Genomic DNA, 115,343 nt, shown 5'->3' on the forward strand with positions numbered 1-115,343 from the left:
ATTGCTTTCCATGGAAGCCCTTGGAGAACCGATGCCTACCAGTTTTTTTGGAACCATCAGCTTTCTCAGTTCTTCAATTAACGTTGTATCGTCAACTGATTCTACTGCCCTGCTGCGAACAAGCGGCCGTGCCACCCGGTTTAAGCTGTTTACGAAATCATAACCGAACCTTCCGCGGTCACATAAAAAGTACCCGTTAACCGATCCATTGAAACGGTTAACGATGCTCCTCAGGGTTCCATAACGTTCACCGGCGATTGTATTGCAACCCAGGCTGCAATGCTGGCAGACCGAAGGTGCAGTGGTAAGATCCCATTTCCTGGTATAATGTTCTTTCAATAACTTATCGGTGAACACACCAGTCGGGCAGATCTCCGCGAGGTTGCCACTGAATGGGCTTTCGAGCACACCATCTTTTTCCCTTCCGAAATACACATGATGGTGAGCAGCAAATACATTGAGATCTTTACCACCCGCATAGTCCCGATAATATCTTACACACCGGTAACATTGGATACACCGGTTCATCTCATGGTGAATCAGTGGGCCAAGGTACTGATTCCTGTAAGTGCGTTTTTTATATTGGAAGCGACGGTAACTGTGTCCTGTCATTACCGTCATGTCCTGCAGGTGGCAACTGCCTCCTTCATCACAAACGGGACAATCATGCGGATGATTGGTCATCAGCCATTCAATGACCTGCGAACGGAAAGCGACGGCCTCCTTATCGGCAACTGAAAGGAACATTCCCTCTCTTGCATTTTCCATGCAGCCCATCACGAGGCGGCCTTTTGTATCCTGATCATCCCTGAAAACTTTCACCGCACACTGCCGGCAGGCTCCAACGCTACCCATTGCCGGATGCCAGCAGAAGTATGGCAGATCAAATCCGAGGGCAAGGCAGGCCTCGAGCAGATTTTTGCCGGCTTTGACTGTATAAGACGTCTTATCGATATTGATAGTAGGCATACACTGTCCGCATTATTCGGTGAACAACTGATCAGGTCAATAGGGTAAGTTTTAATTGTATGGACATTTTTTGTTTTTGATATGATTGTCAAAATCATCCCTGAAATATTTTATCGCGCTTTGCAAAGGTTCCATCGCTCCGGGGGCCAATGCACAAAACGTATTTCCTGGTCCAAGATATTTAGCATGCATCTGGAGGAGTTCCATATCTTCTTCTTTTCCTTCACCATGTTCTATCGATATCAGCAGTTTTTCCACCCAGGGTAACCCTTCACGGCATGGCGTACAAAAGCCGCAGCTTTCCTGTGCGAAAAAATGTTGCAGGTTATGAACAAATCCAACGGGACAGGTAGCATCGTCAAGGACTACCAGCGTGCCTGTTCCCAAACGGCTGCCTGCTGCAGCTACTGATGTGAAATCCATTTTAATGTCAAGATGATCAGTTGTCAAAAAATCTGTAGATGCACCACCCGGCAACACTCCTTTGAGCTTCAGCCCATCTATCATGCCCCCGGCATGATCTTCTATCAGCTCACGCATCGTTACACCCATTGGCAATTCCCAGGCACCGGGCTTGTTCACTTTACCGCTTACACCGTAGATCTTGGTACCACCACTGTCTTCACTGTGGCTGAGGCTCCTGAACCAGGCCGCGCCTTTGTTAATGATATGCGGAACACAGCATAGCGTCTCTACATTATTGACTATTGTTGGTTTTCCAAACAATCCACTCACCTGTGGAAATGGAGGTTTCGCGCGCGGTGTCGCCCTTTTACCTTCCAGTGCATTAAGCAAAGCGGTTTCTTCACCACACATATACCTGCCGACACCGGTATGCAGGTACATATCAAGGTTATAGCCGCTACCCAGTATATTGTTGCCCAGGTAACCCGCGGCATATAATTCCTCAATTGATTTCGATATGAGCCTGGCGGCCTCGCGATATGCCCATCGCAGGAATACATAAGATTTATTGGCCTGGATAGCATAAGCCGCAAGTATCATCCCTTCAATCAGTTGATGAGGATTGCCTTCAATCAATAGCCGGTCCTTGAATGTCCCGGGCTCCATCTCATCCGCGTTACAGATCAGGTATTTCGGACCCGAAGGCTGGCCGTCCATCGGCACGAAGCTCCATTTCATGCCCGTGTTGAACCCTGCCCCACCGCGACCTTTGAGGTTACTATCCTTTACCACCTGTTGAACATCAGCCGGAGACATTCCGCCTAGCACCCTGCGCAAAGCAGTATAGCCACCAGTCCTCTCATAACCTTCCAGGTCCAGCGGTGGATGACCAGTTTTTATATGTTCTGTCAGCGGACGTTCCATGTTATTTACTTCTCTTAGGATTCATTTATATACCAATATCAACTCTTCCAGCTTATCCGTGTTCAGATTCGTGAACAGATCCTCATCTATCATGAGTGCGGGTGCGCGATCACAACATCCGAGACAGGCATTTGGCAACAATGTAAACCGACCATCGGGGGTTGTTTCACCGAAACCGATTCCGAGTATTTGTTTTATTGCTGCATAGATTTTCTGATAGCCCATCACATAACATGATATACTGTCACATAAAAGAATCACGTGCCTCCCTACGGGCTTTCGAAAGATCAGGTTATAAAAAGTAGCAACGCTGTCAACCTCGGCAGGGCTCATTTCGAGATAAGCAGCAACGGCTTCAACACTGGCGTCACTTACCCAACCCCTATGATGTTTTACCACTTTAAGTGCTTCGATTACGCCTGCTTTTTTATAGGGCAATAAACTGATCTCATGATCAATCTCCCGGATCTCTGCTTCGGTCAGACCCGTGTCCTTTCTTTTTATCATTGCTTCGTTGATCATTTCAATTTGCTTCATCCTTCATCACTTTTGTTTTATCGCTGTTTGTCACCGGCATTCATATTTGTTTGTCACCTGCATCATTGTTTGTCACCTGTCTATATCTGCCAGCACAAAATCAACACTACCCAGGATTGACAGCAGATCCGCAACCGTATATCCTTTACTGATATAAGGCACCATCTGCATATGTGGAAACGAGGGCGTCCTGATCCTGACCCTGTAGGCCGCGGTGCTTCCATCGCTGACCAGGTAGTAACTGTTAGCACCTTTTGTTGCTTCTATACAACTCATTGCCTCACCGGCAGGGATAACCGGGCCCCAGCTCACGTTCAGGAAATGAGTGATGAGCGTTTCAATATCCTGCATGGTATATTTCTTAACCGGCGGGGTGGTCAATGGATGATCTGCCTTGTAATGTCCTTCAGGCATATTATCCAGGCATTGTTCAACGATTCGAAGGCTTTGCCACATTTCTTCTATCCTGACCACGGAACGATCGAAACAATCGCCGTTCTGTGCGATGGGTATATCAAAATCAAATTTCTCATAGCCGGAATAAGGTCGTTTTTTACGAAAATCCCATTCCATCCCACAGGCCCTCAGTCCAGAACCGGTAACCCCCCATTCAATGGCTTCTTCCAGGGTATAGATTCCGATTCCCCTGGTACGTGCCTTGAAAAGCGAATTCATCAGCACCATTTTTTTGTACTCTCTTAATTTTTTGGGAAAGTAGTTTACAAAATTTCTGACCAGTCCATCCCATCCACGGGGGAGGTCCTGTGCAACACCACCTATGCGAAACCAGTTGGGATGCATCCTGCCGCCGCAGATCGCTTCGATGATATCAAAAATCTTTTCCCGGTCAGTAAACATGTAAAATACCGGTGATAACTGACCAAGGTCCTGGGCGAAAGTGCCAAACCAAACAAGATGGCTGGCTATGCGGAACAACTCACATAACATTACCCTGATCACCTGGGCGCGTTCGGGAACTTCAATGCCAGCCAGTTTTTCCACCGCAAGCAGGTAGGCGAGATTATTCATCACGCCTCCTAAATAATCAACACGATCGGTATAGGGAATATAGGTATGCCAGCTTTGACGCTCACCCATTTTTTCTGCGCCACGATGATGAAAGCCAATCTCCGGGACCGCGTCCACAATGTCTTCTCCGTCTAATTGTAAAACGATCCTTAACACGCCGTGAGTGCCGGGGTGTTGAGGACCAATATTAAGGAACATGAAGTCAGAGTCATCACTTTCTTTCTGCAGTCCCCACTCTTCAGGTTTAAATCTTAAAGCTTCCTGCTCGGTATCCTGTTTTCCGTCCCAGAGTTCAAACGGCCCCATTTCGGTGGCCCTTGCAGGATGTTCTTTTCGTAACGGGTGGCCCTGCCAGGTAAGCGGCATTAATAAACGTGTGAGATGTGGATGTCCTTCGAACCGTATACCAAACATGTCATATACTTCGCGTTCATACCAGTTGGCATTCTTAAATATGGATGTTATGGAAGGAAGTTTGGGAAACTCCCCGAGCAGCGGCACCTTCAGTCGGATAAACTGATTCCGCTCAAAAGAAAACAAGTGATAAACAACGGTAAAATCAACGGCCGGAAAATCTTTTTTGTGTGATCTGTCGCGTTCATCGATTGCGCAAAGATCATACAGGAGGGAATAAGGTTTACGGATCTCTGCTTTCAACTGTCGGATCATAGGTAGGCAATCATTTCCATTCACCCATATAGTGAGCAGGTCATCAACGGTGTTTTGCTGCCTTATGGCTGCCTCACCGAAGTTGAGCTTCAGATACTCAAGTATGTTGGTGGCATCCTGCATATCAATAAATCCGGTTTATTACACTTCATCCACTCCACGGAAGGTCAGGTTGTTCATCCTTTCCTCCCGCTTAACCTCCTTCATGGAAGTCATCTTTGGTTTGATGACTCCCTGCTCTCCGATTGTCCAGCTTAATGGACGCGCCTCTTTTCCTACTGCATCAGCCAATAACATCAGCCCCTGCATAAATGCGTCGGGTCTCGGCGGACAGCCCGGCACATAAACATCTACAGGGAGAAATTTATCTACCCCCTGTACTACACTGTATATGTCGTACATCCCCCCGCTGTTCGCGCAACTGCCCATCGAGATAACCCACCTCGGTTCCATCATTTGTTCATGCAGTCGTTTTATGATGGGTACCATCTTGATAAATACAGTTCCGGCTATCACCATAACATCCGCTTCCCGGGGTGTGCCCCTGATCACCTCTGCACCAAAACGGGCCACATCAAATTTGCTGGTAATGCTCGTGGCCATTTCCACGAAGCAACAGCTTAAACCAAAATGAAACGGCCACATGGAATTTTTTCTGCCCCATGCTACCAGGCTTTGCACCGTCGTGAGCATGATACTCCGGCTGACTGCCTGCTCCATGCTCCCCGTTCCTGATATTCTACCGGAAATATCTCCCGCTTTGTTTAACCACCAATCCATTTGCGTTGTATTTATTGCTTCTTGTCAACTTTTTTGAGTTTGCTTAGTCTTATACACTTTCAATATTTTTTTTACATCAGCTCCAATATTAAGGGCACCGATACCCCACTCATAAACCAATACGACAGCCAGCTGACCAATGAAAACAAGGATACCGATATAACCCGCCCAACCAAGTTCATAGAAGCCAAGGGCCCAAAGCATGATGAACACTGCCTCTACATCAAATACAACAAACAACATGGCTACCAAATAAAACTGGGCGGAAAAACGGATCCTGGCAGAACCACTCTGTTCGATACCTCCTTCATAAGGTTGACCGGTGGCCCTGTCTTTGTGATGCTGACCGAGGACATAAGACAAAGAGAGGATGACCAGCAATAATATGCATACAATACCGGCATATAATAGCATGGGCCATAATGGAAAGCTATCGGGGTCATTTCCAGGCATAGACAAGCGGTTTCGTTGAAGCTGTTCACATCAACGATTAGTTATAAACCAACTCATTAACTATTCAGGGCCTGACATAAAATTTGAACCTGCATGTTCAAACTGACAAGTGACGATGTTCAACTGACAATGTAACGCTGAAGGTTTTCAATGATGAAATCCTTCTGTGTGATGATATATTTGACAATATCACCTATGGAAACGATACCCACTAACCGGTCGTTTTCCATAACAGGTAAATGGCGGATGTATTTCCGCGACATCAGCTGCATGCATTCTTCAATCTTTGTGTCTGGAGTAACAAATACGGGGCTTTCGGTCATAATGTCCTGCACCATCGTTTCCCTGGAAGAGCGGCCCTTTAAGATAACTTTACGCGCATAGTCACGTTCTGTAAAAATTCCATCCAGCTTACCGTCTTTTTCCAACACTACGAGGGCGCCGACGTTATTATCTTCCAAAGTTTCCAGTGCTTCATAAACAGAGCTTTCCGGACATATTGAATATACCAAATTCCCTTTGATCTGGAGTATATCACGAACAGTATCCATGGCGCAACCGTTTGAAATAAAATCGTACTGTTAAGTTAACTTTTTTTTGATTAAAAAAAAAGATTATGCTAACAGCGGTTAATGGCCCATTTCAATTCAGAAAGCAACAGCATTTTGCATGATTCGCTTCGGTTCTTCAAACAAAACATGATAATCTTTACGAAGCAAAGACGGCTTCATTTATGCATTTTCGCCGCTTTCGTCTATCGTTTGTTAAGTTTTTTACCAATGCTCAAATGATAATGTGAAAGAAAGGTGTCATGAATACGCCCGGGGTTTAGTATGCAATTACATACTATCGTCTCATCGGAACGCGTTCGTTTACCCATATACGTTATATATTTGCCGGTATACATCATATGTTCCCGATGTATACAATATATGTTCCCGCGGCAGACGTTATACGTTCCTACTGGTAGACTATATATGTTTTCCCTGTAGACGTTATCTAATTAGCCTGTAGAGGTTATACGTTCCTACTGGTAGACTATATATTTTTTCCCTGTAGACGTTATCTAATTAGTCTGTAGAGGTTATAAGCTCCCACTGGCAGACGTTATCTGTTTCGCCGGTAGCCTGTTGAAATCATCCTGCCGGGTCATGGTTCCTGCCTGCTGTGGTCACCTTGTCCGTGACAGAAGATTTTATTTTATCTTCGATGACACAATCAATAAACTTTTCCTGTTATCATGCAATCGTTTACAACAACACCAGCTGCCGCGCTAACCGGTTTGGTCAGTCAGATCCTGGTAGTTGAACACCAGCAAGCTGATGGGGTTGTCACCGCTTTGCCTTTTTATGCAGATGGGCTGCCGGGCATAGTATTTCAACAGTCTTCCGGAAGTATGTATCTAAACGATAAAAACAGGAAACTTTCATCTTTGTTTTTATATGGTCAGACTATCCGCCCGATAACCCTTCTGCCTCATGGACGTTTTCGAATGGTTGTCTTTCTTTTGTATCCATCGGCAATCAACAGTCTTTTCGGGATCCGGTCAAATGAGGTCACAGACGATTGCATTGATCTGCGTTTATTGCCGGCAGCCAAACTTCTTTCGGACTACCAGAAGCTGATCGAAACCAGGGATCCCCTTAAACAAATTGAGATCATAAGTAATTACCTCGCAGCGGTTGCAAAGTCAACCCCTACAAATGCAGATTCAATTGTACACTACGCACTGGAACATATTATTGCAGCCGGAGGGCAGGCTTCATTGCGGGCTTTGAGAAAACAGCTGAATGTAACCGAGAGGACATTTGAAAGAAGGTTCGAACAATTCGTTGGCGTTAGCCCCAGGCTGTTTTCGCGTATTTGTCAATTTAAATCCTCCATGCAGCAACTAGACCACCAGCGTTTTAACAAGCTGTCAGATATTGCCTATTACAATGGCTTTGCCGATCAATCGCATTTTATACGCAGCTTCCGGCAATTTACCGGGCTAAGTCCGCTACAGTACCTCAGGAAAGAGAAGGACTAGATTGTCGGTTTCATTCTATTTCCGGTTTTTCTCACATGGTAGTTTCGTTGTAAAATTTACAACGTATGAAAGTTATCATTTTCGGATCAACGGGAACCATCGGTAAACATTTAGTGCAACAGGCACTTGAATTGGGTCATGATGTAACAGCTTTTGTGAGAGATCCACAAAAACTGGCTCAGCTGAAAAATGACCGGCTCACCATATTCAAAGGAGATGTGATGGAGTTCTCACAGGTGAACAATGCAACAAAAGGCCAGGAGGTGGTGATATGCTCCCTTGGTGCCGGAAGAAAAGGGATTGTGAGGGCAGCCGGTACAAAACACATCGTAAAAGCGATGCAGGAAAACGGAGTGAACCGTTTGATTTGCCAGACATCGCTTGGAAATGGTGACAGCAAAGGAAACCTGAACTTTTTCTGGAAGTATATAATGTTTGGGTGGTTCCTGAAAGATGCCTTCCAGGACCACGAGCATCAGGAAAAGCACATATTTGCATCCGGGCTCGACTGGACGATAGTGAGACCAGCAGCGTTCACTGATGGTAAGTTAACCGGGCATTATAAGCATGGGTTCTCTGCTGACGACAAAACACTCAGGTTGAAGATTTCCAGGGCTGATGTTGCACTGTTTATGCTCATGCAGATTACTGATCACCGGTATATCAGGCAAACTCCCGGGCTCTCTTATTGAATGGTAACGGGTGGTACAGTCAGCATTGTTATTGCTATACCATCAGAATGGCTATTGCTCTTATAAACAGAATGGTTTTGGAAAGAAGTATTTCAGTGCATATTCGATATATTGTTACAACGATTAAACATATACTGATGAAATTAAGCTTAGCCATTCTATTGTTTTTTACCAATTATTTTGTTGTTGCCCAGAACAACCCGGGCCATACGGACACAAACAAGATCAGGGTAATCGTTTTCGGGGCTCATCCTGATGATTGCGATATCACCACCGGAGGATTAGCTGCATTATATGTCTCCATGGGCCATGCGGTAAAGTTTGTGTCCTTAACCAACGGCGATAAGGGTCATCAGGCTATGGGAGGAAAACCGTTGGCCGCAAGAAGGTTGAAGGAAACACAGGAAGTGGAGCGGCGACTCGGCATTAAGTATGATGTACTTGATAATCATGATGGCGAACTCATGCCCACTCTTGAAAACCGGCTTGCCGTGATCCGAAAAATAAGGGAATGGCGGGCGGACATCGTGATTGCACCACGCCCTAATGATTACCACCCCGATCACCGTTACACCGGTGTACTGGTTCAGGACGCTGCTTACCTGGTGATTGTTCCAAATGTTTTACCAGGTGTCGAACCACTTAAAAACAATCCATTGTTTTTGTATGTCAGCGACAGGTTCCTCCGGCCAAATCCTTTCCGCCCGGACATTACTATCGACATATCTGCAGTTATAGGGAAAAAGATCGATGCTTTGGACGCACATGTATCACAATTTTATGAATGGCTACCCTGGACGGAACACGATACATCAGTTCCCGCTGAGGCGGCGGCACGCAAACAATGGCTCACAGAAAAACGCGCCACAAGAAATAAAGTTTCCGCGGCAGCTTTAGAGTCACTGGAAAAATGGTACGGTAAGGAGCATGCGGCAAATGTTAAGTTTGCTGAAGCATTCGAGATCTGTGAATACGGCAGGAACCCCGGCGCTGAAGAGATCCGGCGCTTATTCCCGATGATTAAACAATAAGTTTTTTAAGGTTTGCGAAACTTGTGGTAATGCTCTTCAGCGCATCTGCCGGCATATCATGCTCGATAAAATAATACTTCATCCCTGAAGTGGCAGCCGCTTCGAATACAGGTTTGAAATTGATGTTGCCTTCACCAAGCGGCAATACTTTTTCCCTGGTTGGATCAAGATCTTTTATATGCCACAACGGAAAACGATTCGGATGTTTGTTGAACAAGGCTACAGGATCGGCTCCTCCCTTTATCGCCCATGCCACATCCAGTTCCATTTTAACCTGTTTAGGATCTGTTTCAGACAAAAAGAGCTCATAAGGAACTTTCCCTTCAACCGGCCTGAATTCAGCATCATGATTGTGAAAAGCGAACTGTATACCTGCTTTGGCAGCCGCTTCCCCTGTTTTGTTCAGCGTCGCAATTGAAGCTTTTACATCCTCCATTGTGCTTATCGGTGTATTGGCACAAACAAGATATTCTACACCACCTGCAGCCGCATCATCAACAAGCTCCTGGTAATTATCGCGCAGCGTTTTCATGGGCGGGATGCTGATCGGCTTGCCGGATGCATCAACCGGTGGTTTTGCGTTAGGAGGAAGTTTGAACGGGGCGCCAAGAACGTGATGCGATTTCCAACTCAGGCCCATACCGTTGAGTAAGGTTGCAAATTCTTTCGGTTTAAGTCCGTAATAGCCTCCCTTCCTGCTAAATGCAGACTCAATGTTTTTATAGCCGATGTCTGCAATCTTCTTCAATGTGCCGTTTACATCGGAATCTATGGAACTGAAAAAGGTATATAACTGCAGCCCCGGTGCCGGCATAGCAGCCTGGCTGAAGAAGGCAGGTAAATGGCCGGTCATCAGCAAGCCGCCCAGGGATGCTTTGCTGGTTTGTTTTAAGAAGGATCTCCTGTTTATCATAAAAAAAAGTTGTGGGATAATATGTTTTGGTTTGCTGCTTCAATTTAAGATAATGAAATAACAAACTGCAACAATTCAAAATTCACCTTGTCCTTTGTATATGCGCCGGACTGTAAGCAAGTCCCCAAGCCGTATTACATCTACCTACAATCTTTTTAATATGTCGAAAAACCGACTCAGGACCGCATGGCGAAATATCATGAAAGATCGCCTGTTTACCATCCTCAATCTGTTCGGCTTGTCTGTCGGGCTTGCATGCACAATGCTGATTTACCTCTGGGTGAATGACGAACTGCAGGTTGACAAGTTCAATACAAAGGATAAATATCTTTTCCAGGTGTTGATGAACATGGAAACACCGAATGGCATTGAGACAGGTGAACAAACTCCAGGACTCCTTGCAGGTACGCTTGCAAGCGAATTCCCCGAGGTCGAATACGCCGCCGCGGTTGTTCCGGTTACATGGGCCGATAAGAAAGGAATTCTTTCATACCAGGGAAAACAAATCACCGCCTCCAATCAATTTGCCGGAAAAGATTTTTTCAAAATCTTCAGCTACACGTTTATTGACGGGGAAGGGACAGCGGGACTGGCAGACAAGACTTCCATATTAATATCAAGGGAGCTTGCCATGAAGCTTTTTGGAACAACAGATAATGTTCCAGGAAAGACTATAACATGGAGCCAGCAGGATTTCAATGGCAGCTATCGCATTTCCGGGATATTTGAAAATCCACCGGTAAACTCAACCATGCAATTTGATGTCCTTTTCAGTTATGATCTTTACCTGGAAAAAAATCCGAAACTCTTAAAATGGGGAAACAACGATCCGCGGACCTACCTGACGATAAAGCCGGGAACAGATATAGATCAATTCAATCAGAAAATTGCTGATCTGATTAAGACGAGGAACGAAAAAAGCAAGTCTTTACTTTTCGTACAAAAATTTTCTGACCGATACCTGAACGGTCATTACGAAAACGGAACACCCAACGGTGGCAGAATTGACTATGTTAACCTGTTTTCCCTCACAGCGATTTTCATACTTGCCCTTGCCTGTATCAATTTTATGAATCTATCGACGGCCAGGGCAATAAGGAGGATCAGGCAGGCGGGTGTAAAAAAAATTCTTGGTGCGCGGCGTTCAACACTGATCATGCAGTTCCTCGGTGAATCCCTTTTACTCACACTAATATCCGTTGTAATAGCGATGGCCATCGTGCTTTTATTGCTGCCTCAGTTTAACAGTATTACCGGCAAGCAATTAAGCATTCCGTTGAGCCCGGAATTTATACTGGTTGTACTCAGTATTATACTTGTCACCGGCCTGGTGAGCGGAATGTATCCCGCTATCTACATCTCGGGTTTCAAACCAGTTTTCGCTCTTAAAGGAATACATAAAAATTCTTTTGTCGAACTGATGGTGAGAAAGGTGTTGGTCATATTTCAATTTACCATTTCAGTCATCTTCATTGTTTCTGTGATAGTAGTTTACAGACAGATGAAACTGATCCAAACCAGGAACCTCGGCTACGATCGGGATAACATTATTTATTTTGAAAGTGGAGGAATAGTCTCAGACAATAAAGAAGATTATCGCCCCGGGGGAAAATTTGAGACATCACTCCAAACCCTGCTGCATAGGATAGCAGCGATTCCCGGTGTTACAAACGTCTCAAACTTCAGGCACAATATCACCAACCGCGATGGTGGCACCTATGACCTTCACTGGCCGGGAAAGGCTCCCGATAACCGTATTGATTTTACTGACCTGGCCGTGGGCTATGGTTTTATAGAAACCACAGGCATCAAGCTCAGGGAAGGCCGTTCCTTTTCCAGGAATTTCGATTCGGATAAAGCGAATATCATTTTCAACCAGGCCGCTATTGATATCATGGGTCTGAAAGACCCTATTGGCAAAACAGTTAAGTTATGGGGTGAAGACAGGCAGATTATTGGCGTGGTAGAAAACTTTCATTTTCAGTCACTCCATGAAAACCTGAAACCTTGCTTTCTTGATCTGACATTTAATCACCGGGCTTCAAAGATCATGGTTAAGCTTAAGGGTGGCCAGGAAAAAGAAACCATTGCCCGCCTTGATGCGCTTTACAAGGAAGAAAATAAAGGATTACCATTCGAATACAGGTTCCTGGATGAAGATTACCAGGCCCTCTATTCAGCTGAGCAAAAAGTATCCTTATTGTCAAAATATTTTGCGGGACTTGCGGTCATCATATCATGTCTTGGACTTTTTGGACTTGCTGCGTTTACCGCCCGTAGGAGACAAAAAGAGATCGGGATCCGCAAGGTCATCGGTGCCACAACTAACCATGTGATGATCCTGCTATCCCGGGATTTTATGAAACTGATATTATTGAGCATCCTCGTTGCGTTCCCTATCGCCTGGTGGGCCATGTACAGCTGGCTGGATCGCTTTGCCTACAGAATAGATCTCAGTATGGATATATTTGCACTGGCCGGTTTGGCAACGATCTTCGTAACCATCTTTTCGACGAGCTTCCAATCAATAAAAGCTGCACTTGCCAACCCGGTAAAGAGTTTAAGAGCTGAATAAATTCACAATAGCTGAATAACATTACGACAGCTTAACAACTTTACAACAACCTAATAACTTCATAACAGCCTAATAACCTTATAACAGCCCAATAACATTCATAGCGTCTTAATAGAAGTCCTAACATCTGAGTGGCAGTTATAACATTTGCATAATAGTCATAACATCTGAACGGCAGTGATAAGATCTGAATAACAGTCACGAGAGAACTGTTCCCTTGATCATATCGGCGCCTTTTTCGCCAATCATAATACAAGCCGCATTAGTATTACCGGATATAGTTGTGGGCATTATGGAGGCATCTATTACCCGCAGACCATCCACGCCATGTACTTGTAATTTTTCATTGACCACCGCCATAATATCAGATCCCATTTTACAAGTTCCTACCGGGTGATATAAAGTTTCAAGACTTTTTTTCAGATGCACCATCAATTCATCATCGGTGGAATCCCGTGAAGGATGATTAAGTCCCTGCGGTGAGATCGTTCGGAAGGCATTCGCGTCGGAAATCTTCATCGCGACCTTTAACCCAGCTAACAAAGTTTGACGGTCTTTTTCAACCGTCAAAAAGCAAGGATCTATAAACGGCGGTGCAAGTGGATCTCCTGAAGCGATGGTTACCGTGCCCCTGCTTTCAGGATGGAGAAGGATACACATAATCGCGAAACCATTGGTGGTCGGAAAAGTCCTGATATCGTATATATTGGTACGGTAATCATCGCCGACATGTAAGGGAACAAAATGAAACTGGATGTCAGGCCTTTCCGTTTTGGTTTCAGTGCTGATAAATGTAGTTGTTTCAACGGGCGAATTGCACAGAGGACCTTTGTTTAAGAGGAGATATGTGAGTAAACATTTGAGCTGGTTCATTGGCTTAATATCCTGATTAGAGGAGCGAACATTACAAAGGTTGCTTGTACCTGTCCAGATATGATCCTGTAAATTTTTACCAACGCCCGGCAGTGAAACTTTCAACTCAGTGTTTGCCTGGTTCAGAACCCTGTCTTCCCCAATGCCTGAAAGCAATAGCAATTGTGGTGATTTTATCGCTCCCGCAGAAACAATAACTTCTTTTTTACAGTAGATCTTTTCGGTTGTTGTTTTTCCGCTTAAGCATTCAACTCCTGCTGCTTTATCTTTCTCAATGATGATACGTTTTACCAAAACATTCGTACGCACCGTTAAGTTGGAACGCATAATCACGGGCTTGAGAAAGGCCGTGTATGTACTCTGTCGCCGGTTGTTTTTTATGGTATATTGTAACAGGCTGGTACCGGCCTGAACAGGACTGTTATAGTCTTCATTGAGAGGAATACCATTTTCAATACAGGCCTCCAGGAAGATCCTGGTTAATGGCGATGGATATTTTGCGAAACCAACATTAAGCAACCCCTTTTTGCTATGATAGGGTTCATCAAAACTTTCGTTGTTTTCCGACTTTTTAAAATATGGCAGTACATCCTCGTATGACCAACCCTTGTTTCCAAGCCTCTCCCACTCGTTGAAATCTTCCGGGTTCCCTCTTACATAAGCCATTGCGTTAGTTGTACTGCATCCACCCAACGCTTTGCCCCTTGGAATAAATAACTTCCGGCCATCCACTCCAGGCTGAGGTTCCGTCCAGAAGGCCCAGTCTAGAGATGAATTGTGAAGCGTTCCATATGCCCCGGGAATATCGGTCTTAAAGCCTCCCCTGGTGCCAGCCTCTAATAATAATACGGTAGTGGCAGGGTCTTCAGACAAACGGTTTGCCAACACACAACCCGCTGAACCCGCTCCTACAATTATATAATCGTATATCATAAGCAAACTGATTTGTGCACGACAATTAATCCTTTTTATTAGATAACAAAAAGGCGGAAATATCTGAAAGATCCTGTTTACTCAGTTCCAGGTAAACGGGCGAAGGCATCAGGCTGTTCTTTAGCGATTGTTTTGTAAGTATTTCCTTTTCATCAATCATATATTGTCTGCCATACGCATCTACAGCTGTGATAACCGCCCCATTTGATAAAAGTATTCCGTAGATAATGCCACCGCTTTTCGTGGTAATAAGATAAGTTTCGGAGCCAAATGCAATTCCCTCATCCGGCCGCACAAGCGCCCCAAGAAGGCCTACCTGGTCGAATTTATCCTGTATACTGGTCAGTACCGGTCCTGTTTCACCACCCATAGAGCCAACCTTGTGACACACGAGGCAGTTGTTGAGCACAAGGTTTTTCCCCTTGTTTACATCGGCTTTCAATGAAGTTATTGTTTTGAAATCATAAGCCGCAGTGTCTGGTGGTAGAAAAAAATGTGCAGCCAGTGATTTAAGGAATTTATCCTCATCATTCATCACATCCGCAGCCAGGTTTTGCCGGATAGTATCCGGTAATTTTTTTGTTGCAGCCAGGTGAACCAGGTGCAGCTTACCGGCCCTGGACTTTGTAAGTTCCATGGCCGCCCGGAGCCTTACTGCCATGCCGATGGTGGTATCGGCTGTTTTTAGCCGGAGGGCCAGTAATTCGGGCTGAGGATCAGGCATAAGGTCAGCAGGCGGCGTCCAGTCTGCCAGGTATGGGCGCCAATCATTTGATTTGCGGAACTGCAACCAGTATTTAGCCTGTGAATTAAGTAACCGTATTTTGCTGACTTCAACCTCCCTCATTATGGCTGCAGCTTCAGCAGTGGGTATAAATGCCAGGGCAGTAATTGCCTGGAGCTTCATTGATTCATTGATCCCGGGACTGATGATCAGATTCCTTAATGACTTAGCCGAAGCAATAGGATGAAATTCGGTAACGAGGTTCAGCAACTTTGGGCTCCATGACGCAGGATCGGGATCATTAAACTGTTTCAATATAGCCGGGTAGAGACTGTCGCCCCGGCCATCAACCGCAATGCCCAATGCATTAAGATACCAGCGGTCCTGCCCGTCATAGCCCTGTATCAGTGTTAGCAGTATATCGCCTGAACCGGCGATCGAAGTTTTCCTAAGCGCAAGTGCGACTGCCCTTCTTACAGCAGGGTCAGGATCAGCCATCATCTTTGAGGCATAACCCCGCAGTTCATCTTTTTTATGCAACGTGATGCTCCTGAAGGCACAGATCCTTATCTGCGGATCTTTGTCTTGTAAAAAGCTTTCTGCAATGTCAAGGCCTTTTTCACCAATTGCGGCAATCAGCCAGATCAACCTTGCTTTATGATATGGGTTTTCGATGGTCAGATGTTTGGTTAGCTCAGGCAAAGCCTTATCGCCATACAATTTTAATTTTTCAAATGCAATGTTCCTGACGTTCATTGCGGGGTTAAATAATAACCTGGTTAATCCTTCGACAGAACTTGTATCAAATTTGGGAGCTACCAGCTTTTTGTTCTTTGGAGCAATGCGATATATTTTCCCAAAGCCTTTTGGATCGTTCATCTGGTGACCGCCAACAATCGGGTCGAACCAGTCGGCAACATAGATGGCACCATCAGTTCCGATGGTCACGTCGCTTGGACGGAACCACCTGGTGGTATCTTCCCCCACTTTGTGCCAGGTGTAATTTTTATCATCCTTATCAACAGACGCAATAAAATTGATCCGGTCCTTAAACCCGAAACCTGCCCCTTCCCGGGTTGGTTTATAGCCAAAGATTATATTACGCCCCGCATCTGCACTAAGCAGTGTGCCCCGATAGCTGGTCCCCAGTTCGTCTCCCTCTATCAAAGCGATGCCGGTTGGCGAACCTGAACCATATATGTCTCCAACCGGCATAACGCCCGGATCTTCCTGGTGCCAGTGTGCCTGGTTTATTGTTTGTCCGGGTCTGCGGTCAGCTTGCCAGGTGCGCTCGCCGGTGGCCGAAAAGAAACCCGCATTCCCGCCTTCAAGAATAAAGCTTGTACGGCAAGCGGCTTTCTCATCGTCATTATCATTTTGCCAGAAATCACCAAATGAGTCCATGATCACTTCATAGGAATTGCGAAAGTTGTGAGCAACGACTTCGAGGCCGGTACCATCCGGGTTAATTCTGAACACAAGTCCACCGGTCCAGATTTTTCCGTCGTCGCTTTTCATCCCGCCCTGGTTTTTAGTAGCGTAAGGCGAACTATAATTATAAACACTGCCGGAATTCAGTTTCCAGCCCGATTTGTCAGTGACCTCGTGTGGACCGGCGTTACCAGTGTTGAAGTATAATTTTCCGTCAGGACCAAGCATGCCCGAATGTAAACCATGATCATGATCACGTCCACCAAAGCCGGTAAGGAACACCTGTTTCTGATCCGGTTTATCATCACCGTTAGTATCCGTATATATGATAACCGATGGTGAGCAGCTTACAATTACCTTGTTACCACTAACAGCAATGCCGAGCGGAGAACGTAATTCAACGTCCTGCACGAATATCTTTGAAGTGTCCGCAACGCCATCCTGATCCAGGTCCTCGAGGATCATCACCCGGTCTCCTGCGCTATGATATAAGTGTTTGGTTGAATCATTCCGGAAGTCGCGATAGTTCACCGCCTCGGTAATCCAGATCCGGCCACGCAGATCAACGTCCATATTTGTAGGATTAAAAAACATCGGGGACTCTGCCCATAATGTCGCCTCCAGGTCAGGAGCTACAAATAATGCAGCTTTGGTGTGAGAAACCGAAGGGGCATCCGAACAGGAAACCATTAACGACACCACCGCTAAGATGGTGAAAGCAAAAGGAAGCGGCGCTGAGAATTCTTTCATGATTGGTGAAGAGCTTAGGTTGATTAACTGTTTAAGGTACTTTTCAAAAACCTGACATTCGCCAGACATGATTCGGTGAGATCCGCCCCCTTCGGCAAAGCACCTTCCAATACCACCCAACCCTTGTAGTCTATCAGATCAAGTATTTGTTTTATCCGTAGAAAATCTATATTGCCCTTTCCCAATAAATAGCCGTTTTCTTTCGCATGAATCTCGCAGATATATTTGCTCCCCAGCTTTTTTATTTCTTCGTAGATGTCATAACCTTTAAGATTGGAATTAGCAAGATCATAATAAACGCGGACATTTTCGGAACCGACTTCCCGGATGATATCAAGATGTTGCTCTGCACTTAACCAGGATTCAATTCCCAGAATGATACCCAGATCTTCGGCCTTATGGGTAACTTTCTTTAACCTTCTTATCACTTCTTCCTGACCTGACTGATCTCCAAGCAGGTCTCCCTTTTCGAAAAACGCCAGCAGAATTACTTTACAGTTCATCGCCTTTGCGACATCAATCGCGTCGCTGACCCATAACTCAGTTTCAGGAGCTGATTTATATGGAACCTTGTTGAGTTCACCAATAGCAAGACCCGATACCTCGATTTTATATTTTGATGCCGCGTTTTTATAGGTTTGCTGTACACTCTTTTGCCGGAGATGCATGTTATTGGCAACGCTGCCAAGGCTCACCTGTACACCATCCAGTCCAAGAGATTTTCCATATTCCATAGCCGCAGGGTCATTCCGCTTGCCTATCGACCAGTCACATGCACTGATCTTATATTGTTTTTTTTCTCCCGAAGTGAAAACTTCAAAAGCTGAACCGGCAATACCTAATGAATAAATACGTGCAAGCTGAGCCAGCATTTCGCGTCTGTCGATCGTAGTAAAAAAGTGCATAGCAAACGTTTGTTATTGTTTCATCCACATCGGTTTCTTTTTAAGAATCTTATTGTAAACAGGGCAATCCTTTGTATGCGCACCCGGCAGATAACCGATACTCATCAGAAACTCGTTTACAATTTCCCCACCGGTAAATTTAAATGTCTTTTTAAAGATCCGAACCCACTCTTCTTTCGTTTTCGGATGATGGTGTGAAAGCCAGTTTTCGAAAGAAACGAATTCTTTCTGAAGCGCGAGTATTGTCCTGGCATTTTCAATGGCTGCGTTTATTTTTAGCCGGTTTCGGATAATGCCGGGATCATTCATCAGTCGTTCCCTATCCTTTTCGGTGTACCCCGCTATTTTATCAACCTTAAAATTGTCATAAGCCTTTATAAAAAATGACTCTTTTCTTAGTATTGTTTCCCAACTCAGGCCTGCCTGATTTATTTCCAGGATCAATCGGCCAAACAGGGCATTGTCATCATGTATTGGATAACCATAGTGATTGTCATGATAGTTTTTATGTAAACTGAGACGGGGTTCTTCCATGTTTCCAATAACGCTGCAATATGACATTTCAGGAATGATATTTATGATTAACCAATAAAAAGGTTTTAGATAAATTTATCACAAAGGGGCTCACGGCAATATTTTTTTAAGTTTTTTATTTAAGCCCTAACTTCAGGAAGTAAAAAAAAATCAGAAATGGACAATCAATATTCTGCCTCCCGGAGGAAAACTATCAAGACTATTGCAGTTGGTGCGGCTGCCATGATCTATTCACCAAATGTACTACTCGCTGCGACCAGTCAGAAAAAAACAAAACTGGGCGTCGCGCTTGTGGGGCTTGGTTACTATAGTACCGACCTCCTGGCTCCCGCCCTGCAACAAACGAAGAATTGTTACCTCGCAGGGATCGTAACCGGCACTCCGGCCAAAGCAGAAACATGGAAAAAGAAATACAATATTCCTGATAAGAATATTTACAACTACGGAAATTTCGATACGATAGCAAATAACCCGGATATCGATGTCATCTATATAGTGTTGCCGCCTTCCATGCATAAGGAATATGTGATCCGCGCCGCGAACGCAGGTAAACATGTATGGTGTGAAAAGCCGATGGCTATCACAACAACCGAGTGCCAGGAAATGATTGACGCCTGTAAGAAAAACAAGCAATCGCTTGCCATCGGGTACCGGCTGCAGCATGAGCCACATACAAAAGAATGGCGCCGGATCGTTAAAGAAAAATTGCTCGGCAATGTGAAAAAAGTCAATTGCGCAGCTGGCTACCAGGATAACCGGACCGATCACTGGAAGCAGAAAAAAGAAATGGGGGGAGGAGTACTTTACGACATGGGTGTTTATGCGATACAGGGCGCCAGGCTCGGAAGCGGTAAGGAACCTATAGCCGTGCTGTCGGCTAAAACCTCAACCACAAGGCCTGAGATCTACAAAAACGGGTTGGACGAAACCGCAGTGGCGACGCTTGAATTTCCGGGCGGGGTGATTGCTGATATTAAAACAAGTTTCGGTGAAAATGTAAATTTTCTCAACATTACCTGCGATAAGGGCGAGGTCCGGATGGAACCTTACTCCGCTTATGCCGGGTTACGTGGTACCAGTCCACTTGGATCGATTTACACACCTTACGATGTGCCCTGGCAACAAGCAAACCAGATGGATGATGATGCTATGGCCATCATGCAAAAAAAACCCATGCCCGTACCGGGCGAGGAAGGCCTTCGTGACATCAGGGTGGTTGAAGCAATTTATAAATCGGCCAAAAGCGGAGGCAAAATAACTATATAAGCCCTGTATCCCCGGGCGTACCAGGTGATACCATCGAATCCACGCTGCTATAATCCTCCCTGGCCGCGGTATAGCTCTAGCGGTCTATCAAGGGTTAACTTCAATACCGTCATGTACTCATCTTTGAATTTCGACGGTACATCTATAAACACCAGTCCAGGAACCTGGCTCCATGAGATCTTACCAACTATTTTGGGAACCAGCGACTCGTTGGTTCCCAAAATAGTCACCCGGTTGATCTTGTTTTTTAATCCCTTTATCATAACCCTACCAGCTTCAGCAGCAGGCAGAAACAAGTACAAAGTCATCGAATCCTTCGAAATGGTCGATGGACCATAGAAATGACCTTGTGGCATACCCGGCAAAGAACTGAATATCGCCTCTCCGTGTTTTTTGTTCCAGCGACCTAACTCTTTCAATACCCGAACCTGTTCAACAGGTATGGTACCATCTTCCCTTGGACCGATGTCAAGAAGCATATTTCCGCCATTGCTCACCACATCGGCAAATATGCTGATGATTTCAAAAGGGGTTTTCCAATTGGTATCAGATTGCCGGTATCCCCAGTTATCATTGATCGTCATACATAGTTCCCACCAGTCAAACTTTGGCTTGCTGACGGGAAAGTTTTGTTCCGGCGTTTCATAGTCCCCATATCCCTGCAAGCGGCTGTTGATGATCGCACCAGGATATTTCTTAAGAATCGCGGACCTTATCCCTGCACTCTGCCATTCCTCAGCAGAATGTTCCCAATCGCCATCAAACCACCAGAGATCGGGGCGATAAGTATCATTAATTTCATTGATCTGGGCCATCATAAACTGGTGAAATTTCTTCCACCTGGCCGGATCTTCAGCAACTTTATACCTGCTGCTGTCTTTAAGAAAGCCCGGATAATCAGGATGGCTCCAGTCAATAAGTGAGAAGTATGCACCTCTTTTGATATTTTGTTTATCAAGTGCCTGGTAAAATGGAGTAAGAAGGTCACGTTTGGCGGGAGTATTTTTTACAACGCTATAATGATCCTGTTTGGTGGGCCATAAAGCTAGCCCATCGTGATGTTTTGTAGTGATAACTGCATATCGTGCACCCGATTCTTTAATAAGTGCCGCCCAGTTTTCAGGGTTGTACCTGGATGCGGTAAAACCTTTCATCTGGTCCATATAATCCTTGTAAGCGATTTGCCGGTTGTGGAAGCTCCAGCTTTCTGAAACGTCTTTCACACCATACATACCCCAGTGTATAAAGATTCCAAGTTTCGCATCACCAAACCATTCCATCTTTTGTCGGATACTGTCAGCTTTACTACTCTGACCTGTTAATGAGCATACTGCTAACAGGCAGTTAGCCAGGATCATGAAAAATCTGCGCATTTACTGTTTTAGCAGCCAATTTACTATATAAGCAGGAAATTGTTGTTAACTCTGGATACTTGCAGCTATGGCGGATAGATACGCATCATCGAAAAGCAAGCCTTAATTATCCAGTGGTTAGGCGATTCTTGCCGAATGCACATTAGTTTTGTTGAAAACAAGAAAATGAAAACGTTGCTGAAACTGGAAGAACTTGCGATGGCGGCGATATCTATATACTTTCTTTCCCTGTACAATCTGGGGCTGCCTGCCTGGATCTGGTTCCTGTTGTTCTTTGCTCCCGATATCGGTATGCTTGGCTATCTCGTAAATGAAAGGATTGGCGCTTTCTCATATAACCTTTTCCATCATAAAGGGATCGCCATTTTAGTTTTTGCCCTGGGTTATTTTATGGGCATTGAAATGTTGGTTGCGGTTGGCATACTACTATATGCACATGCTTCTTTTGACCGGATGTTCGGTTATGGATTGAAGTTGAACAGTGGTTTCAAAGATACCCACCTCGGAAGCCTCGAAAAGAAAACGATTTCAACTGAGCACCTGTAAACTATTGCGGAACAAGGTCAATAGTTCCAGACATGGGCCAGGTAAACGATCAGGTAGCTTAATACACAAATGCTACTCTTAAAGGTAAACGGTTTGAAAATATTCTCTTTTGTAACTTTAGCATTGGCCAGGTAATTAGCACCAGACCAGAACAAAACAGAGACGCCGATATCCCAGAAGTCAAACCGGCCATTGGTAAAATGAAAAAGTTGAAATAGCTCGAGACCAATGGAAAATACAAGCGGAAGAAAAAGTAATTGAACTTCAAAGCGACCAAGTTTTAAAAACAGGGACCTCGAAGTCAGCGTGATGGAAAATACCCATAGTCCTTCCGGAAGGGAGTAAATGATGATTTCGTGTAGTGGCAAAACAGCCGTGATGATTTTTCTCCAGCCAACAAAAGTATCGCATGAGACTGTTGAAATGAAAATGCTGTTGATCACCGTTTTCTCGGTGCGGTAAAACAGGTAGATAAACAAGCTTATCAGTAGAGCCAGTGAAATATAGACATAGTTTCTCCTCACGCCTTACCGTAAATTAAAAGTTTGAAATAAGAGAACCTGGTAAAACTGATCTCCTCCACGAGTGTAAACTTTTGTAAGTTGATTAAACTGTGAGCATAAAAAACCGATTTGAAGTGAAATATCCCTGAGAGACTTTGAAATGACTTGTCAAGGTATTTTAAACAGTTACCGGGAGTAAAATGATTGAGAATGAAAATTTTCCCGCCTGGCTTCAGTACCCTGTAAATTTCCCCTAGAAGCATTTCAGGGTTATCAACAACAGCAATTACATGAGATAGAACCACATAATCATAAACACCGGCAGGGAATAATAGCTGTTCACCATTCATTTGTATCAAATCGATATTATCTTTTTTCCTTTTTTTTGCCAGTCGGAGCATACTTACCGAGGTATCGATCCCAGTTATTTTATGTGTTTTATAAAGTGACAAATGTTTCCCGTCTCCCACCCCTATTTCGAGCAGATTTCCGAACGGCAAGGCGTTTATCTCGGCAAACAGTCTCCGCTTTTGTGGTTTCAGAATGATATCCACCAGGGGATAGAAGAATGAAAACCGGTTATAAAAATTGTCTGTCTTTTTGCTCATAGTAATTGTATTCAGGTTGATCAAAGCCGGGACGAGCCAGTGCTGAAACAACAGTTTTGCATGTTTCCCGGAATTTTCATTTTGCAAGACTGTCTGCCGGGGCCTTTTCATAATCATCCAGGCATGAATCAAGAGGGCGGCCATTTTCATGAATACAATCGCAGAATTCTATGCAGGCTTTTGACTTGTCACTGTCCTTACATTGCAGCAGGCAATCAGCCTTTGTATTGCGCGGCATTATTTCGCAGGCAGTCAAAAACAGCAGGATTGCAAAGATTAAGATCGGGATCGCTTTCATTTCAACTTTCAGATTTATTAGTAATCGGCAATACCCATTTTCAGTTACCAGGTATTTCAAGTTTAAGCTGTGTTTTCTCCCATGGAAAAATCATTTTTAATTTGTGATACTCCCAACAGAGCAGGTAGAGATTAGCCAGGACCATTAATGGTGAACTAACCCATGAACCTTCAAACCGAACCGCCATGGAGAGCACGAAAATGTTCAGAATAATGGGAAAATAGAGCAGTGCGCCGAGCGTTGCTGTCCTTGGAATGAACAATAAAATAGCGGCTGTCACCTGGAGAATCCCGACGAATGTGTAATAAAATCCTGTCCTGTGTAAAGCTTCGAGGTAATTCCCCATCGGATGCTTCACTGACAAGTCGGTGAAGCGCTCACCTGCAATTTTCACGAATCCGGAAGGCAGAAATCCAAGAGCAAGCCCTACCCGGTTAAAGACTGCGAAATAACGCAACCATTTATTTTGTCTTACCCGGGAATGAAGATGATCAAGTTTTGCAGAAATACTCATTTGTCTGATTGATTTATACTTATTACTAAAGCACTGTCACTCCCCTGGTGTTATTTTCAGTTTGGAGATCGATCAGCAGATAGCGTGGATCGATCCCGGCCAGGTTAGGTTTTCGGTTAGTCGTCACCGTTATTACCTGCCTGCCGGAGCGAATGCGGTGCTTCTGATGGTAAACGGGTTTGTCCGGTTCAACTCCCTGTACCCGCTCTCCATAAATTCCGATTTCTACCCAATCATTCATATGGGTTTCGCTTTCAATGCCCGCACTGTCAAACACGAGCTTTTTTGCATTTACCTGTAGATCTACCTGCCAGGTACCCGGGCTGCTCTGCCTTGCATTACTGTGCTCAATTTCGAGTTCCCAGAAGGTGTTAACCTCGAATAAATCATGAAGCAGGTAACGAAGTGAATCAGGCGTCGCAACTTTCAGTTCCGCAAACAGGTCAAGCGTTGTTGCCAGCGGTGCGTTACGGGACCTATGCTTCTCAACCAGCCGGCGAAGCCCTGCATTCAGACTATCATCACCCAGGTATTCACTTAGTGCATATAAGGCAAAAGGCCCGCGGCGATAAGACATATAAGGGTCCAGCCCGCGGAGTAATGGCTCCCCGCGGCGAATAGGCGGATGTGGATGTGGCTGCCTCATAAAATGCCTGAGGAGTTCCAGTTGCTCTTTACCCCTTGAATTTTCGACAGCTTTCATGGCGTAATACCAGGCGAGACTTTCTGAAAGTACCGGTGCCCCTTCCGCATTTGCGTAAGGCACTGTCCACTGATGAGCCATCTCATGAGCGACCACGGCATAAGGAAGGTCGAGACTGCCTGGTTCATCTTTGGGACTCCAGAATGCAAAACCTTCCTCCATGATGAGCATTCCGGGCACAGCATGTATGCCTGCACCGTCACCATCACCAGGGTGCTCCACAAAACTGACCTGCTTGTAGGGATAAGCGCCGAATTGTGCAGTATAATAATCCAGTGAAGCCTTTACGCTCCTGACAATGCGATCAACATTACCGTTGTGCCTTGGGTCATGATATATCATGATTGCAACCGTGCCCGTGTCGACAGGATCCGGCAACGCTCCATTGTCTGCTGGTTTCCACATGTCTGCTGGTTTCCATGTTGACTGGTGAACCGCGTACCTGGCTGAAAAAATATATTGACTGCCACCGATCGGAGCATCACTGACATATTTGTAATAACTTCTTCCATTACTGGTCCATGTTTTTTTCAGTACTCCGGGTGCTATTGCCACCTGGTCCGCGTCCGTGCTTATTGTTGCCTGGAAATCGATCCGTTGTGCTACTCCTTTGGTTGCTTCTGCATCGTACAAAGAAGCAATAAACGGACGTGGTTGGAGATGTTGTGCCGCGCGCTCGGCCGTTCCCGTGAGTTCCCGATCTCTTTGATAACCGACAACAGGAAGAAATTTTGCAGTGAAAAAATAGGTTCCGTTTTCAGCGACAGATGGGTCGACCCCGTTCACGCTGAAACCCCGCCTTTCGATCCGGACCGCGAAACTAAGTTTCAATGAATCACCCGGCTTTAGCGGGGTGCCTAACCGATAAATGCGATAACCATGATCATGCCCTGGCGCACCTGGTGACCTGTTATAGTGAACGGCGGTGAAAGGTCTGTCAAAAGAGATTGATTTGGTTCCGCCTCCTGGCATAATGATGAGGTGGATCGAATCAATTTGCTCCTGGCGATTATTCACTAAATTATATGATCCGCTAATTTCAATCAGACGACGTTGTGGATAAATGCTGACTTCGAGATTTGAAGCGGTAACCACGGGTTGAGGTATACCCGCATACCGGCCATAGGTTTTTTCGTATTCGGCTTTATGTTCGATAATACCAGCTGAGTTTTGATAGGTGTTTAGCACATTGGTATTATGAAAGATGAGTCCGCCAATGGTGACAACCAGTCCCAGTGCAATTGCGAAAGTCCAGGTTAGATTTGTATTGATACGTTTCCGTGCAAGACGAACCCGGGACCTCCACTCCAATTCGGAACCACGGATCCATAATAGCCTGGCAAGTATAGAAAAAATCACCCCCCATGCTGCCCAATATAATTTGAACCATAACCATGGTCCTATCGAATCGCCGAAACCGCTCATTTCTGTGTATGTCCAACCTGGCCCGGATCCATAAATGAGCAGGTCATGCTCGATGCCAAACAGCGGTGACATAGTAATGAATACATAACACATGATTGAAAGCAGATGCCCTATATATTTCTGATTGGCAAACACATGTAATGACATGGCCAGTATGGCAAATATCAGGTACTCGGGAAGCTGAAGACCTAACAATGTTTTCAGGTACAGTAACAACTCGAATTCATGATAATCCATCATCGTTTGAGCAATGATTCCGGAGACCCCAAGTAAAACAAGGAACAACAGGATCACTAGTCCCAAACCAAGGAACTTACCAAAGAATCGCGGCCATTCCGAGCCCGGCATTGTATCCATAATTTCAGCCATGCGGGCGTCCCTTTCCCGCCACACCAGTTCGCCTGCAAAAAATATGATCATAAGGGGAACGATTACCCAACGATTCATCTCTGCTGATAAAGATGTTGTCAATTCGGCAAGAACCCTACCGGTTTTCGGTAACATCGGAACTTCATTGATGACCATCTGGTCTACGATTACAACCGTTGTAAGCAGAGGAATGACAGCGAGCAGTGCAATTCCACCCCAGCTTTTAGTGATCGATTTAAATGATCCGCAGGCGATAGCCCAGGTTTGTCGCAGGGAGAAGGCAAAATCAAATGACACAGTGCCATAATTATGATCCGGCACAACTGGCCTCGTAAAAGAACTTGCCGGTTGGATAGCGGAATTTTCAATTGTAGTACCTGGTGCGGTTTGTCTGGGAAAACGTCGCGCTGTGGAAGTAAAGGCAGCCGCGCGTGCACGAAGATAAGCCAGGAAGGAGTCAACCAGGTTGCCCTCTGCACGATGAACAAAACGAAAGCAGATATAGGTGACCGTTAGTACTGCCATACCAATGCCGAGCCACAGAAACCGGTTGCGGAGAATTGTTCCCTCCAATGCTAACAATCTGGTGCTTTTCTCGATCGGCGTCCATAAATGTGATAATTCAGACAGGATAAAATGTACGCCTATCAGATCGAGGATATTGGCGAGGTGCTGTCTTCCCTGGAAAAGAAGAAAAAGGCCGACCACATATGACATAAAAAACAGGATCATAGAGCCGAGATAGGCTGCCATTGGCCGGCCGCTTTTTGCGGCAAGTGAGAACTGGATTGCCGTCGCGACAAAAGCATTCGGCAGCGCAATAAAAAAATAAGCAGTGAGGTAAGCTGCAGGCCGGAAGGGTCCAAGAAGTACTGCATCCACGCCGGGAAGGTAAATACCAAGAAGAATGCCTGCCTGGACGGCAAGAAGAATCATTGCATTGATGATAAATGCCGCAAGAAATCTCCCTCCCAGGTATTGAGCCTTGTGTAAGGGCATCGAATAAGTAAGATTATACATGCCCGTTGTGACATCCCTTGCTGCAGCATCCCCGGCAACCATGGCAGCCGCCATAAGCCAGACAAGACTCCCGAATACAGTTGTCTTTGCGACGGCAAACGGTGAATTCACAAAGAAGTCATCATGCAGTGCCTCTGACAGTGATCCATCCCTGGTCATAAGAAACGATACGGCAAGCAGTGCTGCAAATATGAGCCAGGTCCATATACGGCGAAGTTGATAAGTTACTTCGAATAGAAAAATCTCCCTGAATCTGATCCATCCGCTGTGTTCTATGATCAGGATATGTTTCATAAAACCTTCTCTTTTTTGCGAACGTCTCCCAGGTGGCCCGCCATGGTAGTAAAATAAACATCTTCCAGGTTTGCTTCCGCCGCTTCAAAGCCAGGTGCCGGGCGTTCAGAATGATATACCTGCACCAACGTTTTGCCACTAAGCAACTTAGTGGAGATCAGTTTGTGTTCGCTGGATATCCGGGGCAGTTCGTCTTTGCTGATGATTTTGCGCCATATCTTTCCCCTGAGCTGCGAGACTGCCTGCAATGGTTCTGCTTCAAGCAAAATCCTGCCTTTATTGATGATTGCCATATTAGTGCACAATTCAGCAACGTCATCAACAATATGTGTGGACAGGATCACAACACTGTTTTCTCCAAGCTCACTCAGGAAATTCAGGAACCGGACCCGCTCTGCCGGATCAAGCCCTGCAGTGGGTTCATCCACGATCAACAACTTCGGGTTTCCCAACAAGGCAACCGCAACACCAAAACGCTGACGCATACCACCGGAATAGCCACCCAACTTTTGTTTTCGCACATCCCACAAATTTGTTTTCATAAGCAGTGACTGCACCACTTCTTTGCGCGCGCTCCGGCCGGTAATACCTTTCAGCACAGCGAAATGATCAAGCAGGTTTTCGGCACTGACTTTAGGATAAACACCAAACTCCTGGGGCAGGTAGCCAAGCGTCTTCCTTAATTCATCCTTTTGGTTTAACACATCCAGTCTACCAAGTTGAATGCTTCCATCGTCTGGCTCCTGCAAGGTTGCTATGATCCGCATCAGGGTAGACTTACCGGCACCATTTGGCCCGAGCAGTCCATACATACCCGAAGGAATGGTAAGCGTTACGTTCTCAAGCGCGCGTACTCCGTTAGAATAAGTCTTCGAAATATTGGTGATTTGTAATTTCATTCCTTTAAATCTGTGGCTGTTTTTTTTTAGTATTCTCTATTTTGCGGTTTTCCAATCGAACAGTCCGAAATCAGTCAATAACCGGCAGGGATTTCCATTGGCATCAAAACCAATGTAACTGGCGTAATATCCATCACCCAGTCCTGTAGTAAATGCCGCCAGGTTGTGGCTCCCAAAATTGTGCATCGCATATCTCCATTTGTAATGAGAATGATTTTCCATTTGTTTAAAAATCTCACTTTCCATGCTCTCCGCTGCCCTTTTGTCAAATACTTTGTATGCATCCTTATCCATGAATATCCCTACCCCGGCGTCCACTGAATATCCGGGCATTTCTTCCCCCCCAATTGGCAAAGGCTTCTGCCCTTTTTGTAAAGCAAACTCCCATTTTTGAACCGGTTCTCCGCTGAAGTTGATCCTGATAAAAGCGATGCTTTCCTGGTTCTTGAATTTTGCTATGGAAAGCTGAACCGGAAACTCCCCTGTCGGAAACAACTGGGTAAAAGGTATTCCGTACTCATCCATGTGCAGCGGGTCGCATGCAATTATATAGCCGCTGGTCACTTCTAACTTACCAATCGTGATACCATATAGCTGGAATATATTCTTGTTCACTGACTGAGTCGTTCCTTTTATAAAAGCCGACTCGAAAAGCTCAGGTTTAGCTACAATTTTTGGGGGTTCGGATTTGATAGTATCAAGTAATTCGGTTGAATACTTTCGCTGATCAACCTGAACGGGATGATCATTACAGGCTATCACAACTAACAGTACATTGAGAACAAACAGGTATTGAACCTTCGTAATTCCTGAACGGGCTGCCTGAGCTTTCTTATTCAATTTCATTGAGCGAATTTTTTAAGTGCTATTTTAAATGAACTTTTTATCAACCGGTTTATAATGTTTTCTTTTTGCCTGTATGTGGGGAAGCAGGCCACAAACAAGCAGGCCACAAACCACTATTCCTAGATTTAAAAGAACTTTGCATTTCAAAGTTTCCGGTCAAAAAAATATCTTTCTGGTGACTGATTTTAAACATGGCTAACCCATGAACTATAAGCAGAATGATAATCGGCATTGGGAGATTATATTATTGATTAAGACCAAATATTAATGGAAAAAGAAATGTCACAACAATCGTCCAGAAAAAATAAACCGGGAGGTAAACAGTGATAGCTTTCCGCACTTCATTGATATTCCCTTTTGCAGAAACAACCCTGAAAAACTTAATCGTTACCAGCAACAGATTGATCAGTATCAGCACATTACCACCCAGTACGGCCGCCCTGTTTGGCGTAATACCTAATCCCGCTATGCGGAAGATAATTGCTGATAAGGCTACTCCGTTAACCAGAACCGTTATTATCGATAAAAGTAACAGCACCCATAATTCAGCATGGCTCTTGCCGCCGGCTGATGTTTCGGCAACAGAAAAGAAGATGATGGCCATTACCCCGATCAGCAACAAGTTAAATATCATCAGGAATTCCCGGTCATTATAAGGGTCCTTACCGGAATAGATCATAGCGCCAAGATAGATAAGCAGCATCACCAGCACGAGTGGACTGAATAATTTGGCAATTACCGGCGAAACCCTTCCTACCAGCTGCGGATTTGTTTGTATTAGATAGGAAGCAGCTATAGGTGCCGCAGGAAGTCCGAAGATCACCACGTTCTCAAAATATACTTTTTCAATATCAAGACCGATTAATGAAAAAAGGTTTATGGTAATTCCGCTCAGAATTCCGGCCGCAATTACAATAAGTGTGGTCATCACAACAAGGTCGCCGTTATATTTGAGAAAGCTCAGCCTTCGCTCTTCGTTATTACGATACGAGCCCACGTAAGAAAACCCTAGTATCGACCATAGAAACAAGACCATGTGTATACACGATAATACAAGAACATCACTGTCTTTTTTGCCGGGAAGCATATTAATGAATATGAGGGCGACAATAGTTGCACCGGCAATTGTAGCAATCTTGCTCAGCTCCAGTTTATTCTTCCAGGCAAAATAGAAAGTCAAAACCGGAAAGATGATGAAACCCACATTCCTTGTGTAGAAAAATTGTTCGTCTATGTTTACAAGCGCTGGCAGCTTTGCAATCAAACCTGCGATCAGTGACGCTACGATAACAAAAATTACATCCACCCGCGAGCCCCAGTTAATATCTTCATTGTCGTAATTCAATCGCTCGTTCCAGAAGTCAGCAACGACATTCCCTTTTACCTGCGGATAAAGCGTGGTGAACTCGCGTTTGAATGGAGCCTTATTATTGCGATACATCTTTTCAAGTTCGCGGGGCTCGTTTAAATGAGCAAGTATGTCTTCTTTCATGATCCTGGTTTTACACCGTTATCGCGATAATTTATCAGCCGTTTTTCCTGGTATTTCTTTTTATCAGATCCTCGAGGGCTTTGAGATGATTATCGAATGCTTTTTTTCCTGCCTTTGTCATAAAATATTTTGTGTTGGGTTTTTTACCGACAAATGATTTTTTTACGTCAATGAATGCTTCTTTTTCCAGGGTCTTAAGATGATTGGCGAGATTCCCATCGGTGAGATCCAGGTACTCCTTCAGTGAATTGAAATCAAGCATATCATTTACTGCCAGTGCCGACATGATACTTAGCCTGATCCTGCTTTCAAAAGCTTTATGAAAATTATCTATGACTATTTTCATCTTTCGTACCTGTAATGCATGTAAATGCCATAAATAATATGGAACAGTCCAAAACCCAAAGCCCAGGCGGCTAATCCGTACTCAACAAAAAACGAACTTATCAAACCGAGTACTATCTGGATTATGCCAAGGCTCCTCACCTCTTCATATGTAAACCTGCTGGCGTTGTACAGCGCCAGGCCATAAAATATCAGTGTGAAGGGAGCTATAAAATCTATCATTCCCCTTGCAATCAAAATAAGTATCAGCAATCCGCCGGTGACAAGTGGAACAGCCATATTGATCAACAGCCTCCTGGACGTAGCATTCCAGATCCGTTCACCATTTTTACCAGCTTTTTTTGATGAAAGAAAGATTGCCGTACCTACAGACATCACTAAGACCAGGATGGCCAACAAAATGATTTGAAAGATCACAGGAGGAAGATCCCCGGGTGACAAGCGCTGAGCGAGTTGTACCGCGGGGAAATCAAAGACCAGGTATGCGATAACAGCACCGGCCAGTGCATATAAACCAGCCATTACACCTGCCAAACCGGAAAGCGACATAAATTTCGAAGTACGCTCCATCATTGAACGCATCTCAGCTATATCGCGGATATAATCCTGGTCTTCTTTCATATAAAAGTACTTTGCAATTCAAAGTTAATTGGAAATTTTTAGTTTTCCAAAGCAATTGGCAATATTAATTTCTGGCTTTAGGTGAGGGACGTTCGATGTTGTGACTTAGATTTTTCGTTTATCTTTATCGCTTTATCAACATTTGGAGAATATCGTTTATAAACTTCAACGGATCATAGTACTATGGAAATAGGTATAGACAGTTTCGCGTCTGCAATGTATGGCAGTAATTCACTCAGCAGTGTTGATGCAATGGAACAATTGATTGATAGAATTGCTTTTGCTGATGAAGCAGGACTCGATGTTTTTGGCATCGGTGAACATCACAAAAAAGAATTTCTTGACTCTGCGCCCGTGGTTATTCTTGCCGCGGCTGCCTCAAGAACAAAACGTATCAAGCTGGGTAGTGCCGTTGCTGTACTAAGCGCTGCTGATCCGGTCCGGGTTTACCAGAGTTTCGCTACCCTGGACCTGATCTCAAAAGGAAGGGCCGAACTGGTGGTGGGCCGCGGTTCTTCTGTTGAAGCCTATCCCCTTTTCGGCTTCAGCCTGGATGACTATGATGCATTGTTTAAAGAGAAGCTTGAATTGTTATTGAAAATCAATGAAAACGAATTTGTGAACTGGTCAGGCAAATTCAGGCCGTCCATACCAAATTTACCTGTCTACCCGCGCGCCCTTCAGGCAAAACTCCCGGTATGGCTGGGTGTAGGCGGAACACCAGCGTCTTTTGCGCGGGCAGGAAGCCTTGGTCTTCCACTGATGGTTGCAGTTATTGGTGGCGAAACACATCGCTTTCGCCCGTTGATTGATCTTTATCGCCAGGCTGGCGCCATCGCCGGCTTCAAGCCTGAACAACTTAAGGTTGGTCTTCATTCTCCAGGTTATGTGGCTGCTACCAATGGCCAGGCTATTTCCGATTATTATCCCGGGTATGCTGAGCTCTGGACAAAACTCGGCAGGGAACGTGGGTGGCCACCGGTTACAAGGTCACAATTTGATAGCTTGTCTGGTCCGAAAGGAGTACTGGTTCTGGGAGGACCGGAACAGGTGGCTGAAAAATTATTGCGACATAGTGAGGCACTCGGTGGCATCGACAGGTTTACATTCCAAATGGATAACGCCGGCCTCACTCACTCACAGCTGATGGCATCGATAGAGCTGATCGGTAAAAAAGTAATTCCATTGATCAGGAGTAAGCAATGACACCTGATCGAATCCGGCGCGTCGGCATGCGATTTACATCTTCCCCATAGTTCGCGAAAGGCGCGGATAATCTTACATTGAATAGCAAGAGGAAATCCGATATTGAAAAACATCAGCGAAGCTGGTATTGAGGGACGTCGGCATATCTGGTATTGATGAACATCAGCGAATGCGATCCAGACTGCTGGTGTTATAATGTTTTGAGAAAGATATTTCTGTATTCAACTTTCATAGGCGGCCCTACATGTACTTGTACGCCAAGTAATCCTTCCTGCTTCCTGTTTACCGGATCATCATCAGTTACATCGCTCATGACAATTCCATTAATCAGATGCTGAAGCCGGTTTCCCGTGATGATTAGATGACTGGTATTCCAGTCATCAACCTTAATTTTTGATTTCAAAGTATTCGGGTCGCCCAAAGATCCCGTTACAGTCCTTTGTGTCCAGGCATTGTTAGTTATATATTTATTTAAACTATCGGTCGCGGTGTTCATCGCGTTGATAGTGACCTTTTCTCCAATGTATGCGAGTGTGGCCCTTGCCCGCTCTTCATAGTTTTGTCCGGTGTACTGATTTTGACCATCAATATCTGACTGGTAGCCTTTCAAAACATGAGGCACATCTTTCAATTCTTCACTCCTATAGTTAATGCCACTGTTTCCTGTTTTTGTAATACGGTATTCAAGTGTTAGTTCGAAGTTGGCAGGTCGCCCTCCGCGCCAGATAATAAAAGTGTTATGTTTTACGATTGTCTGAGGGGTAATCTCTCCCACCAGGTTTCCGTTTTCGACTCTCCAGTAAGTTGGATCGCCTTCCCAACCATTGAGCGTTTTTCCATCAAATATCCTCACAAACCCGTCTTTCTCCGGGGATTGTTGTCCTGCTGTCGTGCAGTTGCTTAAGGTGCCCACCAGCAACATAAGACATGTCCGGTATAATGTTGAGATTCCGGGTAATGACATGCACCGCGTTTTAGTGACCTGCACTGCGTTATTAAGTGAATGGATGTAAACCGGGTAACAAATGGTTTTGACAAATACATTCCACATACTCAAATCATTTTTTCAGTTCGCTGATCAAAACAGAAAGTTCTGACGCTACCTGCTGAGCTAACTTGTGATAACCGGCAGCATTGGGATGAGTGCCATCTCCACCCTGGTATAATTCAGCATTGTTTATCGTAATGCCCCACAGATCATCTATTCTTATGTTGCTTTGTTTAGTAATGAAATCGCTGGCGATCTTGTTTCGTTCTTTTATTCTTTCGGTCCTTGGATCGAAGGTATTGAGGTCGGCCCGGTTTCGCACCGGTGTCGAGCTTGCCCAGATGAGTCTGGCAGAAGGCGCTTTCTGCCTGATCGTTTTTACAAATGCCGGGAACGATGCCATGTATTCCCTTTCGGAATATGCCCATCCATGCAACCCGTTATTGAAATGTACGATATCGAATTTATGATAACTCAATATCAGCTCAACTTCAGATAACAGTGCGGGATCACCGATACTTTTAGACGTACATAGACGGCCGACAAATGCTTTTTCTGCGAGAAGCTTTTGAACATCCGGATAATAACCTCTCGTTATTGAATTTCCAATCAATAAGATCCTTGGCAAAGCCGTATCATTGGTGTTGGGCAACCACACATCGAGCCACTCAATACTTTCCCTCGGAGGTGTTTTGTTTTTCTGCGCGTTCAACGTTGCTGTTAATGCAAATACCGCTGTAACGATAAGTAGATATCTTCGTTTGTTCATCGTGTTAATTTAATCTTGCTGATGCCTGGGCAGTTGCAACTTACGACTCTTCACTAAAACGTTCGTTAAGATCGTAAATATGCATAAATTTTGTCCGAACACGTTGGTTCATTCCGCAGCAATTTCGTAATATATTGCTTTGTATTTGCGCCCGTCGAGAATGTATCTTCCGTTACTCTCAGGTACTTTCTGGCCCGTCCTGTTACCAACATGATCCAATACATAAACTACCTTATTGCGTCTTTTCTTTAACTGTAATTCGACCACAACCGGCTCCAGCAGGATCGGCGCTTCCCCGGTTTCAAGCAATTGATTCCTTTGATCATTGTATTGCATACCGGTGTTTCTAGCCCTGGCTACCGTGGTCACTATTATACTTTTCGCTGATGTAATGCCGTTATTTCTTTCATTAGTATGAATCAGCACTACTGAAAACTCATTTTGTGTTTTGATATTGAGGTCCCGGAATTTCAGCTCATTTCCGCTGCTAAATCCAACTGCACCCTGGATACCACTTGTGTTGAGGGTAAAATATCCTTTGGGAGACTGAAACCACTCCAGTTGACCGGTTGTTGAAACGACAGATGGTTGTTTGACCGGTACAACTCCTGCATTTGCCTTTTTCCCGGGAGTTTTCTCAAAAGATAGGACAACCCTGCCTTGAGCCAGGGCACTTAACGGCACGGTTGATTGTAATTGTTTAACGTCTGACTGTTGTTCAACTTTTTCAAAAAATGGAAGCCTGCCTTCGGCGAGCTCCGAAATCTCAACATTCCTTTGAGCAATGATTTCTGCGGGTTTCACGTCACCACGATATACCATCGCCGCGAGTGCAGGATACAGCGCGAGTTGGGTTGGAGATGTTACATTGTAAACTCCGTGACCACTTTGAATAGTCGGTGTGAAACGATCATGATCCATCGCGAAGGCAAATGACCCGTCCCAGTCCTGAAGACCCAACCCGTAGACTGCAACAATGGGTGCACTTTCAGCGGTCCATTCATTCGGTATTAAACTCATCCATTCCGATAAAAAGAAGGGCCGGTCTTTCACCTGCTGAAACCCGGTGCTCAATAACCCACTACCAGGGTGGGCGACCATGGCCTGGTTCTGCACGTTGCCAGGTTTCAAACTATGGCCGGTTCCACCACCGGAATAATTGTGACGGTCAATTACACCTGCCTGGTAGTCGGCATGCAGGTTAAGTAAATGTGCAAGGCCAGATCCGGCCTGCCAGCAGCTCCCAATGATCAATCCTTTATAACCGGTGGCCCGGATAGCAGTAACAAATCTTGAATAGAATAACTGTTGCTGTTCATATAAGAACATTGCTTTATCAATTACATGCTGTGGCAGTTTCTGATTTGTGGTCCAGGCTTTTTCGGATTGGGAGGAAAAGAAACCGTGATTGGGTTGGGGAAAAACATTTCTCTTTTCAAGTGATTCATCCGGTGGTAAATTGGATCTGCCCCAGGCATTAACGAGGGCGCTATCTGACTTATATTTTTTTAACAGGTAATCGGAAAAGAGGTTACAAAGTAACGTTTTGTAGGTCGGTGTTTGTTTTAGTGTTTCATTGATTGCCCCCCAGAAAATATTGTCTTCATTCTGAAGTTCAACAAAAGCAAGCGCGGGATCATCAGCATAACGCAGACCGGTATGTGGATTCCTGTGATTGAGCATATTTACAGTGAGTTCAATATTCAACTCCTGCAAATCCGGGGCAAAATTTACCAGCGATGCAGTTGTACCGTTTAGGTGTGACCATGGGAATCTGGTAGCAGCTACTTCTTTATAAGCAAGCAATCGACCGCTATCGCCCGGTAACACCCGATGTCCGTATATATGCGACCACCCGGTATATATACCCAATTTCTTTAAACGATAGGAGAAGTAATCGAAGTTTTTCCATTTGTCGTTTTTCAGTTGGGTTGAATAAACTCCATCTGTGGCTTCCCATGTAAACTTGTGAAACCGGACGGCGTTGATACCATAGGAGGCTATGAATGCGGCCCATCTATCCGCCTGGTTACTGGTGGGAAACGGGTTATTGCCTGCAACATTAACTCCCCAGAATTTTATTTGCCGCCCATCATCAAAATATAATCCGCTCCCTTTCATATTCACGAAACCGTGCCTCCCAGCAGGAGTATCGAGCCAATGTTTCATATTGATCCTGGACCCGGAATTATCTTTTCCCGGGCGAAACTCGAACCAGTCTGCAGCGGATTGTGCTGACAGTTCAGAAAACATTATTATATAAATGCTCAGAAGAAGAATTAAGCCCGGTGGTTTACGCTTTGTCATTCAGAACGTCTTAGGAAAGTATCTGGCCGAAGATACGCCGCAAATGAAAGCCCCCCGAAGACTCAGGGGGCAACCTGGTTGAATATGAAAAAATCAATACCCTTGATTTTGCGGAACATTCGGATTCACATCCGTTTCGCTACTTGGGATAGGAAAATTTAAATGCCTTGGTAATTGAAATGAAACTGTAGTCAGGTTAGAACTAAAGAAAGCATTGTTCATATTAATGATCCCCTGCATCTGCCACCTGCGGAGGTCGAACCATCTCTGACCTTCTCCTGCCAGTTCCCTTAGCCTTTCGTCCATGATCCATTGCATGATGGTCCCCCTGTTGCTTTCAGTTGTAGAGAAATCAGCAGGCTCGCTCCCGGTGCCCATAGCTCTGGCACGTGATCTCACCTGGTTTATATAGCCAATGGCTTCAGCGATTGACCCGTTCGACTGTAACACTGCTTCAGCCTTCAACAACAACACATCAGCGAACCGAAGTATCCGGTAGTTATTAACCGAGCCCACACCTGCCTGGTTTAACTTGTCAATGGTTACATATTTCCGTACGTTTCTGTTAGCCGGATTTAAAGTACTGTCTCGTCTTGGGTCACCGGCATTAAATGCATTCAATAATTTTGTTGTTCCGAAAAAACGTGACTGTCCCTGTTGACCGGTACCGTTATTGGAATAAAATCCCCAGTAAAATGAAAGGGATCCGACAGCATTATCGAAATCATTATCGAGCCACACATTATCACTCCCGAAGGCCTGGCCAGACTGAAACTCAAACAGCGATTCCGCATTATTTTCTGCCAGGTATGAAAAGTTATCGCTGAAATTAGAAAGCAGCGTGACCCCGGTTATTTTATTAAAAGCCGTCATCGCTGCTGTGTAGTCAGCTATCACTTTGGCCGCTGAAGCCCTGAACACCAGGCATTTTCCCAACAGCCCGTTAGCGGAAGCAGCCGTAACACGTCCCCTGTTTGATGCATCCCAGGTTGCAGGAAGCAGGGTGGCGGCTTCCGTGAGATCTTTAATTGCCTGGTCCAGCAACTGTGTACCCGTTGTTCCCGGTGGTAAAAACTGATCCGGCGTTACCTGTCTTTCTGTTACCAAAGGAGAGGTGCCGAACAGGTTCCATAGGTTATAATATGCGTATCCCCTCAGGAATAGAGTTTCACCTTTGTGAGAATTTTTCAGGCCTGGGGTTGTATAAACACTTCCCTGGTCCCCGTCAATTTTCTGAAGAACAAGATTCGCCCTGTTGATCAGTTGATAATGCCTGGAGTACAAATAGCCCAGTCTTCCACTACTTGGTTGCATACTGAATATTTCAAACTCTTCGCCTCCCTGGTTGGTAGTGATATCATCTCCGGGCAAAAGAAAAACAGTTACAGTGGTGTTGCCAGGACCTCCATTGAACCAAAAGAAATCAGTGAGTTTACTATAGACGCCGAGGACCGCTTTATTGAACTCACTTTCGGTACTGAAGTACGACTGTTCAGTTGGTCCGTGGGGTAAAAGATCAAGTTTGCTCTTATCACAACTATAGAAAATAGTAGCAATAGCAAAAACCACATATACCAGCGATATTCTAAATATTGATTTTCTCATTTCGGTATAAGTTTTTTGGGTTAGAAGGTGGCATTCACACCAAACAGAAACTGGCGCGTTGTTGGCGTATTGAAATCCGTCTCCGGATCCAGCCCGGTCCAGTTGGTTATGGTGAAGAGGTTAACCCCCGTCACAAAAAATCTGATGTTCTGGATGAAGCCGGTTTTATCTAATAGTGGTTTTGGAAGACTGTAACCGACCTGCAGATTTCTTAACCGGAGATATCCGGCATCCTCTACAAACCTGTCCGAGAACCGTGTTGGATTAGAGGGATTATTATACACTGCCCTCGGCATTGAAGTGGAGGGGTTCGTTGTTGTCCAGCGATCAAGGGCTGTGACCGATTGATTGGCAAGGCCGCCCAACCCTTCAAGTCCTGCACGTGTGCTGTTATATTTCTGTACATCCCCCACCCCCTGGAAAAAGATGTTCACATCGAATCCTTTGTAAGTTGCTCCGAAGTTAAACCCATAAAAAAATCCGGGAATTGTTTTGCCAAGGTAGGTCCGGTCATTGGCATTGATAATACTGTCGGGGGTTTTACTATACCGCTCCTTCGGTAATTTAGGGTTACCGTAAACGTCCTGGAAATACATATCACCCGGTTTGTACTGATATCCGGCGGTGGGATTTGTTCTGCTTTGATTTATGCTGGCATCCGCATAGTTTTTTCTCCAGGCATCAATCTCGGCCTGGTTCTGAAAAATACCCCCAACCTTATAGCCCCACAAATAAAACATCGAGTATCCTTCTTCAACACGGTTGGCCTCACCGTTAATGGGTGTACCACCATTTAAAGATATTACCCGGTTTTTAACCGTAGTAAGGTTACCGCTGAAGTTGAAATCTATTCCTGATATCCTGGTATTGTAACCAAGCTGGAATTCAAAGCCGGTATTTTTAACGGTAGCCACATTGAGGTCGGCATTGTTTTGAATACCGGTGTTGGGTGGCAGTGCTACACTTTGTATGATGTCGAAAGTTGTTTTGTCATAATATTCCGCGGTAAGGCTTACATGATTATCAAACAACTGTGCATCGAAGCCAATATTAAACGTTTTGAGCTTTTCCCATGTGAGTGTAGTATTTGCAAAATCGGGCAGTCTCGTGGCCTGGACCTGTGATCCGATACCGTTTCCATTTCCTGAGCCAAGCGGGTAGTCGGCCGTGAGCGAGACCCCTGATATATATTTGTAAAAACCGGCGGAATTTACGTTGCCTAACCTGCCCCAGCCTCCTCTTAATTTCAGATCATTGATAAATTCAGTTTTCGGGAAAAACTTTTCTGAACTGATGCGCCAGGCCGCAGCGAATGAAGGAAAATTATCCCATTTGTAGCCAGGAGCCAATCGTGACGATCCGTCTCTTCGCATGGTAACATCGAGATAATACTTGTCGCTGTATTTATAACTGATACGACCCATATAACCGATCAGCGCATCCTCCTGTAATATAGATGCGAATCCCTGGGTATAAGGTGGCTGGTTGGTTATGGATCTGAACTGGGGATCCGTAAAGTTTACCCTGCCGCTCAGATCACTGACATCCCAGCGTGCATACTGTTCACTTGCATTCAATATCACGTCAATGTTGTGATCCCTGAACAGGGTTTTTGTATAACTTAATGATATCTCCTTATTGATGTTAGTTGTAGTTCCTCTTCTTTCTCCATAACTTCCTTTGGCCTCTCCGTTCTGATTTGCATATGGGTTGCCGGGAGTCTGAGAAAAGCGCCATCCTTCCAGGAGGTCAGACCAGCTTTTTCTCAGGTTCATGTACCAGTCTGCACCAAATGTGCCTCTTAATCTTAAACCGGGTATGGGTTCAATCTGAACATAAGCATTACCCAGTGCACGCATCAGATCATACTTATTATCATTATAGGTTTGAAATGCAAATACATTAAATCGGGTCTGATCACCCCAAAGTCTTCGCGGATCACCGGGTGCAAAATTAAAAGGTGCACCGGCATCCAGTTTGGTCGGGTCATAAGCAGGATTCGGTACAAATGAACCAGAACTTGCCGGAGCAAATCCTGTTTTGTCTGCAGCATCGTAAATTGGTTGAAATGGAATCGTTGAAGCCATCGTTGCGAGGTCTGCCTGTGTATTTACTTTTGCGTGTTCCTGGATCAGCCTTACAGTTACACCGGTTGAAAGAAAACGGGATATCCTGGACTCAACGTTTAGCGCGAGAGAATACCTGTTTAATTCATTTGATTTTAACGGGCTTTCCTGGCTTGAATAACCAAAGGAAAGAAAGTAGGTGGTTGATTCACTGCCACCACTCAACCTGACGCTGTGATCCTGGATCAGCGCATCTTTGTTTAGGAGTTCATTCTGCCAGTCATATGTTGGATTATTGCCCGCATACAAAGGGCTCGAGGCATCATAACGGGGGCCAAACTTTTGTTCATAGCTTGTGTTCGCATCGGGGTTAGCCAGGTACATTTCTTTGGTAAGTGCATAGTACTGTTGTGTGTTTAAAACATCGTATGTCTTTGGAATGTTTTGGATGCCAACAGTGGAGCTAAGCTCCACCTTTGGTCTCCCGGTTTTTCCTTTTTTTGTAGTGATAATGATGACACCGTTTGACGCCCGTACTCCATATATAGCTGATGCAGATGCATCTTTTAAAACAGACACAGATTCGATATCCTGGGGATTGATCATGGAAAAAATATTCACCGGTGAGCGTATATCACCTGTTGCACCTGTTGTAACACCTGATCCTCCTTCATAGATCGGAACCCCGTCGATCACATATAAGGGCTCTGCATTTCCAAAGGTGTTCACACCTCTTATCCTTACCGTTACCCTTGCCTGCGGATCTCCACCCTGTGAACTCACAAACACACCCGAGGCCCGTCCCTGTAATGCAAGCTCGGGTGAGATCGCTGTACTCTTCTCGATTTCTTTTGCACCAACCTGAGAAATGGCACCGGTTACATCTTTACGTTGTCTCTGGCCATAACCAATAACTACTACTTCATTTAATCTCGCATTGCTGCTGGCTAAGGCAACCGTGGTTAATACTGTTGAATTGCCTACCGTCAATTCGATCGGTACATAATTGACTGCACTTATCACCAGCGTCTCACCCTCCGCAGCCGCAATCCTATATTCACCATTTGCATTCGTTATGGCTCCGCGCGTGGTTCCCTTTACCACTACATTGATATCCGGCAGCCCCTGGTTTGAAGCGCTGTCGACAACCCTTCCCCTTACCGTTTGTTGTGCAAAACCGGCTGTGCAAAAGATTATGCCGACCAACAGGAGGAAAATACCATAGTGAAAAACCCGTGAAACACTTTTAGTGCAGCGCATAAGCAATTCGTTTTATGTCAGTAAGTAGTTTGAAGATGCAGCGTGATATCAATGGTTCATAACAAACGAACGCGATTTGATACTACTAAATTAGAAGCTAATAAGAAGCCTTCCATACTGCACTATGCTGATAAAAGAATTGAACAAACAGCATAGTTATCCAGCGCTCTGTATGATTGTTTGGTGTGATTAATACACTTATAGTTGTCAATAGGTAAGTATCATCTCTACTACTGAACCCTTGTTCCCCGTGATGATCATATACTGACTCAATCGATGCCTTTCAACTGACGGTTGAACTTTGATGCCGTTAACCCAGGCACTTACTTTTTTACTGGTGGACGGTAAAAGGATGCGCAAATCGGTTTCTCTCATGTTTCCGGAAACCTTTATGGTTATGCTCTTTTTTTTCGGCTCATGCAGATATGTATATTTGGTATGGGTACCGGTCGGACCGTATACTACTGAAACTTCAGCACTGTCTTTACCCGCAGCCAGCCAACGTGGTGATACTTCAACCTTTGCAAATTGTGAGCTTTTATCGACTACCCCGGCTAGTCCCTCAATCAGCGCACTGTAAACTGCCGCCTGTCCCCAGTTGTCGGGTATCCCTTCATCTACTTTACCTTCAGGCGTATATGATACCGGCAGATCACCGTCATGTTTCTTCATCAATACTATCAATCGCTCAAGGATGTCCACCCCATATGTTTCAAATCCGTTTTGAAAGGCCGCTTTGGCAAGCTCTCCTGCCACTATGGTATTCACGCCACCGTTCATATATGAACCTGGCTTATAATCGGCAAAATGTGGTTGAACCGGTGGGTAAATGCCAAACCATTCTGCAAACGAATTTATCGTGTTGTTCTCCTACAGATCTTTATAGGATTTGATAATAGACTGCGCCATCTTATTATCCGGCAGGCCGCGGTTGATATCATAGGGATTGGAAAGACTTAAAGTATTTTTCTGATCCATTTTCAAATAAGCCGGCTGGGGATCATCTTCGACGAAGTGTGCATAGAATTTTCCGTTCCAGCATACACTATTAGTTCTTTTTTGAAAGCCGTCCGCTTCGTTTTTCCATTTTCGGGCAGCTGTTGTATCACCGGTAACTGCATATAAAACGGCTAGCTGATTACATGCGACAAACATACCACTGTTATCTCCATGCATAATTCCCATGGGTGTGTTCTCATCGATATTGAAGATGCCCTTTTGTATATTTCCGCCGTTGCGTGTATACTCCGCCCGCGTTGTCGGAAGCTGCATGAAATCCCAGGTATCAAGTGTATACCCACGCTTGACCAATTGATATTTTTTTGACCATCTCAAAGGGTCACTCATAGAATAGTTCATTCCTTTGACCAGCGACGGTAACCATTTTTTTACAAAGGCAGTATCGCCGGTCGATTGCCATACCGCATACACGCCCTCTACCACGAGGTATTCAAGATCTGCTTCAACGGGCAGGCGATGCATCTGTATCGAGTCTTCAGGAAACACTTTCCGGTAGCGCGGACTGAAAAGTTTCATCCGGTCATTGATACCACCGGCATTTATCGGGAAATAGTAGTCAAAATAGATGCCCTCTGCGGTTTGATTTTCAAGGTAAAACTCGAGAAAGGAAATCATATCAGGATGAATGTACTTCATTGCTTTCATCACATGAACATGATCCCTTATCCAGGGTACAAACACATTGCGTTTCCTGCCACCAAGTACGGCAACCCATTTTTCCTGGTAGTTCGTCATTCTATGTTCCAGCTGCTCCAACATAATTCCGAATTCACCTGTTTCCTTGCTAAAGCCGGTTTTGGTGGGATTTGCCTGCTGTGAGCTCCCCGCCAGAGTTGTGATACAACACATGACGACAATGAACAACGGACAGGGATGGTTGAAAACGCTGCGCATAAAATTTATTTTAAGTTATTGCGGTAAAGCAAATGCAACATAGCTATCACCGGACCTGGTTTTCATTTTACCACCACCACATGCAATAACAACATATTGCCTGCCATCAACTTCATAAATGGATGGTGTTGCAAAACCCGGCGCAGGCAATTTCACCTCCCACAATAACCTGCCATCGGATTTATTAAATGCGCGGAACATACCATCTTTAGTTGCCGCTATAAAAACCAATCCACCTGCTGTTATTACCGAAGCACCATAACTTTCGGTTCCTGTTTGTATTTTGCCCGATTCAAAGCCCGGCTCCTGTCCCAGTGGTTTTTTCCAGACATATTCACCGTTATTCAGATCGATTGCATTAAGGGTTCCCCAGGGCGGTGCAATGGCAGGATATCCTTCACGTGACAGAAACTTGCTGATGCCGGACATAGTATATGGCAGTTTAAAATACCGGTCATTTTTTTTGATAGTAGTATCAATAAATAATTTCTTTTCCTCGGTCTTTGATCCAAGAATGAACGATGCAATTGCGCTCCGTTGCGCAGCACTCAACTGCCCGAATCCCGGCATCATTCGCCTTCCTGTTATCAATAATGTATCGAACGATCCGGGATTATATTTCGCCCGTATCTTTTGTAATGGAGGAAAATTTGCTGAACCCTGACGGTCCCCACCATGACAAACCATGCAGTTAACCTGGTATAGTCGTTTACCTGCATGTCCAACCGTCTCATTGGCTATTTTCTGATTGTTGGTTTCCACCGCCTTCACTACCCAGGCCACTTCGTTTGAGTTTATATAAAGTATCCCGGTCTGCGGATCGTAAGATGGACCACCCCATTCTGCACCTCCGTCAAGCCCTGGAAATTCCAGTGTACCTTTTACAGATGGGGGATTAAACATGTGGTCATTTCTTAAAGACGCCCAGCGTGCCTTCACTTCCTGGTAAGACGAATCGGGAAGTAAATGGTTGAGATGCGCGCCGGTGATCTCCTGTCGCATAAAAGGCAGAGGCTTTACGGGATAAGGCTGGGTTGGTGATAATTGTTCGCCTACTAGGTCTGTGTTCGTTGGTACAGGTTTTTCAACAATATCATAAACAGGTTTGCCGGTTTCTCTTTCAAAAACAAACACATTGCCGGTTTTGGTAGTAATCGCTACCGCGTCTTTCCTGGTTCCGTCTTTACTTATTGTTACGAGCACAGGTGGAGCCGGGAGGTCCCTGTCCCACACATCATGATGAATATATTGGAAATGCCAGATGTATCTGCCAGTCGCCGCGTTCAGGGCGAGCACACTATTGGCAAACAAGTTGTCCCCTTTGCGCATTCCACCATAAAAATCATAGTTAGCGGAACCGGTTCCTGCAAATGCGATACCTCTTTTTGTGTCAAGACTTATCCCTCCCCATGCATTCGCTCCCCCAATCACTTTGTAGGCATCAGGGTCTTCCCAACTATCATGTCCTTTCTCGCCCGGTTGCGGGATCGTATGAAATATCCATTTTTGCATCCCGGTACGAACATCAAAGGCCCGGATATGCCCTGGTGCAGCTTCGGATCCTTCATGAACCCTTGTACCCATTATAAGCAGATCTTTGTAAATAATTCCGGGTGAGGTGGCGGTAACAAACAATGTCTTTACATCGCGCCCGAGCCCGTCGTGAAGATCGATCCGGCCACTGTCACCAAATTGCTTCACGGTCTCACCGGATGCTGCGTTAATACAGTACAGAAACGAGCCCGCGGTATAATAAATCCTTTTATCTTTTGCATCATCGCTCCAATATGTTACACCACGGGAATTATTATGAATAAAAAATCCACGCTTATCACCTGCAAGTGTATCAAACGGGTTGAATTTCCATAGCTCCCTACCGGTATTTGCTTTAACCGCAAATAATTTCATCTGCGGTGATGTTCCGTACAGAACACCATCAACGATGATGGCATTGCACTGAATCTGCGAAGCGTTTGCTGTATCTGCATCACCGGTATGATATTTCCAGGCAACCTGCAACTTACTTACATTGTTAGTATCAATCTGCACAAGAGATGAGTAATGGATGTTTTCAGCGGAGCCTTTGTATTGGGTCCAGGTGCTGTATTGTTTATCTGGTTTACACCCATATACTAACATGACCAGTCCCATGATCAACCCGGGATGAAAAACAATTGTTCGTTTCATATTGCCAGGATAGGAGAAATTATGATTAATACCATCACTCAATATATCGCAGGCATCGATGGTAACCGTGCTGGTGTAGACTGCACAATAATTAATGTTTTAATGTGGAAACAAACTGTATTGTTACCGGCCCGATTAAACCGGCGTCCAGTAAGGGCGCTTCTACAAATAGTTTGCTCCATGCATTAGGCAGCCTGCTTATGTTTGACTGAAATTTTCGATCGACCGGGGATAACCTTGCATCACCGATCAATGCATTATTTATCGTGTTGACAACTTCAATGATCATATGATTTTTGCCAGGCTGAATCATGCTGGTGATATCGACCTGGAAAGGGCTGTGCCACAACAGGCCAACGTTGTGACCATTCAGAAAAACTTCTGCAATTTCCCTGACTTTCCCGAGCGTTAACAGCACTCTTATTCCGCCGCGAAGCTGATCATCCGCAAGCGAGAAGGTATGATGATAAGCCACAGTTCCCGAAAAGTACCTGATACCATCTTTTGAAGATTTGTTGAGCGGAACAAGCCCTGGCATTGTATCCCTGGCAGGGGCATTACCAGTCCGGCTGAAATGCAATTCCCATGGGCCATCCAGGGTAACAGGCGCAGGGAGAACGATTTGTTTATCATAAGCCCTGCCATTGGCGGAACCGGTAACACTCCCGTTCGTTGCAATGGCCATACCAGCTTTTGTATGCATTATCCGGGTATTGTTATTTAGCATAGTTTCATCCAACGTGGCCTTTGCCGGAAAAATTGGCGAAGAGAAAACGATAAACAATGAGCCATAAGCCGCAAACGACAATGGAATTTCTATAAATTCACCGACTTTGTTATAAACTGTGATCGGGGTAATAACACCAGTTTCGGGGTCCCATAATTCAGGTGTCATTCCTTTTACTCTCGTAGTAACAAAGGCTGTAACCGGTTCCGGTTTTGTATTCCTGATGAAATAAATGTGATCATCGCCGGATTGACGGTGGATATAATTCAGCGCACGGTTATCCCCTGCAGTTTTATAACTGAAATCAGGTTTTATTCCCTTTGCGCGGAGAACTTCTCCCGGTGTTTTATTCCATACAACCCTGCCTTTACCAAACCTGGTTTCACCTGCGGCTTCATCCTTACCCCACAACGATTTACTGACGTCAAGGATTGTTGCATCATTCATAGACGCATCTTTAAGACTGTTTGATTGACCTGGTCTGCGACCAATCACCGTTGCACCATCAGCTACCAGCTGCCGGAGTTTTTTTGCAACCTGTACATTCATGGTTCTGTGTTCAGGCAAAACAAGTACTTCATAAAACTGCCCATGTGGTAAATAAATCCTGCCGTTCCTGACGGTCATTTTGTTCAGCAGTATATCGCTGTTTACAACATCATAATCATAACCGGAACGCAGGGACGAATCAATGTTATAAGGTTTAACGAAGTTGGGCGCTTCATCACCATAATAGTAAGCCACATCGCCAATGAAGTTGCCCTGTTGCAACAAGTAACTGCATCGGGCGAGGTATTCATGAAACCCTTTTGATTTCGGCCACCATCCATTGGTAGTGTTTATCAATGTCCCGAAGTTATATACCCAGCCCGGATTACCTGATTCCGGGGGAGTGTGCGGAAAAGTGTGATAAACGAACCGGTTCAGACCCTCGCACATGGCCCTGTCTGCTAAAGGTTTTAATTCGTCAGGACCTTCCTGCCAGAGCCACACCGATGTGAATGATTCAGCTTCCACATATTTCTGGTTGTAAATATGTGATGCACTTGCAATTCCTTTTACAATCTGAAGTAATTCGAGTTGCGGATGTTTGTTCCAGAATTCTCCCCGCGGAATAGTCAGCGCACCCAAAGCTTTCAGGTCTTCAAAAGGTACGTTGTGAATGGGCTGCCCGGGCCCGCCTGCTTCTGCAACAAAGCCAAGCCCTTGTTCACTGCAAAGTTCTTTACCGAGCTTGTAATGATTGTCAATGATAAGATCTGAAAGTGTTTTCCTGAAGTCGGATAAAAAACGACTGGTTGTATCAGGCGATAAAGTAAACCCGTCCAGCAATGGCAGAAACCTTAACAGGCTATAACCTTTTCGCTTCTGAAACTCTTCCGGCATAAAAGGGGTCCAGACCGCAGAGTTTACCTCGTAGCTGTCCGCGTATAAATATTTTAAGGATCGGTTTTTCAGGGAACCGGTGACTGGTAAGAGCCGGTCGAAGATATACTTCATGTTGGCCCTCTGTGCATCGGCACTGAAATGATCAAGCATCAATCCCTGTGAATTGGTTGAGGGGATCGCGAGTGGTTGTCCTGTCGGGGCACAAACATAGCGGATGATCCTCCATTTACCGGCGGGTACTTTCCACCTTAAGGTGCCATTATCATAAACAGTGTCCAGTAAGGTAACTTCATTCAATGAACCTATCGCCGAGTCGTCGTTCAGGGGATGTGCAAGCAAAGCAACCTCCCTGTAATATGTGGGCAAACCGGTTTTTGTATCGAGCGAAAGAAGGTTCTTCTGCTTGTTATATGTTGCAGGACTAAAAGGAAAAGGAATCGATGCTGAGAAATCCAGCGGGCCCGATACAATAGTATCACGTCTGAAAAGCCCCATCGCACCATGTTCGGGCTTAACCCAGGACCCACCCGCGTTCCAGCTGCTTGAAAATGTAAGACCGAGTTCGAGCCCAAGGCGATCTGCTTCCCTGATAGTGTACGCGATCGCCTGCACCGATTCATCACTTAAAAAGGCCGGGCCTGCGGGAACCATATTGCCGGGATTTATACTGGTGCCGATATCCCAGATGTCAAATCCACCCATACCTTTCCTTTTTGCGTCTTCCATTTCAAATGTCAGTTGGGATAAACTTACATTGCCATTAACCCACGGCCATAATGCACGTGGCCTTGCAGATACGGGCGGATCAAAAAATCCTTTTCTTAATTCCGCAATCGTCAATGGGGTTGACTGACCCTTTGCCGTCTGCGATCCGGCCACAGCAAACATCAGCAGAAAGAATATCCTGATAGAGGCATACATGTGTAAAAGATAAACAATCGCATCAGTCTGATGTGCTGTAGTATGCTGTAAATAAATCACTTTTTTCTACATTTGCTCAATCAATTGCGCAACACTGAAAAATAACCCGACAATAGCCGATGTTTCAAAAGCATCAAATGTGTCTACGACTACCGTTTCAAGGGTTCTCAATGGCCTCTCCAAAAAATACCGGATCTCCACCGAGACAGAGGACCAGGTGCTGAAAGTCGCACAGAAATTAAACTACCGGCCAAACCTCGCGGCGGTCCATTTTCGGTTAAAAAAGACAAATAACATAGGATTGCTGATACCCAGCCTGGCCAATCCATTTTTTGCTAATGTAGCGGGACACATTACGGCAGAACTCCACACCAGGGGTTATTCTGTTATTATCTCAGATTGCGGTGAAGATGACAGAATTGAAGCAGAGATGCTGACCCAGCTTGCTGACCGCCGGATCGACGGATTGTTGATCAGTCCTGCTTCACGAAAGCCCGCAGTATTTGAAAACCTATACCGTTCAGGGCTTCCCGTTGTATTTTTTGACCGGTATTTTGAAGACAGTAGCATACCCTATGTATCATCTCACAACTACCAGGGTGCCTACGAGATAACAAAATACCTGATACAATCCGGTCACCAACGGATTACGTGTATCCAGGCAACCCGCGATGTGATGCCCGTTACCACCAGGTTAAGAGGTTACAAAGCAGCGATGGAAGAGGCTGGTTTAATCCCCGATTGTGTGGGAACAGGGTTCAGTCTCCAAAATGGATACATTGAGACGAAACTATTATTGAGCCGCGCTACCAAACCGACTGCGATCTTCGCATTCACGAACCCCATTGCGCTTGGCACGATAAAGGCCCTCCGGGAAGAAGGAATCAGTATCCCGGGCCAGGTTTCGCTGGTTACATTTGACGATTCGGAATACCTTAATTTTCTTGACCCGCCCGTAACCTGTGTCGAGCAACCACTCGCAGAAATGGCGAGGATCTCAGTGAAAATGCTTCTCCAACAAATTGAAGGGCATGATGCCGGGGCTGTAAACCATCCCGAACGAATCCTGCTCAATCCACGCATTATCCACCGCCAGTCAATTCAAATTTTGTAGACAAAGACTTTTTTGTACTTTGCGCAAACGATTGTCCTAACGGTTTCCCGATAAACACTATTGCCATGCAAGCCATTTTTGAAATCGACGCCTCCAGACGAACGCCGAAATATCTCCAGATTGTAAACTCTATCACCAAAGCAATTAAACAGGGACGTTACAAGAAAGGAGATCGGATCTGCTCCATCAATGAATTAAGCAATGAATTTTTTTTGTCAAGGGACACTGTTCAGAAAGCTTATGATCTTCTCGAAAAAGAAAAAATTATTGAAGGTATAAGGGGTAAGGGCTTTTACATAAACAGGATAGATATTATTAAACCTTACCACATACTTCTTCTCTTTAATAAAATAAGTAATTACAAAAAGGTCATATTTAATTCGTTTTCCCAGACATTTGGTAAAAAGGCTACCATTGATCTGAAAATTTACCATTCAAATACCCGATTGTTCAGTGACATTGTTGAATCGAGCCTTGGTGAATACGATTACTATGTTATCATGCCGCATTTTTATGAAGATCTTGAAGAAGCATATAAAATGATAGAAAAAATCCCGGCTGAGCAATTGTTTGTCCTGGATAAGGATCTCTCGGGGCCCAGGCGAGCATATTCCGCAGTATACCAGGATTTCAAAAATGATATTGCTGAAGCACTCGAAAGCGGTCTGGCTACATTGCGTAAATACAGGATGCTGACGCTTGTGTTTCCAAAAACAACGAGGTATCCTTGCGAGATCGTGACTGGCTTCCGAAATTTTTGCACTCAGCATAATTTCGAGCACCGCATCATAAATGAGATCAACCCCCAGGATTGTATCAAAGAAAAGGAAGCCTTTATAGTTATAGAAGAAACTGATTTGGTAAACCTGATAAAAAATTGCCAGGCTGCAGATCTTAAGCTTGGAAAAGATGTTGGTATCGTATCTTATAATGATACGCCCCTGAAAGAAATCCTTTCAGACGGCATTTCGGTTATCTCTACTGATCATGCCAAAATGGGTGAAACAGCGGCCAGGATGATCCTTGAAAACAGGCAGGAAAAAATAAAAAATCCTTTTCATCTTATTTTAAGGAACTCGCTGTAACTCCGCCAATTGATTTTCATTATGATCAACCGTTTTCGTCCTGTTCCCCTGATATATATTTCCTCCGCCGCTGTCATAATTTCCCTATTGATCTGCTGCCAACAAAAAGCTGACACGCTTTTCAGAAAGACCGATCCTGCTGAAACGGGAATTCAATTCATGAACAGCGTGGTTGAAAATGACACTGTCAACCCGATCGACCTCGAATTTTTATACAACGGTGGTGGTGTGGCAGTTGGAGATTTTGACAACAACGGCTTGCCTGATCTTTACTTTACTGCAAGTATCGCCAGCAACAAATTATACCTGAACCAGGGAAACCTTTCATTTCGCGACGTTACTGATCTGGCAAAGGTTTCAGGGGAAGACAGGTGGGCGAACGGGGCTTCCGTAGTCGACATCAACAATGATGGATGGAAGGATATATACGTATGTACTACCATAAAAACAAACCCCGACGAACGAAGGAACTTACTTTATATCAACCAGGGCCTGAACACGGAAAAAATCCCTGTTTTCAAAGAAATGGCCGCAGAATATAATCTTGCCGACACCAGTCATTCTGTGCATGCTGCTTTTTTTGACTATGATAACGACGGTGATCTCGATATGTACCTGGTTACGACCCGCATGGCAGGGCGAACATCTACCCAGTTCGGAAACAATGGCCCGGGCGAATCGACTACAGATGTTGACAAACTCTACCGCAATGATTATAACAATGAGCTGAAACATCCTGTGTATACAGATGTATCGAAGGAGGCTAATATCCTTGAAAGTGGCTACGGGCTCGGCATTTCGATAGCTGATATAAATATGGATGGATGGAAAGACATTTACGTGACCAATGATTTTTTTTCAAACGACCTGTTATATATCAACAATAAAAACGGTACATTTTCCAACAAGGCCGGAACATATTTTAAACATACTTCAAGGAATGCAATGGGGAACGACATCGCAGATATTAATAATGATGGTCTTCCGGATGTACTTGCAGTCGATATGAATCCCGAAGATAATTTTCGCAAGAAAAAAAACATGGGGAGCAACAACTATTATATTTACCAGAGTATGATGTTTGGTCAGTATAACCTCCAATATGTGCGAAACACGCTGCAGCTTAACCAGGGGCCGGCCCTCACAAACAACGATTCCATCGGAGACCCTGTGTTCAGCGAAGTAGGTTTTCTTGCAGGTGTTGCGCAAACAGACTGGAGCTGGAATGTTTCGATGGCCGATTTCGACAACAATGGTTTGCGGGATGTAATTATTACCAATGGATATCCCAGGGATGTTACCGATCACGATTTTGCTGCCTTCAGACAAAAGGCCGGTACACTTGTTTCCCGGAAGGACCTGATAGCGGAGATACCACAGATCCGTATTCCCAACTACACTTTCCAAAATACCGGAAAGCTGCAATTCCGGGATGTCACCACCCAATGGGGCATGGATCAGCCCTCCTTTTCCAACGGGGCAGTGTATGTTGATCTTGATAATGATGGCGATCTTGACTATGTTATTAATAACATCAATGAAACCGCGCTGGTGTATGAAAATACCCTGAATAACAAAGAGCACACTTATGCCAATTATCTAAAGATAAAATTTGAAGGGACGCAAACAAACCGGGACGGATTAGGCGCTATAGCAAAGATCTTCTACGGGGATAAAATGCAGGTGCATGAAAATTCCCCTTACCGCGGCTATCTTTCATCAGTAGAAGAGGTAGCATGTTTTGGACTGGATACGATAAAGTCCATTGATTCAGTGATAATCACCTGGCCACAAGGCCAAACTCAGTTGTTAAGAAATGTCAAAGTGAACCAGGTGTTGAAAGTCAGTATAGCTAATGCAACATTGACGCTCAGACCTTCAGATTCAATTGCTTCCACCAATATTTTTTCCGACATCACGGCAGCTGCGGGTATCCGTTACCGTCACGAAGAAGCCGATGCCATTGACTTCGACAAGGAGCGCTTGTTGCCACATAAGCTTTCGCAATACGGACCCGGGATCGCAGCAGGCGATATAGACGGAAATGGCCTGGATGACATGGTCATTGGCGGCAACAACAATATACAACCGATGTTGCTGTTGCAGCAGACTGATGGCAGGTTCAGGGAAAGGTTGCTGCCTTACCTCGAAGGTAGTGATGTGAGAAGACCGGAAAATATGGGGATACTATTGTTCGATGCTGATAACGATGGGGATCAGGATATGTATCTTTCAGCCGGAAGTAATGAGCACCTGGCCAACACAAAAAATTATGAGGATCGCCTGTTTGTAAATGATGGCAAAGGAAATTTCAATTACAATGCCACCGCCATTCCCCAAAATTTTACCAGTAAAAGTTGCGTAAAGGCTGCTGATTTTGACAAGGACGGAGATCTTGACCTTTTTATTGGTGGCAGGGTTTTGCCGGGGAGTTATCCGTTACCGGTAAGCAGCATTATCTATAGAAATGATTCGAAAAATAATCTTATCCGGTTTACGGATGTCACCAGCCAGGTAGCTCCTCCTCTATTGAATATTGGTTTGGTCTGTGATGCTATCTGGACAGACTATGACAATGACGGCTGGACCGACCTGCTGGTAACCGGAGAGTGGATGCCGGTGAAATTTCTTAAGAACAACAAGGGTCGCTTTGAAGATATGACGAACACTACTGGTATACAAACAGAACTGGGTTGGTGGAACAGTATATCAGGTGCCGATTTTGATAATGACGGCGATATCGATTACGTTGTTGGTAATCTTGGAGAAAACTCTTTTTATAAGGCCAGCCCGGTACATCCGGTCAATATATACTCGAAAGACTTTGATGGCAATGGAAGTATCGACGCAATAACCACCACTTATCTGAAGGATCAGCAACAGGAGCTGAAAGAATATACTGTCCATAATAAAGATGATATCAACAGCCAGTTACCAGGCCTGAAGAAAAAATATTTGTCGTACAAGGCTTTTGCAGGTGCCACATTCGATGATCTTTTCTCGCCAGCCGAAAAAAAGGATTTGCTCAGGCTCAGTGCCAGTAATATGAAGACCTGTTACCTGAGAAATGCAGGGAAAGGTAAGTTCGAAATGCAGGCTTTACCCCAGGAGGCCCAGTTCGCGCCAGTTTATGGAATGGTTACGGATGATTTTAACAACGATGGAAATACGGACCTTGCCTTGGTTGGTAACGATTATGGTACAGAGGTAACCAACGGCCGTTACGATGCATTAAACGGATTAATTTTGCTGGGAAATGGCAAAGGTGGATTTCAACCTCAGACCATTCTTCAAAGCGGTCTGTTTGTGCCGGGCGATGCAAAAGCGCTCGTTAAACTTGCAGATGCGAAAGGCAATTACCTGTTAGCGGCTACCCAAAACCGGGGGCCGCTTAAAGTTTTTCGTTCGAAAGAAAAAATGCCTGCGGTCCGTTTGCAGCCGACCGATAAATATGCCATCATATATCTGAAAAATGGTCAGAAAAGAAAAGAAGAATTTTACTGGGGTTCTTCCTTTTTATCACAATCGTCCAGGTTCATGTCAACAAATAGTAGCATGCAAAAGATCGAGATCACCAGCGACCGTGATACAAGAACAATAGATTCTGCAATTCCAGTTGGTCCGGTCATAAAAAAATAAGATACCTGTTCGCCTCCGTCCTGGTATATCAATGGGATGGTACAGCACAGTTTAAATACATTCATACCTTAACTTGAGCAATAAGCTTAGTTAAACTTGAGCCATGAGCTTAGTTAAAGGGAAATCATAAACATCGTGACATTGAAGTTCACTAATAAAATTATGACTGTGCCCAGCCATGCAACCGGGAATTAGCACATATAGTTATCCGTGGTCATTCAGTGTGGGTGAATTTTCGCCTCCCAAACCTTATACTTTCAGGGATCTTTTGCTGGCTGCACAAAGAAAAAGTATTCAATATGTTGAGTTTGGCGATAATTATCCCTTGCATCGTTTACCAGCAGCGGAGTTAAGTAATCTCAAACAGGCAGCGGATCAATTAAAGATAAATTTACAGGCAGGCACCCGGGGCTTAACGGTACCGAATATCCGAACGTATCTCGCGATAGCGAAAATAATTGATTCACCTTTCCTGAGAATAGTGATCGATGATCTGGGATACCAGCCGACAGAAGCGGAGGTCATAGAAATTATCATTACCCTGATCCCTGCATTGCAACAGGAAAACGTGCAACTGTTAATTGAAAATCATGATCGGTTTAAGTCGCAGGCACTAAAGCGGATTGTAGAAAGCACCAACCCTGAATGGGTTGGCATTTGCCTCGACACTGCCAATTCACTTGGCGCCGGTGAGGGTATAAACGAAGTTGTTGAAATATTATCTCCCTATACCGGTAACCTGCATGTAAAGGACTTCAGGATCGAAAGAAAACAACATAAGATGGGTTTTTTAGTAAAAGGTTGTATTGCCGGTGAAGGGATGCTTGACATTCCCTGGCTGTTGAAAGAAGTAAGCCGTCACGGGCGATGCAAAACTGCTATATTAGAAGTATGGTCGGACCCGGGACCTACGATAGAAGAAACCTTAGTAAAAGAACAAGAGTGGGCAGACAAAAGCATTGATTACCTCAAAACTTTAATCAAATGAAAAAAATTGCTTTGGTGGGTGCCGGTGGTAAAATGGGATGCCGGTTAACCGACAACTTCCTGAAATGTCCGGGATACATGCTGCACTATCTCGAGATCAGTGAAAAAGGTCTTCAAAACCTTAAGCAACGAAATGTAGTTGTGAGTAATGAAGAAGATTCGATCGCCGACGCAGACGTTGTAATCCTCGCGGTACCGGATGTCACCATTGGTGAGGTGTCTGATCACATTGTCCCGAAAATGAAACCGGGCGCTGTTGTTATGACCCTTGATCCTGCTGCGCCTCTAGATGGCGTTATACATCACCGTGACGACCTCGGTTATGTAATTGCTCACCCCTGTCATCCTTCAGTGTTTAACTGGGAACCAAGTGAAGAGATATTTCGTGATTTTTATGGAGGAGTCTCTGCCAGGCAATCGATCGTTGTGGCACTGATGCACGGCTCTGAAGAACAATATTTATTGGGTGAAAAGATCGCGCAGGATATGTATGCGCCCATCAAACAAACCCACAGAATTACACTGGAGCAGATGGCAATCCTGGAGCCCGCAATGGTGGAAACACTGGCTCAGACCTGCATGGAAGTTGTTAAAGAAGGATTCGACAGGATCGTTGCCCTCGGGGTGCCGGAAGCTGCTGCAAGAGATTTTGTTCTCGGTCATTTACGTATACAGATAGCCGTATTATTCAAGGAAGTAAATGGAAGCTTTTCAGATGCGGCTTATAAGATAAGCAAAAGAGCCAGGCCAATCCTTTTCAAAGAAACCTGGCAAAGCATTTTTGAAATGGATGATATAAGACGACAGGTCCGGGACATTACAAATAAATAACGAAGCTTCTATATGCAAAAAAGACTACTATCAATTTGTGCACTGATTGCCATTACTTATTCATCGTTTGCGCAGCTCAGAGTGAGCGACAACAAACGATTTTTAGTTACCAAAGAGGGTAAACCTTTCTTCTGGCTGGGTGACACTGCCTGGGAACTGTTTCACCGTCTGTCGCGGGAAGAAGCTGATCTTTACCTGAAGAACCGCGCTGAGAAAGGCTTCACAGTGATCCAGGCAGTCGCATTGGCAGAACTGGACGGGCTGCGTGTTCCAAATGCTTATGGTGAAATACCACTTGAAGACTTTGACCCGAACAAGCCAAGAGAAGCATATTTCCAACATGTCGATTATATCATCAACAAGGCTAATGAGCTTGGATTATACATTGCGCTTTTACCAACCTGGGGAGATAAAATATTTAAAGACAGGTGGGGAGAAGGACCTGAAATTTTTAATAACAGCAACGCTGCGGGCTATGGCAAATGGATAGGTAATCGTTATAAGAATAAAACGAATATTATTTGGGTATTAGGCGGTGACCGGGTACCCGACGAGAAGGCCAAAGCCATCTGGCGGGCCATGGCAGGTGGAATTGCCGAGGGCGTAGGAGGAAATGATAAAGCAATAATGACATTCCATCCCCAGCCAAATGCGGTTGAAGATGGTGGCTCTTCGAAGTATTTTCATAATGACGAATGGCTCGACCTGAACGTTCTTCAAACCGGCCATTGCAGGGATAATAACGTTTGGGACAGGATACAGGTTGTGTACAACCGGGAACCAATAAAACCCGTGCTGGACGCTGAGCCTTTGTATGAAGATCACCCCGTATGTTTCAATGCAAAAGAACTGGGAATTTCAAGCGCATATGATGTCAGGAAGCACGCTTATATCGACGTGTTCGCCGGAGCATTTGGTCATACCTATGGATGCCATGATGTATGGCAGATGTATGCACCGAACCGAACCTCCATCAACGGAGCACGCATTCCATGGTATGTCGCAATGGATCTGCCCGGCGCGGGGCAAATGAAATATCTCAGACGATTGATGGAATCAAGATCAATGCTTGACCGGGTGCCCGACCAGACCATTATTACAGATGCACTCAGCGCCGGCGACCGCATACAGGCAACGAGAGGGAAAGACTACATATTCATTTATACAACGCAGGGTAAGCCAATCACGGTGAAGCTGGGCAAAATTTCAGGCACAGAGATCTCGTCATTTTGGTTCAATCCCAAAAACGGGGAAGAAAAGATGATTGGGAAGTTTCCGAATAATGGAGAAAAAACCTTCACCCCTCCTACCAGTGGTTATGGCCACGACTGGGTATTGGTGATAGATGATGCTAAAAAAAGTTCCTGATAAAACATTAACATTGACACCACTTCGCTTTGCTGTGATAGGAGCCGGATTTTGGGCAAATTACCAGCTTGCAGCCTGGAAAGAACTGCAGGGGATTGAAGTGGTGGCCGTCTGCGATAAAAATCATTCGGCAGCTGAGGCAATCGCAAATAAATTTGATGTTGCGAAGGTGTACACTGATGCCAGGGTTTTGCTTGAAAATGAAACGCTTGACGTTGTAGACATCATAACTGATGTGGATACACATGCAGCTTTAACTATTATAGCCGCTGAAAAAGGAGTAAATGTAATTTGTCAGAAACCATTGGCTTCCTCATATGCAGATGCGGAGTTGATGGTCGACATTTGCAGACAGCAAAACGTTCAATTGTTTGTGCATGAGAACTTCCGCTGGCAGGCTCCTGTAAGAGCCCTGAAAGATGCGATGAATACAGGGATGATCGGCAAACCATTTAAGGCAAGGGTAACATTTTGTTCTGCATTTCCCGTGTTTGACAATCAGCCCTTCCTGGCCGGGCTGGAGCATTTTATTATTACTGATATCGGCTCTCATATACTTGATATCTGCCGGTTTCTTTTCGGAGAGGTGAAGGCTTTATCCTGTCTTACACAGCGGGTGAACCCGCGGATAAAAGGTGAAGATGTGGCAAACGTGTTAATGGAGATGGAAAACGGTTTACATTGCTTCGCAGAAATGAGTTATGCATCCGTTCTCGAAAAAGAAGCTTTTCCACAGACTTTGATTTTAGTTGAAGGTGAGGAAGGCTCGATAAATCTCACCAATGATTTCGAACTAAAAGTTTCAACAAGAGCAGGCACCACATCCGGTACAATTAAACCGGTAATGTATCCATGGGCCAATCCAGACTATGCAGTCATACATTCGAGTATTGTCGATTGCAATAAAGATATACTGAAAGGATTACAGGGAGGTGGCTGTGAAACAACAGGTAGAGATAACCTGCGAACAGTGTCGCTTGTCTGGTCCTGTTATCAATCTGCTGCTACAAAACAAATTATTGTCTTTTAATGCTGAAGCTCCGGAACATATCAAAGTTTTTTGGCGGTGTGAAAGCACTGCAGGATGTTTCCATTGACTTCAATTCCGGGGAGGTACATGTACTTTGCGGTGAAAATGGAGCCGGCAAAAGCACCCTGATGAATATAATCATGGGTAATCTTCAGCCCGATCAAGGAAAGATTTTCCGGCACAATCAACAAGTGACCATTGATAACGTCTTAAGCGCTCAGCGCCTGGGCCTTTCCATTGTTTACCAGGAAGGCAGCCTTGCAAACGCTTTAAGTATCGCCGAAAATATTTTTCCTGTCAACATGCCGCTAACCGGAACAGGACTTATCAATTATACCGGCCTTTACAACAGAACGGCATTATTACTTGCAGACCTGGGTTTATCTCATCTTGATCCAAAAATGCCGGTGATCAGGCTTTCGGTTGCACAAAAACGAATGGTTGAGATTGCGAAGGCGATCGCACAGGATCCGGCCCTGCTGATTCTTGACGAACCTACTGCGTCTCTTACGTATAGCGAAACGGCAATATTGTTTCGGATCATCGCCAATCTTAAAAAGAAAGGAACCGGCATTATTTATATCTCTCACCGGATGGAAGAAATCAGGGAAATAGCCCGGAAGATATCTGTCCTGAAAGATGGAAAGCTGGTAGGAACAGTTGATAGTTCCGTTCCGACACAGGACATTATCAGGATGATGGTAGGCAGAAACCTTGAAGCCGGAAGCGAAGAATCATGTTTCAGCAACGATATAAAACTGGAAGTTAGAAACCTTACCGGCAAAGGATTCAGCAACATCAGTTTTCAGCTCCGCAGGGGTGAAATACTTGGATTTGCCGGCCTCGAGGGTTCAGGGAGAAGTGCTATGGCTAAAGCAATTTTTGGCTATGAAATTTACACCCGTGGTACAATCACAATGGATGGTAGACAGTTGAATATTCACCATCCCGCCGAGGCATTGAAAGAAAAAATCGTTTACCTGCCCGAGGACCGAAAAACAGAAAGTTTATTCTACAATATGAGTGTCGCCGAAAATATTTTTGCGGCCCAATTACAAAGCGGATTTTATAACGAGCGTGAGATAAACCGAAATAGCAGAATATTATGTGATGAGTTTAATGTCCGGTCTCCAATGGTTACCCAGCCAGTGCGAACCTTAAGTGGCGGTAATCAACAGAAAGTTGTCCTGGCAAAATGTCTCGCGTTAAAACCCGAGGTCCTGATCATCAATGAGCCAACTCATGGTGTTGATGCAGGAGCAAAATCAGAGATTTATCCCCAGTTGAAAAAGCTTACCAGGGAAGGCAAAAGCATAATACTCATCTCCAGTGAATTGAAGGAATTGCTTCTGCTCTGTGATCGTATCGCGGTAATGCATAAAGGAAAAATAATCGGTATATTAAACCATAGTGAAGCAACAGAAGAGAAAATAACAATACTGGCGTCGGGTTATAAAAATTAAGGCGACCGGTTAACCATTAAATATTCTCGATGTCATTAAACGAACGATTGCAGGACCGGGTTTTCTCGCTGTCCATAAGTATTCTTATTCTATGTGTGCTGTTAACATTGATTTACCCGGATCAGTTTGCTACGCTTGAAAATCTTTCACAGTTGTTATTAAATCTTTCGATCGATACCATCGTTGCCGTGGGGATGATGATCCTGCTGATCTCCGGCATGTTTGATCTGTCTGTCGGTGCGGTTGTCGCGTTCGCCGGGGGATTAACCGGCTACCTGATGTATTACCATGATGTCAATTTTTTGCTGGCAATAGGCGCTGGCTTAACAGGTTCGATGCTGATTGGCCTGATCAATGGATTATTGATTGCTAAGGCAGGTATAAATCCGATGATACAAACACTGGCAATGATGGGTATAGTACGTGGCATGGCCCTGATGCTCAGTGGGGCCGGGATACAGAATTTTCCGTATGAATTTATTTATATAGGGCAATCAAAATTGCTCACCATACAGGCGCCTGTCTGGTATATGTTGATCGTCGTCTTGTTATTCAGTTTCCTGGTAAAAAGAACCGTTTTTTTTCGCCGTTATTACTTTATCGGCAGCAATGAAAAAGCAGCAAAACTTTCCGGGATAGAAGTCGGTAAAATGAAGATCTGGGCCTTTGTTATTTCTGCAACATTGGCGGGGATAGCAGGTGTTTTACTTGCTTCCCGTTTGGGAGCAGCTTTATCTACCTCAGGCCGAGGCCTGGAACTCAGGGTCATTACCGCGGTGATCCTGGGTGGTGCGAGTCTTTCAGGTGGAACAGGCAAAATATGGGGAGCTTTTTTGGGTGCACTCTTTATGGCGATCATCAATAACCTGCTCATTATCGCCCGCGTTTCAGGATATTGGCAGGAGATAATTTTGGGATTGATATTAATTGCCGCGGTGGGACTTGATCAATGGCTACTGCGTAAAATGAACAAATAAATTCATCATGCGAAAACCTGGAAAATTCATCACCCTAAAACCGCTGTTAACCTGGGCTCTCCTGGCCTTCCTCAGCTGTGAGCCGCCACCACGTGAAGGGACAACCGCAAATGTCACCGGCGGCTTGCCGGATAAATTTATTACAGCAGACAAAGTCGATCCAAATGAGGAATATGTGATGATCACAACAGCCATCAATCTTCCTCTTTATGTAAATCACGACCAAAAAGCATTTACTGAATGGGGGAAAAAGATGGGAGTACGCACTTCGATACTTGGCCCTGCTGAATGGGATGTACCAGGCCAGATTGCAACGCTGGAACAGGTGATTCCCGGTAAGCCGGCAGGATTGCTGATAAATGGAACGGATCCCGGGATTGCATCTGCCATTAGAAGGGCCGTGGCTGCAGGCATACCAACCGTGGTGTATGATTCGGAAATCCCGAATTCAGGCAGGCATTCATTTATAGGAAGTGACTGGTATGAAATGGGGCGATTGCAGGGAGAAAGAATGGTTAAGTTATTAAACGGGAAAGGAAAGGTTGCCTGTATGGGCATCCTCGGAATGGAAAATATGGAAGCAGGCTTTAGAGGCCTCCAGGACGTTTTAAGAAAATATCCGGAGATCGAATTCGTCGGAAAGTTCGACGACAAGGCAAATGTTGAAACAGCAGCGCGCCTGACAGCAGATTTGCTGGCTGCACATCCCGACCTTTCGGGCATAGCAGGATTTGATTCAAATTCCGGTCCGGGCATGGCCCTGTCAGTTAAAGAAGCCAACAAAGGAGGGAAAATCATATTGACCACCGTTGATGCAGAACCTGAACATTTGCGATTGGTTAAAGAAGGGGTGATCAGTTACCTTGTGGGACAAAAAAGAGAATTGTTCACCTGGATGGGGGCACAGTTTCTGTTTGACATGCGCCATAAAACACTGAAGCTTTCAGGTAATGATGCACGTGCAGGTGTAGTGCCTATTCCTTCAACCGTTATTACGGGTTCTATCGAAATTGATAAAACAAATGTCGACCAGTTTCTAAATGTAAATGCAAGATGAGTGACATTGAAGTTCAGCTGCCATTCGATCTACCGATGTTACCGGTTGAACGGCTCCGGGCCGGTGATATCAGTTGCTGGTATGAGCGGGGCAATATCAGGTACCTGATTGCAGGAGGTGAGGAAGTTGTCCGCATGATCTATCCCGCTGTGCGCAATTCATCATGGGCAACTGCGAATTATGAGATTGAAGAAGAAAAGAGAAATATTGGTGAAGACTTTTTTGAGATCAGTTACACCGCAATATATTTTCTTGATGAGCTTCATTACCGTGCCAGGATCACCATTACAGGAAAACAAGACAGTTCTATAGTATTTGCAATGGATGGCGAATCGTTGAGTACCTTCAAATCTAACCGGATCGGCTTATGTGTTCTGCATCCTGTGACTACATGTAAAGGAAAAAACATCCTGGTTACCCGGACGGATTCATCCGTTTACAATGCTGTTTTTCCGGAACAGGTAAGTCCTCACCAGCCAGTCAAGGGAATTCGGGAAATGACCTGGAACACTGATGCCGGTGATTCGATCCGTTTGAAATTTGACGGCGAGGTATTTGAGATGGAAGATCAGCGCAATTGGAGCGACAATTCATACAAAACTTACGGTCCACCGCTCAACAAACCTGCTCCTGTTTCGATTACCGAAGGCGACATGATGTATCAGCAGGTTGAGTTCACTTTTTCAAAATATTCAGCGGCAATATCACAAGTAGACCGAACCAAAGCCGGGCATAAGGAGGAAAAGATCGCAATCCCGAAAATTGGCTATAGCAGGATCACCGGTACTGCGTTATTGACCACGATCGAAATTGACGCATTGAAGAAATTGCCTTTTGACCATTACAGGATTGAATTGTTTATGCAGTCGTCAGACTGGCAAGATGAATTATTGACGGCCATTTCTGAAGCTGTAAAAATTGGAACCCGGCTGGAACTTGTTGTGTTTTTCACCCCTGCATTTGAAGTTGAGACAACCGAATTACTGACCTTTCTCCCGGAGCATAAAGATCTCATTCATAGTCTGCTCCCAATACAGGTTTCAAATAATGTGACAACACCTCCCCTGCTATCATACCTTTATCCGAGGTTTAAAGAAGTTATTCCCGGCATCCGGATCGGATATGGAACCAATGGAGCATTTGCCGAATTGAACCGGAACCGGCCACCAGAGGCAGATTATGATTTTGTTTGCTTCAGTTTGAATCCGCAGGTTCATGCAGCTGATCTAAGAACTATAGCAGAAAACCTGGAAAGCCAGCAACAGTTGATAACCGCGAGCCGCCAGTTTACTTCGAAGCCAATACATGTGTCCCCGCTCACCTTTCATCATAGAAAAGTAACTATGACCGACCGACGCCTGCATACACATTTCGGCGCAGCCTGGACGCTCCTTACCTTACGAAACCTTCACAATGCGTCCTCTTTGACCTTTTATCAAACCACCGGCGATATGGGTCTTATTAATTACTCAGGAACTGAACTTATCCATCAGTCAAAAATTTATGACATACTGATTCAGATAAAAAGATTTGATGCGGTGTACGTTATCATTGACGGAAAACCAGAACATATCATATTCGTTAACCCATCCGGTGAAAAACTAAAGTTTATCATTGACGAACATTTTTTTCCATATCCATCTCCTTAATGTCGGCTATACATCAATGGTCATGTGTTTAATATTATTCATCCTTACTTTAAAGAAGTGACTTGTCCCAGAACGTTTAACCGATAGCACCCTCGCCCCTGCCGGATTCAGCATTATTCGCTAATTTCATTTGCAATCGTTTTAGATTTTCGCGGTTCAACACAAACACTGTGATTAAAATTAATAATCCCATTGGAAAGTTTATTTACAACTATCATCGAAGTGGCCGGAACCTTTGCATTTGCTATTAGCGGGATCAGGCTGGCATCCCGTAAGCAGATCGACTGGTTTGGTGCATATATTATCGGACTGGTAACGGCGATCGGAGGCGGAACGGCCAGGGATTTATTCCTCGGTATCACTCCGTTCTGGATGCTTGATAGTAAGTACTTCCTTACAACGGCTGTAGCTTTGCTGGTAACGTTACTGTTTAAAGAGAAAATCCTAAGATGGAGAAACACGCTGTTTCTTTTTGACGCTATCGGGTTAGGATTATTCACTATAGTTGGAATCAGCAAAAGCCTGGAAACGGGATTGCCACCCTGGGTTTGCGTTGTTATGGGTGCTATCACCGGATCACTGGGCGGAGTAGTGAGGGATGTTTTGTTGAACGAAGTACCATTGTTATTAAGAAAGGATATTTATGCGCTCGCTTGTGTTGCCGGGGGTATCGTATATTTCGTGTGCATCAATTTGAATTTTTCAAATAGTCTTACTGAACTTGTAGCAGCCTCGGTAATAATCTTTGTCCGGATCATTGCATTAAAATTTCATATCCATCTTCCCGTGCTCGGGTCGATTACCAATAATAAACCTGGCAGCTCAACAGATTGAACATGGACAGTTTAATCCCGACCTGGTATTTACTGGTAAGTATAATTTTAGAAAAGTTTACTGGCCGGGTTGCTATACGCAAGGATCTCATTGATTGGATTGGCAATTAAACAAGCCTAGCAAAGCATTGGCCTTTACATCATCTTCCACCCTCTCCATACGTTTACATAAGCTGGTAATTTCCCTGTAATTCAAAATCATCTGGAATGAGTACATGGAAGCGAGATCCGGGTGAATGTTTTTTAGATCCTGATCAATAACTTCTGCGGAATCCTTTACCTTATTCAGGTATTTGACAAAGCCAGCTAAACGATCGATATGAAATCGTATGAGGGAAGTTCCAAACGCAATCTCGACGTGATTACACTCGAAACATTGGGTGGCATACCCATGATCGTCACTCAGCAATATCTTAAATCACACATAAAAGCTAGCTATATATCCGAGGCCTTAAAACTAGTAATTTATGTGAGGAAGCAAGAACAGAAAAAGGAAATCAAATTGCAAAAAGCGGAGCAACTTAGCCGCGAATCATATTTTATAAATCACTATAAGAGACCTCTTTTATATATCACTTTTATAAATTACTATAAGAGAACTTGCTTTGTCACTCACTCCGGAGCGACAGCACAGGATTTGCCAGGGCTGCAGTGATCGCACGGAAACTTACTGTTACCAATGCAATCATCAGGGCGATCCAACCTGCCAATACAAACACCCACCAGCCTATATCAACACGGTACGCGAAATCCTGCAGCCAATTATGCATTGCCCACCATGCGAGTGGAACTGCCAGGCAAAATGATATAGCCACGAGCTTTAAAAAATCAGCAGACAGCATAGTGACGACGTTGCCCACTGATGCACCCAACACCTTTCTGATTCCTATTTCCTTGGTACGTTGCTCAGCCATAAATGTTGCCAGGCCAAATAGGCCCAGGCAGGCGATTAGAATTGAAAGTATAGCAAAAGTTATAGCGATTTTCCCAATGCGCTGTTCAGCCCGGTACATATTGTCAAATCCCTGGTCCAGGAATTCGTAACTAAACGGCATTCCCGGCGCCAGCTTTTTCCAGGTCTTCTCCACCTCTTTTATTAACGATGCAATATTTTTTGTATCTACTTTAAAGGAAGCCCGCCATTCACTACTGCCCAGGAAAAAACTCAGCGGTCCGATGTTCTCCCGCAAGGAATTGAAATTGAAGTTTTTCACAACGCCGATGATATGATACGCAATTCTTTTTGAAGGGTCTTCATCCATTGTATATATTTTTTGTCCCAGCGGATTTTCATATCCCAATAGCTTTGCTGTCGTTTCATTGATGATAATAGCTGTTGAATCAGAAGGAAAATCTTTCGAAAAATCTCTTCCCTTGATAATCTCCATTCCGAAGGTTTTGATATAATCATGATCAATTGTCCAGGTCTGCATGTTAAAGCCATTTCTCACATCCATCACCGCTTCTTTGGAAAAGCTGTTATCATTTCTGGAAGAAGCTGCAATAGGAAGGTACCCGCTGAGCGTGCCACTTTTTACACCGGGGAAGTTTAATATCTCATTTTTGAAAGCTTTTGCATTCTGCTCAAGCGCTCCTGTACCCTTGACAATTAATACCTGGTCCTTGTTGAAGCCAAGATTTTTCGTCTGGATATAATTAAGCTGTTTGTAAACGATGATTGTCCCGATGATAAGTATGATAGATGTGGTGAACTGGAATACCACCAACGAATTACGTAACGTACTTCTTTTGAAACCTGTCCTCGTATTCCCTTTCAGCACATCAATAGGTTTGAAACGGGAGAGAAAAAAAGCGGGATACGATCCTGCCACTAATCCAACAACCAGCGGCAATATGATAAGGAATGGCAGAACATAAGCATTAAACAGGCTGAAAATAGACAATTGTTTGGCAGCAATAGTATTGAAATAAGGCAACACAAGAATCGCCAACCCTAACGCAAAGATCAGTGAGATGGTAACCATGATGATTGATTCGAAAAGAAATTGGGCGATAAGGGAGCCCTTTTCGGTGCCCAACACTTTCCGGACCCCTACTTCTTTCGCTCTTTTCGCTGAACGGGCGGTCGATAGGTTCATGAAATTGATACAGGCAATCAATAAGACAAATATGGCAACGGCGCCAAAGATATATACGTACTGAATATTACCGTTCGGACCTAACTCCGCGATACGATCTGATCTAAGATGTATATCAGTCACAGGCGTTAGTGAATATTCGAGTTTGTTACCGGCTTTTTTAAAATCTTCCATGCTGTTTATCTGCATGAATTGTTTTGCCTGTGGTACGATATATTTCTGTAACACCTGGTCAAAGTTCTTTTCAAACTTTTTATAATCCGTCCCTTCCTGCAAAACGATATATGTCTGCAGATTATGGCTCAGGAAACTTTCGAAGGCACCATAGTCAGCGTTATCCATGGAGAAAAGAAAGTCGAAATTGAAGTGTGCATTTTTTGGGATATCCCTGATAACAGCAGTGACCTTGTAAGGCGTTTTATCAGCCTCTATTGTTTGACCAACTGCTTCTCTTGTGCCAAAATATTTCCTGGCTGTTGATTCGGTTATGACCACTGTATTGGGTTCATTCAGTGCATTTTTCGTATTGCCTGAAACCGCAGGCAAGGTGAATACATCAAAAAAGGTAGAATCAACATGAGCCGAATTCAGCTCATTAATATACTCATCATCCTTTTTCACAAGTTTACCGTTACCAAAACCATAAATACGCGTAAACTCTTCCACCTGTGGGTAATCCTTTTTTAAAGTTGCTCCCATCGGTCCACTGTTCACCGCCAGGTGCAAGTCATTGCCCCCGAATCTTATATCTGAATCCACCCTGTAAATCCTGCCGGCCTTTTCATTGAATTTATCATAGCTAAGCTCGTCGGTTACGTACAAAGCTATCAGGATAAAACAGGCCAGTCCCATAGCTAGTCCGGTAATGTTGATAAATGTAAACCCTTTGTTTCTAAGAAAATTTCTCCATCCGGTTTTGAGATAGTTGCTGATCATAAGAGTGGTTTGAATCTCTATGACGATCGACCAGGGAAAATGTAACAGAAAAATCTTTTTTTCCAGGAAAAATGTTTGTGATACATTTTATAATAGTTTTCCTACATTTAGGAAAATATTATTCTACTGATGAAAAAATTTCAACTCGGTGAATTTGAAGAAATAGTGATCCTGACCATCGGCATTTTGTATAAAGGTGCCTATGGAGTGGCTATAAAAAAAGAAATAGAAACCAGGTTATCCCGTAACGTGAGTATGGGAGCCATGCATACGGCACTGATGAGACTGGAGGACAAGGGTTATATCAAATCTTACGAAGGCGAAACCATCGAAGAGCGCGCCGGCAGGCCAAAAAAATATTTCCAGATCACCGCCCTTGGAAAAAAAGCAATCGAACATACCAGGGATACCCGGAACGAGATGTGGCGCGCGATCCCGGTTGCCGCCTTCGGCTTAAAAATCAGTTGAATAAAATGGAAAACAAATTAACTCCACCCCGTCTGTTTCATCGTTTTTTCCGATGGTATTGCCGGCCCGCAATCAGGGATCATATTGAGGGCGACCTGATAGAGTTGTATGGGGAAAGGGTCGTCGAACTGGGAAAACGAAAGGCAGATATCAGGTTTATAGTGGACGTTTTATTGTTGTTCAGGCCAGGAATCATCAGGCGCTACCAGAGGCGAAAATATATCAATCCATCAGTTATGATCAGAAGCAATTTAAGAATAGGATGGCGGAGAATCCTCCGGCATAAAGGGTATTCATTCATCAATGTGAGCGGGCTCGCCATCGGAATGACAGTGGCTTTTTTTATTGGCCTGTGGATTTTTGATGAGTTGTCTTTTAACAGGTACCATAAAAATCATGACAGCATAGCGCAGGTATGGGCAGGTGAACGTGAGCCAACCAGCGGCGAGATCGGCGGTGCATACAACATGCAGCATCCCGTTGGCGCCACACTGGAAAAACAATATGGCCGATATTTCAAACACGTGCTTATGGCATGGCATATTGCTGATTTTACGATCGCTGTAGCTGGAAATAAATTCGAAAGAAAGGGCCAGTTTATAGAAAGCGGTGCGCTTGACATGTTATCGCTCGAGATGCTTCACGGTTCCAGGAAGAGCCTCGAGGACCCAAATTCGGTCGTCTTATCGCGGTCAACCGCAAATGCAATCTTTGGTGATGAGAACCCTGTGGGCAAAACCTTGCGGATCGACAACCGTATGGATGCAAAAGTAACCGGTGTGTACGTTGATATACTCCGGAACAACCGTTTCGGCGAAGTCCAGTTTTTTGCTCCCTGGGCACTTTGGGTATCAGCAAACGAATGGGTAAAGAAAAGTGAGACTGATTGGGACAATCGCCCATTCCTGATCTATACGCAGGTACAACCGGGGGTTAGCACGGGGGCCGTTAATGCGGTTATAAAAGATTTGTATGCCAGGAATATGCCAGCGGATTACTACAGCACAGTTAAAGACCGCAAGCCGTTTTTGCAACTGATTCCAATGAATACCTGGCACCTTTACGGTGAATTTGAAAACGGCAAGCCGGCTGGTGGACGAATACTTTTTGTATGGCTCTTTGGTATTATCGGCGTATTCGTGCTGTTGCTGGCGTGTATCAACTTTATCAATCTAAGCACCGCACGATCGGAAAAAAGAGCACGTGAGGTAGGCGTACGCAAAGCCGTCGGCTCCGGGAAGCGCCAACTCATCTTTCAATTTCTGACAGAATCTTTCCTGGTGGTATTCCTGGCCTTCGCTTTTTCTATTCTCATGCTCATCTTGCTCAACAGTGGATTTAACGAACTTTCAGATAAAGACATAAACCTGCCCTTCAACAAACCGTATTTCTGGATCATGTCGGTTGCGTTCATTCTGTTTACCGGTTTGATGGCTGGCATATATCCTGCGTTTTATCTTTCCTCATTTGAACCGGTGAAAGTCCTGAAGGGCGTCTGGCGTCATGGCCATTTTGCCGCACTACCCCGTAAAATCCTTGTGATCGTTCAGTTCACCGTGTCAGTGGTTTTGATAATAGGCACGGTAATTATTTATAAACAGGTTCATTTTGCGCGAAACAGGCCCGTTGGATATGACCGGCAGGGACTGATCACGGTGTCAATGAATGATCCGGCTTACCAGGGGAAATTGCAACTCGTAAAAACAGAGCTGTTGAATACCGGGGTGGTAGCCTCTGTTGCAGGGGCATCAAGCCCTGTGACAGAAATATGGAACACCACCAGCGGGTATCAATGGCCGGGGCGGGATCCAGTAATAGATGCCGAGTTCGTGAACTGTAACATCACACCCGACTTCGGGAAAACCGTAGGATGGCAGATTATCGCGGGTCGTGATTTTTCAGAGAAGACGCAGACCGATACAAGCGATGCAATCATCATCAACGAGGCGGCAGCTGATTACATGGGCTTGAAATCGCCGGTGGGTCAGCGACTGACTGATGTCGACGAATTTGGAAAACCCAAGTGGTCTAGGGAAATTATAGGCGTAGTCAAAAATGTAATTATGGGATCACCTTACGAGCCGGTAAAGCAAACAATCTATTATTACCGGCCGGATTATATCAGGCAACTCCATATCAGGATCAAAGGAGAGATAAGGGCGGCTGACGCCCTGGACAAAATTGAGGGCGCGCTGGCAAAGGTCGCCCCCACTGCTTTGTTCAATTATAGATTTGTTGATGAAGCATATGCCGCGAAATTTGGCGAGGAAGAGCGGGTCGGAAAACTGGCGGGAGTTTTTGCCCTGCTTGCGATCTTTATTTCCTGTCTCGGTTTATCCGGGCTCGCCTCCTTTGTGGTGGAACAACGCACAAAAGAAATTGGAATTCGCAAGGTGATGGGGGCCTCGGTATCCAGCCTCTGGGGCATGCTTGCTAAGGACTTTGTTGTTTTGGTGGTGATCTCCTGTTTAATTGCCATCCCTGTTTGTTATTTCATGATGCAGGGCTGGTTGCAGAAGTATGAATACAGGACAAATATCCCGTGGTGGATATTTGGTGTAACTGCACTCGTTGCCATTTTCATCACCATGTTGACCGTTAGTTTTCAATCTATCAGGGCTTCGCTGTCAAACCCTGTAAAAAGTCTGAGGAGTGAATAACCGTCATTTGTAAAGCAGGTATTTTGTGCGCATTTTTTTATAGTCGCTGAGTCCGGGCTCCCAGCTGGCGCGGATTTCTTTTTCAGACTTACCATCGATAATCTGCTGCCGGAAGTTCCCTACCCCGATCTGTTGTTCGATCGTGTTCATCTCCCTGCTAAGCTTAGAGTCAAAGAATTTTTCTTTGTGCGGATGAGCGCGATAGAGTTCCATTATCCATTTCAGGTTTATCTGCCTGCTCTTTCTCAGCAGTTCAGTATCATATTTGCGCAGGTCGAGACCATAGCAAACGGAATCCTGGAACAGTGGAGTCTCTGACATACCCTTTATACTTTTAGGCGTATAGGAGAATTCGTATATGCCTTTCAGTTCCGGGCTTCCTATAACAGTAAAGGGGAAATAGGTGCCCCGTCCATGATTAAGATAAGTAGCTTCAAACATACAGGTAGAGGGGTACAACAGGATCGCTTGCTGGGTATTTAAGTTTGGCGATGGAGAAACCGGTAAAGTATATCGCATGTCATGATTGTAATTTGCAACCGGGATGATGCGGATCTTGCATTTCGCTTTGTTCGTCAACCAACCCTCACCGTTAGCCATCTGGGCAAACTCACCAACGGTTAGCCCGTGTGACATCGGGAGTGGAAACATTCCAATTCCTGACTTGTATTTCATGTCCAGTATAGGCCCATCGATCAGGTAGGCATTTGGATTCGGCCGGTCGAGGATCAGTATTTCCTTACCATTCTCATAGCACGCGTCCATCAGGCGAACCAGTGCATTGATATTGGTGTAAAACCGCACGCCCACATCCTGGAGATCATAGATAAGGATATCGACGTTAGCCATGTCCTGCTTTGTAGGCTTATTCTTTTTACCGTAAAGAGAGATGATAGGAATACCCGTGGCTTTATCGACTTCATCGGATACTTCCACCCCGGCGCTTGCTTTCCCACGAAAGCCATGCTCAGGGCCAAAGACTTTTACAATATTAACACCTAGCGATTTCAGACTGTCAACAAGGTGTTTTTTACCAATGACAGATGTCTGATTTGCCATGATCGCGATCCGTTTTCCTTTCAGGTATGGAAGATATTTCGAGGTTTGTTCCGCGCCTGTGATTATCCCTTGAGTTTTGCCGGATTGGCCAACTGCAGACAGACTGAAGAAAAAAACTAAAACAGATAGAATCCTGATCATAACAAATCTTTTATTAAGAGCCTGTGAATATACGGTTTGATCATTTAATAACGATCAGGGTATACAGTATTGTCTCTTTTTTACAAAATCGGCAATATCCTGCCAGCTAACTTAAGCTAACCAAATGAAGTTTTGTTTCCTTCCCCGCAATACCTGCCGTCTAATATTTTAAGTTAGTTACATCCAATTTTGCTAGCTTTAGGATAGACAAATATTTAATCCCCTTAAATATCATGTCAGACAAAATATTTTTTAGCTATTCGCGGTATGATTCCGCTTTTGCTTTAAAACTGGCGAATGACCTTCGTAATGCCGGTGCTACAATCTGGCTTGACCAACTGGACATTCCCCCCGGAAAACATTGGGATAGCGAAATAGAAGATGCCCTGAATAATTCCAACTGCCTGTTGGCAATACTTTCACCAAAGTCCATGCTTTCCAATAATGCCATGGACGAGATTTCATATGCCCTCGAAGAAAATAAAAAAGTTATTCCTGTCCTTCTCACTGATACTGAAACACCATTTCGCCTGAGAAGACTGCAAAGAGTTGATTTTACCGGTGACTATGATACGGCGTTCAGGCAATTGCTGAAAGCCATTGATATTGAAAATCCACCGGCTGAAAAAATTGCCTCTATACAACCGGGTAAAACATCGGTTGCCACACCTCATCCTGCGGAAAAGAGTTTGACGGCAGAAAGTGAACCTCATCTTACTGATCACCACCAGAAGGATCACGATCAGAAGGATCACGATCAAAGCGGGCAGCATCAGGAAGATAAGCATAAGAAAGAGCAGCATCAGAAAGACCTGGACCTCTGGGCAAAAACGAGGTCGGCAAATACGCTCGCGGCCTACGAGGATTACTTAAAAACCACATCATCTGATGACCATAAAGATGAAGCGGCTTTTTATAGCCATAAACTGAGGACCGCGTCAGTCGTAAGCCCTGAAGCGACGACTGCACAAAAAACTAACCCCGGCACAAGAAAAAAAACACTTCTTATCACCGTCGGTCTTTCAGTGCTCGCCGCTATAGCATTTGCGGCATTTCTGATAACAAACAATGATAAGGACCCTAAGGATACTATGAATGTATCCAGTCAGGCCATGCAAACCGCAGCTGGTACTCAAGACAGTTTTGCAAAAGAATCAGGAGACACTTTAACGAAGACAGCAAACCAGGCATCAGCTACATTGATAACAGTCAAGGAACCGGTGATAAGAACGACTGATCCAGAAGAACCAGTTCCGGCTTCAAAAGAAATCAATAAAAGACCTGAGGCAAAAGAAAAAAAGACTGAACCCCGTCAACAACCAGCCGACACTGTTCAACGGATAACAAAACGGGATTCCTCTCCTATCGTTGCTAACATCGATCAGTTGAAGGTTGACGGCGAGCCAAAACCAACACCGACATCAACATCAACTTCACCTACCGCTGGGCCCGAAACGTCTGTTATGCTCAGTTCAAATGTAATGGTTGAACTTAAGCTTCTGACCCAACCTGAGCTGGATGTGGGAAGAGATGTACAGCCAGTAACCTATGCGGTAACCAAAGATGTAGTTGTAGATGGAACCACCATCATAAAACAGGGAGCAATCGCAAATGGTACCATAATAGTTGGATTGCGGTTCATGGGTATAAAAATTGAGCAGGTCAGAGGTACCAACGGAAAAATGATTCCCGTGAAATCGAAAGAGTCTGATCTAAAAAAACGGGAAGTAAAAAAAGATAATATTTACTATGCCATCATAAAAAAAGGCACCAGGATATAACAGCTTTCTCAGGCTTCTTACCACCACTTCTATTTTGGTAAACACTGGCCAACTTTACATGTTTCGTCGTTCACATAGAAATAATTTGCTTTAATCCCGATAAGAGAACGGAATCAAGTAAATTGTATTCGTAATCAGGATATTGCCAGTCCCTTTAATAATAGATTAAAACCAAAATAACCAATGCTTATGAGCAGGAAAGTCACCAGCTTCCTCTTGACTTGTCTATTGTTCTCTGTGATCAGCTATGGCCAGGAGAATACGTCAGCCGTAAAGGGGACAGTAAAAGATGAAAAAGGATCACCACTTGCGGGGGTCAGTATCCAGGCCTTCAATTCCACGACCAACGCTACTTCAGGCACTCAGACAGATTCGTCCGGAGTTTTTAGTTTCCTACAGTTGCCTCCGGGACCCTATTCATTTACTTTTGGGATGATAGGTCATCAATCGCAGAATCTCACCGGCTATACCCTCAAAGCCGGCGAAACCACTACTATTAATGTAACGCTGAGTGATTCTTCGCAGGGATTGGACCAGGTTACTGTTGTAGGTTACGGAAGCCAGCGGCGACGCGATATAACCACGGCGGTAGTTGGAATAAAAGCCAGGGATATGGAAAACCTGCCGATCAACAACGTTGCTGAAGCGATGGTGGGAAAGATGGCTGGGGTACAAGTGGTCCAGGGTACCGGACAACCCGGAACTCCGCTATCGGTTAAGGTGAGAGGTGTCGGTACCATCACTGCCGGAACCGAACCTTTATATGTTATCGACAACCTGCCGACTTCAGGCAACAACCTGAGTTCTCTCAACACATATGATATTGAATCAATAGAAGTTTTGAAAGATGCATCGTCTGCAGCCATCTATGGTTCAAGGGGATCAAACGGAGTGGTACTGATAACGACCAAACAAGGCAAAAGAGGCAAGCCCGTTGTAAGTTTGAATTCATTGCTCGGCGTTCAGAGCGTGGCCAGTAAAATAGATATGCTTGATGCCTATCAATATGCATCCCTGGTGCGCGATGCCAGAAACAATGCATATAGCGATCAAATGATATCCAACAATCTTCGCCGCCAGTCGCAGGGACAGGCACCGATCAACTTCAGTATTAATGATGATAACCCAACCAGGCTGGTTAATACAGCGAATAACACCAACACGATCATCCCGGTTGAAGTATTGCCTTATCTCAACGGTACAACCGGGCTGGTCAATACCGATTGGCAGGACGAGATATTCAGGGATGCTTTAATGCAGGATCATTCGTTGTCTGTTTCAGGGGGGTCAGAAAACTTCCGTTACTATACCTCACTGGAATACATGAACCAGGATGGGATCATTCTGAACAGTAATTTCACCCGGTATGGCGCCCGTGTTAACCTTGACGGAAACCGGGGAATTTTCAAATTCGGACTTAACTTCAACCCTTCAGTCATCAAAGAAAAAAGGGTCAACAGCGATGGTACCTATGCCAGTGCTGAAGGTGGAGGTGTTGTATCATCAGCATTACATTACTCTCCAATCTGGCCGGTATATAATCCTGATGGTTCATACAGTTTTGCGCAGAACTCTTGGAACGGGGATGCTAAAACAACATTGCCAAATGGCACCGTGGTTGCAGGAAACAACCAGACACAGGCATGGAACCCGGTGGCGCTCGCACAGCTTCAGAAGTTCGATGTGAACTCATCACGTATTCTCGGAAATGTTTTTGCAGAAGCAGCGTTCACAAAGGATCTGAAATACAGGATCACCTTTGGATATGACCTGTACAATTACCGGACAGACAAATTCAGGCCATCGACTATTCCTTTATCGAATACAGCCGGCAATCCAGAAGCCAATGCAACGGGGTCATCTGAAACAGGGACATCATTAAACTGGCTGGTCGAGCAAACGCTGACCTATAATAAAAAAATCAACGAACATAACATTGCGGTATTAGGTGGATGGTCCTTGCAGAAAGACGATGCAAAAAGTAACTATGCCTTTGCGTCTTCAGGGTTCATCAGTAACCAGATACCAACACTTAATGCAGGTATTGTAACCGCCGGAAACTCTTTACAGAGCCAGTGGACACTAGCCTCTGGTATAGCCAGGATCCAGTATAACTACATGGGCAAGTACCTGCTGACGGCTTCCATGAGGGCGGACGGCTCCTCCAAATTCGGATCAAACAATCGATGGGGTTACTTCCCATCCGTATCCGCCGGCTGGAGATTGTCAGACGAAAACTTCGTAAAAGCGATCGACTTCATCTCAGATCTGAAAGTGAGAGCCAGTTATGGTCTCACCGGTAATTTCAAGATCCCCAACTATGGTGCGCTGGGATCTTTATCTTATTATGCTTACGTTTTCGGGGGAGCCACCCCGGGGGCAACGAATGGTGCCGCACCAAGCAGTCAGCCGAATCCTGATCTGAGCTGGGAGAAAACAGCACAGACAAATCTTGGAGTTGATGGTACTATTTTTGGCAATAACCTGAGTTTTTCCTTCGACTATTATAACAGCAACACCACTGATCTTTTGCTGAACGTGCCTGTTCCCCTCTCTACCGGGTTCAGCACTCAACTGGTGAACATTGGCCAGGTAAACAACAGGGGTTTCGAATTGAACCTCGGGACACAACAAAAATTCGGTAATCTTACCTGGAATGCATCCGGTAACTTTTCTACCAATAAAAATAAGGTAGTAGAACTGGGCCCGGGTAATGCTGACATTATAAATACAGGTTCCGTAGCAAATGCCTACTTTATTACGCGGGTAGGAGAAGAGATTGGATCTTATTTTTTACCTCAACAGGCCGGTGTGTTCAAAACACAGGCCGAGGTGGATGGCTACCCGCACTTCGTGGATGCCGCCAGTAATTTCGACCTCGCAACTACAAAACCAGGAGACTTTAAGTTCCTGGATGCAGATGGCGATAAGGTTATTGATCTTACAAAAGACCGGGTTATCATCGGAAGTTATCAGCCGAAATTTACTTATGGTTTCTCTACAGACTTTCAATACAAAGGTTTTGATCTGTCTGCCTCACTGCAAGGCGTGTATGGAAACGAAATTTTAAACCTCGGTCGCCGGTACTTTTACAATCATGAAGGCAACATGAACAATTACGCCGGTTCTTTGAACAGGTGGAAATCAGAATCTGATCCTGGCAGCGGTGGTAATGTACGCGCCAACAGGGTTGGAAAGGGTCAGAATGGTATCACCAGCTCCTGGCACATTGAAGATGGAAGTTATCTCAGGATAAGAAACATAACTTTTGGTTATTCTTTAGGTGGAAGCGTGCTGCAAAAGACCGGTTTAACCAAAGCCAGACTATATGTGTCGGCACAAAATCCGTTCATCATCACCAACTATGAAGGATACAATCCTGAAGTAAGTAACCGCACGGCAACCACAACCAACGGTGAAGATTATGGTGTTTACCCTACTTCCAAAACTATTTCAGTAGGCATTAATGTCACCTTCTAAATTATCCGGTAATGAAAAATTATAAATACACAACATTCTTATCAATAATAACTTTATTCGCATTTAGCTCCTGCGAAAAATTTCTCGATCTTAAACCTATCGACTCGCCAACAGAAGATAATTTTTATGTTGATGAGAAAGGCTTGCAGGGCGGCCTCGTAAGTTGTTACGATGCTTTGCAGGACAATGGTCTCTACGGTAACATATTGCTTTCACTCACCGAGATTCGAAGTGATAATATGGAAGATAATGACCAGGGAGCCAGTGGCGGTGTCCGTTACCAGATAGAATCTTTTGCTGAACGTCCTGATAATACTCTTGTGACCGAAGCATGGCTTGCATCCTTCAAAGCCATTTACCGTTGCAATGTGATCCTGAGCAGAGCCCCTAAAGTTACTATGGACCCCCAACGTAGAAATCAGATCATAGGTGAGGCCTCTTTTCTCCGTGGGCTCAACTACTTCAACGCGACAAGATTATGGGGCAAATTACCGCTAATCACTACGCCTCAGGAAAGTGACGAGGCCAGGGAAAACACGAGGGCAGATACCGCGGCAATTTACGCGCAGATCATTGCGGACCTTAACAATGGTATGGCGATTCTACCCGTAAGCTGGCCCGATGCGCAAAGAGGTCGTGCAACCACATACGCAGCGAGGGCGCTTTTGGCAAAGGTCTACCTGTATCAAAAGAAATATGATCTTGTTGTGTCGACACTTCAGCCACTGATCACTGCCATCAGTGCGGGAACAGTAGTCGGTCTTGTTCCGCAGCCATCCACATTTCCCAACGCAACGAAAACAAGTCGTGATATCATTTTTTCAGCGAGGTTCTTATTGGGGGGCATAGGGGAATCAGCGAGTCAGAACAACCGGTTCAGGAATGTAGGTGGTAACAATGCGGTGATACTTCCGCCTTCATTATTTGAACCCAATGATAACAGGCGGGCACTGGTTGCTCCAACAAGCGCAGGTGGCGAAAGGCCCGGTAAATACAACGGGCCACAGGTGAATAATGAAACGAGTGCTGACATTCCAATCATAAGAGCTGCAGAAGTCATGCTTATCTATGCAGAAGCGCTGAATGAGATCGGATATGGAAACTCAGCGGCATTTACCGCATTAAATGCAGTTCGCAGTAATGCGGCTATCACGCCACTAACAGCGGCAACACTAACCAACCAGGCCAGTTTCCGTACTGCGGTTTATAAAGAAAGAAGACTTGAGCTTGCACTTGAATGTGATCGTTGGTTCGATATAGTTCGTACTGGTCAGATGCAATCTATATTTCCGCTGGTTCCATCATTCAGGAAGGTATACCCGGTACCACAAACAGAGATACAAAATATCACTAACACCACCGGTTGGCAAAATGAAGGGTATTAATAAATACTCTTATAACGAATAATGTGAAGCCTGCGAATTTCGCAGGCTTTTTATATTATCGAAATCTTATGGTGGTTACAGACTTATTATACGATTGCGAAACTGAAAGTTACTTCAGGTACTTATTAAGGAAACTCATCACTTTCTCCCTGATCTCATCACTATCGAACATCACGCCGAAATGTGGCGCATCCTTTACGATAATAACTTCGTTAGGCACAGCTGAGAGGTTTAGCCAGGAACTAAGCAGCATTGATTGTTTTGGTGAAACAAGGTCATCTTTTTCGCCATGGATGATCAGGAACGGCGGATCATTTTTGTCTACATAGGTCACCGGACTGGCTGCTCTTGCGAGGTCGGGCCGGGCGAGCGGGGTCGCCCCTATTAACAGGCTCTCGGGTGACTTTACATCGTCGTTACCTGGAAACAAAATCAGTTCAGAAGGGCCATAAAAATCCACAACAGCCTTGAAGTTGAATGTCTTATTGCTTCCTGGCATAAAGAAATCCTTGACATCATTGTTTTTCGACAATCCCATCAGCGAAGCCAGGTGACCCCCGGCTGAAAAGCCCATTACTGCAAAACGGTTCCTGTCGAAACCGTACTTCTCAGCGTTGTCACATAAAAATGACACCGCACGGTTACAATCCTGTATCTGCGCGGGAAAAACTGCCTGTGTGCTAAACCGGTAGTCTATGGAAGCCAGGGCATATCCCCTGCTCACAATTTCTGCCACCATTTTTTTCATATAACCCATATCAGCATATTTATCATTTCCGAGCCACCCACCTCCATGAACAAAAACCACGAGAGGTATCTTACCCCTGACATTTCCGGGCAGATAAATATCTAAAAGGTGTTTTTGAAGCGTATCGTTGTTATATGGAAGGTTGCCATGCAAAACAGTGCTCTGAGGGAAAATATTGATAACCCGATTTGTTTGAGCGCGCGAACCTGTTATGCAGATGAGATTGAGAAATAAGACAAGGACAATATTTTTCATGCTAAAACGTCAATTTTTTATGTGGAAAGTATTATTTAGTTCTGAAACTCTGCTAATCATATTTTAATGCGATGAACCGAACCATTGCTTGTTGAAGATTGTTTTACGCTTTCGTGAACGACACAATCCGTGGGTAAACGGGCACATTTTTGACAGGTCCGGCATTAAAATGAAACTATGAAAATTCTTTTGGTTGAAGACGAATCGGCTGTTGTTTCGCTTATTAAACGTAGCCTGGTTGAGCAGGGCATGGAAGTTAGCGTTGCCATGGACGGTACAACCGGGCTTCAAATGGCCTCGGCGCATACTTTCGACGTCGTGATCCTTGATTTAATGCTCCCGGGTATAAATGGAATAGAGATCTGCCGGACTTTGCGCAAATCCGGGATCGTTGAACCGATACTTATGCTGACCGCGCTGGGCAGTACTGAAAATGTGGTCACTGGGCTGGATGCCGGGGCCGACGACTATCTTGCAAAACCATTCAAACTAACTGAATTGCACGCCCGCATAAGGGCGCTTATCCGTCGTAAAAAGAGAGTTGCTGTTGAAGATGAAGTCCTGAGCTTTGGCGGTCTGTCTTATAACAAATCATCCAAAGCAGTTTCAAGAAACGGTATTCAGATCACACTCACCGCAACAGAGCTCAAACTACTCGAATTTTTTCTCCTGAATACAAACAAGGTTATGTCAAGAATGGAAATCCTGGAAAACGTATGGGATATAAACTTCAACCTTGGTACTAATGTGGTCGATGTATACGTAAATTATTTGCGGAAGAAAATCGATCGCGGATTCGATACAAAGCTGATCCACACATTGGTTGGAATGGGTTATATGATGAAAATACAGGACGCATGAGTATCAGGACAAAAGTAATGATACTGTTTACCTCTCTGACAGCGGTTACCGTTTTTTTTCTGAGTTTCTTCATATACCTCTACACCAAACAATATATTGAACGGGACTTTTTACATAGAATGCAGGTCCGGGCAGGCATTGCTGCCCAGGTAAAACTGGAAGGAAATAATCAAAATACCTTGTTTTACCAGGAGATGCGTGAACGGTACCTGGAACACCTGCCCGAAGAAACTGTACATATTTTTGAATCAGAGCAGTTGCGGAAATATTTTGACTCGCTGCACGTGAAAGTGCCGGGGAATTTCTTTCAGGATTATGAGAGGAAGCGTGCATCAGGTTTCAGGGACAACCGAACATTTTATAGCGCCAGGGAACATATTCATGATGGCAAAAAATACCAGGTCCTGATCACTGCAGTGAACACCACCGGCTCGGAGTTACTGAATAACCTTCGCAAAAATCTTGTGATTGGCTTTATAGTCGCTACAGCTATTGTGCTGCTCTTTAGCCTGTTGCTTTCCCATCAACTAATAGATCCCATCAGAAAGCTCATACGTAATTCAAAAAAGATTACTGCCACTAATCTCCATCTCAGGCTTGGACCAAGAGAGGGTAAAGATGAGATTGCAGAACTTACCCGGACCTTCAACGATATGCTTGACCGGCTGGAAACTTCATTCGAAACACAAAATAACTTTTTGAATAAAGCCGCTCATGAACTCAGAACTCCTCTCACAGCTATCATCGGCGAAGCTGAACTTGCCCTAAGTCGCCCAAGGGACATGAATGAGTACACAAGATCGCTTTCTGTTATTTCGCGCGAAGCCGAGCAATTGCAGCATCACACCAGTAGCCTGCTTGAACTCGCCCAGGCAGGGTACAATAGTAAAGAAGCGTTTATGTCAGAGATCCGTCTTGATGAGTTGCTTTTTTCTGTCAAACGGCTGATTGATTTCACAGAGCCTTCAAACCAGGTGGAGATCAATCTTGATGCTTTACCGGAATCAGAAAACCAGATCACTATTTTTGGTAATACAAACCTCCTGAAACTTGCGCTGTCGAATATTGTACAGAATGCATGTAAATATTCAGTTCAGCAAAAGGTGTTGGTATCATTAAGCACATCAAAGGTCTATTGTATTATCAAAGTGCAGGATCAGGGCATCGGTATTCCGGAGAAAGAATTAAAATATATTTTCGACCCATTCTTCCGGGCTTCCAATACCGCGGAATTCAAAGGTTACGGCGTTGGCCTTCCGCTGGCGCAGAAGATTATCAGGTTACATCGGGGTAACCTTGAATATTCTTCCAAAGAACATGTAGGTACTACGGTTGAAATATCGCTCCCTTATGTAGTGGCCTGATGGCAGCAGGTCACTATTAACATTAAAAAAAATCTCACCACATTCTAATGCTGTTCTAATCTGTTGCTTAAACCATTCTAATAGACCGGGTATAGTTTTGTCTCATTATTTAATCAAACTATATTCAGATGAAGACAGTAATCGTTCCTTCTAATAGAAATGCTGCTTTTGTTGATCGCCATAGCGTGATCGCAGAAGCTTTTCCGGGCGAAATGATACACTATATCTTTCTTGATATCCGGCCCGTGCCTGACAGCTACAATGATCTCATCATGATCTCCCGGAATCGGGAGCATCGTGCAGAATTTAACAGTGACTGGTACGCAGCCCTTGCTGAATTTACTGATGCTGTAAAAGATTGCAAGGTTTCGGTTGATCATATTTATGGTGACTCGGCGCCTGTGTTCCGGAACTATTTTGAACATCGGGGCGGGGATCTGGTAATATTTGATCAGTCCCAATGGTTATCACATCCGCATTTTAAAGAAAGTGACATCTTCCAAATGGTAGTGCGGTCAGGAGCCTCCATTCTTTACATTCCCTCTTCGGGCAACTCGTATTCAGAGACACCTGTACGCATTAATGTAACCAGGACTCCCAAGGGCCACCTGGTGTCAGGTAAAGAGTTAACCGGTGCGGGCAGGAGCACAACGGTTGCTGCACATGATATCCAGACTCTGGCTCCGGCCAGTGTTAGGGTTCAGTATAATTCAGTTGACAAGATGCTCAGCGATCTGCAAAGCCAGGTATTTAATCAAAGTATCCTTGTCCGGAAAATCAGCAGAGTGGGCCGTTATTTTATGAAACCATCAACTGTACATCGCATGCTCGCTGAGTCCAAACGTGACATGTTATGGCTTAAGTAATAACTTATTAATAAAACTTATTGGGTTAGCCATACAGGCATTGAAGTGAAAAATGTAAAAAACTGAATTATGTTGCTGAACAGTAAAATTCCAATCGGGTATATAGTGAACAAGATCAGGTATGAAATATTATGTATAGCCATCTATACATCTTTGATCTGGTTTGCAATGGTATATTTTGATCTGAAGCATATATCAATACCGTTGGGCGTTCCAACGATATTAGGCACGGTAATTTCCCTGCTGCTTGCGTTTCGGTCTAACCAGGCCTATGACAGGTGGTGGGAAGCGAGGATAATCTGGGGATCTATTGTTAATGATTCAAGGACCTTTACAAGGCAGCTTCTTTGCTTCATGCAAACCCCTTATTCAGAGGATAACAGATCAGAATTCCAGGAGAGAATGATCAACCGGCAGATAGCATGGTGTTACAGCCTTGGGAAATCGTTGCGAAAACTCGACCCGCAGGCAGGCCTTGAAAAATATATATCAAAAAAGGAACTTGCATTTATATCCAGTCACGATAATGTTCCATATGCACTGATCAACCTCCATGCAAAAGATTTGCGAATGGCGGTTGAAGAAGGATGGATCAATGAATTCCAGCAGGTGGAACTTGACCGTACCCTCACAAGACTCTGTGAATCGATGGGTAGATGCGAAAGGATCAAAAACACCATATTCCCGATAACTTATAGTATGTACATACACTTTTCCTTGTATTTCTTCATTCTCTTATTGCCTTTTGGCGTAATAGAATATGTTGGAGTAATCGAGATACCATTAGTAACTACCCTTGCTTCTTTTTTCCTTTTGATAGAACGGATGGCAGTTCATTTACAGGATCCGTTCGAAAATAAGCCAACCGATACGCCGGTCTCATCGATAGCACTTACCATCGAAAGAAACCTCAAGCAAATGATGCAGGCGCGGGAAGTCCCTGAACAACCCGAGGTGAAAAGTTATTACATATTATAGACGATATCAACCAGGTGGTCGGAACCCGGCGGGCTAGATAAGTTGCTGCAATAATGGAATTTCTTCAGCGTGTCAATTTATTCTACCTTAGTATTCTAAATCAAACTCCATGGGCTATCAACTTGTAACTGGTAAGCCGGACACCACCGATCACCTGGTTTTTACAACAACCTTCATACACAACGACATTTTCTACAAGGCCGCCGTTGCCGAAACAATTTCATGGGCCGGAGCCTTAACCGGCACTTATGACGTGCTTCTGCAATCCGGAAAAGGCACAAACCGTCTGACGCTTCTCCGCACCGGGGAACAATGGAGAACCGGAGATGAGATTGAACAGATTGGACGAATTCAACAGGAAGTCGTTGATTTACTTGGTACCGTTATTACCCAGGTAAGATCCTGAGCGTTGCGGTTTCAGATGTTTTTATGTTCTTCAAGCTGGCTTGCTGAGGCTCAGCTTGTGACTTTTATGGATGTCTGGATTAGCAACGATTGTTGCAATAAAAGCAGCAATACTTTTCTCGAAACGGCAGTTCCTGTTTCAGGTTCTTTTTTTTATGTAAGGATATAATTTACCTCATTAGCGTTTGTAACCCAGTCAGACCTTAGCACCGTGTATTCGAGGCCTGAATTTTCAGTTTCGACAGCTAATTTCCTGTAGGATGTTAATACTGATTTGATGGGGCTCAGATAATTCGAATTGAGCTGATCGCTATTATTCTACTCACACCTGTTTCCGTCATTGTCCTGATCACGTTGTTTATAATTGTTCCCAAATGACCAGCGTCAGTAACTGCAAGGTTATGATTGGTTCCACCAGTATGGAAAAAATCAGTCACAGCAATGATAAAGGTCATGTGCCGGAACTTTTTTCTATGATAATATTGGCGCTTAAATAAATGTATGGTCCCAGACACCCTTGGCATCGACAATGAAAGCTTCGTTACAGATATTGTAACGCAGGATTATCGCACCTCCAGAGTCTTTCGTAAGTATAATATTGACTACTGCTGTGGAGGGAGATTATCCCTGAAAACGGTTTGCGAGATCCGCGGGCTGAATGTGGATTCACTTAAAAATGAACTCGGTCTTATACGACGAACGATCCCTGTTTCCAGTTCAACTGAGTTTGATAAGTGGAATGTTGACTTCCTGGCGGACTACATCACGAATGTGCACCACAGTTATTTGCAGAATGGTTTACCGGACATTATTGACACCATAGAACGGTTTTCCGAAAGCCATAAATTGAAATTTACTTACCTCCCCGAGTTGGTACGGGCTGTCACTGAGCTGGGTGACGACCTACTGGCGCACATAGACCAGGAAACGGAAATAATTTTTCCGTATATAAAACAAATAAGCCGTGCATACCAAAACAAGGAACCATATGCTTCTCTGCTTGTCCGGACTTTACGAAAACCCATTGAAAACCTTATCAGTCATGAGCACCGGGAAATTGGCAGACATCTTCATCTCATCAGAAAACTAACTGCAAACTACCTCATCCAACCGGGAGCCTGCATCACCCACCGCGTTGCATTGTACAAGCTTAAGGAGCTCGATGCGGACCTTATGCAACACATCCACCTGGAATGCAACATCTTGTTTCCAAAAGCCATTGCGATGGAAAAAGAATTATTAAATCCTGTGTGAACCCACCTGGCAGTGTAAACCATCCATGGCAAAGGCTCAGTAAAGTTAAACTACATCCAGTGAACCTGTTAGCAACAAATAAATTATATCTTCGAAAGAGAAATATTTTTTGACGCTCAAAATGGATATGTTGAATGATGCAGGTAGATCCAACTCATCTCACGGCTTTGTTTGAGAACGCAACAGAAGGTATAATTCTGACGAATAGTGCCGGTAATATTGTTTTAATCAACCCGGCGGGCCAAAGAATGTTTGGGTATACTGCGGGAGAGCTTATTGGCAAACCCATTGAAACGCTTGTTCCCCTCAAGGTGAAACACGACCACGTCAAAGTGCGTGAACATTTCTATCATAATCCCCAAAACCGGGTTATGGGCCACGGCCGCGACCTTTATGGCAGGCGGAAAGACAACACAGAGCTCCCATTGGAGGTAAGTCTTGGATTTTATAATAAAAACGGCGAGTTATTTGTAATTGCGTTCGTAGTAGACATAACAACCAGGAAGAATATTGAAACGAATCTTCTTGCTCAGAAAAAAGAATTGGGAACCCTGGCAATGGCGATGCAGCGCCTGAATGCTGAGTTAGAAGCAAAAGTGGAGGAAAGAACAATTATTTTAAAAGAAGCTCTTGAAAAATTGGAAATATCTCAAAAAGAACTAAATGAGGCTCTTGAAAAAGAAAAGCAACTCAGTGAACTTAAAAGCGGCTTTGTTTCACTGGCCTCCCACGAATTCCGGACACCGTTAAGCACCATTTTGTCTTCAGCTTCGCTGATAAGCCGGTATCCCGAACGGGAGGAGCAAGACAAAAGGGAAAAACATGTCAAACGGATTAAAGATTCAGTCAGGCATCTGAACAATATTCTCGAAGATTTCCTTTCCCTCGGAAAGCTAGAAGATGGAAAGATCCAGGCTCAGCCGGAAATGTTTTTGGTAGATGAGTTTTTGAAACAGGTATTGGACGAATTTTCCGGAACTGAAAGGCCGGGTCAGCATTTGCTGCTGGAAAATCATGCGACCAGTTCGTTTTGCAGTGACAAAAAAATAATCAGGAATATACTAAGCAACCTGGTAGGAAACGCGATAAAATTCTCCGGCGAAAACTCAAAAATAAAAATAGTCGCCTCGTATGCTAAGGAAAACCTGAACTTGTCAGTTGAGGACGAAGGCATTGGCATCTCCCAGTCTGACCAGGAACATCTGTTTACTTCCTTTTTCCGGGGTAAAAATGCCGCTAATATTGAGGGCACCGGGTTGGGTTTACATATCGTCAAAAGATATCTGGATTTGCTTAATGGGACCCTGACTTTAAAAAGTGAATTGAATAAAGGCACAATAATAACCTGTACTTTCCCATCGCTGGGGTCTTGCTGATAACAATGAGTAATAATGAATTTTTCTGTAACAATAAGTTTTAGATAATGAAAAGAATACTCGTAATTGACGATAACACCGAGATCAGGGAAAATATTGCTGAGCTGCTAACTCTGGGCAATTACGAGGTAATTACAGCGCCTAATGGCAAGATCGGTGTTGAACTTGCTTTGAAGCATCTCCCTGACCTCGTAGTCTGCGATATCATGATGCCGGAGCTGGATGGTTATGGGGTTTTGCATTTACTAAAAAAGAATCATCCGGCTGAAGATATTCCTTTCATCTTCCTGACAGCAAAGTCCGAACGTATCGACTTCAGAAAAGGGATGGAACTTGGTGCTGATGACTATGTGACCAAACCCTTTGACGACCTGGAACTTCTGAAAGCAATTGAGGTGAGGTTGAAAAAAGCTGATTTGCGCGTTGGCAAATATCCCGAGGGTACGGCCGGTACAAACGAATTTATCAAAGACCTAAGTTATTCCGGGTTTGCTGATTTGGACCCGGCGAACTACGAAAGTGAGTCATTACCAAAAAAAACGTTGGTTTATGGCGAGGGTCGCAGGCCTAAATTTCTGTTCTACCTTGCTTCCGGGAAAGTGAAGGCCTTCCGTCAACACGAAAACGGGAAAGAATACATTACTAATCTTTATAGCCCCGGAGATTATTTTGGATATCTCCCACTGCTGGAAAATACAAGTTATGAAGAGTCTGCCGAAGTACTTGAAGACGCCGAAATAATCAAGATCGGCAAAGACAATTTTCTGAAAGCGGTGTATAATGATATCACGATCGCCAGCCGTTTTATAGGCCTCATATCCAAAGATGTTAAAGAAAAGGAAGCCCGGCTTTTGAACCTGGCTTATGATTCATTACGGAAAAGAGTGGCGAAAGGCTTGCTTGAGATGCAGCGTAAATTTGCTTCAACAAGCGGGGACGCAACGCTCGCGCTCTCGCGTGACGATATCGCACAATATATTGGTACTGCTACCGAATCATTGATCCGTACTTTGAGTGATTTCAAATCCGAAAAACTTATTGAAATTAAGGATGGCAAGATCAGGATTCTGGACATGAAACAGCTGGATGATCTTGCTAATTGAGTAGCTGTGGCGGGGGTCCTCTATCATTACTGATCAATTGAAATCATTGTAAGCGCTGACGAAGGTCATTTTTTGACTTTTTAAGATGAAGGAACTTCGGCTTTCAATCACATGTTATGAAAGACGGCAACACTATACGGCAATTTCGGCCAAAACCTACCGTGAATTTCAAGGTGATCCGCCCCAACCGCAAATCAGGGGGAAAAACGATCAAACCATTTCTACCTTTACATGAACAGGGCACCGATGATCTGCCGAAGTTTGACACCCACCCTATCTTCAAGCAAAAGCCCCATGATTGCCTCTGACCAAGGGGCATTTGAGGTTACCGGTATTTCAGGGTGCAAGTGAGCCCCATCGTTACTTGCCACAGCCAGAACCGTTGACGAATAAATTTTTGCAGTCAGCCAAAAAAAATATCGGGGCGCCGATTCATACCGGAATTAAAATTAGAATATACGGCATCTGAAAATTGTGAATTCCGATAAGAATTTCTACTTTTCGGCGTTTTAATCGCACTGAACCCTGAATCTACTGACCCATGTTAACTTTTTTGCGACCGCTATTCGCGTCCGGCTTATTCCTGCTTTATACTTTTCCGATACATGCCCAGGTTTCCGTTGGTGACCAGACTGAAGCTGATGGCTGGGCGCGAAAATATAAAGACGATGATGTAGTCTGCCGGTCCTCATATCATTTCTACACCTTCGACAAGGGGATGAATGCGCTTAACGACAAAGTAGTTGTGGTACAGGAAGAAGCAGAACTTGAATTTATTGGGTTGAAAAAATATTCAGGCCTTAGCTACGCAGAATACTATAACAAATTCATCAAGCTCAAAACCTTCAGGAAAGAAGTAAAAGCAGGCAACAAATATGTCACGTCCAACAAAGCAGGAATAGACCGCTCATTAACCGATGAGAACATTTTTTTTGATGATGGCAGGGTACAATACTATCCTATCCGATTCGCTGAAAAAGGAAGCATGTCACGTATTATCGTAAAAAAAGAATACAGTGATGCAAAATTGCTCACCCGCTTTTTCTTCCACCAGTCATACCCCGTAGCTGAACAGGTCTTTGAATTCAAAGTACCCGAATGGCTACAGATCGATTTCAAATACTTCAATTTTGAGGGAAATAAGATTGAAAAAAAAGAGACAAAGAAAGGTGGATATATCAACTATGTATTCATCATGCGTGATCTGCCGGCCACCAAGACGGAGTATAAACAAATCGGAAAGGCCTTTACCCACCCACACATAGTGATCCAGGTAAAGTCGTTCAAAAACAAAGGCGAAACTTTACAGGGTTTCGACAATGTAAGCGACATCTACAACTGGAACTACCGACTGTATAAAATGGCGAACAATGAGCCGGATAAACTAAAGCCCCAGTTAGCCAAAATAATTGCAGACAAAAAAACCGACAACGAAAAAATAAAGGCCATCTACTACTGGGTGCAGGATAAGATCCGCTACATCGCATATGAAGACGGGTATTCAGGATATATTCCTTCTTCGGCACAGGATGTATTGAATAATAAATACGGTGATTGCAAAGGCATGGCTAACCTGTTGAGTGAATTTCTGAAACTCGCCGGTTACGATGCGCGGTTTACCTGGATCGGCACGAGGCAGATACCATATCAGCAGTCCCTCCCGGCACTCTGTGTTAACAATCACGCCATCACTACCCTTTATTACAATGGCAAAGAGTATTTCCTCGATGCAACTGAAAAATACATTCCGTTTGGGGAGAATGCCTATCGCATACAGGGCAAGGAAGCAATGATTGCCAACAATGAAAAATTTGACATCAAAACAGTGCCCCTTACTTCCGGGGAAGAGCATAAGATCTTTACAAAAGCGGCATTTTCACTTGAGAAAGAAATATTAAAAGGCAAGGTACAGGTAACACTTTCCGGTAATGAGCGGAAAGATTTTCACCAGGCTTACCAGGGCTTGCCAAACGGGGCCAGGGAAAAGTTCCTGAGAGGATTTATTGAGTTTAATAACGACAATGTAGTCGCATCTGAAATAAAGACCAGCGATCTGAGTAACCGCGAAGTGCCAATGGTTGTATCCGGAAATATCGAACTGGCAAATTATGTACAGACCATCTCGGGCAACAAGTATATAAATCTTGACTTTTTCCCCAAGACACTGGAAAGTTATTTGCCGGATGAAAAACGTACAAGCGGCTACGATCTTGACTATGTGCTCAGTTTTGAGGATGAATTTTCCCTGAAAATCCCGGCCGGTAGCAAGTTTGAGGATCTGCCTGAAAAACTCGAGCTCCGTTCACCCGGGTATGAATTTAAAGGAGAATACGTTGTATCCGGCAATACAATTGTACTGAAAAAATACCTGGTCATAAAGAAAAGTACCATTGCTACCAGTGAATTCGCTGACTGGAAAAATTTCCTGACCTCCATCAAAACCTTCAGCAGTTACTTCTTCAGTGTCACCTCAAAATAATCTGTTTCATGCATCCGTTTAAGAGAACAGCCCTTCTACTGTTATCGTTTTTAGCTTCTGGATTATTCTTCAGTCAAAGCACTGTTGCACAGGGTTTCATTGATGAAGACTTCCTCGACAACCTGAACCGGAATGCGGCAGGCATGTTCAAAGAATCAAATGCCGCTTTCAATCTGCAGTCAATTCCTTCAAAATGGGAAAAGGAATCAGCCGTTATTATCGGTTACTCACGCTCGGTGTTGTTTGACAGGAAAAGCAGTGGTGGTTTTTTCACCCGTCGTGAACGCAGTCTTTACTTTTTCGAGAAGACCAGGTTCAGGATCCGCGTTAATGATAATAACTCAGTCGAATCTCTCTCAACGATATATTTTAGATATGGTTCAAAAGAAGACGGCTTTATTGCACGCATCATAAAGCCTGGCGATACAGCGGTGAACATAGATTTGAAAACGGCAGTGGCTGTAGAGAAAAGCACTGCGATCCCACAATTTTTCCAGAGCTTTTTTGACAAAGTAGCATACTCCGAATACCAGTACTATAAAGTTCCCATCCCCAATCTCGAACCTGGTGATATCCTTGAATATGTTACAACAACAAAAAGCCGGCTTGATGTAACGGCCTCGGGATACGTTGAATTTGAACCTGCTTATGAAGTTTGCAGCAAAGATTATCCTGTGATGCATAACGAGATCATCATTGAAACTGATGATAAATCTTATTTCAAATCGTTATCCCTGAATGGCGCACCGACGTTCAAAAAAGAAAGCACCCAGGAAAGCGGATTTTTTCGTTTTGTTTTTACCGATAAAGACAGGGATGTGGAGAAAGATGTGAATTTTGTCAGCCCTTATTTGCAATATCCGTTCGTTAAGTTCCAGGTAATATATTCCAACAACGAGCAGGCAAAAGGTGTGTTAATTGGTGCCAAGGGTGAGCTGAAAAGCAGCTTCACCAAACAGGAGCTGGCAAAAAAAGCCTGGGAGGATTATGAAATGGTCAGCAACCAGTATCTGGCCCCGGGAATGTCGGTTCAGATGTTTGTGAATGCCTGCTGGGCTGACCTGGTAAAGCTTGGAGTGAGGGATATGCCACAGAAGCAATACATCAATACGGCATACTATTATGTGCGTAATAAGATCCTGTTTATGAACGAATATATGAGTGACAAACTTTTCGCTTTCATATTCGGTTCCCTCCTTTACCAGAAAGATATCAAATCTGAAATCATTATTACGACTTCCAATAATATCGGCCTTTTAAAGCAGGCTTTATTCGACCAGGAAATAAGATATATCATCAAAGTAGGCGACAAATTGTATTATAATGCAACTGATTATTCCAATCCTGATGAACTGGTCGAGAGCCTGCTCGATAATGAAGCGCTGATCATATCAAAACCGGAGAAAAAGTCCGGCAACCAGGAGATCAAAGAATTTAAACTTCCGGGAACAAAAGCCGATGATAACAGTTCCCATTATGCAATCCGCGTTTTACTGGCTGATGATATGAAAGGTATCATGGTCAGAAGAATTTCAACGCATACCGGTATATCCAAGACAAAATCGATCAGTAGTGCCCTGAAATACACACCCTATATGATCGACGATTATAAGCACTTCGGTGGCGAAGATCCCTCTATCAGGATGAAGGGAAAGCAGGCGGAAGAATACCAGAGTTCGGTTCGTACCATTAAAGACGAATACAAAAAGCAAAAACCGGAATATGTAAAAGCGTCACTTGGATCTGAGTTCAACCGGAGAGTAAACAACGCAAAGTTTACGCTAACTACCGATGGCCGGACTGAGAAAACGAAGGTGTTGACTTTTAGTGAAGAGTTCGAATTCCCCGATTTTGTACGAAAGGCCGGTAAAAAATATCTCGTAAACCTGACTGCCCTAACCGGACCCCAGCTGCAAATCAAAGATGAGGAACGCATCAGGCAGCACGACATCAACGTACGGTATCCAAAGAAATTCACCTGGACAATTGAATTCAAGGTGCCTGCCGGCTACAAGGCCGAGGGACTGGCAGAGTTGAATCAGAAAGTTGAAAATGAAACGGGATCATTCAGCATAAGTGCAACCGAAGACAACAGCCTGGTTAAGCTCCATATTGAAAAAGTGTACAAGGCCCAGATCGTCAGCAAAACGAAATGGAATGAGATGCTTGCATTTCTTGATGCAGCATATGGCAGCACATTCAAATACATTTTGATCACCCCCACCAAATAGACATCACCAAAACCCAAACCTACCCAAACCAGCAATCAGAGACATGAAAAAAACGACTGTAACATTAATCGTCCTCATTTGTTTTTCCGGCCTGCAGGCCCAGTACAAGAAGGCAAGCTTTTTTGACAAGGAAGGCCGTACTTACGGCATAAACGCCGAATCACATTTCCTGGGCGATGGAAAGAAAAGTCCGATAGGATTTTCACTTTCATTTGGTCGGGACAGGGCCGGGAAACACTTGTTCAGCACAACGGATATCCGGGTGTTGCCACCGTTCAGATTCTCCTATGAAACACAGGATTTTAATGGCAACCCGGTTACTGTCAGCGGAAAATCGAAGATGCATTTGATCTATGGAATGAACTGGGGTTACTTTATCCGGCAGAATGAAGAAGAGCAACAATTCAAGCCATATGTTACCGCGGGATTCAACGTCGTTATACTGGGGGGCGTGAAGGAGTTTGACGATGAGGAATATCCATACGATGTGGTAAAAATCGCACCCTCACACCAGTTCAGTACAGGAATTGGCGGCGGCCTTGGGGCAATATTCAATCTTACTTCATCCCTCGGCATCAGGCTTGAAGGAGGTTATACCTATCAATGGAATCTCAGTACAGATTATTCCTATGAGGAAGGGGATCAGTATTTCATGTATACGCCACACCCCTATGCGAGCCTTGGATTGAGGTTCCGTGTTGTGTCCGAATAAATGGTGATCAGCTATAAGTAATTCTGTCCAGTAAGCATCAAAAAGCCCATATACGAACCCGGTAGGCGTTGTCCCCGCCGGGTTTTTTGTTGATATCCCCCTGGATTTCCCTGGCATTCGTTTGCAATCGTGCCGAATACCGGTTGTATTTTTGCAGAATAGTAATGTGATTTTCTTAACTGATCATTATTTATGGCTAAAATTAAAGGTTACCTGGTAGCAATAGGTGGTGCAGAAGATAAGGGTATAAATTATAAGCAGGGTGCTGCGAGCAAAAAACGGTTCGATTTTTTCGAAGAAGGGATATTGCGACGTGTTATCAGGTTGGTAGTTCAAAGCCATTCAAATCCTAAAATTGAATTAATTACCACAGCTTCGTCTTTTCCCGAACAAATGGAAATCAGTTACCGCAACGCCTTCATCAAACTTGGATGTTCGGATGTGGAACACTTATTCATCACCTCGCGCGAGCAGGTGGATACCCCGGAAAACCTCTCAAGAATAAATCAATGCAACTGCGTAATATTTACTGGTGGTGACCAGTTACGCCTGTCATCGATAATCGGCGGAACAAAATTGCTTAACCTGATAAAATCACGATATCTGAATGAAGCATTTGTTGTGGCAGGCACCAGTGCCGGCGCAATGGCAATGGGTCACACAATGATTTATGATGGCAACGCAACCAAGGCCCACCTGAAAGGTGAAATAAAGTTTTCAACGGGTTTCAACTTCATACCAAATATCATTATTGATACACATTTTGAAAAGCGCGGTCGTTTTAACCGGCTTGCACAGGCGGTTGCGGTGCAACCAGGCATATTAGGGATAGGTCTCGCAGAAGATACCGGTATCATCATCACCGAAGGCAAAAAATTTACGGTTATCGGATCCGGAATTGTTACCATCGTAAATGGCAAGACCATCAGCTACACAAACTTACCCGAGATCGATGAGCGTATGCCAATTACCGTTGAACATATGATCGTAGATATCCTTGCTGAAGGTGCCATTTACAACCTGGCAACGCTGAAGGCCGAAAAACCAACAAGTGCATTGCCGCCGGATGAAGAAGAGTAAACCGGGAGCAGGAATCCTTAACACTGAGGACGAAGCCTAAATAGTGAGGACAAAGGCGAAACAGTCCGGCGAGGGCTAAACAGTGAGGACGAAGGCGAAACAGTCCGGGCGAAGGCGAAACAGTGCGGACGCAGGCTAAACAATACCGACGAAGGCTAAACAATGCGTACGAAGGCTAAACACGGCGGACGAAGGCTAAATACTGATCTCATAAGGCTGTCCCGGCGGGAATCTTTGAAGTTTTTGCGTATAAATCTTTCTTCACTTAAATTTATTGAAACAAATATCAGGCACCTTCTGTCGTTCGACCTTACAAACCAAGAAGGTTTGGATCAAAATCCCTGGGATATGAATACAACAGACACACACAACCAGCGAATCGCCAAAATGACCTTTGCCTCCGTATATCCGATGTACGTTGAAAAAGTTGAGAAGAAAGGCAGAACAAAAGATGAGCTGCACCAGGTTATACAATGGTTGACCAGCTTCGACAATAAAAAGTTGCAGGAACTAATAAAGGAGAAAGTAACTTTTGAAACCTTTTTTAAAAGGGCCTCACTGAATCCCAATGCAAAATTAATTACCGGGGTAATCTGCGGGTATCTTATCGAAGAGATCGAGGAACCGTTAACCAGGCAAGTACGGTACCTGGACAAACTGGTCGATGAGTTGGCAAAAGGAAGGAAGATGGAAAAGATTTTGCGAACCGCCTGAGGTATTTGAGACCGGATCTTAGTCCCAGACATATTTCCATTCGCCATTTGGCTGTTTTTTCCAGACCGTATGAAACACCCCATTACTGGTGTTAACAGTACCTGAGCTGTCGCGGGACACCCAGGTATACTTACCATATGTGTATCCGAGGTCACCTTCAGCGGATACATCTGTAAAATCGGGCGACCAGCTCACAGAAGCTTTCGCAAAGATCGGTTTGGAATAATATTTCCGGATAGCTTCTCTTCCACGAATAAGCGTATCATTTTCCCTTTTTATCACAGCATTGCTGTCAGCATAAAACCAAAAGGCTTCGGCAATCCCATTTTCCTTCGTCATTTTTTGAAAATCGCTTTCCGCCATCTGTATCTCTTTGATAAATTTCTGCTTCCCCGGTTTAACAGCTGATGTTCGTCCTGAACATCCTCCCATGATTGCCGATAAGATAAATAAAATGGTTATATATCGCATAAAAGTGGCTTTGATCTTCCGCCACTAAGATCTGGCAGAAAAATTTAATAATGCATTCAGATTACTCATCAAAAATGAAAATCATGAAGAAGTTGCTTTTTCCTCAGATTCAATCATGGATAGCGGCCAACCGGCACCAGACTCAGCCAAACCCGGCAGCTCAGGGACCCGAAATCGCTAATTAAAATGCGTTTACAGGCAACTGACAAGCCCCAGGTTAGAAACTAAGTTGTTGTTACCGTTCCATCCTCTGGAAAAACAGTTTCGCGTATTTCAACATCACCTTCCAGAATTTTTGAAATAGGACAATGTTCCGCTATTTCATTCAACCTGGTTTTCTGTTCCGGGAGTATGTTATCGGGAAAGATGATATGCTGATCTATAATGGTTTTGGTTCCGGGTCCGGTTGTTTCCTTACGCATATTCACTTTAATGGTGATGTGCTCAACATTCCATCCCTTGCGATCACTGTACATGCGCATAGTAACGAGCATACATGTGGCAACAGATGATAGTAACAGCGTAAATGGATCAGGCCCGATATCCTTACCGCCGGCGGTGATCGGTTCATCGGCAATAAATTTACCATTGCGCCATTCAACTGTGCATTGATATTTTTCGGTCCCAATTTTGGCCTGAACAGGCTTTTGTAGCTTGTATTCCATGTAGATGTTGCTTCGTGAATTTTCAATTGCCGGGCTGAGGCCACTATTTTGAAATTATCAACCATGTCGCCACGGGATAATCAGCACAGCTTTCTAAGCGAATATAATTCTTTGAAAGGTCATCAATTGACAGTATCGGACGAATCTTTAGCCGGTATATTTGCCGAAGCGATATCTTTAATGATTCAATATCACCTATGGCACCATTCTATCAGCAAAGTCCGGAGGCACTTTTTCAGCAACTAAACTCAAGTCCTTCCGGTCTGAAAAAAGAAATGATAGTCCCCCTTCAACAGGAACATGGAAAAAATGTCCTGAAAGAATCAAAACAAAAAAGTAAATGGGCGATACTGCTGTCCCAATTCACCGATGTAATGATCATTATACTGGTGATTGCTGCGGGTATTTCCTTTGCTGTTGGCGAGCATACTGACGCATTTGTAATCCTTGCTATAATCCTGGGAAATGCCTGGATGGGATATTCCCAGGAATACAACGCCGAGCAATCAGTAAGAATGCTTCAAAAAATGTCCGCACAGAACGCCGTAGTACTTCGGGAGAACGTCCCCGCGAAAATAGAAGCTGCTGAATTGGTGCCGGGTGATGTTATTTTACTGGAAGCAGGAGATATAGTCCCGGCAGACGCAAGGCTTTTCGAAGTAAGTTCATTTAAGACAGAGGAAGCATCCCTCACCGGGGAAAGTCATTCGATTGAAAAGCATACAGAACCCATCGAAGGAGAAAATATAGTTCCGGGAGATCAACATAACATGATTTTCAAAGGCACTATTGTGAGCAATGGATCTGCAAAAGCAATAGTTACTACTACCGGCATGAAAACCGAGATTGGAAAGATTGCTGGTATGATGCAACCGGGTTCTCAGAAAACACCACTTCAAAAAAGATTAGGTGTCTTCAGCCGCCAGTTAGCAGTGATCGTAGTGGTCATTTGCCTGCTGGTGTTTGGTTTCGGTTTATTCCGCGGCGAACCTGCCTTTGCAATGTTCCTGACCGCATTATCGCTGGCTGTGGCAGCACTCCCTGAAGCCCTGCCCGCAGTGGTTACTATAGCTTTGGCACAAGGCGCAAGAAGAATGGTAAAACAAAAAGCACTCATGCGGAAACTCCCCGCTGTTGAAACCTTAGGCTCGGTCACCTATATCTGTAGTGATAAAACCGGTACGCTTACTCAGAATGTAATGACTGTTGAAAAAACCAGTTCCGTTCCGGGGCAGGAAGAGCTTTTTCTTTATGCCATGATGCTGAATAACGAAGTAAGATTTTCAGACGATAATGAGTTGTTGGGAGATTCTACAGAAACAGCTCTCGTAAAATATGCATTGGAAAAAGGCAAAACAAAAGCAGAAGCTGATCAGCGTTTTCCTCTTGTATATAAACTCCCCTTCAATTCAGAAAGAATGCGGATGGGTACCCTGCACAGGCATGATAACAAATGGATATTATTTGTGAAAGGTGCACCTGCAAAAATGATTGAGGTGATCGCTGAGAAATACAATGACAAAAAAAACGAATGGTTGAATCTCAACCGCCAATGGGCGGCAGATGGATTGAGGGTTTTGTTTTTCGGCTTCCGGATATTTGACAACGATCCCGGTGAGATTACTGAAAATGAGGAAAACGACCTTGAATTTCTCGGGATGACTGCAATGATTGACCCGCCAAGGGAAGAAGTAATTGAAGCCATCAGAGAATGCAAAACCGCGGGCATTAAAACGGTAATGATCACCGGTGACCAGCCACTTACAGCAACTGCGATTGCGGAACGTTTGGGTATGGTAGAGAAGGATTCAAAAAAAGTAAGAGCAGGATCCGAACTGCAAAAACTCACGGAAGAAAAATTCAACCAGGAAACGAAAGAGATTGCTGTTTACGCGCGGGTGTCACCGGAACAAAAATTAAGAATTGTAAAATCCTTACAAGGCAACGGTGAGTTTGTAGCTATGACCGGTGATGGAGTAAATGATGCTCCTTCACTGAAGCAGGCGGATATTGGCATCGCTATGGGAATAACAGGAACTGATGTATCAAAAGAAGCGGCCGACATGATCCTGCTGGACGACAATTTTGCGACAATCGTAAAGGCGGTACGTGAAGGGAGGAGGATCTATGAGAACATCAAAAAATTTATAGTTTATGTGCTCTCCTGTAACCTGGCGGAAATACTGGTTATATTTTTTGCACCAGTCTTTGGTTTCGCCATTCCCCTGCTCCCGATTCACATCCTTTGGATAAACCTGGTCACTGATGGTTTACCGGGGTTGGCGCTTGTAGCAGAACCGGCTGAAAAAGATATAATGAAACGGCCTCCCCGGCCACCGAAAGAAAACCTATTCGCGGGAGGCCTGGTACCGAGAATCATCGTAACGGGTATAGTTCTCGCCATGGCCGCATTGTTTATACAATTCTGGACCGCAGGAAAGGGTTATGATCTCAGAACTCAGCAGACCGCAGTTTTTACAACATTATGTTTTGTGCAGCTGGGCAACGCGCTCTCCGTTCGTTCGGTCTATCATTCGCTTTTTGCCAGGGACATTTTTTCCAACCATAACATGTGGTTGGCCATCATTATCACGGTTATACTGCAATTGGTAATTATCTATGTGCCCTTTTCGAACACCATTTTTAAGGCCACATCATTAAATGGCAGTATCATGTTGATGATCGGGCTGGTAACTATAACCAGTGTTACGGCCATTGAAATAGTAAAATATTTAACCAGGAGAATAAATCTGAGGAACTCAGCCTCGTAACCTCCACCGTGCTTTGGGCTTCGTGGTTGTGTTACTATGCCTGTTTGTTACACTACTTCTTTTTACGCTGAATGTCGGCGGCGAGATGAATTGCATCACGGATCCGCAGGTAGGTGCCACATCGGCAAATGTTTCCTCCCATTGCCGTATCTATGTCGGCATCAGTAGGATTACTGTTTTCCCTTATTAATACTGCTGCGGCCATCATCTGACCAGACTGGCAATATCCACACTGGGAAACATCCATCTCGAGCCACGCTTCTTGTATCGGGTGGTCATGGTTTTCAGCCAGCCCTTCAATGGTCACCACCTTTTGTCCTACTGCACGGCTAACTTTCGTAACACAGGAACGCACGGCCTCCCCATTCAGATGCACAACGCAAGCTCCGCATTGTGCCACTCCGCAACCATACTTGGTGCCCACCAGTCCGAGCGTATCTCTTAAAACCCATAACAGCGGTGTATTTGGATCTACTTCTACTTTGTAAGGTTTTTTATTTATGTTTAGAGAGAGCATAAACGAGATTTTGATGAAATGAATTATTTATTAAAAAGTGGCTTTCCTGGCAGCTTCCAATTGCGGACTATATGGCTGCTGATAGAGCCTTTTACCGGCCGCCCTGTATAAGGCATTTGCAACTGCACCGAATACCGGTGGAAAAGGGGGTTCTCCAAGCCCGGTAGGATCAATATCATTTTCCACGAAATGAACCTCAATTTTTTTAGGTGCTTCCTGCATTCGTATCATTCTGTACCGGTGAAAGTTGTTTTGTTCCGTTACACCATTTTTGTGCGTCAGGCCACCATAAAATGCATTGCCAATCCCATCAACTACGGCTCCCTGGACCATATTTATTGCAGCATCAGGATTTATCACGACCCCGCAGTCTACGGCACTGAAAACCCGCTCTACATATGGTTTTCCGTCTTTCATGATAATATCTACCACATGCGCTGCGTATGACGCATGACAGAAATAAGCGGCAACTCCGCGACTGTATTTTTTATTTTCCGGCTTGTTCCATCCGGACTTTTCCTTAACCAGCTTTAATACCCCGGCATACCTGTCGGCATCATAATCATTGTTTTTACCAACCGGGTTCTCTTTTGCACGCTGTAATAATTCCAGCCTCAGATCGATCGGATCCTTACCCATGGCTTCCGCAACCTCATCAAGGAATGATTGTTCGGCAGCAGCATTAAAGTTTGATCTTGGCGCCCGGAAAGCTCCGATAGTTATATTTGATGCTATCTGCCACCCTTCTGCAAGATAATTTTCAACCGCACCAGCGGGGAATCTGTTTGCATGAATGGCATGTTCGGGTATGCCACCACCTTTTACATGGAATCCAATCAAATTTTTATTTGCATCGAGAGCCGCACGATAGGTAGCCGTATACATCGGACGATAGATACCATAAGTCATATCGTCTTCACGCGAGTAAACAAGTTTCACCGGGGCCTTTACTTTCTTAGAGATCAGCGCTGCTTCATACAGGTATTGGCCATAGGCTCTGCGCCCAAAACCGCCACCCATGCGGGTCATTTGAATTTCAATTTTATCAGCTGGCAGATTCAACAGTTTTGCGAGCGTAGGCTCTGACCAACCCGGGGCCTGTATAGGTCCTGCAACCAATGCCTTTTCATCCGTAACGTGAGCGAAAAAATTCATCGGCTCCATACAGTTATGCGCCAGGAAAGGTGCGTTGTACGTGCGTTCAATTACCTGGGCCGCATTGTTAAAAGCCGCCTCCGGATCTCCGTCTTTCCTCAACTGTTGAGCAGGCTTTTTGGCAAACTCCTCCATCTTTTGCAGCTGAGCAGCAGTTGTTTCAAGTTCTCCCGGAACCACAATTTCTCTTTTCGACCCCCGCCCACCGATTATATCTTTGCTCTCCCCGGCAGGCATCCATTCCGCTTTCAGTTTCTTACGCGCATTCATAACTTCCCAGGTAGTTTTACCAACCACGACAAGCAGATCATTGAATGATCTTGTATCAAAACCACCTTGTTCAAAGCCGTCCTCATACAGTTGTTGTGTAAAAACGTCTTTGATACCCGGCATTTTCAATGCTTCAGACGCATCGAAAGATTTCAGTTTCATTCCAAAACCCGGTGGATGTTCAATCATTGCGATCAACATTCCATCCACTTTATAGTCAATACCAAAAAGAGGCTTGCCGGAAATGATTTTAGTTCCCTCCACATTTTTCTTTGAGTTTCTGATCACATTGAAACTCTTCACATCTTTAAGTTTGACGCCTTTTGGAACGGCCAGGGCCGACGCTTTTGAAGCCATGCTTCCATATGTTGCAGTCTTGCCGCTTTTTTCGTGGATAAGGATACCGGCTTTTGTCGAAATTTCTTCCACAGGCACCTGCCATGTTTCAGCTGCAGCCTGCATCAGCATATTTCGCGCAGCGGCTCCCGCCTCGCGCAACGGCTTCCAGTACATCCTGATTGAATTGCTGCCACCGGTAAATTGCGGGCCTAATTTTATATTGTCATGGTGGCCCATCTCAACGACCACTTTCTTCCAATCTGCATCCAGTTCTTCGGCTATTATCATCGGGAGTGAGGTCATCACGTTTTGACCAAACTCCGGATTGGGGTTCATGATCTTTATGACATTGTCGGCCGTAATTTTTATATAACCCGTCAGTTCTTTCCATTCCTCCGGCAAATTAATTCCGTGTATTTTGTCAGCCGGGCTAAACCCTGATAACCAGCTGAAGCTTATCATCAGTCCACCCCCGGCAAGTGCTGATGATTTCAAAAAAGAACGCCTGTTGATAGAAGCTTTTTGATGTGTCATATGCTGGAATTAGTTGTTTGAATACCTATTACACCTGAGGTCATTTAAAGTTACGAAATTATAAGAGGGGACGATGAGTTCAGCTGACCACAATTCAGCTTTGGTCAGCTGAGCATATGACGCCAAACCATATCCTGTCCCTGAGTTTCCGGTGATGTCTTTATTACAGCCTCAACTTTTACAGTTAAAACATCGGAAGGCCCAAAACGAGGATTTACAAGGTAAAGTTCAAGGCATTTAGCCATCCATGACGTATACAAATCACGGTTTCTCTAACCAAAATCACTCATAATGTCTCTGGCGCATTTTACCGGATGAGGAAAACGGTAACTTCATCCCATTAAACTCTCCGGGATGGATGATTTACGCCGCTTCGAGACAATTAATGATTACAATGTTTTCAACAATAACGAGACTTTACATCCGCTCGTAAGTGTTGTGGATTTATCAAGAGCGAATCCGCGGCAAGGCTCCATAATGTACTTTGGCTTTTATACCATATTCCTTAAAGATGTCAAATGCGGTGATCTGGTGTATGGTCGGGGGACTTACGACTACCAGGAGGGTACACTTGTTTTCCTTGCACCCGGACAGGTAGCTGGTGTGAAAAGCAATGGAGAAATCTATCAGCCAAAAGGGTACGCACTTATCTTTCACCCCGATCTGATTCCGGGTACTTCATTGGGTAAACATATCCAGGAATACGGCTTTTTCAGCTATCAATCAAATGAATCGCTGCATATATCGGAGCGCGAAAGAAGTATCGTAATGGATTGCTTTTCGAAAATAAAATACGAACTTGAACATGCCATTGATAAGCATAGCAGAAGGTTGATTGCATCCACAATTGAATTGCTTCTCAATTATTGTGTCCGGTTTTATGACAGGCAGTTTATAACCCGGGATCATGTTCACAAAGGCATACTGGAGCGATTTGAAACATTATTGAATGAATATTTCGCATCGGATAAACCACAAACTGCCGGCTTGCCAACCGTAACTTATTGCGCGAAGGAATTCAATCTCTCGCCTGGTTATTTTGGCGACCTTGTGAAAAAAGAAACCGGGAAAAGTGCCCAGGAATATATCCAGTCAAAACTGATCGAAGTGGCAAAGGCAAGGATTTTTGATCACTCTAAGTCTGTAAGCGAGATTGCATATGGGTTAGGTTTCAAATACCCTCAGCATTTTGCCAGGGTATTTAAACGAAAAGTCGGAATGTCGCCAATTGAGTATCGCGTGGCCAATTAATTGCTGTCCTGGTTTCATTTATAAAACGCATATCCCTGTGATCATTTTCAGATATGCCACCAAAACATTTGCCTTAGCAACTCATGTGAAGCCAGCCCGGCTTATAGTTTTTTTAATCGAACAAACCAATATATGAGATTATTCAACCATCGCGTATCTACTGCAGGGATCGTTTTGATGATGCTGATTTTAGTTATCGGCATCAGTGCTTTTGGTCTCAGGAGAAACCCCGGGACTAACGGTGACACACATGCCGGGGGCGTTATCCCGGATAGTATACAATCGATAAGCGCTTTTGGTGAAGTCTACAAAGTGCTTATGAGTCCACGCTGCATGAATTGTCATCCCGCCGGCGACGTTCCCTTACAGGGTGATGATAGTCATATACACACAATGCTTCCTAAACGGGGGAAAGACGGCAAGGGATTGTACGCCATGAAATGTTCCAATTGTCACCAACCCACCAATACTCCCGGGCTCCACACTCCTCCCGGAAATCCCAAATGGGCACTACCACCGGCGGACATGAAAATGGTGTTTGAAGGAAAGTCTGCGAGAGAACTCGCGATCCAGATAATGGATTACAATCAAAACGGCCATAAAACAAAAGAAAAACTCATTGAACACGCAAGGGATACTTTAGTTAAAGCAGGCTGGAATATGGGCGAAGGACGAATCCCGCCCCCACTTAGTTATGAAGAATTTGTTCAGGCCTGGGATACCTGGATCAAAACAGGTGGCTTCGCACCTGAGAAATAGGCTTCCCGGTCAATATCTATCTTACATCTCTAAGTCAGTGGGTAAACATTTGCCGCATTAATTCTTAACCACCTTTACGTCACGGAACAAAAAAGGATTGCTGCTTAACTTCAGTTCTTTTCCGCTGGCAATGGTTACATTCCGGAGGATTACTTCCCGCGTTCTCACAAAAGGAAAAGTTTCCTTATAAGATGAATCGGTCATTGCCGGATTGAAATTCGCAAAAATAGCCGGGCCCTGGTAAGATTCAGGGTGATTGGAATCATTGATCCGAAGATTCTCAATAGTGATGCGCTCAGGCATATAACAAATGTATCCGAAATTATGCTGGCCGGAATTCGCGCCACCGACCAGGCTCGCATTTGTAGGCTTACCACCGCCTGGAACAAAAACGCAGTTGCGGATGAATACTTCTCCCTGCCAGGTACTGCCATAATCGCTGCGCAAATTGATAAGGTTATTACTGTTAATTGTCGAATTCTCGACCGTCAGCACACCGCTTCCGATAGCATTGATACCCATATGCCCAAGAGTGGAGTTTCGGATCGTTGCGTTCGCTACCCCCATATGTGCATCGAAACGGGAAAACGTGCATGAATCATAAAGCAGGTTCTTGCTGAAATTTGAACCCATGATTCCCCAGTATGTTTTATCATTGATATCATTTGTCTGGCTGCATTTTATAAATGAAACATTGAGGGCGCGGTTAACCGAAATGTCATAGGTCCCCATAGTAACAGGCTTGCCTGCCGCACCTATGGTAATATAGGTTTTGTGTCCTGTGAGAACAGTATTTCTCACAGTCACATAAGCGCAGTCCCCGATACTGATGAAGCCCCCGTAAGGCGCTCCATGCTCTCCTTCACCAATTACGCGATGTTCAAGTCCTTCCAGGTTAACATGCGAGCGCCTTATCGATATATTGCGGGCGTAATAGGTGTATTTCGATTCGGCTTTATTGGCAAGGGTCGTAAAACGCCCGCCGGTTATTGTCAGCGTTTTTTCGTCGATGGGAATGGCAGTCATATCAGTAACCTTGTCAAAGTCCCAGATAATCGGCGCATTCATATCCACGTTGCCTGTTTTATCAACAACAAAAATATCAGTCTGTGAGGCTCCGTTATTTTGATTCAGGCCAAATCTTATATAACGTTTTACGCTGGAATCAGTAACTGTGATCAGGCATGGCCCGGGTAAGGATTGGTCGATTTTCTGCTGGTTCCGTTTTAATGTAGATATGGTTTTTAGTTTGAATGGCTGTAGTCCGGAACTGACCATAAATACCGGGGCATTCCGATTTTTCACTTCAGTATCGTCGATGGTGAAGGCCGCAGTACCAAAATCAGTATCTGTCCGGATGATTACTGTACGCGCTTTGCCACTTATATAGTAGCTGGCACCTTTATCGGCTTTGACCCTGATCTGGTTTTGGTTGGCGATGGCATGTGCCGCAGCTATTGCGTCTATATCATCGGTCTTCCCATCGCCCTTTGCTCCGAGGTCACTGTAAAGAACCCATCCCCTGTTTTTAAACTTACGGAGATCTTTCGGATTGATATTCACCAATAATTGCCCTTTATCATTGCTACTGACCCCCGTTTTGGTTTTTTCGGAGCTTATTAAAACATTTTCAATGGCATTTGGCACCTGACCCCTAACCCACATCATCTGGGTCGAAAACAATAGAAACATTAGCGTGTATCTCATCAGCCTGTATTTTATTAAAGTCAATTTAGTGTAACAGAAGTCAATTTAATGAAAATAGATTGCTTGGTTTGCAAGACAATATTGCGATGCTGCAAAAGATCCCTGATACATCAGGATGATTTTTTTCAGAACACGATATTTCTCTACGATGGTTATTTGGTCTTGATTTCAATCACACCTCCCCGTGTAAACACATCATGAGGCACGAAATACCCTTCGATCTTTTTACCATTTACCATGATGGAATGCAGCTCCCTGCTCTTTCCTGACCGTTTTACCTTCACCACCTTACCATTTGCCTGGCGCCAGTTTACCTCCCCGAAAACAGGTACGGTGACAATATATTCCGGATCGGTGGCGGAAAAGGGATACAATCCTAAAGCCGCAAATACATACCAGGCGGACATCTCACCCGCATCATCCATGCCGCTGAGCGCCAGTCCTTCCTTACCTATCCCGTACAGCTCATCCATAATATGATCAAGCATTTTTTGAGACTTCCCGGGTTTGCCAATAAAATGATAAGCAAAGGGCGCCTCATGATCGGGCTGATTGCCGTGGCAATATTGTCCAACCATCGTCTCGACATTTCGTGCGATATAGGCGGGGTTCCACGGTACTGTGAAAAACGAATCCAATTTTTTTTCAAAAGCCGCGGCGCCGCCATACAGTTTTATTAAACCAGCCATATCATGCGGCGCGTAAAAAGACACCTGCCATGCATTCGCCTCCCGGTACATATATTCATAATACGGAAACTGCGGATTAAAATTTTTGATCCATTCGCCATTGTCCAGCCTTCCTCTCATGAACCTGGTGGTTGGATCAAATACATTTTTGTAGTTTGATGATCTCTCCATCAATATGCGGTAATTAGCCGTATCGCCTAATTGTTTCGCAAGTAGCGCCAGGGAATAATCGTCATAAGCATACTCAAGCGTTTTTGAGACTCCGGCCTTTGCCTTCGTTTCAACGTTGGGTGCTGCTATATCAGGATCTGATATATATCCTTTTTGGATATACTCGGTGATATGGGGCCTGGTTCCACCTTCAACATTCGCATTTCTTAAAAGCAACTGGTATGTCCCTTTAACGTCAAAATCAGTTATCCCCCTCAGATAAGAACCGGTAATGGAAGACGCTGCATGATCGCCATGAAAAAATGTAGGTATAAAGCCGGTTTTATCACCCATATCTTGTAATGACTTAATCACATCCAATGTTACATGGGGCGAAACAATACCGAGGAACACGTCTTTGTTCCGGTAAGTATCCCAGAGAGAAGGGACCGTATAATAATTAAAATCCGCCTTAATAACATTTTTTTTCACATCAGTGTATTCTCCATTTACATCGCTGCGTAATGCCGGCCATAGCAATGACCTGTAGAAACAAGAATAAAACATCTGTTTTTGTTTTGCTGTTCCGCCTTTCACCTGGATTCCTGATAATATCTTTTCCCACGTCGCATTGCCTTCATTCCTGATCCTGTCAAATGACTTGCTCCCTATTTCCTCCGCCAGATTGCTTTTTGCGTTCCCGATGCTGACAAAAGACAAAGCAATTCTTAACTCGACGGGTTCGATTCCATCATTAACCTGTAACAGGGCAAAACCATCTTTACTGCCTTCGTTTTTTTTATGAAATTGGGTTATGCGGTTATTAAGTCTCCCATAGAAATAGATCTTTTCCTGGCCCATTTGCTGATAGCCTTGTATTGCGGAATCTCCGGCTTGCTGTATAGCCCAGGCTGAAACCCGACCATTTGCCCTTGCAAGGTCAAAAAGTATTTTCCTGTCCCTGGAATCCTTGTATTCATACCTGTGATAGCCGCAACGCAAAGTAGAAGTAAGACTCACTCTCACATTGTAATCATCAAGATAAACCTGGTAAAATGCAGGCGACGCCTTTTCGTTTTTATGAGAGAAATGCGAAACAAAACGTGTCGTGGAATCATGCACGTTAGAAACAGGCATAACCGGGATGTTACAAAGATTCCAATGCCCTTTATTGGTGTGGGTAAATCCATATATAACATCGTCTTCATATTCATACCCTGCCCCGGAGCCGTACTCTGTCATTGGGCTTAGCTGTACCATGGCATTCGGGAGGGATGAGCCTGGATATACAAGACCGGCCCATGATCTCCAGCCTGTTGGCAAATTATAGCCGAGAATAGCAGAATCAGTCAGAGGAGCAGTGCCAATAAAAGGATTTACATAAGAAGTGAGACTTGCTGCTTTTTGAGCAACCGATACCTGGCATATCCCTGACACAATAAAATAACTTAATATGATTATCTTTTTAACCATTTCTTTCAACTCATTTAACTTTTGGATGATAAATGTAAGTGCTAAATCCTGTTTAAGTGTGGGCAGTAAAGAGATAGATGGCTTGTTCGACAGAAATTCCGCGGTCAGACGACTGGAAGCGGATTAACGGTTGACTATTTGATAGCATCGAGCAGAATGTCCCGTATCCAATTGCGAATATTGTAAATCTCAACATCGTCATGATTACACAGGATCAGCAGACCCAGCTTCTGGTCTGGAATGAGGTTGAGGATTGTCCTCTATCCCAGGTCTCCCCCCTGCGCTGATCCGGGGGAGCAAAATGAAAACTACGCAGCAAGCATGAAGATGAAGTAAAACATTGAAAATTGTTCAAGCGTAAATTATTTAATTGATGCGGTGAAAATACAAATTAAACCGGGCAAGGCTGATCATCCTGGAAATATCTTGTTACTGATTGCTTAACTTAACGGTTCAAAACTTGATATGAACAATCAGATCTGGATCATGACCTCAGCCTTTGACCGGCTGACCCTCGACGAGGTTATTATTAAAGCAAAAGAAATCGGTGTACAGGGACTGGATGTCTGTGTGTTTCGAAGAGATGGAACAAGGAACGATTTTGTAGCTACTCATATTGACTATGAACAATTTTCACCTGGAGATGCAGCAGTGTTATCAGATAAATTCAATGCGGCAGGACTACAATTATCTTTGGGTGCGTTTGATAATTTGATTGGTGGAGATCCGGCACAACGGATCAGGAACCAAAACCATCTCCTGCGCCTGGTTCGTATAGCACATTTATTGGGTGGTGACGGCAATGATGTGAAAGTGGGAACATTCGTAGGCTATAATCATGAGCTGGGCAATGAAGAAAATGGCTTCCAAAAAAACCTGGACGAATATGCGCGGGTTTTTCGGCCCATCATTAAATATGCAGAAGACCTGGGAGTTACTATACTTTATGAGAATTGCCCCATGGAAGGCTGGCGCTCCCGCGGGTACACAAGTACTTTTAATAATCTCACCGGTGTACTTGCCGCACGTAAGCTGATGTATGAGCTTATACCCAGCAAGTCGCATGGTGAAATCTATGACCCGTCTCATGATATCTGGCAGCATGTTGACCCGGTTGATGTTATCAACCATACTGATATGACACGGTTGCACCGCATTCACGTGAAAGGCACCTTAAAACGCAACGATGTCTACTGGGGAAACCTTTATGCGAGGCAAACAGTGGATGCGGAGCTTGCAGCAAAAGCGGGGATCCCGGTTGCGCAAAATGAATGGGACCGTCATAACTATGAAGCAACACTCCCTGGATTCGGAGGCTCCGATAACGTGGATTGGCGGTCTTTTGTGGATACACTAACAAATAAATCATTCCAGGGTCCGTTTGAAATTGAAAATGAAGCTGCTCTTTCCAAAGGAACAGGCAACATGGGCGCTATTGTGCAGGGATTTAAGGCTTCTGTTTTCAGCCTCTCCCCGCTTTTTTGGGAACTTTCAGAAAATGGGTATGAATATAACAGGCAGGGGTTTCGTGAACTAAAACCTTTCACCGGGAAAGATATACCGGTGGTGACCATGGACCATTTGATTTGACGGGTGTGGGTACCTGATATGATCGATATTAAGCATTTAAAATGACTGCAGATTGCGTGCTTATTCGGACCTCAGGCTCCTAACAGGGCTCGCCATAGCCGCCTTTACTGCCTGGAAACTTATAGTTAACAAAGCAATTATTATGGCAGCGGTTCCGCCTGCTGCAAATGACTGCCAACTGATGTTGATCCGGTATACATAACCCTGCAGCCACTGGTTCATGTAATACCATGCCAGGGGTGTAGCTATCACAAAAGCAAGTGTAATCAGTAAGACAAATTCCTTTGAAAATAAGTAAACAATGGAACCCGGTGTGGCACCCAGCACTTTGCGGATACCAACCTCTTTTGTCCGCTGAACCGCCATAAAGGAAGATAACCCGTATACCCCCAGGCAACTGAGCATGATAGCGATTGCCGCAAAGATCTTATACAACTGGGCTAATTGGTTTTCCTGTTTGTAAAAACTCTCGATTTTCTCATCAAAAAATCTGTGATCATAAACAAAGTCAGGGAACGTTTCTTCAAATATTTTTTTTACCGATTGCAGTGTCGGGGTTGTGTTCGCAGTAACCAGTTTGATTCCAGCCTGGGTGTACATATGGGTGTTTGTGGTCACAAGTAAAGGTGCCAGTTCATGATGAAAAGACCTGTTGTTAAAGTCTTTCAACACACCAACTACCGGGCATTTGATCATATCATTCCACATACTGATCTCTTTATTCAAAATGTCTTCCGGGTTGGTGATCCCAAGACTTCTCATAAGTGATTCATTTACCAGGAATTCCCGGGTCATATTTGATGGTCGCAGATTTCTTCCCGCTATTAAAGTTAAATTGTACGCCGGGACAAAGTCATCATCGCAAAACCTGGTAATAGCTTTAAAATCGGACTCCTTCAACGCATGATTGAACTTGAATGAGCTCCACATATCATTAACGTTTTCAACAGGCGTATTGGAACTGAAACTTACTGCCTGCACGCCGTTTACAGACAATAACTGCTTCTTCAAAAAATCAAGCCGGCTCAGGCGAAGGCTATCCACGCGAAAAGGAACATTGATAATCGCATCCTTATCGAAACCCAGTGGCCGGTTCATAAAATAATTCATCTGGCTTATAATAATAAAAGTTCCGATGATCAATGCCTGTGCAATGATGAATTGAAACACCACCAATGCTCTTCTCAGCGAAATTCCGGTTGTTGAGATGGATGTGAGTTTAGCCTTTAGCGCATTGACCGGGTTAAAGCGTGATAACACAATGGAAGGATAAAAACCTGCGAGAGAAGTTACTCCAATTATTAATATGAACAGGAAGATGATTGATGCAGGGTTTGCAAGCATGCGGAATGAAAGGGAAAGTTCAAGGAGTCGGTTCACAAAAGACAATGCCAGGGCAGTAATTGCTGATGCAATCATCACGGCAAAAAGTACGATCAGGAGAGCCTCCAGGATAAATTGGACCTGCAGTTGCAATCTGTTGCTACCGAGGACCTTTCTTACTGCAACTTCCCTGGCCCGGTTAACGGCCTGTGCGGTGGATAGATTGATGAAGTTAACACAGGCAACCAGCAGGATGAATGCGGCAATCAACCACAATACATAGAACAACTGATGGCTGATTGTTTTTTTACTGTAATTACCTGCCACGGTATCATAATGCACTTCATCCAGTGATTGCAGCACCTGGGTGTCGTTATTACCGGGCATGTTCCTGCTCCTGGTATATTCCCTTAGCTGTTTATTGAGTTTGTCAATTGTTGTACCAGGCGGCAACAATACATAGCAACCAAAATCAGCATTCGTTTTATCCTGCCAGTCGGTGCTTTTAGCCATATCTTCAGTAATACCAGTTCCAAAAGATACAACCATTCTCAGTTGAAAGTCTGTATTTGGAGGAATGGTGGCCAGGATGCCCGTGACTTTCAGGACATCGGTTCCATGACTAAATATATGTCCACCTGCCTCGAGTTTAATCGTTTTGCCCGTTGCGTTTTTCCAATCGCCAAAATATCTTTCTGCAATTTCCTTAGTAAGCAACACATTGTTTGGATGTTTTAATGATTCATAGGAACCCGCAAGCAGCGGATACTCAAACATTTTAAAAAATGATGGCGTGGTAAAAAAAACGCCTTTGTCTTCTTTGAATGTTTTTATGGTGGATCCGTTTTCGCCGGGTATATGCAGTTGATCATTATGACTTGTCCAGACAGGGGCAACCTCTTCCAGCTGAGGGAAAGCCGTTCTCAGGCTCATGGGCAGTGGAAATGGCACATCTTTGCCGTACTGTATACTGGCCGCTTCAGCCTGGTTATACCTGGTTATTACACGAAAGACGCGATCCTTTTTTGGGTGATAGTCATCGAAGCTTGTGTGAAATTTAATGATGATAAAAATCATCATACAAACTGAAATACCGACAGCCAACCCGGCAATGTTGATTGTTGTATAACTCCTGTTGCGGCTTAAATTTCTCCAGGCAATCTTCAAATAATTCTTGTACATGCACTTGCTTTAATGGTAGAAAATCCTGGAGACAAAACAATAAATTTACTTTAGACTTAAGAAAATTAAAAGACAAACAATAACAATTTGTCTGCCTACCAGGCTTTCGATGCTATGAAGTCAACGGAGCAGGTTGGTGGCCCCGATGAGCCTCTTCGAAGGGCCTGGTTGCCCGTTGGTCGACAAAAATTGCCCACCGGTGGTGTGAAGTGGGGAGACCATGCCGGTTCTGTAAGGTAAGATCTGAAAAAAATACTGCGATTATACGGGCAGGTAAGCATGGAACGTTGATCCCACGCCCGGTGTACTTTCAACCCGGATAAATCCGTTATGGTTTTCCATCACCTTTTTTGCAATGGACAACCCTACCCCGGTTCCGCTGTACTCGCCTTTGTTATGTAATCTTGTGAACATCTGAAAAATCTTTACGGAATATTCGGGTTCAAAGCCGATACCATTATCTTCTACGGTGATCACATGATAAGCCTTGTCTTTTTCAATTACTACGTCTGCTGAAATGTTTATTACCGGCGGTTCGTTAGCTTTACTGTATTTAAGCGCATTGCTGATCAGGTTTTGAAACAGCTGTTGGAGTTGCCTCCTATAACCTTTTACAACCGGAAGTTCCTGCACATTGATCACGGCCTTTTTCTCTTCAATATCAAGTTCAAGATCTTCAAGCACGCGTTTAACCTTTTCATTCAAATCAACGATTTCGGTTTCATGTGGTCGCTGACTAACATGAGAGTACAGCAGTAAATCGTCAATGAGAGCACCCATACGCTTCGTGGCATTTTCAATGCGGCTGAACGACCTTGCTTCATTTTCATTCAAATGTTTGCTCAGGAGGTCCCTTAATTGATTGGTGAAGACCTGGATCTTGCGAACCGGCTCCTTCAAATCATGGGAAGCGGCGTACGCAAATTCTTCCAGATTCTGATTGGATCTTTGCAATTCCTTGTTGATTGCCTGCAGGCTCTCGTTTGCAGCCGCGAGCTCGCGGGTTCTTTCTTCAACAGTCTTTTCAATTTTTTGAATTGCAGTCATTTGTTCCGTGATGTCAAGCACAGAGCCAATGAAACGCACAGGAGTGCCCTTCTCATCAAAATAGACTTTGCCCTTGGCTTTTACCCATCTTTCCACATTATCTTCCGCGCCTATTGTACGGTATTCAACATCATAGTCACCATTGCTTAAAGATTTGTCAAAGGATTGACGCACTACATCTGAAACCCGTTGCTGGTCCTGTGGGTGGAGACGATTAATAAAATCGTCATTAAAGGAAACAGGCTGTTGATGCGTAATCCCGAACAGGATACGGCATCGATCATCCCAATGCATGGTCCCTGATTCGAGATTCATATCAAAAGTGCCAAGTTCAGCAGCTTCCTTTGATAATCTGACCTGTTCAAGTGCGGTTTGCAAAGCCTCACGGCTTTTTTTGGCTTCATGTATATCAATGCTTGAGCCTACATATGCAAACACATCACCGTTAGCATCGTAAGCAGGATTAGCCTGCGAAAACAACCACCTGTATTCGCCGTCCTTGTGCCGTAGCCGATGCTCCATTTCGTAAGGTTGCCGGTTTTCAACAGCTTTTGCAATAGCCCGACCGGCCGGCTCGAGGTCGTCTGGGTGAAGAAAGTGTGCCCAGCCCACTTTCGCTATTTGTTCCTGACCAACACCTAAAAACTCCAGCGTTGTTTTGTTGACATAGTTATAAGATCCATCCGAATTAAGCATCCATATCAGGATTGGAGAAGCGTTAGCAAGGAGTCTGAACCGCCCCTCACTTTCTTCCATCTTTTTTCTGGCCAACACTTGTTCGGTAACATTTACACTTACGTCGAGGACGGCATAAATATTTCCGTTTTCATCCGGTAACGGTATAAAGCTGATATTAAAGTATCGGCTCCTTTTCTCTGCTTTAAAATGTACTTCGACTTCCTGTGCTTCAAAGGGCTGGCCTGTTGTCCGGACATTATCAATCAGGTTAATGAAACGCTGGTCCTCCTCCACCGCGTGCGAGAGGAGCTCCCGGAAGGATTTTCCCTCGATCTCAAGTCCGGCTCCCATGACCTCGATCATAAGCTGGTTTGGGTTTTCAACGATGAGATCCGGGCCAACAAATACGCCCATGGCCGTAGGCGCAGAGTTAAGGATTGAGCGGAGCTTTACCTCGCTTTCCTCTATCTTTCTTTTTGCCAGTACCTGGTCCGACACATCAACCGCCATATGGAGAATGCACACATCTCCGCTAGCCTCAACCATGCGGCTATAGGTGATGTTGAAATAACGGCGTCTCAACGGACCATCGTTAGAGATTGCCACTTCTACTTCTGTTCCTTTGAACGTTTGACCGGTGTTCAACACGTTTAGCAGGACCTTAAACAATGGCTGGCGGTAGAACTC

85 protein-coding genes (2 of these 85 running past the window's edge) are annotated in these 115,343 nt (G+C 44.4%); 42 read left to right on the forward strand and 43 right to left on the reverse strand.

Annotated features, from left to right (window positions below):
• The 7 genes from nuoG to ACX0G7_RS01340 form a co-directional block, all read right to left on the reverse strand.
• Positions 1 to 969: the 5' portion of an NADH-quinone oxidoreductase subunit NuoG gene (gene nuoG, locus ACX0G7_RS01310; protein WP_458921597.1), read on the reverse strand. Its footprint begins 1,734 nt before the window's first position; the window shows 969 of its 2,703 coding nt (coding positions 1-969); it begins with the start codon at positions 967 to 969; its stop codon lies beyond the left edge, outside the window.
• 51 nt (positions 970 to 1,020) lie between these two features.
• Positions 1,021 to 2,298, reverse strand: coding sequence for an NADH-quinone oxidoreductase subunit NuoF (nuoF, locus tag ACX0G7_RS01315; RefSeq protein WP_458921598.1), 1,278 nt, complete (start codon positions 2,296 to 2,298; stop codon positions 1,021 to 1,023).
• A gap of 21 nt (positions 2,299 to 2,319) precedes the next feature.
• On the reverse strand, positions 2,320 to 2,835 hold the full coding sequence (nuoE, locus tag ACX0G7_RS01320; RefSeq protein WP_458921599.1) for an NADH-quinone oxidoreductase subunit NuoE: 516 nt from the start codon (positions 2,833 to 2,835) through the stop codon (positions 2,320 to 2,322).
• A 72-nt stretch (positions 2,836 to 2,907) separates the two neighbouring features.
• Complete coding sequence (nuoC, locus tag ACX0G7_RS01325) at positions 2,908 to 4,656, reverse strand: NADH-quinone oxidoreductase subunit C/D (protein ID WP_458921600.1); 1,749 nt, start codon at positions 4,654 to 4,656, stop codon at positions 2,908 to 2,910.
• A gap of 18 nt (positions 4,657 to 4,674) precedes the next feature.
• The gene (locus ACX0G7_RS01330) at positions 4,675 to 5,313 is read right to left on the reverse strand and encodes an NADH-quinone oxidoreductase subunit B (protein WP_458921601.1); all 639 of its coding nucleotides are present in this window, start codon (positions 5,311 to 5,313) and stop codon (positions 4,675 to 4,677) included.
• 24 nt (positions 5,314 to 5,337) lie between these two features.
• Positions 5,338 to 5,766 (reverse strand): NADH-quinone oxidoreductase subunit A, encoded by a 429-nt coding sequence (locus ACX0G7_RS01335; RefSeq protein WP_458921602.1) that lies wholly within the window; start codon positions 5,764 to 5,766, stop codon positions 5,338 to 5,340.
• Between the two features lie 119 nt (positions 5,767 to 5,885).
• Positions 5,886 to 6,317, reverse strand: a complete 432-nt coding sequence (locus ACX0G7_RS01340; protein WP_458921603.1) for a CBS domain-containing protein — start codon at positions 6,315 to 6,317, stop codon at positions 5,886 to 5,888.
• Between the two features lie 689 nt (positions 6,318 to 7,006).
• Between ACX0G7_RS01340 and ACX0G7_RS01345 the strand changes: the two genes are divergently transcribed.
• The 3 genes from ACX0G7_RS01345 to ACX0G7_RS01355 all read left to right on the forward strand — a co-directional run bounded on the left by ACX0G7_RS01345 (position 7,007) and on the right by ACX0G7_RS01355 (position 9,518).
• Positions 7,007 to 7,795: a helix-turn-helix domain-containing protein gene (locus tag ACX0G7_RS01345; protein ID WP_458921604.1), complete on the forward strand. Its 789-nt coding sequence runs from the start codon at positions 7,007 to 7,009 to the stop codon at positions 7,793 to 7,795.
• Between the two features lie 65 nt (positions 7,796 to 7,860).
• Positions 7,861 to 8,487, forward strand: coding sequence for an NAD(P)-dependent oxidoreductase (locus tag ACX0G7_RS01350; protein ID WP_458921605.1), 627 nt, complete (start codon positions 7,861 to 7,863; stop codon positions 8,485 to 8,487).
• Positions 8,488 to 8,624: 137 nt separating this feature from the next.
• Positions 8,625 to 9,518, forward strand: coding sequence for a PIG-L deacetylase family protein (locus ACX0G7_RS01355; protein ID WP_458921606.1), 894 nt, complete (start codon positions 8,625 to 8,627; stop codon positions 9,516 to 9,518).
• On the opposite strand, the gene ACX0G7_RS01360 is transcribed toward ACX0G7_RS01355, so the two are convergent.
• Positions 9,508 to 10,431, reverse strand: a complete 924-nt coding sequence (locus ACX0G7_RS01360) for a sugar phosphate isomerase/epimerase family protein (protein WP_458921607.1) — start codon at positions 10,429 to 10,431, stop codon at positions 9,508 to 9,510. The genes ACX0G7_RS01355 and ACX0G7_RS01360 overlap by 11 nt on opposite strands.
• 160 nt (positions 10,432 to 10,591) lie before the next feature.
• Here ACX0G7_RS01360 and ACX0G7_RS01365 point away from each other — a divergent pair, with 160 nt between their 5' ends.
• Positions 10,592 to 13,006: an ABC transporter permease gene (locus ACX0G7_RS01365; protein ID WP_458921608.1), complete on the forward strand. Its 2,415-nt coding sequence runs from the start codon at positions 10,592 to 10,594 to the stop codon at positions 13,004 to 13,006.
• 198 nt (positions 13,007 to 13,204) lie between these two features.
• On the opposite strand, the gene ACX0G7_RS01370 is transcribed toward ACX0G7_RS01365, so the two are convergent.
• From ACX0G7_RS01370 to ACX0G7_RS01385, 4 genes are read right to left on the reverse strand one after another with little or no spacing between them, the layout of a single operon-like run.
• Positions 13,205 to 14,812, reverse strand: coding sequence for a GMC family oxidoreductase (locus ACX0G7_RS01370; RefSeq protein WP_458921609.1), 1,608 nt, complete (start codon positions 14,810 to 14,812; stop codon positions 13,205 to 13,207).
• Positions 14,813 to 14,837: 25 nt separating this feature from the next.
• A complete protein-coding gene (locus ACX0G7_RS01375) occupies positions 14,838 to 17,717 on the reverse strand; it encodes a PVC-type heme-binding CxxCH protein (RefSeq protein ID WP_458921610.1) in 2,880 nt (959 codons plus the stop codon).
• Positions 17,718 to 17,740: 23 nt separating this feature from the next.
• Positions 17,741 to 18,622 carry a sugar phosphate isomerase/epimerase family protein gene (locus ACX0G7_RS01380; protein WP_458921611.1) on the reverse strand — a complete coding sequence of 294 codons (882 nt, stop codon included), beginning with the start codon at positions 18,620 to 18,622 and terminating at the stop codon, positions 17,741 to 17,743.
• Between the two features lie 12 nt (positions 18,623 to 18,634).
• Entirely contained in the window at positions 18,635 to 19,183 is a 549-nt protein-coding gene (locus ACX0G7_RS01385; RefSeq protein ID WP_458921612.1) for a DNA-3-methyladenine glycosylase I, read from the reverse strand.
• A 129-nt stretch (positions 19,184 to 19,312) separates the two neighbouring features.
• Here ACX0G7_RS01385 and ACX0G7_RS01390 point away from each other — a divergent pair, with 129 nt between their 5' ends.
• Entirely contained in the window at positions 19,313 to 20,422 is a 1,110-nt protein-coding gene (locus ACX0G7_RS01390; protein ID WP_458921613.1) for a Gfo/Idh/MocA family protein, read from the forward strand.
• 47 nt (positions 20,423 to 20,469) lie between these two features.
• On the opposite strand, the gene ACX0G7_RS01395 is transcribed toward ACX0G7_RS01390, so the two are convergent.
• Positions 20,470 to 21,795, reverse strand: a complete 1,326-nt coding sequence (locus ACX0G7_RS01395) for an alpha-L-fucosidase (RefSeq protein WP_458921614.1) — start codon at positions 21,793 to 21,795, stop codon at positions 20,470 to 20,472.
• Between the two features lie 165 nt (positions 21,796 to 21,960).
• Between ACX0G7_RS01395 and ACX0G7_RS01400 the strand changes: the two genes are divergently transcribed.
• Positions 21,961 to 22,341 (forward strand): DUF4260 domain-containing protein, encoded by a 381-nt coding sequence (locus ACX0G7_RS01400; protein ID WP_458921615.1) that lies wholly within the window; start codon positions 21,961 to 21,963, stop codon positions 22,339 to 22,341.
• A gap of 17 nt (positions 22,342 to 22,358) precedes the next feature.
• Here ACX0G7_RS01400 and ACX0G7_RS01405 read toward each other — a convergent pair whose 3' ends face one another.
• From ACX0G7_RS01405 to ACX0G7_RS01450, 10 genes are all read right to left on the reverse strand, one after another.
• Positions 22,359 to 22,865: a hypothetical protein gene (locus ACX0G7_RS01405; protein ID WP_458921616.1), complete on the reverse strand. Its 507-nt coding sequence runs from the start codon at positions 22,863 to 22,865 to the stop codon at positions 22,359 to 22,361.
• Positions 22,862 to 23,452, reverse strand: coding sequence for a class I SAM-dependent methyltransferase (locus tag ACX0G7_RS01410; protein WP_458921617.1), 591 nt, complete (start codon positions 23,450 to 23,452; stop codon positions 22,862 to 22,864). Before ACX0G7_RS01410 ends, ACX0G7_RS01405 begins: the two co-directional genes overlap by 4 nt.
• Before the next feature lie 76 nt (positions 23,453 to 23,528).
• Positions 23,529 to 23,750, reverse strand: a complete 222-nt coding sequence (locus ACX0G7_RS01415) for a hypothetical protein (protein WP_458921618.1) — start codon at positions 23,748 to 23,750, stop codon at positions 23,529 to 23,531.
• A 40-nt stretch (positions 23,751 to 23,790) separates the two neighbouring features.
• On the reverse strand, positions 23,791 to 24,264 hold the full coding sequence (locus ACX0G7_RS01420) for a hypothetical protein (RefSeq protein WP_458921619.1): 474 nt from the start codon (positions 24,262 to 24,264) through the stop codon (positions 23,791 to 23,793).
• A 25-nt stretch (positions 24,265 to 24,289) separates the two neighbouring features.
• Positions 24,290 to 28,075, reverse strand: coding sequence for an ABC transporter permease/M1 family aminopeptidase (locus ACX0G7_RS01425; RefSeq protein ID WP_458921620.1), 3,786 nt, complete (start codon positions 28,073 to 28,075; stop codon positions 24,290 to 24,292).
• On the reverse strand, positions 28,072 to 28,974 hold the full coding sequence (locus tag ACX0G7_RS01430; protein ID WP_458921621.1) for an ABC transporter ATP-binding protein: 903 nt from the start codon (positions 28,972 to 28,974) through the stop codon (positions 28,072 to 28,074). Before ACX0G7_RS01430 ends, ACX0G7_RS01425 begins: the two co-directional genes overlap by 4 nt.
• 36 nt (positions 28,975 to 29,010) lie before the next feature.
• Entirely contained in the window at positions 29,011 to 29,820 is an 810-nt protein-coding gene (locus tag ACX0G7_RS01435; RefSeq protein WP_458921622.1) for a DUF4241 domain-containing protein, read from the reverse strand.
• Positions 29,821 to 30,064: 244 nt separating this feature from the next.
• Positions 30,065 to 31,312 carry a hypothetical protein gene (locus ACX0G7_RS01440; protein ID WP_458921623.1) on the reverse strand — a complete coding sequence of 416 codons (1,248 nt, stop codon included), beginning with the start codon at positions 31,310 to 31,312 and terminating at the stop codon, positions 30,065 to 30,067.
• A 34-nt stretch (positions 31,313 to 31,346) separates the two neighbouring features.
• Positions 31,347 to 31,658, reverse strand: coding sequence for a winged helix-turn-helix domain-containing protein (locus ACX0G7_RS01445; RefSeq protein WP_458921624.1), 312 nt, complete (start codon positions 31,656 to 31,658; stop codon positions 31,347 to 31,349).
• Entirely contained in the window at positions 31,655 to 32,278 is a 624-nt protein-coding gene (locus ACX0G7_RS01450; protein ID WP_458921625.1) for a hypothetical protein, read from the reverse strand. Before ACX0G7_RS01450 ends, ACX0G7_RS01445 begins: the two co-directional genes overlap by 4 nt.
• A gap of 183 nt (positions 32,279 to 32,461) precedes the next feature.
• Between ACX0G7_RS01450 and ACX0G7_RS01455 the strand changes: the two genes are divergently transcribed.
• Positions 32,462 to 33,484 (forward strand): Atu2307/SP_0267 family LLM class monooxygenase, encoded by a 1,023-nt coding sequence (locus tag ACX0G7_RS01455; protein WP_458921626.1) that lies wholly within the window; start codon positions 32,462 to 32,464, stop codon positions 33,482 to 33,484.
• Positions 33,485 to 33,674: 190 nt separating this feature from the next.
• On the opposite strand, the gene ACX0G7_RS01460 is transcribed toward ACX0G7_RS01455, so the two are convergent.
• From ACX0G7_RS01460 to ACX0G7_RS01500, 9 genes are all read right to left on the reverse strand, one after another.
• On the reverse strand, positions 33,675 to 34,448 hold the full coding sequence (locus tag ACX0G7_RS01460; RefSeq protein WP_458921627.1) for a 3-keto-disaccharide hydrolase: 774 nt from the start codon (positions 34,446 to 34,448) through the stop codon (positions 33,675 to 33,677).
• 94 nt (positions 34,449 to 34,542) lie between these two features.
• Positions 34,543 to 35,241: an SGNH/GDSL hydrolase family protein gene (locus ACX0G7_RS01465; RefSeq protein ID WP_458921628.1), complete on the reverse strand. Its 699-nt coding sequence runs from the start codon at positions 35,239 to 35,241 to the stop codon at positions 34,543 to 34,545.
• Positions 35,242 to 35,349: 108 nt separating this feature from the next.
• Positions 35,350 to 37,548: a hypothetical protein gene (locus tag ACX0G7_RS01470; protein ID WP_458921629.1), complete on the reverse strand. Its 2,199-nt coding sequence runs from the start codon at positions 37,546 to 37,548 to the stop codon at positions 35,350 to 35,352.
• A 93-nt stretch (positions 37,549 to 37,641) separates the two neighbouring features.
• Complete coding sequence (locus ACX0G7_RS01475; protein ID WP_458921630.1) at positions 37,642 to 39,153, reverse strand: RagB/SusD family nutrient uptake outer membrane protein; 1,512 nt, start codon at positions 39,151 to 39,153, stop codon at positions 37,642 to 37,644.
• Between the two features lie 20 nt (positions 39,154 to 39,173).
• Positions 39,174 to 42,479 carry a SusC/RagA family TonB-linked outer membrane protein gene (locus ACX0G7_RS01480; RefSeq protein WP_458921631.1) on the reverse strand — a complete coding sequence of 1,102 codons (3,306 nt, stop codon included), beginning with the start codon at positions 42,477 to 42,479 and terminating at the stop codon, positions 39,174 to 39,176.
• Between the two features lie 207 nt (positions 42,480 to 42,686).
• Entirely contained in the window at positions 42,687 to 43,259 is a 573-nt protein-coding gene (locus tag ACX0G7_RS01485; RefSeq protein WP_458921632.1) for a hypothetical protein, read from the reverse strand.
• Between the two features lie 90 nt (positions 43,260 to 43,349).
• On the reverse strand, positions 43,350 to 44,393 hold the full coding sequence (locus tag ACX0G7_RS01490) for a hypothetical protein (RefSeq protein ID WP_458921633.1): 1,044 nt from the start codon (positions 44,391 to 44,393) through the stop codon (positions 43,350 to 43,352).
• 15 nt (positions 44,394 to 44,408) lie between these two features.
• Positions 44,409 to 46,580, reverse strand: a complete 2,172-nt coding sequence (locus ACX0G7_RS01495; RefSeq protein WP_458921634.1) for an outer membrane protein assembly factor BamB family protein — start codon at positions 46,578 to 46,580, stop codon at positions 44,409 to 44,411.
• Between the two features lie 91 nt (positions 46,581 to 46,671).
• Positions 46,672 to 49,677: a glycosyl hydrolase gene (locus ACX0G7_RS01500; RefSeq protein ID WP_458921635.1), complete on the reverse strand. Its 3,006-nt coding sequence runs from the start codon at positions 49,675 to 49,677 to the stop codon at positions 46,672 to 46,674.
• A 52-nt stretch (positions 49,678 to 49,729) separates the two neighbouring features.
• Here ACX0G7_RS01500 and ACX0G7_RS01505 point away from each other — a divergent pair, with 52 nt between their 5' ends.
• From ACX0G7_RS01505 to ACX0G7_RS01560, 12 genes are all read left to right on the forward strand, one after another.
• The gene (locus ACX0G7_RS01505) at positions 49,730 to 50,731 is read left to right on the forward strand and encodes a LacI family DNA-binding transcriptional regulator (protein WP_458921792.1); all 1,002 of its coding nucleotides are present in this window, start codon (positions 49,730 to 49,732) and stop codon (positions 50,729 to 50,731) included.
• Positions 50,732 to 50,796: 65 nt separating this feature from the next.
• A complete protein-coding gene (locus ACX0G7_RS01510) occupies positions 50,797 to 51,816 on the forward strand; it encodes a GntR family transcriptional regulator (RefSeq protein WP_458921636.1) in 1,020 nt (339 codons plus the stop codon).
• A gap of 21 nt (positions 51,817 to 51,837) precedes the next feature.
• On the forward strand, positions 51,838 to 55,455 hold the full coding sequence (locus ACX0G7_RS01515) for a VCBS repeat-containing protein (RefSeq protein ID WP_458921637.1): 3,618 nt from the start codon (positions 51,838 to 51,840) through the stop codon (positions 55,453 to 55,455).
• Between the two features lie 178 nt (positions 55,456 to 55,633).
• A complete protein-coding gene (locus tag ACX0G7_RS01520) occupies positions 55,634 to 56,443 on the forward strand; it encodes a sugar phosphate isomerase/epimerase family protein (protein ID WP_458921638.1) in 810 nt (269 codons plus the stop codon).
• Positions 56,440 to 57,273, forward strand: a complete 834-nt coding sequence (locus tag ACX0G7_RS01525) for a phosphogluconate dehydrogenase C-terminal domain-containing protein (RefSeq protein ID WP_458921639.1) — start codon at positions 56,440 to 56,442, stop codon at positions 57,271 to 57,273. Before ACX0G7_RS01520 ends, ACX0G7_RS01525 begins: the two co-directional genes overlap by 4 nt.
• 12 nt (positions 57,274 to 57,285) lie before the next feature.
• Positions 57,286 to 58,641: a glycoside hydrolase family 140 protein gene (locus ACX0G7_RS01530; protein WP_458921640.1), complete on the forward strand. Its 1,356-nt coding sequence runs from the start codon at positions 57,286 to 57,288 to the stop codon at positions 58,639 to 58,641.
• 13 nt (positions 58,642 to 58,654) lie between these two features.
• Positions 58,655 to 59,671 carry a Gfo/Idh/MocA family protein gene (locus ACX0G7_RS01535; RefSeq protein ID WP_458921641.1) on the forward strand — a complete coding sequence of 339 codons (1,017 nt, stop codon included), beginning with the start codon at positions 58,655 to 58,657 and terminating at the stop codon, positions 59,669 to 59,671.
• Positions 59,671 to 61,134: a sugar ABC transporter ATP-binding protein gene (locus ACX0G7_RS01540; protein ID WP_458921642.1), complete on the forward strand. Its 1,464-nt coding sequence runs from the start codon at positions 59,671 to 59,673 to the stop codon at positions 61,132 to 61,134. Before ACX0G7_RS01535 ends, ACX0G7_RS01540 begins: the two co-directional genes overlap by 1 nt.
• 29 nt (positions 61,135 to 61,163) lie before the next feature.
• A complete protein-coding gene (locus ACX0G7_RS01545; RefSeq protein ID WP_458921643.1) occupies positions 61,164 to 62,111 on the forward strand; it encodes an ABC transporter permease in 948 nt (315 codons plus the stop codon).
• Positions 62,112 to 62,118: 7 nt separating this feature from the next.
• Positions 62,119 to 63,168 carry a substrate-binding domain-containing protein gene (locus ACX0G7_RS01550; protein ID WP_458921644.1) on the forward strand — a complete coding sequence of 350 codons (1,050 nt, stop codon included), beginning with the start codon at positions 62,119 to 62,121 and terminating at the stop codon, positions 63,166 to 63,168.
• A complete protein-coding gene (locus tag ACX0G7_RS01555; protein WP_458921645.1) occupies positions 63,165 to 64,817 on the forward strand; it encodes a hypothetical protein in 1,653 nt (550 codons plus the stop codon). The genes ACX0G7_RS01550 and ACX0G7_RS01555 overlap by 4 nt, the downstream gene beginning before the upstream one ends.
• Before the next feature lie 192 nt (positions 64,818 to 65,009).
• A complete protein-coding gene (locus tag ACX0G7_RS01560) occupies positions 65,010 to 65,651 on the forward strand; it encodes a trimeric intracellular cation channel family protein (protein WP_458921646.1) in 642 nt (213 codons plus the stop codon).
• Positions 65,652 to 66,258: 607 nt separating this feature from the next.
• On the opposite strand, the gene ACX0G7_RS01565 is transcribed toward ACX0G7_RS01560, so the two are convergent.
• Positions 66,259 to 68,685 (reverse strand): ABC transporter permease, encoded by a 2,427-nt coding sequence (locus ACX0G7_RS01565; RefSeq protein ID WP_458921647.1) that lies wholly within the window; start codon positions 68,683 to 68,685, stop codon positions 66,259 to 66,261.
• Between the two features lie 129 nt (positions 68,686 to 68,814).
• Here ACX0G7_RS01565 and ACX0G7_RS01570 point away from each other — a divergent pair, with 129 nt between their 5' ends.
• On the forward strand, positions 68,815 to 69,153 hold the full coding sequence (locus ACX0G7_RS01570) for a PadR family transcriptional regulator (RefSeq protein ID WP_458921648.1): 339 nt from the start codon (positions 68,815 to 68,817) through the stop codon (positions 69,151 to 69,153).
• A gap of 5 nt (positions 69,154 to 69,158) precedes the next feature.
• The gene (locus tag ACX0G7_RS01575; RefSeq protein WP_458921649.1) at positions 69,159 to 71,813 is read left to right on the forward strand and encodes an FtsX-like permease family protein; all 2,655 of its coding nucleotides are present in this window, start codon (positions 69,159 to 69,161) and stop codon (positions 71,811 to 71,813) included.
• A gap of 3 nt (positions 71,814 to 71,816) precedes the next feature.
• Here the strand turns inward: ACX0G7_RS01575 and ACX0G7_RS01580 are convergent, their stop codons facing one another.
• Complete coding sequence (locus ACX0G7_RS01580; protein WP_458921650.1) at positions 71,817 to 73,013, reverse strand: exo-beta-N-acetylmuramidase NamZ family protein; 1,197 nt, start codon at positions 73,011 to 73,013, stop codon at positions 71,817 to 71,819.
• A gap of 233 nt (positions 73,014 to 73,246) precedes the next feature.
• On the opposite strand from ACX0G7_RS01580, the gene ACX0G7_RS01585 reads away from it, so the two are divergent.
• The 3 genes from ACX0G7_RS01585 to ACX0G7_RS01595 all read left to right on the forward strand — a co-directional run bounded on the left by ACX0G7_RS01585 (position 73,247) and on the right by ACX0G7_RS01595 (position 79,659).
• A complete protein-coding gene (locus tag ACX0G7_RS01585; RefSeq protein WP_458921651.1) occupies positions 73,247 to 74,794 on the forward strand; it encodes a toll/interleukin-1 receptor domain-containing protein in 1,548 nt (515 codons plus the stop codon).
• Positions 74,795 to 74,983: 189 nt separating this feature from the next.
• Positions 74,984 to 78,274, forward strand: a complete 3,291-nt coding sequence (locus ACX0G7_RS01590) for a SusC/RagA family TonB-linked outer membrane protein (RefSeq protein ID WP_458921652.1) — start codon at positions 74,984 to 74,986, stop codon at positions 78,272 to 78,274.
• A gap of 11 nt (positions 78,275 to 78,285) precedes the next feature.
• Positions 78,286 to 79,659 (forward strand): RagB/SusD family nutrient uptake outer membrane protein, encoded by a 1,374-nt coding sequence (locus tag ACX0G7_RS01595; protein ID WP_458921653.1) that lies wholly within the window; start codon positions 78,286 to 78,288, stop codon positions 79,657 to 79,659.
• Positions 79,660 to 79,768: 109 nt separating this feature from the next.
• Here ACX0G7_RS01595 and ACX0G7_RS01600 read toward each other — a convergent pair whose 3' ends face one another.
• Positions 79,769 to 80,662, reverse strand: a complete 894-nt coding sequence (locus tag ACX0G7_RS01600) for an alpha/beta hydrolase fold domain-containing protein (RefSeq protein WP_458921654.1) — start codon at positions 80,660 to 80,662, stop codon at positions 79,769 to 79,771.
• Between the two features lie 177 nt (positions 80,663 to 80,839).
• Between ACX0G7_RS01600 and ACX0G7_RS01605 the strand changes: the two genes are divergently transcribed.
• The 13 genes from ACX0G7_RS01605 to ACX0G7_RS01665 all read left to right on the forward strand — a co-directional run bounded on the left by ACX0G7_RS01605 (position 80,840) and on the right by ACX0G7_RS01665 (position 96,085).
• Positions 80,840 to 81,523, forward strand: coding sequence for a response regulator transcription factor (locus ACX0G7_RS01605; RefSeq protein WP_458921655.1), 684 nt, complete (start codon positions 80,840 to 80,842; stop codon positions 81,521 to 81,523).
• A complete protein-coding gene (locus ACX0G7_RS01610; protein WP_458921656.1) occupies positions 81,520 to 82,887 on the forward strand; it encodes a sensor histidine kinase in 1,368 nt (455 codons plus the stop codon). The genes ACX0G7_RS01605 and ACX0G7_RS01610 overlap by 4 nt, the downstream gene beginning before the upstream one ends.
• A gap of 128 nt (positions 82,888 to 83,015) precedes the next feature.
• Positions 83,016 to 83,753: a hypothetical protein gene (locus ACX0G7_RS01615; RefSeq protein ID WP_458921657.1), complete on the forward strand. Its 738-nt coding sequence runs from the start codon at positions 83,016 to 83,018 to the stop codon at positions 83,751 to 83,753.
• Positions 83,754 to 83,822: 69 nt separating this feature from the next.
• Positions 83,823 to 84,731, forward strand: a complete 909-nt coding sequence (locus ACX0G7_RS01620; protein WP_458921658.1) for a bestrophin family protein — start codon at positions 83,823 to 83,825, stop codon at positions 84,729 to 84,731.
• 109 nt (positions 84,732 to 84,840) lie between these two features.
• Positions 84,841 to 85,137, forward strand: a complete 297-nt coding sequence (locus ACX0G7_RS01625) for a hypothetical protein (RefSeq protein ID WP_458921659.1) — start codon at positions 84,841 to 84,843, stop codon at positions 85,135 to 85,137.
• Between the two features lie 500 nt (positions 85,138 to 85,637).
• On the forward strand, positions 85,638 to 86,390 hold the full coding sequence (locus ACX0G7_RS01630) for a DUF542 domain-containing protein (RefSeq protein ID WP_458921660.1): 753 nt from the start codon (positions 85,638 to 85,640) through the stop codon (positions 86,388 to 86,390).
• Positions 86,391 to 86,524: 134 nt separating this feature from the next.
• Positions 86,525 to 87,766 carry a PAS domain-containing sensor histidine kinase gene (locus tag ACX0G7_RS01635; RefSeq protein ID WP_458921661.1) on the forward strand — a complete coding sequence of 414 codons (1,242 nt, stop codon included), beginning with the start codon at positions 86,525 to 86,527 and terminating at the stop codon, positions 87,764 to 87,766.
• A 47-nt stretch (positions 87,767 to 87,813) separates the two neighbouring features.
• Positions 87,814 to 88,869 (forward strand): response regulator, encoded by a 1,056-nt coding sequence (locus ACX0G7_RS01640; protein WP_458921662.1) that lies wholly within the window; start codon positions 87,814 to 87,816, stop codon positions 88,867 to 88,869.
• Between the two features lie 541 nt (positions 88,870 to 89,410).
• On the forward strand, positions 89,411 to 91,348 hold the full coding sequence (locus ACX0G7_RS01645) for a transglutaminase domain-containing protein (RefSeq protein ID WP_458921663.1): 1,938 nt from the start codon (positions 89,411 to 89,413) through the stop codon (positions 91,346 to 91,348).
• A gap of 8 nt (positions 91,349 to 91,356) precedes the next feature.
• Positions 91,357 to 93,579, forward strand: coding sequence for a DUF3857 domain-containing protein (locus ACX0G7_RS01650; RefSeq protein WP_458921664.1), 2,223 nt, complete (start codon positions 91,357 to 91,359; stop codon positions 93,577 to 93,579).
• Between the two features lie 43 nt (positions 93,580 to 93,622).
• Complete coding sequence (locus ACX0G7_RS01655) at positions 93,623 to 94,291, forward strand: hypothetical protein (protein WP_458921665.1); 669 nt, start codon at positions 93,623 to 93,625, stop codon at positions 94,289 to 94,291.
• A 192-nt stretch (positions 94,292 to 94,483) separates the two neighbouring features.
• Positions 94,484 to 95,371 carry a cyanophycinase gene (locus ACX0G7_RS01660; RefSeq protein ID WP_458921666.1) on the forward strand — a complete coding sequence of 296 codons (888 nt, stop codon included), beginning with the start codon at positions 94,484 to 94,486 and terminating at the stop codon, positions 95,369 to 95,371.
• Positions 95,372 to 95,719: 348 nt separating this feature from the next.
• Positions 95,720 to 96,085: a DUF2200 domain-containing protein gene (locus ACX0G7_RS01665; RefSeq protein ID WP_458921667.1), complete on the forward strand. Its 366-nt coding sequence runs from the start codon at positions 95,720 to 95,722 to the stop codon at positions 96,083 to 96,085.
• Between the two features lie 18 nt (positions 96,086 to 96,103).
• Here ACX0G7_RS01665 and ACX0G7_RS01670 read toward each other — a convergent pair whose 3' ends face one another.
• Together ACX0G7_RS01670 and ACX0G7_RS01675 are read right to left on the reverse strand one after the other, a co-directional pair.
• Entirely contained in the window at positions 96,104 to 96,556 is a 453-nt protein-coding gene (locus ACX0G7_RS01670; RefSeq protein WP_458921668.1) for a YybH family protein, read from the reverse strand.
• A gap of 224 nt (positions 96,557 to 96,780) precedes the next feature.
• On the reverse strand, positions 96,781 to 97,221 hold the full coding sequence (locus ACX0G7_RS01675; RefSeq protein WP_458921669.1) for an OsmC family protein: 441 nt from the start codon (positions 97,219 to 97,221) through the stop codon (positions 96,781 to 96,783).
• A 197-nt stretch (positions 97,222 to 97,418) separates the two neighbouring features.
• Between ACX0G7_RS01675 and ACX0G7_RS01680 the strand changes: the two genes are divergently transcribed.
• A complete protein-coding gene (locus ACX0G7_RS01680) occupies positions 97,419 to 99,992 on the forward strand; it encodes a cation-translocating P-type ATPase (protein ID WP_458921670.1) in 2,574 nt (857 codons plus the stop codon).
• Between the two features lie 52 nt (positions 99,993 to 100,044).
• Here the strand turns inward: ACX0G7_RS01680 and ACX0G7_RS01685 are convergent, their stop codons facing one another.
• On the reverse strand, positions 100,045 to 100,509 hold the full coding sequence (locus ACX0G7_RS01685) for a (2Fe-2S)-binding protein (RefSeq protein WP_458921671.1): 465 nt from the start codon (positions 100,507 to 100,509) through the stop codon (positions 100,045 to 100,047).
• Positions 100,510 to 100,539: 30 nt separating this feature from the next.
• Positions 100,540 to 102,807: a xanthine dehydrogenase family protein molybdopterin-binding subunit gene (locus ACX0G7_RS01690; protein WP_458921672.1), complete on the reverse strand. Its 2,268-nt coding sequence runs from the start codon at positions 102,805 to 102,807 to the stop codon at positions 100,540 to 100,542.
• Positions 102,808 to 103,161: 354 nt separating this feature from the next.
• Here ACX0G7_RS01690 and ACX0G7_RS01695 point away from each other — a divergent pair, with 354 nt between their 5' ends.
• The gene (locus tag ACX0G7_RS01695; protein WP_458921673.1) at positions 103,162 to 104,058 is read left to right on the forward strand and encodes a helix-turn-helix domain-containing protein; all 897 of its coding nucleotides are present in this window, start codon (positions 103,162 to 103,164) and stop codon (positions 104,056 to 104,058) included.
• A 132-nt stretch (positions 104,059 to 104,190) separates the two neighbouring features.
• The gene (locus ACX0G7_RS01700; protein ID WP_458921674.1) at positions 104,191 to 104,817 is read left to right on the forward strand and encodes a hypothetical protein; all 627 of its coding nucleotides are present in this window, start codon (positions 104,191 to 104,193) and stop codon (positions 104,815 to 104,817) included.
• Positions 104,818 to 104,874: 57 nt separating this feature from the next.
• On the opposite strand, the gene ACX0G7_RS01705 is transcribed toward ACX0G7_RS01700, so the two are convergent.
• The gene (locus ACX0G7_RS01705) at positions 104,875 to 106,524 is read right to left on the reverse strand and encodes a hypothetical protein (RefSeq protein WP_458921675.1); all 1,650 of its coding nucleotides are present in this window, start codon (positions 106,522 to 106,524) and stop codon (positions 104,875 to 104,877) included.
• A 152-nt stretch (positions 106,525 to 106,676) separates the two neighbouring features.
• A complete protein-coding gene (locus ACX0G7_RS01710) occupies positions 106,677 to 108,836 on the reverse strand; it encodes a GH92 family glycosyl hydrolase (protein ID WP_458921676.1) in 2,160 nt (719 codons plus the stop codon).
• 465 nt (positions 108,837 to 109,301) lie between these two features.
• On the opposite strand from ACX0G7_RS01710, the gene ACX0G7_RS01715 reads away from it, so the two are divergent.
• Positions 109,302 to 110,426 (forward strand): sugar phosphate isomerase/epimerase family protein, encoded by a 1,125-nt coding sequence (locus ACX0G7_RS01715; protein ID WP_458921677.1) that lies wholly within the window; start codon positions 109,302 to 109,304, stop codon positions 110,424 to 110,426.
• A gap of 60 nt (positions 110,427 to 110,486) precedes the next feature.
• Here ACX0G7_RS01715 and ACX0G7_RS01720 read toward each other — a convergent pair whose 3' ends face one another.
• On the reverse strand, positions 110,487 to 112,931 hold the full coding sequence (locus tag ACX0G7_RS01720) for an ABC transporter permease (RefSeq protein WP_458921678.1): 2,445 nt from the start codon (positions 112,929 to 112,931) through the stop codon (positions 110,487 to 110,489).
• Between the two features lie 87 nt (positions 112,932 to 113,018).
• Between ACX0G7_RS01720 and ACX0G7_RS01725 the strand changes: the two genes are divergently transcribed.
• The gene (locus tag ACX0G7_RS01725; protein ID WP_458921679.1) at positions 113,019 to 113,171 is read left to right on the forward strand and encodes a hypothetical protein; all 153 of its coding nucleotides are present in this window, start codon (positions 113,019 to 113,021) and stop codon (positions 113,169 to 113,171) included.
• Positions 113,172 to 113,192: 21 nt separating this feature from the next.
• On the opposite strand, the gene ACX0G7_RS01730 is transcribed toward ACX0G7_RS01725, so the two are convergent.
• A protein-coding gene (locus ACX0G7_RS01730; RefSeq protein ID WP_458921680.1) for a PAS domain-containing sensor histidine kinase crosses the window boundary here: on the reverse strand, positions 113,193 to 115,343 show its 3' portion. It continues 1,113 nt past the right edge of the window; the window shows 2,151 of its 3,264 coding nt (coding positions 1,114-3,264); its start codon lies beyond the right edge, outside the window; its stop codon occupies positions 113,193 to 113,195.

It is taken from the genome of Flavitalea antarctica (assembly GCF_054461535.1).

Excerpts from the sequence above, each read along its gene's own strand:
- ACX0G7_RS01480 (WP_458921631.1), bottom strand. The coding sequence starts at position 42,479 with ATGCGCTGCACTAAAAGTGTTTCACGGGTTTTTCACTATGGTATTTTC.
- ACX0G7_RS01515 (WP_458921637.1), top strand. The coding sequence starts at position 51,838 with ATGATCAACCGTTTTCGTCCTGTTCCCCTGATATATATTTCCTCCGCC.
- ACX0G7_RS01375 (WP_458921610.1), bottom strand. The coding sequence starts at position 17,717 with ATGAAAGAATTCTCAGCGCCGCTTCCTTTTGCTTTCACCATCTTAGCG.
- ACX0G7_RS01465 (WP_458921628.1), bottom strand. The coding sequence starts at position 35,241 with ATGAACAAACGAAGATATCTACTTATCGTTACAGCGGTATTTGCATTA.
- ACX0G7_RS01555 (WP_458921645.1), top strand. The coding sequence starts at position 63,165 with ATGAGTGACATTGAAGTTCAGCTGCCATTCGATCTACCGATGTTACCG.
- nuoE (WP_458921599.1), bottom strand. The coding sequence starts at position 2,835 with ATGAAGCAAATTGAAATGATCAACGAAGCAATGATAAAAAGAAAGGAC.
- ACX0G7_RS01370 (WP_458921609.1), bottom strand. The coding sequence starts at position 14,812 with ATGATATACGATTATATAATTGTAGGAGCGGGTTCAGCGGGTTGTGTG.
- ACX0G7_RS01525 (WP_458921639.1), top strand. The coding sequence starts at position 56,440 with ATGAAAAAAATTGCTTTGGTGGGTGCCGGTGGTAAAATGGGATGCCGG.
- ACX0G7_RS01510 (WP_458921636.1), top strand. The coding sequence starts at position 50,797 with ATGCAAGCCATTTTTGAAATCGACGCCTCCAGACGAACGCCGAAATAT.
- ACX0G7_RS01675 (WP_458921669.1), bottom strand. The coding sequence starts at position 97,221 with ATGGAATACAAGCTACAAAAGCCTGTTCAGGCCAAAATTGGGACCGAA.
- ACX0G7_RS01610 (WP_458921656.1), top strand. The coding sequence starts at position 81,520 with ATGAGTATCAGGACAAAAGTAATGATACTGTTTACCTCTCTGACAGCG.
- ACX0G7_RS01545 (WP_458921643.1), top strand. The coding sequence starts at position 61,164 with ATGTCATTAAACGAACGATTGCAGGACCGGGTTTTCTCGCTGTCCATA.
- ACX0G7_RS01475 (WP_458921630.1), bottom strand. The coding sequence starts at position 39,153 with ATGAGAAAATCAATATTTAGAATATCGCTGGTATATGTGGTTTTTGCT.
- nuoF (WP_458921598.1), bottom strand. The coding sequence starts at position 2,298 with ATGGAACGTCCGCTGACAGAACATATAAAAACTGGTCATCCACCGCTG.
- ACX0G7_RS01455 (WP_458921626.1), top strand. The coding sequence starts at position 32,462 with ATGGAAATAGGTATAGACAGTTTCGCGTCTGCAATGTATGGCAGTAAT.
- ACX0G7_RS01620 (WP_458921658.1), top strand. The coding sequence starts at position 83,823 with ATGTTGCTGAACAGTAAAATTCCAATCGGGTATATAGTGAACAAGATC.
- ACX0G7_RS01595 (WP_458921653.1), top strand. The coding sequence starts at position 78,286 with ATGAAAAATTATAAATACACAACATTCTTATCAATAATAACTTTATTC.
- ACX0G7_RS01340 (WP_458921603.1), bottom strand. The coding sequence starts at position 6,317 with ATGGATACTGTTCGTGATATACTCCAGATCAAAGGGAATTTGGTATAT.
- ACX0G7_RS01330 (WP_458921601.1), bottom strand. The coding sequence starts at position 5,313 with ATGGATTGGTGGTTAAACAAAGCGGGAGATATTTCCGGTAGAATATCA.
- ACX0G7_RS01685 (WP_458921671.1), bottom strand. The coding sequence starts at position 100,509 with ATGCTCTCTCTAAACATAAATAAAAAACCTTACAAAGTAGAAGTAGAT.
- ACX0G7_RS01385 (WP_458921612.1), bottom strand. The coding sequence starts at position 19,183 with ATGTCATATTGCAGCGTTATTGGAAACATGGAAGAACCCCGTCTCAGT.
- ACX0G7_RS01715 (WP_458921677.1), top strand. The coding sequence starts at position 109,302 with ATGAACAATCAGATCTGGATCATGACCTCAGCCTTTGACCGGCTGACC.
- ACX0G7_RS01450 (WP_458921625.1), bottom strand. The coding sequence starts at position 32,278 with ATGAAAGAAGACCAGGATTATATCCGCGATATAGCTGAGATGCGTTCA.
- ACX0G7_RS01645 (WP_458921663.1), top strand. The coding sequence starts at position 89,411 with ATGTTAACTTTTTTGCGACCGCTATTCGCGTCCGGCTTATTCCTGCTT.
- ACX0G7_RS01710 (WP_458921676.1), bottom strand. The coding sequence starts at position 108,836 with ATGGTTAAAAAGATAATCATATTAAGTTATTTTATTGTGTCAGGGATA.
- ACX0G7_RS01380 (WP_458921611.1), bottom strand. The coding sequence starts at position 18,622 with ATGCACTTTTTTACTACGATCGACAGACGCGAAATGCTGGCTCAGCTT.
- ACX0G7_RS01565 (WP_458921647.1), bottom strand. The coding sequence starts at position 68,685 with ATGATCAGCAACTATCTCAAAACCGGATGGAGAAATTTTCTTAGAAAC.
- ACX0G7_RS01490 (WP_458921633.1), bottom strand. The coding sequence starts at position 44,393 with ATGCGCAGCGTTTTCAACCATCCCTGTCCGTTGTTCATTGTCGTCATG.
- ACX0G7_RS01485 (WP_458921632.1), bottom strand. The coding sequence starts at position 43,259 with ATGAACGGTGGCGTGAATACCATAGTGGCAGGAGAGCTTGCCAAAGCG.
- ACX0G7_RS01605 (WP_458921655.1), top strand. The coding sequence starts at position 80,840 with ATGAAAATTCTTTTGGTTGAAGACGAATCGGCTGTTGTTTCGCTTATT.
- ACX0G7_RS01655 (WP_458921665.1), top strand. The coding sequence starts at position 93,623 with ATGAAAAAAACGACTGTAACATTAATCGTCCTCATTTGTTTTTCCGGC.
- ACX0G7_RS01430 (WP_458921621.1), bottom strand. The coding sequence starts at position 28,974 with ATGAAATTACAAATCACCAATATTTCGAAGACTTATTCTAACGGAGTA.
- ACX0G7_RS01530 (WP_458921640.1), top strand. The coding sequence starts at position 57,286 with ATGCAAAAAAGACTACTATCAATTTGTGCACTGATTGCCATTACTTAT.
- ACX0G7_RS01640 (WP_458921662.1), top strand. The coding sequence starts at position 87,814 with ATGAAAAGAATACTCGTAATTGACGATAACACCGAGATCAGGGAAAAT.
- ACX0G7_RS01720 (WP_458921678.1), bottom strand. The coding sequence starts at position 112,931 with ATGTACAAGAATTATTTGAAGATTGCCTGGAGAAATTTAAGCCGCAAC.
- ACX0G7_RS01650 (WP_458921664.1), top strand. The coding sequence starts at position 91,357 with ATGCATCCGTTTAAGAGAACAGCCCTTCTACTGTTATCGTTTTTAGCT.
- ACX0G7_RS01410 (WP_458921617.1), bottom strand. The coding sequence starts at position 23,452 with ATGAGCAAAAAGACAGACAATTTTTATAACCGGTTTTCATTCTTCTAT.
- ACX0G7_RS01690 (WP_458921672.1), bottom strand. The coding sequence starts at position 102,807 with ATGACACATCAAAAAGCTTCTATCAACAGGCGTTCTTTTTTGAAATCA.
- ACX0G7_RS01615 (WP_458921657.1), top strand. The coding sequence starts at position 83,016 with ATGAAGACAGTAATCGTTCCTTCTAATAGAAATGCTGCTTTTGTTGAT.
- ACX0G7_RS01425 (WP_458921620.1), bottom strand. The coding sequence starts at position 28,075 with ATGAAACATATCCTGATCATAGAACACAGCGGATGGATCAGATTCAGG.
- ACX0G7_RS01390 (WP_458921613.1), top strand. The coding sequence starts at position 19,313 with ATGGACAATCAATATTCTGCCTCCCGGAGGAAAACTATCAAGACTATT.
- ACX0G7_RS01395 (WP_458921614.1), bottom strand. The coding sequence starts at position 21,795 with ATGCGCAGATTTTTCATGATCCTGGCTAACTGCCTGTTAGCAGTATGC.
- ACX0G7_RS01415 (WP_458921618.1), bottom strand. The coding sequence starts at position 23,750 with ATGAAAGCGATCCCGATCTTAATCTTTGCAATCCTGCTGTTTTTGACT.
- ACX0G7_RS01350 (WP_458921605.1), top strand. The coding sequence starts at position 7,861 with ATGAAAGTTATCATTTTCGGATCAACGGGAACCATCGGTAAACATTTA.
- ACX0G7_RS01495 (WP_458921634.1), bottom strand. The coding sequence starts at position 46,580 with ATGAAACGAACAATTGTTTTTCATCCCGGGTTGATCATGGGACTGGTC.
- ACX0G7_RS01420 (WP_458921619.1), bottom strand. The coding sequence starts at position 24,264 with ATGAGTATTTCTGCAAAACTTGATCATCTTCATTCCCGGGTAAGACAA.
- ACX0G7_RS01470 (WP_458921629.1), bottom strand. The coding sequence starts at position 37,548 with ATGACAAAGCGTAAACCACCGGGCTTAATTCTTCTTCTGAGCATTTAT.
- ACX0G7_RS01335 (WP_458921602.1), bottom strand. The coding sequence starts at position 5,766 with ATGCCTGGAAATGACCCCGATAGCTTTCCATTATGGCCCATGCTATTA.
- ACX0G7_RS01445 (WP_458921624.1), bottom strand. The coding sequence starts at position 31,658 with ATGAAAATAGTCATAGATAATTTTCATAAAGCTTTTGAAAGCAGGATC.
- ACX0G7_RS01585 (WP_458921651.1), top strand. The coding sequence starts at position 73,247 with ATGTCAGACAAAATATTTTTTAGCTATTCGCGGTATGATTCCGCTTTT.
- ACX0G7_RS01625 (WP_458921659.1), top strand. The coding sequence starts at position 84,841 with ATGGGCTATCAACTTGTAACTGGTAAGCCGGACACCACCGATCACCTG.
- ACX0G7_RS01660 (WP_458921666.1), top strand. The coding sequence starts at position 94,484 with ATGGCTAAAATTAAAGGTTACCTGGTAGCAATAGGTGGTGCAGAAGAT.
- ACX0G7_RS01365 (WP_458921608.1), top strand. The coding sequence starts at position 10,592 with ATGTCGAAAAACCGACTCAGGACCGCATGGCGAAATATCATGAAAGAT.
- ACX0G7_RS01460 (WP_458921627.1), bottom strand. The coding sequence starts at position 34,448 with ATGTCATTACCCGGAATCTCAACATTATACCGGACATGTCTTATGTTG.
- ACX0G7_RS01600 (WP_458921654.1), bottom strand. The coding sequence starts at position 80,662 with ATGAAAAATATTGTCCTTGTCTTATTTCTCAATCTCATCTGCATAACA.
- ACX0G7_RS01590 (WP_458921652.1), top strand. The coding sequence starts at position 74,984 with ATGAGCAGGAAAGTCACCAGCTTCCTCTTGACTTGTCTATTGTTCTCT.
- ACX0G7_RS01550 (WP_458921644.1), top strand. The coding sequence starts at position 62,119 with ATGCGAAAACCTGGAAAATTCATCACCCTAAAACCGCTGTTAACCTGG.
- ACX0G7_RS01635 (WP_458921661.1), top strand. The coding sequence starts at position 86,525 with ATGATGCAGGTAGATCCAACTCATCTCACGGCTTTGTTTGAGAACGCA.
- ACX0G7_RS01440 (WP_458921623.1), bottom strand. The coding sequence starts at position 31,312 with ATGAAAGAAGACATACTTGCTCATTTAAACGAGCCCCGCGAACTTGAA.
- ACX0G7_RS01540 (WP_458921642.1), top strand. The coding sequence starts at position 59,671 with ATGCTGAAGCTCCGGAACATATCAAAGTTTTTTGGCGGTGTGAAAGCA.
- ACX0G7_RS01400 (WP_458921615.1), top strand. The coding sequence starts at position 21,961 with ATGAAAACGTTGCTGAAACTGGAAGAACTTGCGATGGCGGCGATATCT.
- ACX0G7_RS01670 (WP_458921668.1), bottom strand. The coding sequence starts at position 96,556 with ATGCGATATATAACCATTTTATTTATCTTATCGGCAATCATGGGAGGA.
- ACX0G7_RS01520 (WP_458921638.1), top strand. The coding sequence starts at position 55,634 with ATGCAACCGGGAATTAGCACATATAGTTATCCGTGGTCATTCAGTGTG.
- ACX0G7_RS01705 (WP_458921675.1), bottom strand. The coding sequence starts at position 106,524 with ATGAGATACACGCTAATGTTTCTATTGTTTTCGACCCAGATGATGTGG.
- ACX0G7_RS01700 (WP_458921674.1), top strand. The coding sequence starts at position 104,191 with ATGAGATTATTCAACCATCGCGTATCTACTGCAGGGATCGTTTTGATG.
- ACX0G7_RS01435 (WP_458921622.1), bottom strand. The coding sequence starts at position 29,820 with ATGAAATTGAATAAGAAAGCTCAGGCAGCCCGTTCAGGAATTACGAAG.
- nuoC (WP_458921600.1), bottom strand. The coding sequence starts at position 4,656 with ATGCAGGATGCCACCAACATACTTGAGTATCTGAAGCTCAACTTCGGT.
- ACX0G7_RS01345 (WP_458921604.1), top strand. The coding sequence starts at position 7,007 with ATGCAATCGTTTACAACAACACCAGCTGCCGCGCTAACCGGTTTGGTC.
- ACX0G7_RS01630 (WP_458921660.1), top strand. The coding sequence starts at position 85,638 with ATGGTCCCAGACACCCTTGGCATCGACAATGAAAGCTTCGTTACAGAT.
- ACX0G7_RS01360 (WP_458921607.1), bottom strand. The coding sequence starts at position 10,431 with ATGATAAACAGGAGATCCTTCTTAAAACAAACCAGCAAAGCATCCCTG.
- ACX0G7_RS01665 (WP_458921667.1), top strand. The coding sequence starts at position 95,720 with ATGAATACAACAGACACACACAACCAGCGAATCGCCAAAATGACCTTT.
- ACX0G7_RS01570 (WP_458921648.1), top strand. The coding sequence starts at position 68,815 with ATGAAAAAATTTCAACTCGGTGAATTTGAAGAAATAGTGATCCTGACC.
- ACX0G7_RS01355 (WP_458921606.1), top strand. The coding sequence starts at position 8,625 with ATGAAATTAAGCTTAGCCATTCTATTGTTTTTTACCAATTATTTTGTT.
- ACX0G7_RS01695 (WP_458921673.1), top strand. The coding sequence starts at position 103,162 with ATGGATGATTTACGCCGCTTCGAGACAATTAATGATTACAATGTTTTC.
- ACX0G7_RS01575 (WP_458921649.1), top strand. The coding sequence starts at position 69,159 with ATGGAAAACAAATTAACTCCACCCCGTCTGTTTCATCGTTTTTTCCGA.
- ACX0G7_RS01580 (WP_458921650.1), bottom strand. The coding sequence starts at position 73,013 with ATGATCAGGATTCTATCTGTTTTAGTTTTTTTCTTCAGTCTGTCTGCA.
- ACX0G7_RS01680 (WP_458921670.1), top strand. The coding sequence starts at position 97,419 with ATGGCACCATTCTATCAGCAAAGTCCGGAGGCACTTTTTCAGCAACTA.